The sequence below is a fragment of the Micropruina sp. genome (genome assembly GCF_047602385.1).
Taxonomy (GTDB): domain Bacteria; phylum Actinomycetota; class Actinomycetes; order Propionibacteriales; family Propionibacteriaceae; genus Micropruina.
Window position 1 is genome coordinate 285,668 of record NZ_JASGHL010000005.1, and the last position, 113,211, is coordinate 398,878.

The 113,211-nt window shown below is 70.2% G+C and carries 104 protein-coding genes, 3 pseudogenes and 1 riboswitch (2 of these 108 only partly in view); of the genes and pseudogenes, 50 read left to right on the plus strand and 57 right to left on the minus strand.

Features of this window, described 5'->3' with window-relative positions:
• The 3 genes from QM711_RS16865 to QM711_RS16875 form a co-directional block, all read left to right on the plus strand.
• A protein-coding gene (locus QM711_RS16865) for an ABC transporter ATP-binding protein (RefSeq protein WP_415101448.1) crosses the window boundary here: on the plus strand, window positions 1–526 show its 3' portion. Its footprint begins 1,211 nt before the window's first position; only the last 526 of its 1,737 coding nucleotides appear in the window; its start codon lies off the left edge, out of view; its stop codon occupies window positions 524–526.
• Entirely contained in the window at window positions 523–2,415 is a 1,893-nt protein-coding gene (locus tag QM711_RS16870; protein WP_415101449.1) for an ABC transporter ATP-binding protein, read from the plus strand. The genes QM711_RS16865 and QM711_RS16870 overlap by 4 nt, the downstream gene beginning before the upstream one ends.
• Before the next feature lie 405 nt (window positions 2,416–2,820).
• Complete coding sequence (locus QM711_RS16875; RefSeq protein WP_415101451.1) at window positions 2,821–3,972, plus strand: NUDIX domain-containing protein; 1,152 nt, start codon at window positions 2,821–2,823, stop codon at window positions 3,970–3,972.
• Between the two features lie 19 nt (window positions 3,973–3,991).
• Here the strand turns inward: QM711_RS16875 and QM711_RS16880 are convergent, their stop codons facing one another.
• Window positions 3,992–4,984 (minus strand): LLM class flavin-dependent oxidoreductase, encoded by a 993-nt coding sequence (locus tag QM711_RS16880; protein ID WP_415101453.1) that lies wholly within the window; start codon window positions 4,982–4,984, stop codon window positions 3,992–3,994.
• A 346-nt stretch (window positions 4,985–5,330) separates the two neighbouring features.
• Between QM711_RS16880 and QM711_RS16885 the strand changes: the two genes are divergently transcribed.
• Both QM711_RS16885 and QM711_RS16890 read left to right on the plus strand, forming a co-directional pair.
• Complete coding sequence (locus QM711_RS16885; protein ID WP_415101455.1) at window positions 5,331–6,089, plus strand: LamB/YcsF family protein; 759 nt, start codon at window positions 5,331–5,333, stop codon at window positions 6,087–6,089.
• The gene (locus QM711_RS16890) at window positions 6,089–7,666 is read left to right on the plus strand and encodes a 5-oxoprolinase/urea amidolyase family protein (protein ID WP_415101457.1); all 1,578 of its coding nucleotides are present in this window, start codon (window positions 6,089–6,091) and stop codon (window positions 7,664–7,666) included. The genes QM711_RS16885 and QM711_RS16890 overlap by 1 nt, the downstream gene beginning before the upstream one ends.
• 140 nt (window positions 7,667–7,806) lie before the next feature.
• Here QM711_RS16890 and QM711_RS16895 read toward each other — a convergent pair whose 3' ends face one another.
• From QM711_RS16895 to QM711_RS16920, 6 genes are all read right to left on the minus strand, one after another.
• Window positions 7,807–8,652: an NAD(P)H-binding protein gene (locus QM711_RS16895; RefSeq protein ID WP_415101459.1), complete on the minus strand. Its 846-nt coding sequence runs from the start codon at window positions 8,650–8,652 to the stop codon at window positions 7,807–7,809.
• Window positions 8,549–8,974, minus strand: coding sequence for a hypothetical protein (locus QM711_RS16900; RefSeq protein WP_415101461.1), 426 nt, complete (start codon window positions 8,972–8,974; stop codon window positions 8,549–8,551). The genes QM711_RS16895 and QM711_RS16900 overlap by 104 nt, the downstream gene beginning before the upstream one ends.
• An 18-nt stretch (window positions 8,975–8,992) precedes the next feature.
• On the minus strand, window positions 8,993–10,405 hold the full coding sequence (locus QM711_RS16905; RefSeq protein WP_415101463.1) for an FAD-binding oxidoreductase: 1,413 nt from the start codon (window positions 10,403–10,405) through the stop codon (window positions 8,993–8,995).
• A gap of 285 nt (window positions 10,406–10,690) precedes the next feature.
• Window positions 10,691–12,103: a LuxR C-terminal-related transcriptional regulator gene (locus QM711_RS16910; RefSeq protein ID WP_415102294.1), complete on the minus strand. Its 1,413-nt coding sequence runs from the start codon at window positions 12,101–12,103 to the stop codon at window positions 10,691–10,693.
• Window positions 12,104–12,684: 581 nt separating this feature from the next.
• A complete protein-coding gene (locus QM711_RS16915) occupies window positions 12,685–13,221 on the minus strand; it encodes an ATP-binding protein (RefSeq protein WP_415101465.1) in 537 nt (178 codons plus the stop codon).
• A 7-nt stretch (window positions 13,222–13,228) separates the two neighbouring features.
• Window positions 13,229–13,543: a BlaI/MecI/CopY family transcriptional regulator gene (locus QM711_RS16920; RefSeq protein ID WP_415101467.1), complete on the minus strand. Its 315-nt coding sequence runs from the start codon at window positions 13,541–13,543 to the stop codon at window positions 13,229–13,231.
• 156 nt (window positions 13,544–13,699) lie between these two features.
• On the opposite strand from QM711_RS16920, the gene QM711_RS16925 reads away from it, so the two are divergent.
• From QM711_RS16925 to cydD, 3 genes are all read left to right on the plus strand, one after another.
• Entirely contained in the window at window positions 13,700–15,241 is a 1,542-nt protein-coding gene (locus QM711_RS16925) for a cytochrome ubiquinol oxidase subunit I (RefSeq protein ID WP_415101469.1), read from the plus strand.
• 15 nt (window positions 15,242–15,256) lie between these two features.
• A complete protein-coding gene (cydB, locus tag QM711_RS16930; protein WP_415101471.1) occupies window positions 15,257–16,315 on the plus strand; it encodes a cytochrome d ubiquinol oxidase subunit II in 1,059 nt (352 codons plus the stop codon).
• Window positions 16,316–16,572: 257 nt separating this feature from the next.
• Complete coding sequence (cydD, locus tag QM711_RS16935) at window positions 16,573–18,252, plus strand: thiol reductant ABC exporter subunit CydD (RefSeq protein WP_415102296.1); 1,680 nt, start codon at window positions 16,573–16,575, stop codon at window positions 18,250–18,252.
• Window positions 18,253–18,316: 64 nt separating this feature from the next.
• Here cydD and QM711_RS16940 read toward each other — a convergent pair whose 3' ends face one another.
• Complete coding sequence (locus QM711_RS16940; protein WP_415101473.1) at window positions 18,317–19,642, minus strand: hypothetical protein; 1,326 nt, start codon at window positions 19,640–19,642, stop codon at window positions 18,317–18,319.
• A gap of 146 nt (window positions 19,643–19,788) precedes the next feature.
• On the opposite strand from QM711_RS16940, the gene cydC reads away from it, so the two are divergent.
• From cydC to QM711_RS16975, 7 genes and pseudogenes are all read left to right on the plus strand, one after another.
• Window positions 19,789–21,399: a thiol reductant ABC exporter subunit CydC gene (cydC, locus tag QM711_RS16945; RefSeq protein ID WP_415101475.1), complete on the plus strand. Its 1,611-nt coding sequence runs from the start codon at window positions 19,789–19,791 to the stop codon at window positions 21,397–21,399.
• A gap of 4 nt (window positions 21,400–21,403) precedes the next feature.
• Window positions 21,404–22,351 carry a neutral zinc metallopeptidase gene (locus tag QM711_RS16950; RefSeq protein WP_415101477.1) on the plus strand — a complete coding sequence of 316 codons (948 nt, stop codon included), beginning with the start codon at window positions 21,404–21,406 and terminating at the stop codon, window positions 22,349–22,351.
• Between the two features lie 99 nt (window positions 22,352–22,450).
• Window positions 22,451–24,088 (plus strand): NAD(P)-binding protein, encoded by a 1,638-nt coding sequence (locus tag QM711_RS16955; RefSeq protein ID WP_415101479.1) that lies wholly within the window; start codon window positions 22,451–22,453, stop codon window positions 24,086–24,088.
• Window positions 24,085–26,982: pseudogene (gene nifJ, locus QM711_RS16960) on the plus strand (pyruvate:ferredoxin (flavodoxin) oxidoreductase); the annotation flags it as partial. The gene QM711_RS16955 and the pseudogene nifJ, both read left to right, overlap by 4 nt.
• 183 nt (window positions 26,983–27,165) lie before the next feature.
• Window positions 27,166–27,871 (plus strand): annotated as a pseudogene (locus tag QM711_RS16965) (thiamine pyrophosphate-dependent enzyme); the annotation flags it as partial.
• Between the two features lie 16 nt (window positions 27,872–27,887).
• Window positions 27,888–28,907, plus strand: coding sequence for a dihydroorotate dehydrogenase-like protein (locus tag QM711_RS16970; RefSeq protein WP_415101481.1), 1,020 nt, complete (start codon window positions 27,888–27,890; stop codon window positions 28,905–28,907).
• Between the two features lie 40 nt (window positions 28,908–28,947).
• Window positions 28,948–30,339, plus strand: a complete 1,392-nt coding sequence (locus QM711_RS16975; protein ID WP_415101483.1) for a glycosyltransferase — start codon at window positions 28,948–28,950, stop codon at window positions 30,337–30,339.
• 194 nt (window positions 30,340–30,533) lie between these two features.
• Here QM711_RS16975 and QM711_RS16980 read toward each other — a convergent pair whose 3' ends face one another.
• From QM711_RS16980 to QM711_RS16990, 3 genes are all read right to left on the minus strand, one after another.
• A complete protein-coding gene (locus tag QM711_RS16980) occupies window positions 30,534–32,729 on the minus strand; it encodes a heavy metal translocating P-type ATPase (protein ID WP_415101485.1) in 2,196 nt (731 codons plus the stop codon).
• Between the two features lie 291 nt (window positions 32,730–33,020).
• Window positions 33,021–33,224 carry a heavy-metal-associated domain-containing protein gene (locus QM711_RS16985; RefSeq protein WP_415101487.1) on the minus strand — a complete coding sequence of 68 codons (204 nt, stop codon included), beginning with the start codon at window positions 33,222–33,224 and terminating at the stop codon, window positions 33,021–33,023.
• A 20-nt stretch (window positions 33,225–33,244) separates the two neighbouring features.
• Window positions 33,245–33,589, minus strand: coding sequence for a metal-sensitive transcriptional regulator (locus tag QM711_RS16990; protein ID WP_415101489.1), 345 nt, complete (start codon window positions 33,587–33,589; stop codon window positions 33,245–33,247).
• A gap of 494 nt (window positions 33,590–34,083) precedes the next feature.
• Between QM711_RS16990 and dnaB the strand changes: the two genes are divergently transcribed.
• The 4 genes from dnaB to QM711_RS17010 all read left to right on the plus strand — a co-directional run bounded on the left by dnaB (window position 34,084) and on the right by QM711_RS17010 (window position 38,891).
• Window positions 34,084–35,451 (plus strand): replicative DNA helicase, encoded by a 1,368-nt coding sequence (dnaB, locus tag QM711_RS16995; protein WP_415101491.1) that lies wholly within the window; start codon window positions 34,084–34,086, stop codon window positions 35,449–35,451.
• A 492-nt stretch (window positions 35,452–35,943) separates the two neighbouring features.
• A complete protein-coding gene (locus QM711_RS17000) occupies window positions 35,944–36,591 on the plus strand; it encodes a hypothetical protein (protein WP_415101493.1) in 648 nt (215 codons plus the stop codon).
• Between the two features lie 28 nt (window positions 36,592–36,619).
• Entirely contained in the window at window positions 36,620–37,675 is a 1,056-nt protein-coding gene (locus QM711_RS17005) for a helix-turn-helix domain-containing protein (RefSeq protein ID WP_415101495.1), read from the plus strand.
• A 76-nt stretch (window positions 37,676–37,751) separates the two neighbouring features.
• Window positions 37,752–38,891, plus strand: coding sequence for a hypothetical protein (locus QM711_RS17010; protein WP_415101497.1), 1,140 nt, complete (start codon window positions 37,752–37,754; stop codon window positions 38,889–38,891).
• Here the strand turns inward: QM711_RS17010 and QM711_RS17015 are convergent.
• Window positions 38,872–39,450, minus strand: coding sequence for a hypothetical protein (locus tag QM711_RS17015; RefSeq protein WP_415101499.1), 579 nt, complete (start codon window positions 39,448–39,450; stop codon window positions 38,872–38,874). The two genes, QM711_RS17010 and QM711_RS17015, sit on opposite strands and share 20 nt — an antisense overlap.
• Before the next feature lie 163 nt (window positions 39,451–39,613).
• Window positions 39,614–40,003, minus strand: a complete 390-nt coding sequence (locus tag QM711_RS17020) for a hypothetical protein (RefSeq protein ID WP_415101501.1) — start codon at window positions 40,001–40,003, stop codon at window positions 39,614–39,616.
• Window positions 40,004–40,408: 405 nt separating this feature from the next.
• Between QM711_RS17020 and QM711_RS17025 the strand changes: the two genes are divergently transcribed.
• Window positions 40,409–41,011 carry a class I SAM-dependent methyltransferase gene (locus QM711_RS17025; RefSeq protein WP_415101503.1) on the plus strand — a complete coding sequence of 201 codons (603 nt, stop codon included), beginning with the start codon at window positions 40,409–40,411 and terminating at the stop codon, window positions 41,009–41,011.
• Between the two features lie 88 nt (window positions 41,012–41,099).
• Here QM711_RS17025 and QM711_RS17030 read toward each other — a convergent pair whose 3' ends face one another.
• Window positions 41,100–42,173: an alpha/beta fold hydrolase gene (locus QM711_RS17030; RefSeq protein WP_415101505.1), complete on the minus strand. Its 1,074-nt coding sequence runs from the start codon at window positions 42,171–42,173 to the stop codon at window positions 41,100–41,102.
• On the minus strand, window positions 42,166–42,399 hold the full coding sequence (locus tag QM711_RS17035) for an AbrB/MazE/SpoVT family DNA-binding domain-containing protein (protein WP_415101507.1): 234 nt from the start codon (window positions 42,397–42,399) through the stop codon (window positions 42,166–42,168). The genes QM711_RS17030 and QM711_RS17035 overlap by 8 nt, the downstream gene beginning before the upstream one ends.
• A 184-nt stretch (window positions 42,400–42,583) precedes the next feature.
• Between QM711_RS17035 and QM711_RS17040 the strand changes: the two genes are divergently transcribed.
• Window positions 42,584–43,312: an SDR family NAD(P)-dependent oxidoreductase gene (locus QM711_RS17040; RefSeq protein WP_415101509.1), complete on the plus strand. Its 729-nt coding sequence runs from the start codon at window positions 42,584–42,586 to the stop codon at window positions 43,310–43,312.
• A 25-nt stretch (window positions 43,313–43,337) separates the two neighbouring features.
• Here the strand turns inward: QM711_RS17040 and QM711_RS17045 are convergent, their stop codons facing one another.
• From QM711_RS17045 to QM711_RS17060, 4 genes are read right to left on the minus strand one after another with little or no spacing between them, the layout of a single operon-like run.
• Window positions 43,338–43,745 (minus strand): hypothetical protein, encoded by a 408-nt coding sequence (locus tag QM711_RS17045; RefSeq protein WP_415101511.1) that lies wholly within the window; start codon window positions 43,743–43,745, stop codon window positions 43,338–43,340.
• A 2-nt stretch (window positions 43,746–43,747) separates the two neighbouring features.
• Complete coding sequence (locus tag QM711_RS17050; protein WP_415101513.1) at window positions 43,748–44,464, minus strand: S8 family serine peptidase; 717 nt, start codon at window positions 44,462–44,464, stop codon at window positions 43,748–43,750.
• A complete protein-coding gene (locus tag QM711_RS17055) occupies window positions 44,461–45,003 on the minus strand; it encodes a hypothetical protein (protein ID WP_415101515.1) in 543 nt (180 codons plus the stop codon). The genes QM711_RS17050 and QM711_RS17055 overlap by 4 nt, the downstream gene beginning before the upstream one ends.
• A gap of 4 nt (window positions 45,004–45,007) precedes the next feature.
• Entirely contained in the window at window positions 45,008–45,868 is an 861-nt protein-coding gene (locus tag QM711_RS17060) for a hypothetical protein (protein WP_415101517.1), read from the minus strand.
• Between the two features lie 211 nt (window positions 45,869–46,079).
• Here QM711_RS17060 and QM711_RS17065 point away from each other — a divergent pair, with 211 nt between their 5' ends.
• A complete protein-coding gene (locus QM711_RS17065; protein WP_415101519.1) occupies window positions 46,080–46,577 on the plus strand; it encodes a pyridoxamine 5'-phosphate oxidase family protein in 498 nt (165 codons plus the stop codon).
• Between the two features lie 180 nt (window positions 46,578–46,757).
• Here the strand turns inward: QM711_RS17065 and QM711_RS17070 are convergent, their stop codons facing one another.
• Window positions 46,758–47,315: a hemerythrin domain-containing protein gene (locus tag QM711_RS17070; protein WP_415101521.1), complete on the minus strand. Its 558-nt coding sequence runs from the start codon at window positions 47,313–47,315 to the stop codon at window positions 46,758–46,760.
• A 91-nt stretch (window positions 47,316–47,406) separates the two neighbouring features.
• Here QM711_RS17070 and QM711_RS17075 point away from each other — a divergent pair, with 91 nt between their 5' ends.
• Window positions 47,407–47,790, plus strand: a complete 384-nt coding sequence (locus tag QM711_RS17075) for a winged helix-turn-helix transcriptional regulator (RefSeq protein ID WP_415102298.1) — start codon at window positions 47,407–47,409, stop codon at window positions 47,788–47,790.
• 82 nt (window positions 47,791–47,872) lie between these two features.
• Here the strand turns inward: QM711_RS17075 and QM711_RS17080 are convergent.
• From QM711_RS17080 to lon, 5 genes and pseudogenes are all read right to left on the minus strand, one after another.
• Window positions 47,873–48,214, minus strand: a pseudogene (locus QM711_RS17080) (GNAT family N-acetyltransferase); the annotation flags it as partial.
• Window positions 48,211–48,885, minus strand: a complete 675-nt coding sequence (locus tag QM711_RS17085; RefSeq protein WP_415101523.1) for a hypothetical protein — start codon at window positions 48,883–48,885, stop codon at window positions 48,211–48,213. The gene QM711_RS17085 and the pseudogene QM711_RS17080, both read right to left, overlap by 4 nt.
• A gap of 63 nt (window positions 48,886–48,948) precedes the next feature.
• Entirely contained in the window at window positions 48,949–51,201 is a 2,253-nt protein-coding gene (locus tag QM711_RS17090) for a hypothetical protein (RefSeq protein WP_415101525.1), read from the minus strand.
• Between the two features lie 198 nt (window positions 51,202–51,399).
• Window positions 51,400–52,719, minus strand: a complete 1,320-nt coding sequence (locus QM711_RS17095; RefSeq protein ID WP_415101527.1) for an SWIM zinc finger family protein — start codon at window positions 52,717–52,719, stop codon at window positions 51,400–51,402.
• A 156-nt stretch (window positions 52,720–52,875) separates the two neighbouring features.
• Window positions 52,876–55,176: an endopeptidase La gene (gene lon / locus QM711_RS17100; RefSeq protein WP_415101529.1), complete on the minus strand. Its 2,301-nt coding sequence runs from the start codon at window positions 55,174–55,176 to the stop codon at window positions 52,876–52,878.
• A gap of 296 nt (window positions 55,177–55,472) precedes the next feature.
• On the opposite strand from lon, the gene QM711_RS17105 reads away from it, so the two are divergent.
• The 4 genes from QM711_RS17105 to QM711_RS17120 all read left to right on the plus strand — a co-directional run bounded on the left by QM711_RS17105 (window position 55,473) and on the right by QM711_RS17120 (window position 58,671).
• Entirely contained in the window at window positions 55,473–56,117 is a 645-nt protein-coding gene (locus QM711_RS17105; RefSeq protein WP_415101531.1) for a TetR/AcrR family transcriptional regulator, read from the plus strand.
• The gene (locus QM711_RS17110; protein ID WP_415101533.1) at window positions 56,114–57,136 is read left to right on the plus strand and encodes an NAD-dependent epimerase/dehydratase family protein; all 1,023 of its coding nucleotides are present in this window, start codon (window positions 56,114–56,116) and stop codon (window positions 57,134–57,136) included. The genes QM711_RS17105 and QM711_RS17110 overlap by 4 nt, the downstream gene beginning before the upstream one ends.
• Window positions 57,137–57,172: 36 nt before the next feature.
• A complete protein-coding gene (locus QM711_RS17115) occupies window positions 57,173–58,222 on the plus strand; it encodes an ankyrin repeat domain-containing protein (protein WP_415101535.1) in 1,050 nt (349 codons plus the stop codon).
• Between the two features lie 98 nt (window positions 58,223–58,320).
• The gene (locus QM711_RS17120; protein WP_415101537.1) at window positions 58,321–58,671 is read left to right on the plus strand and encodes a hypothetical protein; all 351 of its coding nucleotides are present in this window, start codon (window positions 58,321–58,323) and stop codon (window positions 58,669–58,671) included.
• Window positions 58,672–58,828: 157 nt separating this feature from the next.
• Here the strand turns inward: QM711_RS17120 and QM711_RS17125 are convergent, their stop codons facing one another.
• Both QM711_RS17125 and QM711_RS17130 read right to left on the minus strand, forming a co-directional pair.
• Window positions 58,829–60,286: a carboxylesterase/lipase family protein gene (locus QM711_RS17125; RefSeq protein WP_415101539.1), complete on the minus strand. Its 1,458-nt coding sequence runs from the start codon at window positions 60,284–60,286 to the stop codon at window positions 58,829–58,831.
• Between the two features lie 88 nt (window positions 60,287–60,374).
• A complete protein-coding gene (locus tag QM711_RS17130; RefSeq protein ID WP_415101541.1) occupies window positions 60,375–61,001 on the minus strand; it encodes a TMEM175 family protein in 627 nt (208 codons plus the stop codon).
• A gap of 265 nt (window positions 61,002–61,266) precedes the next feature.
• Between QM711_RS17130 and QM711_RS17135 the strand changes: the two genes are divergently transcribed.
• Complete coding sequence (locus tag QM711_RS17135) at window positions 61,267–62,376, plus strand: carboxylate-amine ligase (RefSeq protein WP_415101543.1); 1,110 nt, start codon at window positions 61,267–61,269, stop codon at window positions 62,374–62,376.
• Window positions 62,377–62,548: 172 nt separating this feature from the next.
• On the opposite strand, the gene QM711_RS17140 is transcribed toward QM711_RS17135, so the two are convergent.
• Window positions 62,549–63,550, minus strand: a complete 1,002-nt coding sequence (locus QM711_RS17140) for an NAD(P)-dependent alcohol dehydrogenase (RefSeq protein WP_415101545.1) — start codon at window positions 63,548–63,550, stop codon at window positions 62,549–62,551.
• Between the two features lie 49 nt (window positions 63,551–63,599).
• On the opposite strand from QM711_RS17140, the gene QM711_RS17145 reads away from it, so the two are divergent.
• Window positions 63,600–64,238, plus strand: a complete 639-nt coding sequence (locus QM711_RS17145; RefSeq protein WP_415101547.1) for a TetR/AcrR family transcriptional regulator C-terminal domain-containing protein — start codon at window positions 63,600–63,602, stop codon at window positions 64,236–64,238.
• Between the two features lie 42 nt (window positions 64,239–64,280).
• Here QM711_RS17145 and QM711_RS17150 read toward each other — a convergent pair whose 3' ends face one another.
• The 4 genes from QM711_RS17150 to QM711_RS17165 form a co-directional block, all read right to left on the minus strand.
• Window positions 64,281–65,009 (minus strand): OBAP family protein, encoded by a 729-nt coding sequence (locus QM711_RS17150; RefSeq protein WP_415101549.1) that lies wholly within the window; start codon window positions 65,007–65,009, stop codon window positions 64,281–64,283.
• A 101-nt stretch (window positions 65,010–65,110) separates the two neighbouring features.
• Window positions 65,111–65,404: a YciI family protein gene (locus QM711_RS17155; protein ID WP_415101551.1), complete on the minus strand. Its 294-nt coding sequence runs from the start codon at window positions 65,402–65,404 to the stop codon at window positions 65,111–65,113.
• Window positions 65,401–65,883 (minus strand): SRPBCC domain-containing protein, encoded by a 483-nt coding sequence (locus QM711_RS17160; protein WP_415101553.1) that lies wholly within the window; start codon window positions 65,881–65,883, stop codon window positions 65,401–65,403. The genes QM711_RS17155 and QM711_RS17160 overlap by 4 nt, the downstream gene beginning before the upstream one ends.
• Window positions 65,880–66,209, minus strand: coding sequence for an ArsR/SmtB family transcription factor (locus QM711_RS17165; RefSeq protein ID WP_415101555.1), 330 nt, complete (start codon window positions 66,207–66,209; stop codon window positions 65,880–65,882). Before QM711_RS17165 ends, QM711_RS17160 begins: the two co-directional genes overlap by 4 nt.
• 100 nt (window positions 66,210–66,309) lie before the next feature.
• Here QM711_RS17165 and QM711_RS17170 point away from each other — a divergent pair, with 100 nt between their 5' ends.
• A complete protein-coding gene (locus QM711_RS17170; RefSeq protein ID WP_415101557.1) occupies window positions 66,310–67,185 on the plus strand; it encodes a serine hydrolase in 876 nt (291 codons plus the stop codon).
• Between the two features lie 3 nt (window positions 67,186–67,188).
• On the opposite strand, the gene QM711_RS17175 is transcribed toward QM711_RS17170, so the two are convergent.
• A complete protein-coding gene (locus QM711_RS17175) occupies window positions 67,189–70,896 on the minus strand; it encodes a DUF4062 domain-containing protein (protein ID WP_415101559.1) in 3,708 nt (1,235 codons plus the stop codon).
• 9 nt (window positions 70,897–70,905) lie between these two features.
• Window positions 70,906–72,060 (minus strand): glucose-1-phosphate adenylyltransferase family protein, encoded by a 1,155-nt coding sequence (locus QM711_RS17180; RefSeq protein WP_415101561.1) that lies wholly within the window; start codon window positions 72,058–72,060, stop codon window positions 70,906–70,908.
• 408 nt (window positions 72,061–72,468) lie between these two features.
• On the opposite strand from QM711_RS17180, the gene QM711_RS17185 reads away from it, so the two are divergent.
• A complete protein-coding gene (locus tag QM711_RS17185; protein WP_415101563.1) occupies window positions 72,469–72,741 on the plus strand; it encodes a hypothetical protein in 273 nt (90 codons plus the stop codon).
• Window positions 72,742–72,752: 11 nt separating this feature from the next.
• On the opposite strand, the gene nhaA is transcribed toward QM711_RS17185, so the two are convergent.
• Complete coding sequence (gene nhaA, locus QM711_RS17190) at window positions 72,753–73,994, minus strand: Na+/H+ antiporter NhaA (RefSeq protein WP_415101565.1); 1,242 nt, start codon at window positions 73,992–73,994, stop codon at window positions 72,753–72,755.
• Between the two features lie 409 nt (window positions 73,995–74,403).
• Between nhaA and QM711_RS17195 the strand changes: the two genes are divergently transcribed.
• The gene (locus QM711_RS17195; RefSeq protein ID WP_415101567.1) at window positions 74,404–74,685 is read left to right on the plus strand and encodes a DUF1540 domain-containing protein; all 282 of its coding nucleotides are present in this window, start codon (window positions 74,404–74,406) and stop codon (window positions 74,683–74,685) included.
• Window positions 74,686–74,698: 13 nt separating this feature from the next.
• Here the strand turns inward: QM711_RS17195 and QM711_RS17200 are convergent, their stop codons facing one another.
• From QM711_RS17200 to thiM, 4 genes are all read right to left on the minus strand, one after another.
• Entirely contained in the window at window positions 74,699–75,481 is a 783-nt protein-coding gene (locus QM711_RS17200) for a hypothetical protein (RefSeq protein WP_415101569.1), read from the minus strand.
• Between the two features lie 174 nt (window positions 75,482–75,655).
• Window positions 75,656–77,113: a bifunctional hydroxymethylpyrimidine kinase/phosphomethylpyrimidine kinase gene (thiD, locus tag QM711_RS17205; protein WP_415101571.1), complete on the minus strand. Its 1,458-nt coding sequence runs from the start codon at window positions 77,111–77,113 to the stop codon at window positions 75,656–75,658.
• Entirely contained in the window at window positions 77,110–77,784 is a 675-nt protein-coding gene (gene thiE / locus QM711_RS17210; protein ID WP_415101573.1) for a thiamine phosphate synthase, read from the minus strand. The genes thiD and thiE overlap by 4 nt, the downstream gene beginning before the upstream one ends.
• The gene (gene thiM / locus QM711_RS17215; protein WP_415101575.1) at window positions 77,781–78,608 is read right to left on the minus strand and encodes a hydroxyethylthiazole kinase; all 828 of its coding nucleotides are present in this window, start codon (window positions 78,606–78,608) and stop codon (window positions 77,781–77,783) included. Before thiM ends, thiE begins: the two co-directional genes overlap by 4 nt.
• Window positions 78,596–78,694: riboswitch (TPP riboswitch) on the minus strand. Its footprint overlaps the gene before it by 13 nt.
• 183 nt (window positions 78,695–78,877) lie before the next feature.
• On the opposite strand from thiM, the gene QM711_RS17220 reads away from it, so the two are divergent.
• Window positions 78,878–80,257 carry a pyridoxal phosphate-dependent decarboxylase family protein gene (locus tag QM711_RS17220; protein WP_415101577.1) on the plus strand — a complete coding sequence of 460 codons (1,380 nt, stop codon included), beginning with the start codon at window positions 78,878–78,880 and terminating at the stop codon, window positions 80,255–80,257.
• An 8-nt stretch (window positions 80,258–80,265) separates the two neighbouring features.
• On the opposite strand, the gene QM711_RS17225 is transcribed toward QM711_RS17220, so the two are convergent.
• Both QM711_RS17225 and QM711_RS17230 read right to left on the minus strand, forming a co-directional pair.
• Complete coding sequence (locus QM711_RS17225) at window positions 80,266–80,907, minus strand: transcriptional regulator (protein ID WP_415101579.1); 642 nt, start codon at window positions 80,905–80,907, stop codon at window positions 80,266–80,268.
• Window positions 80,904–81,860 carry an aldo/keto reductase gene (locus tag QM711_RS17230; protein WP_415101581.1) on the minus strand — a complete coding sequence of 319 codons (957 nt, stop codon included), beginning with the start codon at window positions 81,858–81,860 and terminating at the stop codon, window positions 80,904–80,906. The genes QM711_RS17225 and QM711_RS17230 overlap by 4 nt, the downstream gene beginning before the upstream one ends.
• A 133-nt stretch (window positions 81,861–81,993) precedes the next feature.
• Between QM711_RS17230 and QM711_RS17235 the strand changes: the two genes are divergently transcribed.
• From QM711_RS17235 to QM711_RS17255, 5 genes are all read left to right on the plus strand, one after another.
• Window positions 81,994–83,397 (plus strand): alpha,alpha-trehalose-phosphate synthase (UDP-forming), encoded by a 1,404-nt coding sequence (locus QM711_RS17235; protein ID WP_415101583.1) that lies wholly within the window; start codon window positions 81,994–81,996, stop codon window positions 83,395–83,397.
• A complete protein-coding gene (gene otsB / locus QM711_RS17240; RefSeq protein ID WP_415101585.1) occupies window positions 83,394–84,182 on the plus strand; it encodes a trehalose-phosphatase in 789 nt (262 codons plus the stop codon). Before QM711_RS17235 ends, otsB begins: the two co-directional genes overlap by 4 nt.
• A 22-nt stretch (window positions 84,183–84,204) precedes the next feature.
• Window positions 84,205–84,912 carry a CPBP family intramembrane glutamic endopeptidase gene (locus QM711_RS17245; protein WP_415101588.1) on the plus strand — a complete coding sequence of 236 codons (708 nt, stop codon included), beginning with the start codon at window positions 84,205–84,207 and terminating at the stop codon, window positions 84,910–84,912.
• Window position 84,913: 1 nt separating this feature from the next.
• Complete coding sequence (locus tag QM711_RS17250; protein ID WP_415101590.1) at window positions 84,914–86,302, plus strand: tryptophan-rich sensory protein; 1,389 nt, start codon at window positions 84,914–84,916, stop codon at window positions 86,300–86,302.
• A gap of 258 nt (window positions 86,303–86,560) precedes the next feature.
• The gene (locus tag QM711_RS17255; protein ID WP_415101592.1) at window positions 86,561–88,384 is read left to right on the plus strand and encodes a hypothetical protein; all 1,824 of its coding nucleotides are present in this window, start codon (window positions 86,561–86,563) and stop codon (window positions 88,382–88,384) included.
• Between the two features lie 49 nt (window positions 88,385–88,433).
• Here QM711_RS17255 and QM711_RS17260 read toward each other — a convergent pair whose 3' ends face one another.
• A complete protein-coding gene (locus QM711_RS17260) occupies window positions 88,434–88,826 on the minus strand; it encodes a VOC family protein (protein ID WP_415101594.1) in 393 nt (130 codons plus the stop codon).
• Window positions 88,827–89,186: 360 nt separating this feature from the next.
• Between QM711_RS17260 and QM711_RS17265 the strand changes: the two genes are divergently transcribed.
• Window positions 89,187–89,801, plus strand: coding sequence for a TetR/AcrR family transcriptional regulator (locus QM711_RS17265; protein WP_415101596.1), 615 nt, complete (start codon window positions 89,187–89,189; stop codon window positions 89,799–89,801).
• Window positions 89,802–89,820: 19 nt separating this feature from the next.
• Here QM711_RS17265 and QM711_RS17270 read toward each other — a convergent pair whose 3' ends face one another.
• From QM711_RS17270 to QM711_RS17285, 4 genes are all read right to left on the minus strand, one after another.
• Window positions 89,821–90,288: a methylated-DNA--[protein]-cysteine S-methyltransferase gene (locus QM711_RS17270; protein WP_415101598.1), complete on the minus strand. Its 468-nt coding sequence runs from the start codon at window positions 90,286–90,288 to the stop codon at window positions 89,821–89,823.
• Window positions 90,285–91,751, minus strand: coding sequence for an AlkA N-terminal domain-containing protein (locus QM711_RS17275; protein ID WP_415101600.1), 1,467 nt, complete (start codon window positions 91,749–91,751; stop codon window positions 90,285–90,287). Before QM711_RS17275 ends, QM711_RS17270 begins: the two co-directional genes overlap by 4 nt.
• Before the next feature lie 155 nt (window positions 91,752–91,906).
• Window positions 91,907–92,200 carry a DUF1905 domain-containing protein gene (locus QM711_RS17280; RefSeq protein ID WP_415101602.1) on the minus strand — a complete coding sequence of 98 codons (294 nt, stop codon included), beginning with the start codon at window positions 92,198–92,200 and terminating at the stop codon, window positions 91,907–91,909.
• Between the two features lie 40 nt (window positions 92,201–92,240).
• Window positions 92,241–92,894: a TetR/AcrR family transcriptional regulator gene (locus tag QM711_RS17285; protein WP_415101604.1), complete on the minus strand. Its 654-nt coding sequence runs from the start codon at window positions 92,892–92,894 to the stop codon at window positions 92,241–92,243.
• A gap of 114 nt (window positions 92,895–93,008) precedes the next feature.
• Between QM711_RS17285 and QM711_RS17290 the strand changes: the two genes are divergently transcribed.
• Together QM711_RS17290 and QM711_RS17295 are read left to right on the plus strand one after the other, a co-directional pair.
• Window positions 93,009–93,509 carry a DinB family protein gene (locus QM711_RS17290; RefSeq protein ID WP_415101606.1) on the plus strand — a complete coding sequence of 167 codons (501 nt, stop codon included), beginning with the start codon at window positions 93,009–93,011 and terminating at the stop codon, window positions 93,507–93,509.
• Window positions 93,510–93,540: 31 nt separating this feature from the next.
• Window positions 93,541–93,972 (plus strand): VOC family protein, encoded by a 432-nt coding sequence (locus QM711_RS17295; RefSeq protein WP_415101608.1) that lies wholly within the window; start codon window positions 93,541–93,543, stop codon window positions 93,970–93,972.
• Here QM711_RS17295 and QM711_RS17300 read toward each other — a convergent pair whose 3' ends face one another.
• Both QM711_RS17300 and QM711_RS17305 read right to left on the minus strand, forming a co-directional pair.
• A complete protein-coding gene (locus QM711_RS17300; protein ID WP_415101610.1) occupies window positions 93,973–94,440 on the minus strand; it encodes an AAA family ATPase in 468 nt (155 codons plus the stop codon). It abuts the gene before it with no gap.
• Window positions 94,441–94,705: 265 nt separating this feature from the next.
• The gene (locus QM711_RS17305; RefSeq protein ID WP_415101612.1) at window positions 94,706–95,701 is read right to left on the minus strand and encodes a helix-turn-helix transcriptional regulator; all 996 of its coding nucleotides are present in this window, start codon (window positions 95,699–95,701) and stop codon (window positions 94,706–94,708) included.
• Between the two features lie 97 nt (window positions 95,702–95,798).
• Between QM711_RS17305 and QM711_RS17310 the strand changes: the two genes are divergently transcribed.
• Window positions 95,799–96,413 carry a DUF664 domain-containing protein gene (locus QM711_RS17310; protein ID WP_415101614.1) on the plus strand — a complete coding sequence of 205 codons (615 nt, stop codon included), beginning with the start codon at window positions 95,799–95,801 and terminating at the stop codon, window positions 96,411–96,413.
• Window positions 96,414–96,491: 78 nt separating this feature from the next.
• Here QM711_RS17310 and QM711_RS17315 read toward each other — a convergent pair whose 3' ends face one another.
• Window positions 96,492–98,981 (minus strand): ATP-dependent DNA ligase, encoded by a 2,490-nt coding sequence (locus QM711_RS17315; protein ID WP_415101616.1) that lies wholly within the window; start codon window positions 98,979–98,981, stop codon window positions 96,492–96,494.
• Between the two features lie 46 nt (window positions 98,982–99,027).
• Between QM711_RS17315 and QM711_RS17320 the strand changes: the two genes are divergently transcribed.
• Genes QM711_RS17320 through QM711_RS17330 form a run of 3 tightly spaced genes read left to right on the plus strand, consistent with a single transcriptional unit; the run spans window position 99,028 to window position 101,335 of the window.
• Window positions 99,028–99,486, plus strand: coding sequence for a YdeI/OmpD-associated family protein (locus QM711_RS17320; protein ID WP_415101618.1), 459 nt, complete (start codon window positions 99,028–99,030; stop codon window positions 99,484–99,486).
• A 35-nt stretch (window positions 99,487–99,521) separates the two neighbouring features.
• Window positions 99,522–100,349, plus strand: a complete 828-nt coding sequence (locus QM711_RS17325) for a type II CAAX prenyl endopeptidase Rce1 family protein (protein ID WP_415101620.1) — start codon at window positions 99,522–99,524, stop codon at window positions 100,347–100,349.
• Between the two features lie 11 nt (window positions 100,350–100,360).
• On the plus strand, window positions 100,361–101,335 hold the full coding sequence (locus tag QM711_RS17330; RefSeq protein WP_415101622.1) for an aldose epimerase family protein: 975 nt from the start codon (window positions 100,361–100,363) through the stop codon (window positions 101,333–101,335).
• A gap of 12 nt (window positions 101,336–101,347) precedes the next feature.
• Here QM711_RS17330 and QM711_RS17335 read toward each other — a convergent pair whose 3' ends face one another.
• Complete coding sequence (locus tag QM711_RS17335) at window positions 101,348–102,565, minus strand: ROK family transcriptional regulator (protein WP_415101624.1); 1,218 nt, start codon at window positions 102,563–102,565, stop codon at window positions 101,348–101,350.
• Between the two features lie 20 nt (window positions 102,566–102,585).
• Window positions 102,586–103,119: a peptidase gene (locus QM711_RS17340; RefSeq protein ID WP_415101626.1), complete on the minus strand. Its 534-nt coding sequence runs from the start codon at window positions 103,117–103,119 to the stop codon at window positions 102,586–102,588.
• 282 nt (window positions 103,120–103,401) lie between these two features.
• Between QM711_RS17340 and QM711_RS17345 the strand changes: the two genes are divergently transcribed.
• From QM711_RS17345 to QM711_RS17355, 3 genes are all read left to right on the plus strand, one after another.
• Window positions 103,402–104,778, plus strand: a complete 1,377-nt coding sequence (locus QM711_RS17345) for a DUF6421 family protein (protein ID WP_415101628.1) — start codon at window positions 103,402–103,404, stop codon at window positions 104,776–104,778.
• Window positions 104,778–105,350, plus strand: a complete 573-nt coding sequence (locus QM711_RS17350; protein ID WP_415101630.1) for an SDR family NAD(P)-dependent oxidoreductase — start codon at window positions 104,778–104,780, stop codon at window positions 105,348–105,350. Before QM711_RS17345 ends, QM711_RS17350 begins: the two co-directional genes overlap by 1 nt.
• Before the next feature lie 182 nt (window positions 105,351–105,532).
• The gene (locus QM711_RS17355) at window positions 105,533–106,579 is read left to right on the plus strand and encodes a threonine aldolase family protein (protein WP_415101632.1); all 1,047 of its coding nucleotides are present in this window, start codon (window positions 105,533–105,535) and stop codon (window positions 106,577–106,579) included.
• Window positions 106,580–106,684: 105 nt separating this feature from the next.
• On the opposite strand, the gene QM711_RS17360 is transcribed toward QM711_RS17355, so the two are convergent.
• Entirely contained in the window at window positions 106,685–107,233 is a 549-nt protein-coding gene (locus QM711_RS17360; protein WP_415101634.1) for a YbaK/EbsC family protein, read from the minus strand.
• A gap of 100 nt (window positions 107,234–107,333) precedes the next feature.
• On the opposite strand from QM711_RS17360, the gene QM711_RS17365 reads away from it, so the two are divergent.
• Window positions 107,334–107,816, plus strand: a complete 483-nt coding sequence (locus tag QM711_RS17365) for a YqhA family protein (RefSeq protein ID WP_415101636.1) — start codon at window positions 107,334–107,336, stop codon at window positions 107,814–107,816.
• A gap of 113 nt (window positions 107,817–107,929) precedes the next feature.
• Window positions 107,930–108,502 (plus strand): GNAT family N-acetyltransferase, encoded by a 573-nt coding sequence (locus QM711_RS17370; RefSeq protein ID WP_415101638.1) that lies wholly within the window; start codon window positions 107,930–107,932, stop codon window positions 108,500–108,502.
• Window positions 108,503–108,677: 175 nt separating this feature from the next.
• On the opposite strand, the gene QM711_RS17375 is transcribed toward QM711_RS17370, so the two are convergent.
• The 5 genes from QM711_RS17375 to QM711_RS17395 form a co-directional block, all read right to left on the minus strand.
• Window positions 108,678–109,778 (minus strand): adenosine deaminase family protein, encoded by a 1,101-nt coding sequence (locus tag QM711_RS17375; protein ID WP_415101640.1) that lies wholly within the window; start codon window positions 109,776–109,778, stop codon window positions 108,678–108,680.
• Between the two features lie 163 nt (window positions 109,779–109,941).
• Entirely contained in the window at window positions 109,942–111,015 is a 1,074-nt protein-coding gene (locus tag QM711_RS17380) for an extracellular solute-binding protein (RefSeq protein WP_415101642.1), read from the minus strand.
• Between the two features lie 55 nt (window positions 111,016–111,070).
• A complete protein-coding gene (locus tag QM711_RS17385; protein ID WP_415101644.1) occupies window positions 111,071–112,066 on the minus strand; it encodes an ABC transporter ATP-binding protein in 996 nt (331 codons plus the stop codon).
• Window positions 112,063–112,860, minus strand: coding sequence for an ABC transporter permease (locus QM711_RS17390; protein ID WP_415101646.1), 798 nt, complete (start codon window positions 112,858–112,860; stop codon window positions 112,063–112,065). The genes QM711_RS17385 and QM711_RS17390 overlap by 4 nt, the downstream gene beginning before the upstream one ends.
• Window positions 112,857–113,211, minus strand: partial view of an ABC transporter permease gene (locus tag QM711_RS17395; protein ID WP_415101648.1) — the final stretch only. The gene runs 464 nt beyond the window's last position; only the last 355 of its 819 coding nucleotides appear in the window; the start codon falls outside the window, past its right edge; the stop codon is at window positions 112,857–112,859. The genes QM711_RS17390 and QM711_RS17395 overlap by 4 nt, the downstream gene beginning before the upstream one ends.

Genomic DNA, 113,211 nt, shown 5'->3' on the forward strand with positions numbered 1-113,211 from the left:
CGATCTGCTCTGGTCGCGGATCGGGCTGGTGCCGCAGAAGCCGTACCTGTTCAGCGGCACCGTGGCGTCCAACCTGCGTTACGGCAAGCCGGACGCCACCGACGACGAGCTCTGGGCGGCGCTGCGGACCGCGCAGGCGGACGACTTCGTCAAGGCGATGCCGAAGCAGCTGGACGCGCCGATCGCCCAGGGCGGCACCAACGTCTCCGGCGGCCAGCGGCAGCGGCTCTCGATCGCCCGGGCGCTGGTCAAGAAGCCCGACATCTACGTCTTCGACGACTCGTTCTCGGCTCTCGACGTGGTCACCGACGCCCGGCTGCGGGCGGCGCTGGACCGTGAGACGGCCGAGGCCGGCGTCCTGATCGTGGCGCAGCGGGTGTCCACCATCCGCGAAGCCGAAACCATCGTGGTGCTCGACGACGGGCGGATCGTGGGCGAGGGCACCCACGACGAACTGCTCGAGACCTGCCCCACCTACGCCGAGATCGTGGCGTCCCAGTTCAAGGCCGAGGAGGCAGCAGCATGAGCCAGCAGGCACCGAATGCGGCACGGACGTCGAACCCGCGCTCCGAGCACGCCGCGCAGCAGCGCCGCGGGATGGGTCACGGCCCGATGCAGGGCCTCGGATCGTCGGAGAAGGCGGTCAGCTTCGGCACGTCGTCCAAGCGGCTGCTCGGCATGATGCGGCCCGAGCGGAACCTGATCATCTTCGTGGTGGTCATCTCGGCGCTGGCCACCCTCGGCAACGCCTTCGGACCGGCGATCCTGGCCCGGGCGACCGACCTGATCTTCGCCGGCGCGATGGGCGGAGGCATCGACTTCGCGGCACTGGGCACGGTGATCCTCGAGGCGCTGGTGGTCTACCTAGTCGCGGGCGTGGTGCTGTGGTTCGCCAGCTTCCTGATCAACGACATCGTCCAGCGGACCGTGTACCGGATGCGCGAGCAGGTCTCGGACAAGCTGCACCGGCTGCCGATCACCTACTTCGACGGCCAGCCGCGCGGCGAGCTGCTCAGCCGGGTGACCAACGACATCGACAACATCGCCCAGTCGCTGCAGCAGACGCTGGCCCAGATGCTGACCAACATCTTCACCGTGCTCGGCGTGCTGGCGGTGATGCTGTGGTTGTCGCCGCCGCTGGCGCTGGTCGTCCTGTTGGCGGTGCCGCTGACCGCGCTGGTCACCACCCAGGTGATGAAGCGCTCGCAGCGCCGGTTCGCCGACATGTGGCGCTCGACCGGTGAGCTCAACGGCCGGGTCGAGGAGGCGTTCACCGGGCATTCGCTGGTGAAGGTGTTCGGACGCCAGCGCGAGGTGGCGGCCGGCTTCGCCGCCAAGAACTCCGAGATGTACGAGTCGTCGTTCCGGGCGCAGTTCATCAGCGGCATCATCATGCCGGCGGTGTTCTTCATCGGGAACCTGAGCTACGTGGCGATCGCGGTGATCGGCGGCATCTGGGTGGCGGCCGGCACCATGACGCTGGGCGGCGTGCAGGCGTTCATCCAGTACGCGCGGATGTTCACCCAGCCGATCACCCAGCTGGCGTCGATGACCAACCTGTTGCAGTCCGGGGTGGCCTCGGCCGAGCGGGTCTTCGAGGTGCTGGACGCCACCGAGCAGTCCCTCGATCGCACCGCGTCCCTGCCCCAGCCGCTGCGCGGGCGAGTCGCGTTCGAGCACGTCGCGTTCAGCTACGATCCGGAGAAACCCCTGATCAGCGACCTATCGCTGGTCGCCGAGCCGGGTTCGACGGTGGCCATCGTCGGACCCACCGGGGCCGGCAAGACCACCCTGGTGAACCTGCTGATGCGGTTCTACGACACCGACGCCGGACGGATCGCCATCGACGGCGTGGACATCGCCGACGTCCCGCGCCGCGAACTGCGAGCCAACATCGGCATGGTGCTGCAGGACGCCTGGCTGTTCGGCGGCACCATCAGGGACAACATCGCCTACGGGCGTCCGGACGCGACCGAGGACGAGATCCGGGCCGCCGCCGAGGCGACCTACGTCGATCGGTTCGTGCACTCGCTGCCGGACGGCTACGACACCGTGATCGACGACGAGGGCTCCAACGTGTCGGCCGGCGAGAAGCAGCTGATCACCATCGCCCGGGCCTTCCTGTCCGACCCGGCGATCCTGATCCTGGACGAGGCGACCTCGTCGGTGGACACCCGCACCGAACTGCTGGTGCAGAACGCGATGAACGCACTGCGCGGCGGCCGGACGTCCTTCGTGATCGCCCACCGCCTCTCCACCATCCGCGACGCCGACATCATCCTGGTGATGGAGGACGGCGCCATCGTCGAGCAGGGTTCGCACGACGAACTGCTGCGCCACGACGGGGCCTACCACCGGCTGTACCGCTCCCAGTTCGCCGGTGGCCTGGACTCCGACGAGGAAGCTGCGGCGTAGCGCTGGTTCAACCTGTCGCGGTACGCGGGGACGGTTCTTTTCGGTCCACTCCGGTACGTGGGGGACGGTTCTTTTCGTTCCATTTTGGTACGTGAGGGACGGTTCTTTCGGTCCACTTCGGTACGCGGGGACGGTTCTTTTCGTTCCATTTTGGAACGAAAAGAACCGTCCCCGTCGTTCCATCGGTGGTCGCGACTGCTCTGCCCAACACCCTGGTAGCGATCTCGACATCGCCGTCCGCTGCAGGGAAACCTCGCCGATGTCGTGTAGCAACTCGAAATCGGACGGTTTTCCCACCATCGGTGGGCGATCTCGACATCGCGCACGCCCCGGACCGGCGGCGTCCGAACGGGAGATGGCTCCGACCAGGAGATGGCGGCTCCGACCGGGAGATAGGGTCGCCGGGTGATCAGGGTGGTGGGTGCGGCGATCGTGCGCCATGGCTGCGTGCTGGCCGCCCGGCGCAGCTACCCGGCGGCCGAAGCCGGGCGCTGGGAGTTTCCCGGCGGCAAGGTCGATGACGGCGAAACACCAGCGGATGCCCTGGTCCGAGAGATCGGCGAGGAACTGGGCTGCGCGATCCGGGTGGACCGCTGGCTGCCGGACGCCGTCCGCGGCATCGATCGGGGGCGCGAGTTGGAGCTGCGAGTCGCGGTGTGTTCGCTGACCGACGGTGAGCCGTCCGGCATCGAACACGACGCGCTGCGCTGGCTCGCACCCGAGGAACTGGACGACGTCGACTGGCTTGAACCCGATCGTCCGTTCCTGCCCGGACTACGCGAGATGCTGCTCGACGGGGAGCCTCTACCGGGTGGGAACGTGGGTGGCGCCGTCCGGATCGGGGCGACGGTGCGGCGTCCGACCGGTCCGTGGACGCCGGCCGTCCACGCCCTGCTCAGCCATCTCGCCAAGACCAACCTGTCGGCCGTCCCACGGGTGCACGGCATCGACGCCCGCGGACGCGAGATCCTCGACTACCTGCCCGGCCAGGTCATCGATGTGGACGCCGACGTGCTCACCGATGCGCAGCTGGCGGCCCTGGGGCGTTGGCTGCGCGCCCTGCACGAGGCGTCCGCGGGCTTTGACCACCCCGGCCCGTGGCGGTTCTTCGGGGTGGACGCGCCGAGCCTGATCACCCACAACGACGTCGCCCCGTACAACGTCGCCTTCGCCGGAGACGAGGTGGCCGGCGTCTTCGACTGGGACCTGGCCGGGCCGTCCACGCCGGTGCACGATCTCGGACACACCGCGTGGACGGCGATCCCGTTCTTCCGCCCGATACCCGAGGCGGAGGCCGCCCGGCGGCTGGGAACCTTCGCCGACGCTTACGGCACCGACCCGCTCACCGTGCTGGACGCCGTTCGGCCCCGGGTGCAGCTGGCCATCGATGGGATCCGGGAAGCGGTCCGGCGTGGTGACGAGGGCATGGCCAACCTGGCGGCCACCGGCGAGCCGGAGCGCACCGAGCGGGCGCTGGCCGGCTTCCTGGCCCGCCAGCCCTCACTCCGCGCTCGCCTGATTGTTGGTGGCTCGTCGAGCTCAGCGACCCCCCAATAGTCAGGCGAGCGGTTGGGGGTCAGGCGGTGAGTGGGGCCACCAGCTCCAGGGTGCGGACGGCGGCCGTCCGGTCGACCGCGGAGGACACCAGGATCAGCTCGTCTGCGTCGGCGTGGACGGCGAAGCGGCGCAGCCAGTCCCGTACCTGGGAGCCGGTGCCGACGCCGGTGTAGCGCAGCATATGGTCGACCTGGGCACCGCCGGGGCCCTCCAGCAGCAGCTCGACGTCTTCGTCGCTGAGCGTCCGGCCGCGTCCCAGGAAGGTCTTCACCCGGGCCCGGCGCGTCAGCTCGAACAACCGCCGCGCCTCGTCCTCGGTATCGGCGGCGATCACTCCGGCGCCGGCGATCACGTACGGCTCGCTCAGCTGTTCGGACGGCTGGAAGTCACGCCGGTAGGTGGCGATCGCCTGCTCCAGGGCGTCCGGTGCGAAGTGCGACGCGAACGCGTACGGCAGGCCGAGCGCGGCCGCCAGTTGGGCGCCGAACAGCGACGAGCCGAGGATGAACAGCGGCACCTTCGTGCCGGCACCGGGCGTGGCGGCCACTCCGGCGATGATCGATTCGCCCAGGAAACCCTGCAGTTCCTGGACGTCGGACGGGAAGGTGTCCGCGGCGCCGGGGGTACGCCGCAGCGCCCGCACGGTGGTCTGGTCGGTGCCGGGCGCCCGGCCCAGGCCGAGATCGATCCGACCCGGGTGCAACTCGGCGAGGGTGCCGAACTGCTCGGCGATCACCAGCGGTGCGTGGTTGGGCAGCATCACGCCGCCCGCGCCCAGCCGGATGGACGAGGTGTGCGCCGCGACGTGGGCGATCAGCACCGCCGTCGCCGAGGACGCGATGGTCGGCATGTTGTGGTGCTCGGCGTACCACACCCGTCGGTATCCCCAGCGTTCGGCGTTGCGTGCCAGCGCGATCGTCGCGGTCAAGCCGTCAGCGACGGACTCACCCGGCAGCACCTGGGCCAGGTCCAGAATGGACAACGGGACATCGCGGGAGTCGGTCTCGGTCACGACCTCAACAACGGCGTCCGGGCCGGCGAACATTCCCCCGGGAACGCCGATCAATCGGGTCCCGGCCGCGACCCACCGGCGAGCGACCGATCTCTCTCGTGCGGCGAATGACCACCGGTCGCAGACCCGGGTCCGTCAGCTGGCGACCGATTCGAGTGCTGCTCCGCCTCAGATGCCTCAGACCGATCCCGAATCGGTCGCCAGTTGACGCCTCTCGCCGGACCCGGATCGGCTCGTGGGTGAGGTCCGGGCCACCTGGGGCCGATAGCGATCCGGATCGGGCCGGATCAGACCTGCCCGATCCGGATCCTTATTCAATCCCGACTTGGCCCAATAGGGTTGACCCATGGCGGTGGTCGACCTCAACGCCGATCTCGGTGAGTCCTTCGGTTCCTGGCGCCTCGGCGACGACGAGGCGATGCTCGACATCGTCACCAGCGCCAATGTCGCCTGCGGATTCCACGCCGGCGACCCGCTCACCCTGCAGCGCACCTGCGCGCTCGCGGCGAGCCGCGGCGTCAGGATCGGGGCACAGGTCTCCTACCGTGACCTGGCCGGTTTCGGACGCCGCTTCCTCGACTGCTCCGCCGACGAACTGCGGGCCGACGTGCTGTACCAACTCGGCGGGCTGCAGGCGATGTGCACCGCCGGCGGGACCGCGCTCGCCTACGTCAAGCCGCACGGCGCGCTCTACAACACCGTCGTGCACCACGAGGCGCACGCCCAGGCGGTCGTGTCCGCGATCACCGCCTTCGACCCGAGCCTGCCGTTGCTCGGGCTGCCCGGCGCCGTCGTGCTGGACGTCGCACGGACGGCCGGGCTGCGCACGGTCGCCGAAGCCTTCGTCGACCGCGGCTACACCGCCGAGGGCACCCTGGTGCCGCGCGGCCGGCCGGGTGATCTGATCGCCGACCACGAGGCCGCCGCCGAGCGGGCGCTGCGGATGGTCACCGACGGCGTGGTCACCGCGGTGGACGGCAGCGAGGTTCCGCTCAGACCGGAATCGCTGTGCACCCACGGCGATTCGCCGGGCGCGGTCGCGATGGCCCGGCGGGTCCGCGAGTTGCTGGCGGCGTCCGGCGTCGAGGTGAAGGCCTTCGCCTGATGGACGGCCGGCTGCTGCCCTGCGGCGAACGCGCGGTGCTGATCGAGGTCGCCGACCTGCAGGCCGTTCTCGCGCTGCAGGCCACCCTCGCCGGGCTTGCCGGACGCGGTGACTTCGCAGCCGTGACCGATGTGGTGCCGGCGGCAACCACGGTGCTGCTGATGCTGGCGGATCCAGCCGCGCTCCCCCGCGTCCGGACGGCGGTGACTGCCGTGCTGGCCGGCCTGGACGGTGCCCCGACCACGGCGGACACCGCGGAACCGGTCGAGATCGACGTGGTCTACGACGGCGAGGACCTCGACGAGGTCGCCCGGCTCACCGGGCTGTCTGCGGCCGAGGCGATCGCCGCGCACACCGGGAGCGACTGGCGGGTGGCGTTCGGCGGGTTCGCCCCCGGGTTCAGCTACCTGACCGGCGGCGACCCGCGGCTCGAAGTTCCTCGCCGCGCCGAGCCGCGGACCACCGTCCCGGCCGGCGCGGTCGGGTTGGCCGGGCCGTTCAGCGGTATCTATCCGCGGCCCTCACCCGGCGGCTGGCAGTTGATCGGACGGACCGGCGCCGCCCTGTGGGACGCCGACCGAGAACCGCCCGCGCTACTGCAGCCGGGCGCCCGGGTGCGATTCCGAGCGATCGACGGGCCGACCGCGGACACCAGCGGTCTCGACAGATCGGTGGTTGAGCGTGTCGAAACCACTCTTGTCCGGGGGCTCGAGGTGCTGGCCACCGGGCCGTTGCTGCTGATCGTGGACGAGGGACGTCCGGGGTATGCCGCGATGGGGGTGGGACGCTCCGGCGCCGCCGACCGGATCGCGTACCGGCTGGGCGGACGCCTGGTCGGTAACCCTGCCGGGCTGGCCGCCCTGGAGATCACCTTCGGCGGCCTGCGGCTGCGGGCCCGGACGACCTGCCTGGTCGCGCTGACCGGAGCCGACTGCGCGGCCACGGTGGACGGCCGTGCCGTCACCCACGCCGGCCCGGTCTACCTGCGCACCGGCCAGGAACTCCGGTTGGGCACACCGCGGACCGGCCTGCGGACCTATCTTTCGGTGGCCGGCGGTTTCGACCTGCCGGTGGTGCTCGGTTCGGCCAGCACCGACATGCTGTCCGGGGTCGGTCCGGCGCTGCCGAACGTCGGTGACCTGCTGCCGACCGGAGCGCCTCCCGCCACTCCACCAGGCCTCGACTCGGCACCCCGCACGCCGGCCACCGACGCGGAGATCCTCCTCGACGTGCTGCCCGGCCCGCGCGCCGACTGGCTCGCCGACCCGGGGGCCCTGGGCAGCCAAGGCTGGCAGGTCTCCGAGCGCAGCGACCGGGTCGGCGTCCGGCTCACCGGGGACCCGCTGCACCGGCACCCGTCGAAGGCCGGACGCGAATTGCCGTCCGAGCCGATGGTGCGCGGCTCGATCCAGGTGCCACCTGAGGGCCGCCCGGTGATCTTCGGCGTGGACGGCCCGGTCACCGGCGGCTACCCGGTGGTCGGCGTGCTGACCGAGGCGTCCTGCGACGCCGTCGCCCAGGCCCGGCCGGGTGACCGGATCCGGTTCCGCAGCAGCGGCTCCCGGCGGATCCCGTAGCCAGCCGTCGATATCGGGCTGACCAAAGGTTCCGACCAGCTCAACCACCGGGGTTTCGACGAGCTCAACCAACGACCCAGGGGTTCCGACCAGCCCAACCACCGGGGGTTTCGACGAGCTCAACCGACGAGCATGCTCAATCAGCGGACCGGCACCCGCAGCCGTCCGGCCAACGCCTCGGCGATCGGACGGGCCGGCTGCCGGGTGATCTGCTGCACGGTGTCGGTGCTGAGGTCGGCGACGCCGGCCCGCAGCGCGCCGAACACCCGCACCACATTGTCGACGTACCAGGACGGCAGGCCCATGCCGGTGAAGGCGGCGCGGGCGGCGTCGTCCGGCACCGGCACGAACGGGATCTCGCGGTCCACCAGTTCGGACAGCACCGACGCCACCCCATCGAAGTCCAGCACGGCCGGACCGGTCAGCGTCAGCACCCCCTGCCAGTGCGGGTCGAACAGCACGGCCGCCGCGACGGACGCGACGTCGTCGGGGTCGATGAACGAGATCCGGGCCCCGGACGCCGGCACAGCCAGCACGGTGCCGTCGAAGCCGGCGAGCGCGGTGGTGGCGTAGGTGGTCGGACGCAGGCTCACCCAGTCCAGCCCCGAGCCGGCGAGCCGGTACTCGATGGCGGCGTGCGCCGCCCAGAAGGCGACCTCGGAGGCCGGGTCGGCACCGTGCGCGGACAGTTTCACGATCCGGCTGACGCCGGCGACGCGGGCGGCGTCGATCACCGCCATCTCCCAGGCGACCTGGTCGGGATGGTTCGGGGCGGCCAGGAATACCTGCCGGACGCCGCGCATCGCCGCGGCGATCGAGTCGGTGTCGGCGAGGTCGCCGGCCGCCAACTCGACCACCTCGGGCAGTACGTCCCGCGCTCGCTCAGGGTCGCGTACCAACGCCCGCACCGGCTCGCCGGCGGCGCTCAGGTAGCTGGCCAGGGTGCGGCCGACGGTTCCGGTGGCCGCTGTGATCAGGATGGTCATGATGAGATTCCTCCTCGGAATGGATGGGTTGACGGGGTCGCCGGCGACCGGGCAGCCAGTGGTGGCGCAGCCACCAGAGCAGCATCAGTGCGCTGACGATCAGGTTGAAGGTGTGCATCGCCCAGACCGGGCCCGGCGGCAGGGTGACCACGTAGAGGGTCTGCGCCAGGTTGCCTGCGTTGGCGATGATCAGGTTGGCCGGGCTGTACGACGACAGGTCGCGGGTGCGGTGCGCCCGGACCAGCATCGGCAGCGCCGAGCCGACGAACAACAGGGTCGCCACGGTGCCGGCGATGGCACCGATGACGGTGAAGGGCACCATGACGACCCTCCTCTCGGTTCAGGCGGGGGACATCGCCCCCGGGTAGGGCGGAATGTTGCGGTTGAAGCGGAACAGATTGCTCGGATCCCAGTGCCTCTTGAGCGCTTGCAGCCGTCGCCATTCGGGTTCTGAGAAGGCGGTATGCATCCGGCGGGAGCCGTCGGCGCCCTCCAGGAAGTTGACGTAGCCGGCGCCGTCGGCGAACGGGGCGACCCGGCGGGCCACCACGTCCAGGGCTGCGGCGGCGCCCTGTGGCCCGCCCGGCGGGAAGGCCACTGCGGCCGCGTTGAGCGAGAACTGTGCGCCCGTCCGGTTCATCGGGCTGAGCTGGTCGGACGGCACCCGCAGCGCCCCGCCGAGGTGGCGGAACTCGACGAACAGGACGCCCGAATCCGGGGTCTGGGCGGCGGCGATCTGCTCGATCAGCGAGCCGGTCAGGTCGGGCAGCAGCGCGCTGTGCAGCAGCACCGGCAGCGGATCCACCGGTTCGGTGCTGATCTGGTCGAGGTCGAGGGCCGGCATCCGGCGCACGTGGTCGACCAGTGGCGTCCCGAGCGCATGCCGCAGGTCGCGAACGGCGGCCACCCCCGGGCCCAGATCGGCGCCCGAGTAGCAGACCCGGATGCAGGCGAACGATCGGCCGCGGAGTTCCTCGGGCAGCGCCGGAAGCGGCGGGAAGTTCACCAGCGCCGCCGACGAGGCGATCTCGTCGGGCTGTTCCCGGGCCCACTCGGCATAGCCGCTGAGCACGCCGACGGCGTCGGCGAGCGGGTAGTAGAGCGCCCCGCCGTAGACCACGTCCAGCTCGACCAGGCGCAGTTCGAGGGCGGTGACGATGCCCAGATTGCCGGCGCTGCCGCGGAGCCCCCAGAACAGCCCCGGGTGATGGGACGCGTCCACGGTGATCAGTTCGCCCGCGGCGGTGACCAGCTCGGCCGAGATGATCGACTGGCTGGCGAAGCCGAAGTGCCGGCCGAGCCAGCCGAACCCGCCACCCAGGCTGTAGCCGACGACACCGACGTGCGAGTTGGACCCCTGGAGGCCGATCAGGCCGTGCTGGGCCGCGCGCTCATTCAGTTCGCGCCAGCTCACCCCGGCCTGCACCCGGGCCGTCCGGCTGACCGGGTCGACGATCAGGCCGCGCATCGCCGAGGTGTTCACCAGCATGCCGCCGGCGACGGCCACCCCGGTGCCGTGCCCGGTGGCCATCACCCCGACGCCGAGGCCATCGGCGCGCGCCCGGCGAACCGCCTGGACGACATGTTCGGGCCGGGTGGCCATCGCCACCACCGCCGGGGCATGACTGCCCAGCAGGTTCCAGGCGGTGACGGCCTGCAGATAGTCGGCGTCGCCGGGGTAGAGAAAGCGGACGTCGTCGAGACCCGGATCGGGGGAATAGTGCCGCTCTTCGAGGTTCGGCGCGATGCTCATCGGAGCCTCCTGGTTAGGTGGGGCGACTCGTTGTCGCCGCTGCCCTTCCAGGGTCGCGTTCGGGGCGCCGCCAGACATGGGCGTCGATCGCCCAGTTCAGGGTGGTGCGCTACCCATCTGTGGAAGGAGGCGGCCGCCTAGGGAAGTGCTGATCGATGCCGTTCCGAGCGAGGACGTGCCCGGCGAGATGAGCGACGGCGCCCAGATCTTGTGGGCGTATCGGGTCATCCGGCGCAAGAGCTGGGGGTCGTCGATCGCTCGCCGGGTGCGCCGGGGAAATCGGTACTACACCCCAAGGGCTCGCAGCGCGGCGGCCAGTTCGCGGCGGCGTCCGACCCCGAGTTTGGCCAGCCCGGCCGAGACATGGTGGTCGACGGTGCGCACCGACAGGAACAACCGCTCGGCGATCTCGCCGTTGGTGAGTCCCTCCGCGGCCAGCCGGACGACGTCCAGCTGCCGGTCGGTGAGGCCGACCGGGTTGGACCGGGTGCGCCGCGACGGCCCGCGCGGCACAGCGCGGACCCCCTGCTCAGTGAGCCGTCGGCGGATCAGCGCGGCGGTCGCGGTGGCCCCCAGCAGATCGAGGGTGCGCAGCGCGTCCAACTGGGCGGCGGCGTCGCCGTGCTCGGCCGCCTCCACCGCCTGCTCGTAGGGGTCGAGTGCCAGCCACGGATCGCCGCCGGGCACCGGCGCGGGCACCTCCAGTCCGCACCGGACCGCATAGCTGCGCAACTCGGCGTCGATCGGCTCGGCCATCGGACGAGCGGCGTGCGGCCGCCAGCCGTCCATCACCTCGGCGGCGACGTCCGGGCGCTCGTTGAGCCAGGCCCATTCGATCAGCGCGCCGCCGGCCGTCGCGTACCCGATCAGCAGCCGCAGCCGCAGCGTCAGCTCCCAGCAGCGACGCAGCATCGGCTCGGCCCGCGGATCGCCGGCGCGGGCCAGCAGCCGGGCGTACGGGGCGAGCGAATAGACCAGCAGCATGCCGGGTTCGGGGTCGCGGGTAACGGTGCGTTCCAGCTCGTCGCTGGCGGACGCCCAGTCGCCGCGGCGCTGCGCCAGCAAGGCCTCGTGCACCTCCAGGTTGTAGGCGTGCGACCAGAATCCGTGTTCCCGGACGAAGTCGAGGCCCTCGGCCAGCACCTCGGCCAGTTCGTCGGCCCGGACGTAGCGATAGAGGGCTTCGGCGAGATTGGTATAGGCGCGGGCGGCCGCCTCGAACGCGCTCTCGGCCAGCGCCGAGGCGAGGCTCTGCCGGGCGAGTCCGAGCCGCTCCTCGGCGTCCAGCCCCGGCTCGCTCAACGCCAGATAGTTCAGGCACAGCGAGTCGGTGCCGGGCAGGGCACCCGCGCCGACCAGCGCCCGGGCCTCGTGCAGCAAGTGGGGGGCGAGCGACACGCCGGTCAGCGCGAAGTGGGCGCCGAGCGCGCCGAGCGCCGCGGCCCGGGTTTCGGCGTCGCCGCCCTCGGTCAGCACGAACGCCCGCTCGGCACAGTCCCGGGCCTCGTCGACCTCGCCGGCCATCAGCAACTCGCGGGCCAGCCGGCGCAGCGCCGCCGCCTCTTCGACGACCTCACCCAGCTGCGCCCACAGCTGCGCCGCCCGCCGGCCGAGCGCGACCGCCTCGTCGAAGCGGTGCGCGATGTGCAGCACCCAGGCGTAGCTGCCGCACACCTGCGCGATCTGCCGTGGCTCCATCAGCCGTTCGTGGTCGAGGGCGGCGGCGAAGTAGGCGACCGCCTGCCGGTTGGCGCCGACCCGGGCGGAATACTCGCCCGCTCCCGGCGCGTGCCGGACGATCACCTCGCCGTCCCCGCACCGGATGGCGTGGTGCAGCAGCCGCGGCAGCTCGCCGGGCAGCCCGCTGAGCACCCCCACCAGGTGCCGGTCGATGGCCCGTCGGCGGAGCACCGGCAGACTCTGCTCGGTGGCCCGGCGGGCCAGTTCGTGGCGGAACCGGACGCCGTCCGGACCCGCGGTGACCAGGCCGAACGCCTCGGCCTCGGCCAGCCCGTCCAAGTCGTCGCCGAGCACCGCCTCGGCCAGTTCGTGGGGCAGTTCCCCCGACCACACCGACAGGTGTTGCAGCGCCCGCTGGCAGGCCTCGCCGGTGCGGTGCAGCCGGGCCAGGACCGCGTCCGTCACCGTGTACGGCACCCCGGCCCCCGGCGATCCGGCCAGCGCCTCGGTGACGTAGAACGGGTTGCCGCCGCTCACCGCCAGCAGTTCGTCGGTGTCCCAGAGCCGGTCGCCGTTCAGGCTCGCGACCGCGTCCCGGCTCAGCGGCGCCAGGTCGATCCGCAGGGTGTCCGGGTCGGCAGCCCGCCGAGGAAGCGGCGCAGCGCCGACGAGGAGGAGTCCTCCGGCCGCAGCGAGCAGACCAGCAGCGTCCGCAGCCGGTCGCGACGGCGGCACAGGTAGGCCAGCACGTCGAGGGTGGCGTCGTCGGCCCAGTGCAGGTCCTCGATGACCAGCACGGCCGGCCGGCCGTGCGCCAGCGACTCCGACAGTCCCGCGAGGACCCCCGGCACGTCACCGCCCGCCAGGGCGGCGTCCAGCCCGGCGCCGGCGGACAGGCTGCCGGGACGGCCCCGCACGGCCTCCCGGATCGGCCCCAGCGGATGCGCGGCGACCAGGTTGTCGCACCAGCCGCGAAGCACCCGCGAGCCGTCCGGCAGCGCGCTCAGGAACGAGTCCAGCAGAGTGCTCTTGCCGATCCCGGCCTCACCGGCGACGATCGCCACGCCGCCCTCGCCCTGCCACAGCCGTTCGGCCGCCGAGGTCAGCAGGGCCAGTTCGGCGGCGCGCTCGAGCATCGGACGCTCAGCCCACGCGCTGGCGCACGCTGTCGAGCACCTGCCCACGCAGTTCGGCCGGGCCGGTGTTGAGCAGGGCGACGATCTCGTTGCTGACCAGCTGGGCCCAGGAGTACACCGCGCTGTATCGCCAGGCGCGGCCGTCCAGTTCCCGTTCCAGCTGGCCCTTCTTCGCCAGCCGGTCCATCACGGTCATCACCGTGGTGTAGGCCAGGTTCCGGTCGTCGGCCAAGGCGGCTTGGACGTCGCGAACGGACAGTGCCGTGGGACTCGTCCACAGCACATCCATCACGGCCTGCTCAAGCTCGCCGAACACGGGCATGCACGTATCCTATGCCCCTACCGAGGCTCTACGACGGGTTGTAGTAGATATCGTGTCCGGATCGCGAACGCCGCCGCGGCCCGCCGGTCCGCACTTTGTCGCACAGACTCACCCGGATCGAACCGCCACCGATGATGACCGAGTACATTGCCCAGCATGGACCCGGTCACTATCGCGCGGTGGCAGTTCGGCATCACCACCGTCTACCACTGGTTCTTCGTACCTATCACCCTGGCACTGTCGTTCATCGTCGCGATCTTCCAGACCCTGTGGCTGCGCTCCGGCGACGACAAGTACCTGAGGCTGACGAAGTTCTACGGAAAGCTGTTCCTGATCAACTTCGCGATGGGCGTGGTGACCGGCATCGTCCAGGAGTTCCAGTTCGGGATGAACTGGAGCGAGTACTCGCGCTTCGTCGGGGACGTCTTCGGCGCCCCGCTGGCGCTGGAGGCGCTGGTCGCGTTCTTCATGGAGTCGGTGTTCCTCGGCCTGTGGATCTTCGGCTGGGACCGGCTGCCGAAGAAGATCCACGCCGGCTGCATCTGGATGGTCGCGATCGGCACCAACCTGAGCGCAGTCTTCATCCTGGCGGCGAACTCGTTCATGCAGAACCCGCAGGGGGCGGTCTACAACCCGGCCACCGACCGGGCCGAGATGGCCGACTTCGGCGCCGTGCTGACCAATCCGGTGATGCTGTGGGCGCTGCCGCACACCCTGATGGCGTCCTGGCTGACCGCGGCCGGCCTGGTCGCGGCGATCTCCGGCTGGCACCTGTCCAAGCTGAACCGGGCGGCCAAGGCGTCCGTCGTTTCCGAGCCGGACGCCGATGACGCGTCCGAGCCGGCGGCCAAGCCCGACAACAGCGAGGCAGCGCACCGGTTCGCCGCCACCTTCGCCGCGATCGCAATGATGGTCTCCGGGGTCGGCCTGGTGATCACCGGCGACGAGTCCGGCAAGATCATGACCCAGGTGCAGCCGATGAAGATGGCCGCCGCCGAGGCCCTCTACGAGACCGCCGGTGGCGACGGCAGTGGCGCGCCGTTCTCGATCCTGACCATCGGCACCCTGGACGGCTCCCGCCCGCTGTTCGCCATCGAGGTGCCGAACGTGCTGTCCTTCCTGGCCACCGGCACCTGGGACGGCAAGGTGCAGGGCATCAACGAGCTCAAGGCGGCGCACGCCGAGGGCCAGCTGGTCGACCCGTCCAACGAGCTGCAGCAGGCCTACGCCGAGCACATGCGGGGCTGGGGGGTCGAGACGGCGACCCCGATCATCCCGGTCACCTACTGGAGCTTCCGGCTGATGATCGGCCTGGGCATGGCGGCGATCGGCGTCGCGGTGCTGGTGCTGTGGTTCCTGCGCAAGGGCAAGCTGCCGCCCAACCACATCATCTGGACGCTGCTGATGGTCGCCATGACGCTCGGGCCGCTGTTCGCCAACTCGTTCGGCTGGATCTTCACCGAGATGGGACGCCAGCCGTGGCTGGTCTCCGGGGTGCTGCCCACCATGGCGGGGATATCCCCCGGGGTGACCGCCACCGAGATGCTGATCAGCGTGATCGGCTACACGCTGTTGTACGGTGCACTGGCGGTCGTCGAGGTCGGCCTCATGCTCAAGTACATCAAGCTCGGCCTGCCCGAGGTGGAACCGGTGAAACAGATCACCGATGACGACGACGTCTTGTCCTTCGCCTACTGAGATCGGGTGCGTGTGATGACTGTTGAACCCTCCACCCTGCAACTGCTCTGGTTCGGCCTGATCGCGGTGCTGTGGATCGGCTTCCTGGTGCTTGAAGGCTTCGACTACGGCGTCGGCATGCTGATCCGCTTCCTCGGCCGCAACGACAAAGAGAAGCGGGTGATCGTGAACACGATCGGCCCGGTCTGGGACGGCAACGAGGTCTGGCTGCTGACCGCCGGCGGCGCCACCTTCGCCGCCTTCCCGGGCTGGTACGCGACGCTGTTCTCGGCGCTCTACCTGCCGCTGTTCTTCATCCTGGTGGGCCTGATCATCCGCGGCCTGGCCTTCGAGTACCGGGCCAAGCGGCATGACCAGCGCTGGAAGGACCGCTGGGACTGGTGCGCGGCGATCGGCTCGCTGCTGGTGACCCTCATTTTCGGGGTCGGCTTCTCGAATTTCGTGATCGGGCTGCCAGTCGACGTGGCGCCGGGACGGCCCAGCGTGCATGTCTTCACCGGCGGCTTCTGGTCGTTGTTCCATCCGTTCGCGCTGCTCGGCGGACTGGTCTTCGTGGCGCTGTTCCTGTTCCACGGGGCGATCTTCATCGCCTTGAAGACCCGCGGCGAGATCCACCAACGGACCAAGGCCTTCGCCGAGCGGATCGGGCTCGGCGTGATCGGCGGCGGCGGGCTGTGGCTGCTGTGGTCGAACCTGGCCTACGGCACCGGGGCGTCCGGCTGGATCCTGGCGGTGGTGGCGGCGGCCGGTCTGGTGATGGCCTGGTACATGGTCCGCGCCGACCGGGACGGCTGGGCGTTCGTCGGGACGGCGGTGGCCACCGCGGTGATCGCGATCGGGATCTTCCTGCGGATGTTCCCCGACCTCGGCTTCGACAACTCGGCGGCGTCCAAGCCGTTGAACATCGTCACCGCCTCGGCCAGTCAGCTGACCCTGACCATCATGACCTGGACGGCGGTCGTCTTCGTCCCGATCGTGCTGGGCTACCAGGCCTGGACCTACTGGGTGTTCCGCCGCCGGCTGAGCACCAAGAACATTCCCGACGACGTCCCCGAGGCCGAACCCGTCGCCTGAGACCGGCCCGGCCCGAACTCGGCCCTTGGTGCGCACCCAGCCCTAACCCCCTCCCTAACTACCTGTGCCCTCCCTCAGGTGGGAGGGCACAGGTAGTTAGGGAGGGCCTTGTCGGCATCGGACGAGCGGACGGCGCCGCGGGGCTTGGCCGGATGCGCCAGGATGGCCGGGTGAGCACCGCGTCCGGGACGACCGCCGCCCGCCGGGGGCCGTTGGATCGGCGGCTGCTGCGCCGGGGACGCGCCACGCTGCACTACCTGGTCGCCGGGGTGGCGGTCGGCACCGCGACCGCCGTGCTGACCGTCGTCCAGGCCTGGGCGCTGTCGCTGGCATTGGGCGAGATCTTCGAGACCCACACCCTCGGCGTCCTGGGTCTGGTGCTTCCGGTCCTGGTGGCCGTCTTCGCCGGGAAGGCGATCCTGGCCTGGCTCAATCAGTGGCTGGCGGTGCGGGCCTCGGCGGCGGTGAAATCACGGCTGCGACGCGACGTGCTGGCGGCCCGGCTGGCCGACCCGGTCCGGCCGGAGCCGTCCACCGCGTCCCTGGTGACGCTGCTCACCCAGGGCCTGGACGCCCTGGACGGCTACTACTCCAAGTACCTGCCGCAACTGGTGCTGGCGGTCACGGTGCCGCTCATCATCGGCGTCGCCATCCTCACCGCCGACCTGACCTCGGCGCTCATCGTCGCGGCGACGGTGCCGCTGATCCCGGTCTTCATGGCCCTGGTCGGCTGGACCACCGAAGCCCGGACGCGGAAGCGCTGGCGGATGCAGACCCGGCTGGCCGGCCACTTCGCCGACCTGGTCGCGGGCCTGCCCACCCTGCAGGTGTTCGGACGCGCCAAGGCCCAGGCTGAAGGCCTACGGCGGACCGAGGCGGCACACCGGCGCGAGACCATGGGCACGCTTCGGGTGTCGTTCCTGTCGGCCCTGATCCTGGAGCTGCTGGCCAGCCTGTCGGTGGCGATCGTGGCGGTGGCGATCGGCTTCCGGGTGGTGTTCCACGAGGTCGATCTGGCCACCGCATTCTTCGTGCTCATCCTGGCCCCCGAGGTGTACCTGCCGATCCGCCAGGTCGGCGTCCACTACCACGACGCCGCGGACGGGATGGCCGCCGCCGAATCGGCGTTCAGCATAATCGAGGCGGCCGAGGGCAGGCCGGACGACCCAGTCCCGGCCGAGGGCAGGCCGGACGACCCAGTCCCGGCAGAGGGCGGGCAGGGCGACTTGGCCCCGGCCGCGACCGGCGAGACCCCCGCGACCGCCCAGGGCGCACACCCCGGCGAGACCGGTCGACGGCCGGCACTGCTGCGGATCAGCGGGCTGAGCGTCACCTACCCGGGGGCGCCGGACGCCGTTCTGGCAGAGGTCGACCTGGCGGTCGGCGCCGGTGAGCTGGTGGTGATCACCGGCACCTCGGGCGCCGGGAAGACCACCCTGCTGCACGCCTTGATGGGTTTCGTCACCCCGGACGCCGGACTGTTCCGGTTCGACGGCCGCGAGGCGGATGCCGCGGCCAGGCGTTCGCGGATCGCCTGGGTGGCGCAGGCCCCCGGCATGGTGAGCGGCACCATCGCCGACAACGTACGGCTCGGTGCCGCCGACGCCGACGACCCGGACGTCCATCGCTGCCTGCGGCTGGCGGGCGGCGGCAGCCTCGATCCCGACCGCGGTGTCGGCGACGACGGCGAGGGGCTGTCGGCCGGGGAACGACGGCGGGTGGCGGTGGCCCGCGCCGTCCTGCGGGTGCTCCGCGGGAACGCGGACCTGCTGGTCCTCGACGAGCCTACCGCGGGCCTGGACGCCGCCACCGAGCTGACGCTGCTGGACGCCATCGCCGGCCTCGGGGTCAGCGTCCTCGCGGTCTCGCACCGGCCGGCCGTGATCGCGCGAGCCGACCGCGTGGTGCGCCTCGAGCCGCCCCAACCCCCTGCCTAACTACCTGTGCCCTCCCGCATGTGGGAGGGCACAGGTAGTTAGGGAGGGGGTTACCGGCCGCGCGTCAGGTGCGTGCCCACCAGTCGATCATCACCTTGACGTCATCGGTGTCCGAGGTAGCCTCGATGAAGAAGCGCTGCTTGCTGAAGGTCCAGGCCACCCGTCCACTGCCGTCGGTGGCGTTGGCCGAGCCGAGCTTGCCCTCGATCTTCTTCGGCGTGTTGGTGTACCACCAGTTGGTGTGCGCCGGCGGCTTCTTCCAGTTCTTGCCGATCTTGCTCTTGGGGATGCCGGCCCGGCTGAAGAAGCCGTCCATCAGGCCGGTCAGGTCCTTGCTGTCATCGGCCCACCGCATGGTGACGGTCGCGGTGCCCTTGAGCTTGCCGCGGGCATTCGCCACGCACCGGACGGCATCGCGGCGCAGGTCGCTGCTGTCGGTGCGACAGGTGTTGATCTGGACGAATTTGCGCAGGTACACCGCCCAGTCGCACTGGATCTTGCTGAGTTCAGCGGCGCACGACGCCGAGGTCGTGCCGGACGGACGGGGGCTCGGGGTGGCCGACGCAGTGGTGGTGGGCGGCGCGCTGGTGGGCGTGACCAGCACCGATGGCGTCCCAGCCGGCGACGGCGCAGCGGTGGTGGGGACGCCGGTGGACGGCGTCGCGCCGGAACCGCCCGGCCGGAGGAAGTACCAGCCGGCCACACCCAGCACCAGGACGCCGGCGACGATGCCGATGATCAACGGCAACGGGTTCCGGCCCCGTCCGCCCGGCGGAGGACCGCCGTAGCCGCCGCCCCCGCTCGGCGGCGCGCCGAAGCTGCCGCCGGGAGGGCCGAAGCTGCCGCCCGCGGGGCCGTACTGGCCGGCCGAGCCGCTGCCGGGCCCACCCGGGCCGGTCGCGTTCGGTGTCGCTCCCCCATAGCCGGACGCGCCCGGGCCGTAACCGGGACCGCCCGGGTTCCCCGGTGTCGCTGCTCCATAGCCGGGTGCGTTCGACCCGTACCCGGGTGCGTTCGACCCGTACCCGGGTGCGTTCGACCCGTACCCGGGTCCGTTGGAGCCGTACCCGGGTGCGGCGTTTCCGGCGACTGGGGTGTCACCGCCGGGCCCGAACTGCGGGCGTCCGGGGTACCCCGCGCTCGGCGTCTGCCCGTACGGGGGCGCGAACGGTCCGCCCTGTGCGGGCAGCGGCTGCGTGGGCGGGTACTGCGGCGGCGGGTACTGGCCGGACGGATCCTGCGCCGGGTACTGGCTGGTGGGAGGGTACTGCTGCGCGGCCGGCAGCTGCTGGGTGGGATCGCTCTGCCAGTCGCCGGCACCGGGTCGCGGCGACCACCCACCGGGCTGCTGGGGAGTTCCGCCCGCGGGCGGGTTCGGCGACTGGTTCATGGCACGCAATGGTAGCCAGCCCGGGGCCGTCCGGACGGTCCCCGAGGCCCGGTTCTCGGCCCGACCCACCGATCGGTTCCGGATCCCCGGACGGCCCCGCTGCCGGGGCACGGCGGCGTCCCGGACGGGTGACCTATCCTGCTGGCATGGCAGCGGCGCGGTCGGGGGACGGCTCCGGCTGGCGTTGGCTGAGCCGGCTCGTCCCCGGGTCGGTGCCGCAGACCGGGTTGGCGACGTTGCTCGCCTTCGGTGCCGCCGCGGCCTCGGTGGCCTTGATGGCGGTATCGGGCTGGCTGCTGTCCCGCGCGGCCGAGCACCCGCCGGTGCTCTACCTCCAGGTGGGTGCGATCGGCGTCCGGGTGTTCGGCATCCTCCGCGGGCTGTTCCGCTACCTGGAGCGGCTGGCCGGGCACGGGATCGCGTTGCGGCTGCAGAGCGCGCTGCGGCTCACCAGCTATTCCCACCTCGCCCGCACCACCCTGCTCGGCAGCCGTCGCGGGGACCTGCTGACCCGGCTGATCGCCGATGTCGACGCAGTCCAGGATCTGATCGTCCGCTTCCTGGTGCCCGCGGTGTCGGCGTCGCTGGTGATCCTCGCCACCTCGGCCGTGTTCGCCGCCTTCTCCCCGGCCACCGCGTTGGTGCTGCTGGCCTCGGCCGTGCTGGGCGGGGTGCTGGTGCCGGCGCTGGCCCAGCGGGTCTCCCGGCGCTGGGACGCCGAGGCCGCGCCGGCCCGAGGACGGCTGGCGGCCGGCGTCCACGAGCTGTCCCGGACGGCGTCCGACCTGGTCGCCTACGGCGCGGCCGACGCCCAGCTCCGCAAGGTGCTGGCCGTCGACGACGAGCTGCGCCGGCTGGACGAACGCGGCGCCTGGGTGCGTGGGGTGGCGTCCGGCTGCCAGGTGCTGGCCGCCGCGACAGCGGTGCTGGCGGCGTTGTCGATCGGCGGTCCCGCGGTCGCCGACGGCACCCTGGAGCCGGTGCTGCTGGCGGTGCTGGTGCTCACCCCGCTGGCCCTGCACGAGGTGTTCTCCACCCTGACCCAGGCGGCCCAGAGCGCCACCCGCGCGCTCGTCTCGCTGTCCCGGGTCCGCGAGGTGCTGGACGCCGAACCGGTCGGACGCGGCGACCGCGAACTGCCGGCCGGCGAGGTCGCCCCCGGACCGATCGTGCTGGACGGCCTGGCCATCGGCTGGCCGGGCGGACCGGTGCTGGCCGACGGCCTGGACCTGGTCGTCGAACCCGGCGAGAGCGTGGCGATCGTCGGCCCGTCCGGCAGCGGCAAGACCACGCTGGCCGCGACCGTGCTGGGGCTGATCCCGCCGAAGGCCGGCACCGTCACGCTCCCCGGACGGGTCGGCTACCTGGCCCAGGACGCCCACATCTTCGCCACCTCGATCGCCGAGAACGTCCGGATCGGCAACCGGGACGCCGACACCGGGGATGTCCGGCATGCACTCGACCGGGCCGGCCTGCCGCTGGACGCCGCCCGGGTGGTCGGCGAGCAGGGCGCGACCCTGTCCGGCGGCGAGGCCAGGCGGCTGGCGCTGTCCCGGCTGTTCGCCGGCGACTACCAGGCGGTGCTGCTCGACGAGCCGTCCGAACATCTGGATGCGGTCACCGCCGAGGCGCTGCTCGACGACGTGTTCACCTCGATGGCGGCGGTGCCGTTGCTGGTGATCACCCACGACCCGGACCTGATCGCCCGCTGCGACCGCACCGTCGAGTTGATGGTTGGCGCGGTCCCCTATCGTTGACCGCGTGACCGTCGGGCTGCCGCTCAGCAATCGGCCGGACCCCGCGCACCTGGTGCCCAGCACCTTCGGATCGCCGGGCGTTCCGGCCGCATTCGGCCCGCCGTCCGGTGGCCGGCCTCCCCGGCAACCGCCGGGCCCCGGCAAATTCCTCGTCGTCCTGCTGGTGCTGCTCGGCCTGGTTGCCGCCGGCCTGCAGACCCTGCCGATGTTCAATCCCGCCCTGCCCGCGCCCGTCCCCGAGAGCGCCCAGCCGAGCTCAGCCACGCCGTCCGCCTCGGCGACGGCACGTGCGGGCGGCACCGCCAACCTGCTGACCAACAGCCGAATCTATCCGTTGAGCGTCTCCGGCAACTGCCCGCGCACCCAAACACCTTCCGGACGGGCGGCCTACGAGAAGCAGGTGTCCACCCTCCTGGAGTGCCTGGCCGGCATCTTCCGGCCGCTGGTCGAGCAGGCCGGCGGCGACTTCGAACCTGTCCGGCACCGGTTCTACGGCACCCGCACCGAGAGCCCCTGCGGCACCGCTCGAGACGCCTACGCGTTCTACTGCGAGACGAACGCCACCATCTACTTCTCCGAGCGGGTGTTCCGGGACTCCGGTTACGCCCGGCTGGTCGTCGCCGATGTCGTCATTCACGAGTACGGTCACCACGTCCAGGCGATGATGGGCATTCTCCGGGCCGCCGACGAGCTGAGCGAGGACCGGGCGACCATCACCCGTCGCCAGGAGCTGCAGGTGTTCTGCTGGACGTACTACGTCTTCGCGGCGCTGCCCAGCTTCGCGCTGACCGTCGACGACCACAGCGGATTCCGGCAGGTCTGGGGAAGCACCGACGACCCCGAGGGCCACGGCTCGGTGCGGGCCCAGGAGTACTGGGGCCCGCGAGGGCTGGCGGCCTCCGAACTCGGCGCCTGCAACACCTGGACGGTGCCGGCCAGCCGGGTCCGCTGACCGGCCGGCGGGAATCGCCCGGACGGGTTTTCCGAACCGGCGGCGAGGCAGCGGCGACGAGCCTAGATTGAAGGCGTAACTCAGTGTTGAGAGGACGCCATGAGCGAGCCGCTGCGCCTCGACATGACCCCGCTGCCCGATCTGGCCGCGACCGCGGGCCGGGCCGGCCCGGTGCGGACCCGGATGCCGGTCTATGTCGACCTGCTGCCTCCGTGCAACAACGCCTGTCCGGCCGGGGAGAACATCCAGGAGTGGTTGCGCCTGGTGAAGGCCGGCTCCGACCAGGCCGCCTGGCGTGAGCTGACCCGCAACAACCCGTTCCCGGCGATCCATGGCCGGGTCTGCTATCACCCGTGCGAGACGGCCTGCAACCGGGTCGAGCTGGACGGCGCCGTCTCCATCCACTCGGTCGAGCGCTACCTGGGCGACAAGGCGATCGAACAGGGCTGGCGGTTCCAGCGGGCACGTCCCGGCACCGGACGCCGGGTGCTGGTGGTCGGTGCCGGGCCGTCCGGGCTGTCGGCCGCCTACCAGCTCGCCATGCTGGGTCACGCCGTGGAGATCCGGGATGCCTCGGAGTCCCCGGGCGGGATGATGCGCTACGGCATCCCCGAGTACCGCCTGCCGCGCGCCGTGCTGGACGCCGAGATCGCCCGGCTGGTCGAGTTGGGCGTCCGGATCGTCCCCGGGCACCGGGTCACCGACCTGCTCGCCGAGCAGGCCCAGGGCGGTTTCGACGCCGTCTTCGTGGCGATCGGCGCACACCTGTCCAAGCGGGTCGACATTCCCACCAGGGACGCCTCCCGGATCGTCGACGCGGTCGGCTTCCTGCGCGACGTGGCCAGCGGCGGACGCCCGATGATCGGCCGCCGGGTCGCCGTCTACGGCGGCGGCAACACCGCGATGGACGCCGCCCGGGTGGCTCGCCGGCTGGGTGCCGAGGAGTCGATCGTGGTCTACCGGCGCACCGCCGAGCAGATGCCCGCGCACGCGTCCGAACGGTCCGAGGCGATGGCCGAGGGCGTCACGATGAACTGGCTGCGCACCATCTCGTCCTTCGACGACGCCGCGATGACGGTGGAGATCATGGAACTGGACGACGCCGGTCGCGCGGTCGGCACCGGCCGGTTCGAGACCTTGGCTGCCGACACGGTGATCCTGGCGCTCGGCCAGGAGGCGGATTCGGCGTTCCTGCAGGCGATTCCCGGCATGCGCTTCGACCGCGACGTGCTGCAGGTCGACCCGAGGACGCTGATGACCGACGTCCCCGGCATCTTTGCCGGCGGCGACGCCGTGCCCTCGGAACGCACCGTGACCGTCGGCGTCGGGCATGGCAAGCGGGCGGCGAGAACCATCGACGCCTGGCTGGACCGCCGCCCGCCGGTTGAGCGCCCCAAGCACGAGCTGGCCGGCTTCGACCGGCTCAACCTGTGGTACTTCGGCGACAACCGCCGCACCACCCAGCCCGAACTCGACCCGGCCAACCGGGTCACCGACTTCGACGAGATCCACGGCGGGCTGGACGAGGCGCAAGCCCATGTCGAGGCGGCCCGCTGCCTGTCCTGCGGCAACTGCTTCGAATGCGACGGCTGCCTCGGCTCCTGCCCCGAGGACGCCGTCGTCAAGCTCGGCAAGGGCTTTCGCTACCGCTTCGACTACGCCCGATGCACCGGTTGCGCGACCTGCTACGAGCAATGCCCGGTGCACGCCATCGAGATGATCCCGGAGCCGACATGAAGGCCATCGTCGACGGCAACGAGGCCGCCGCGTCCGTCGCGTACCGGCTCAACGAGCTGTGCAGCATCTACCCGATCACGCCCAGTTCGACGATGGCCGAACTGGCCGACGAGTGGTCGGCCCAGCGCCGTCCGAACGTCTTCGGCACGGTGCCGGGCGTGATCGAGATGCAGTCCGAGGGCGGTGCCGCCGGCGCCCTCCATGGGGCGCTGCAGGGCGGGGCGCTGAGCACCACGTTCACCGCGTCCCAGGGTCTGCTGCTGATGATCCCGAATATGTACAAGATCGCCGGTGAGCTGACCTCGACGGTGTTCCACGTCGCCGCCCGGTCACTGGCCGCGCAGGGGCTGAGCATCTTCGGCGACCACCAGGACGTGATGGCGGTCCGGCAGACCGGTTTCGCGCTGCTCAGCTCGGCCTCGGTACAGGAGGCGCACGACCTGGCCGCGGTCGCACAGGTCGCCACGCTGCGCTCCCGGGTGCCGTTCCTGCACTTCTTCGACGGCTTCCGGACCAGTCATGAACTGAACACCATCGAGTTGCTCTCCGACGACGACCTGCGGGCGCTGGTGGCCGAGGACCTGGTCCGGGCTCACCGGCGCCGGGCGCTGTCACCGGCGCATCCGATCATCCGCGGCACCGCGCAGAACCCGGACACCTACTTCCAGTCCCGCGAGACGGTGAATCCCTACTACCTGGCGGTGCCGGACCTCGTCCAGCAGGCGATGGACTCCTTCGCCGAGCGCACCTGCCGCGGCTACCGGCTGGTCGAGTACCACGGCCACCCCGAAGCCGAGCGGGTGATAGTGGTGATGGGTTCCGGCGCCCAGGCCGTCCGGCAGGCCGTCGAGCACCTCAACGGCTCGGGCCACCGGGTGGGCTGCGTCCAGTTGCGGCTGTACCGTCCGTTCCCGGCCGAGCAGGTGCTGGCCGCCATCCCCGCCTCCGCCGGCCGGATCGCGGTGCTGGACCGCACCAAGGAGCCCGGAGCGTCCGGTGAGCCGCTGTTCCTGGACGTGATGGCCGCCCTGGGCGAGGCGTCCACGGTCCGCGGGGACGGTTCTTCCGGTCCAATTCTGGGCCAGGAATGGACCGAAAGAACCGTCCCCTCGGTCCATGGCCGGCCGATGCCGATGGTGATCGGCGGCCGTTACGGCTTGTCGAGCAAGGAGTTCACGCCGCCGATGGTGGTCGGCATCTTCGACGAGTTGGCGCTGCCCACGCCGCGGCGGCGATTCACCATCGGGATCACCGACGACGTCACCCGGCTCTCGCTGCCCTACCCGGCCGACCTCGACCTGGAGGATCCCGACACCCACCGCGCGGTCTTCTACGGGCTCGGCTCGGACGGCACCGTGGGCGCCAACAAGAACACCATCAAGATCCTCGGCAGCACCGACGGCACCTTCGCCCAGGGCTACTTCGTCTACGACTCCAAGAAGTCCGGGTCGCGGACGGTGTCCCACCTGCGGTTCGGACCGCGTCCGATCGAGGCGCCCTATCTGGTCGGCGCGGCCGGGTTCATCGGCTGCCACCACACCTCGATCCTGGAGCGGGTCGACGTGCTGGAGTACGCCCGGGCGGGCACCGTGCTGCTGGTCAACGCACCCCACCCTCCCGAGCAGCTGTTCGGACGGCTGCCGCTTGAGATGCAGGCGGCGATCATCGAGCTCGGCATCGAGCTGTGGGCCATCGACGCCGGTTCGGTGGCCCGGGCCGCCGGCATGGGCAACCGCACCAACACCGTGCTGCAGACCTGCTTCTTCGCGATCTCGAAAGTGCTGGAGCCGCAGGTCGCGATCGAGAAGGTGAAGGCCGCGATCCGCACCACCTACGCCCGCAAGGGCGCCGACGTGGTGGCCCGCAACGAGGCCGCGGTGGACGCCGCGGTCGCCGCCCTGCACCGGGTCGAGGTGCCCTCGGCGGTGGTCTCCGACGCCGGACGGCTGCCGCCGGTGCCCGCCGACGCGCCGGAGTTCGTCCGCACCGTGACCGCCGCGATGCTGGCCGGCGCCGGCGACTCGTTGCCGGTGTCGGCGCTGCCGGTGGACGGCAGCTATCCCTCCGGCACCACCAGGTACGAGAAGCGCAGCATCTCCGACATCGTCGCCGAATGGGACGCCGAAGCCTGCATCCAGTGCGGCAGCTGCGCCTTCGTCTGCCCGCACGCGGTGTTACGCGCCAAGTACTACAAGCAGGACGCGCTGGACGGCGCTCCGGCGTCCTTCGAGTCGGCGCCGCTGAACGCCGCCGGCTTCCCGGGCTCGCGCTACACGCTGCAGGTGTACACCGAGGACTGCACCGGCTGCGGGTTGTGCGTCGAAGCCTGCCCGGTGAAGCCGATCGGCAACCCGGACCGGCGGGCGATCAACCTGGCGCCGCAGCCGGAACGCGACGCCGCGCGGGCGAACGTGGCGTTCTTCGAGTCGCTGCCGGTGAACAAGCGGTCCCGGGTCGACTTCGGCACGGTGCGCGGCACCCAATTCCTGGAACCGCTGTTCGAGTTCTCCGGCGCCTGCTCGGGGTGTGGCGAGACCCCGTACCTGAAGCTGCTCAGCCAGCTGTTCGGCGGCCGGGCCAGCGTCGCCAACGCGACCGGCTGCTCGTCGATCTACGGCGGCAATCTGCCCACCACGCCGTGGTCGCGCAACAAATACGGGCGCGGCCCGGCCTGGTCGAATTCGCTGTTCGAGGACAACGCCGAGTTCGGGCTGGGGCTGCGGCTGGCCGCCGATCTGCAGACCGAGCTGGCCCGGCAGCGGCTGGACGCGCTGCGTCCCGAGCTGGGCGACGAACTGGTCGACTCGGTGCTGACCGCCCCGCAGCAGTACGAATCGGACCTGTCCCACCAGCGGGCCCGGGTCGAACATCTGACCATGCTGCTCGACGAGATGCTGACCACCCACTGCAGCCCGCATCACGTCACGGTGCTGTTCCCGGTCGGCAAGCCGGGTGCCGCCACCGATGATCCGGAACTGACCGGACGCCGCGGCGCGCCGGTCGAGGCCGAGACCGAGTCGGTGGGCCAGCTGCCGCCCGGCACCCCGCTGGTGGGCGAGCGGCTGCGACTGATCGAGGACCTGCGCAGCGTGGCCGACCATCTGCTGCGCCGTTCGGTGTGGATCGTCGGCGGCGACGGCTGGGCCTACGACATCGGCTCAGGTGGCCTGGACCACGTGCTGGCATCCGGGCGCGACGTCAACATTCTGGTGCTGGACACCGAGGTGTACTCCAACACCGGCGGCCAGTCGTCGAAGTCGACGCCGGTGGGTGCAGTCGCCGAAATTCGCCGCCGCCGGCAAGACCACCTACAAGAAGGACCTGGCGATGCAGGCGATCGCCTACGGCGGCGTCTACGTGGCCCGGGTGGCGATGGGAGCCGATCCGCAGCAGACCTTGAAGGCGTTCCGTGAGGCGGAGACCTACGCCGGCCCGTCGTTGATCCTGGCCTACAGCCACTGCATCGCGCACGGCATCGACATGCGCACCGGCCTCGATCAGCAGTACCGGGCGGTCAGTTCGGGGCATTGGCCGCTGATGCGGTTCAACCCGGTGCTGCGCGACGCCAACGCCAACCCGTTCCTGCTGGACTCGCCCCGCCCGCGGATCGCGCTGCGCGACTACCACGACCGTGAGCTGCGCTTCCGGATGCTCGCCCGCACCCATCCCGCCGAGGCCGAGCGGATGCTGCAGCTCGGTCAGGATCAGGTGAACCGGCGCTGGGCCGAGTACGAGGAGCTGGCGTTGCGGCCGGCCGAGATGTTCGCCGCCGACGTGCGCTGACCGGACTGGAGGAGCGATGGACCTCACCACGAGCTATCTGGGACTGCGGTTGCGGAACCCGCTGGTGGCCTCCGCCGGGCCGCTGTCGCAGACCGTCGACGGCGTCCGTTCGCTGGCCGCGGCCGGAGTCGGCGCGGTGGTGATGTACTCGCTGTTCGAAGAGCAGGTGCGCCGGCAGCGGATGCTGGACGCCGACCTGGCGGAGCGCCACGAGGAGTCGTTCCCGGAGGCGTTGAGCTACTTCCCGGCGATCGACACCGGCGCACCGGGGGTGGCCGACCGGTACGTGGCGCTGGTGGAGCGGGCGGCGTCGGCGGTGGACGTGCCGGTGATCGCCAGCATCAACGGTTCCAGCCTGGGCGGCTGGGTGACCATCGCCCGGCAGCTGGCGGACGCCGGGGCGGCCGCGATCGAGCTGAACATCTACTTCGTGCCCGGCGAGCTGAGCATCACCGGTGCCGAGGTGGAGCAGCGGCATCTGGACATCGTCGGCGCTGTCCGGGCCGCGGTGCCGGTGCCGATCGCGGTGAAGCTCAGCCCGTACTTCTCCTCGCCGGGCAATATGGCGCTGCGGCTGGTCGAGGCGGGCGCGGACGGCCTGGTGCTGTTCAACCGGTTCCTGCAGCCCGATGTCGACATCGAGACGCTGACCGTGAAGCCGTCGGTGGCGCTCTCCACCCGTTTCGAAGGACGGCTGCCACGCACCTGGATCGCGGCCCTGGCCCGGCACACCCCGGCGTCGCTGGCGGCCACGTCCGGGGTGGAGGAGGCGGCGGACGTGATCCGCTATCTGCTGGCCGGAGCGGATGTGGTGATGACCACCTCCGCACTGGTGCGGCACGGGGCCGGCTACGGCCGGACGCTCGTGGCCGGTCTTGAGGACTGGATGCGGCGCCGGAATTACCGCCGGGTCGAGGACTTCCGCGGCCTGCTGGCGGTGCCCGCCGACGCCGCCGACGGTTCGTCCTACCTGCGGGCCGGCTATGTGGCAGCCCTGGAGAACGCCCGGCGGATCTACGGCTCCCTGCGCTACTGACCTTCCGGGCGGCGGGCGTCCGGCACACTACCCTGTCGTCATGGCTGAGAAGGAGCTGGCGCCCTCGGACGTCGACGACCCGTTGACCTTCGAGTTTCCGCGGGCCGCGGACGCCGCGATGCCGGAGCGCCCGCTGACCATCGCCCAGTTCACCGACAACTACGGCCCGGCACCCAGCGGCCTGCTGTACGCGGTGCAGTTCCTGGAACGCGAAGTGCTGGCGGCCGGGCACCGGGTGCTGCTGGTGGCGCCCGAGGCGAAGGGGCCGAACCCGCTGGCCGGCGATCCGCACCGGCGGGAGATCCGGATGCCGTCGGTGCCGATCCCGGGGGCGGGCATCCGGTTGTCGCTGGGCCGCGACCTGGAGTTCCGGCTGGCCCAGTTGGTCGCCGACCCACCGGACATCATTCACGTCCACGGCCTGGGCGGGGTCGGGCTGCTGGGCATGTGGGTGGCGCAGCGGGCGGGGCGTCCGCTGGTGGTCACCTGGCACACCGACCTGGAGGCCTACGCCGAGCACTATTGGCATCTGGGACCGTTCCTGAACGCCGCCTACCGGATGTTCGCGATGCGGGCCGAGTCGAAGCCGTGGGCGAAGCTACGCAAGCTGCGGCTCAAACGGCCGCGCCGGGGCGGCGCCCAACTGGAGCTGCTGCAGGCGGCGTCCGACATGCTGAGCACCGCCGACCTGGTCACCACGCCGTCGGACAAGACCGGCCGGCGGGTACTCGAGCTGGCGCCGGGGGCGAAAGTCAAGGTGGTGCCGAACGGCGCCGATCCGCTGCCGGATCGCAAGCCGTTGCCGCACGGACGCGGGCCACGGCTGCTGTACGTGGGCCGGATCTCACCGGAGAAGAACCTGGACCTGCTGCTGGACGCCTTCGAGCTGGTTCGCGACTTCGAACCGGGCGCCGAGCTGATGATCGTCGGCGACTTCCAGGAGACCAGCCCGGCATTGCGGCGGCGGTTGCAGCGCTCGGCCCGGCACGGCGGCGTCCGGCTGGTCGGACGGGTGCCGCACGACGACCTGGGCGCCTACTACGGCAGTGCCGATGTGTTCGTCTTCCCGTCCCAGACCGACACCCAGGCGCTGGTGCTGCACGAGGCGGCGCTGTGCGGGCTGCCGTTGGTGATCGTCGACCCGGAACTCAACCTGGTCGTCGACCCGGGCGTGAATGCCCTGGTGGCAAGGCCGAACATGGTGTCGCTGAGCCAGGCGATGATGTCGATGCTGCGGTTGTTGAAGGATCCCAGCTACGCGGCCCGGGCGGCCGCCCGCAGCCGGGAACTGGCCGGCCGGTGGACCATCGAACGCCAGGCGACCGCGATGCTGAGCATCTATACCGACCTGATGGCCGGGCGGCCCGTGCAGACCAGCGACTACCTGAAGCCCGATCTCGGACGCCCCCGGCTCGGTGGCCGGCTGCACTGACCACGTCCACCACGGAGACCCAGGCGTTCGCCGGGGTGACGATGCTCCGCGCCCTCCCGCCGGCCCGACCGGCGCCGAGATCTCAGTGCTGCAGGCAGGGCCGGTCACGGATGAGCGATAAGGATCCGGATCGGGCTGGTCTGTTCCGGCCCGATCCGGATCCTTGTTCGTGCCTGTTTGACCCGCCTGCCGGATCAGCGCGCACTGAAGCGGCGTAGCCGCAGGCTGTTCAGCACCACGAACACCGACGACAGCGCCATCGCGGCACCGGCGATCATCGGGTTGAGGAAGCCGAGCGCCGCCAGCGGGATCGCGGCGACGTTGTAGGCGAAGGCCCAGAACAGGTTGCCCTTGATAGTGGCCAGGGTGGCCCGGGACAGCCGGATCGCGGCCGCCGCCAGCCGCAGGTCGCCGCGCATCAGGGTCAGGTCGGACGCCGCGATGGCCGCGTCGGTGCCGGTACCCATCGCGATGCCGAGGTCGGCCTGGGCCAGTGCCGCGGAGTCGTTGACGCCGTCGCCGACCATCGCCACCTGCGTGCCGTCGGCCTGCAGCCGCTTGATCTCGGCCAGCTTGTCGGCCGGCAGCACCTCGGCGATCACCTGCTCGATGCCGACTTCGGCGGCCACCGCCTCGGCGACCGCGCGGGCGTCTCCGGTGAGCAGCACCGGGGTGAGGCCCAGCTCCTTCAGCTCGGCGATCGCGTCGGCCGAGGTGTCCTTGACGGCGTCCGCGACGGCGATCATGCCGCGCAGTTCGCCGTCCACGGCGACCAGGACGGCGGTGTGGCCTTTGCCCTGCGCCCAGGTGAAGGCGGTGACCGCCGGCGACGCTTCAGCGACGTCGGCACCGACCAGGGCGGGGGTGCCGACGAGCACCTGGTGGCCGTCCACGGTGGCGCGGATGCCGCGTCCGGGCAGGTTCTCGAAGTCGGTCAAGGCCGCGTCGGAGGCCACGTGCTGGGCGATCCCCCGGGCGATCGGGTGCTCCGAGGCCGACTCAGCGGCGCCTGCCAGCCGCAGCCAGCCGGCGTCCGAACCGTCGTCGGCGGTGTCGACCACGGCCATGGTGCCGGTGGTGACGGTGCCGGTCTTGTCCAGCACGACGGTGCTGACCGACTTGGTGCGTTCCAGGATCTCGGGACCCTTGATCACGATGCCGAGTTGCGCGCCGCGTCCGGTGCCGACCAGCAGCGCGGTCGGGGTGGCCAGGCCGAGGGCGCACGGGCAGGCGATGATCAGCACCGCCACCGCGGCGGAGGCGGCGAAGGCGAAGCCGGCACCGGCCAGCAGCCAGCCGACGAAGGTGAGCAGGGCCAGGCCGATCACGATCGGCACGAACACCGAACTGATCCGGTCGGCGAGCCGCTGCACGTTGGCCTTGCCGGTCTGGGCCTGCTCGACCAGCCGGGCGATGTGCGCCAACTGAGTGTCGGCTCCGACCCGGGTGGCCTTCACGATCAGCCGTCCGTTGGCGTTCACGGTGGCGCCGATCACGGCGTCGCCGGGACCGACGTCGACCGGCACCGATTCGCCGGTGACCATGGACGCGTCCACCGCCGAGTTGCCCTCGATCACCTCGCCGTCGGTGGCGATCTTCTCCCCCGGCCTCACGACGAACGTGTCCCCGGACTTGAGGAAGTCGACCGGAACCCGGGTCTCGACGCCGCCTCGCAGCAGCGTCGCCTCGGTGGCACCGAGTTGTAGCAGGGTCCGGACGGCCTCGCCGGCGCGCTGCTTGGAGCGGGCCTCGAACCAGCGGCCGAGCAGCAGGAAGGTGATGATGCCGACGACGGCCTCGAAGTAGACGCTGCCCTCGCCGGTGCCGCGCATCAGCATGAACTCGAAGCCGTGGGTGTACCCGATCATGCCGGCGTGGCCGAAGAACAGCGCGTACAGCGACCAGCCCATCGCGGCGGTGGTGCCGAGGCTGATCAGGGTGTCCATTGTGGTGGCGCCGTGCCGTGCGTTGACCAGCGCCGAGCGATGGAACGGGTAGCCGGCCCAGCCGTAGACCGGAACGGTCAGCGCCAGTGAGACCCACTGCCAACCCGGGAACTGCCAGGCTGGCACCATGGCCAGCGCGATCACGGGGACGGCAAGTACGGCGCTGACGAGCACCCGGGTCTGCAGCTCCTTGGCGTGGTCGACCTCGGGTTTGGCCGGGTCCGGCAGTGCGGCGTGGTACCCGGTCTTTTCGACGACCGCGATCAGGTCAGCCACCGGGATCGGGGTGTCGGTGAGCACCCGCGCCTTCTCGGTGGCGTAGTTCACCGAGGCTGTGACGCCGTCCACCTTGTTGAGCTTCTTCTCGATCCGGGCCGCGCACGAGGCACAGGTCATGCCGTCGATGTCGAGCTCGATCGATTGCTGCTGCGTGGTGGTGGTCATGTCCTTCTTCGTTCGTACGTCTATCGATTGGTAAGGGAGGCGGCCGAACTCGCTCGGGTTCGACACGGACGCGGGTTGGGCCGGCTACTTCAGACGCACTCGCAGATAGGTTCCGCGGTGGCCAACGGCCCGCAAGCGTTGAAAGCGGCGGGACCGGACGCCCTCGGCAGGTAGGTGGGCGTCCGGAAGATCGGCGGGGCTTGCCCCGGCGATCTGGAGGTGGGCGGCGAGGGCGTCCGGTCCCGCCGCGGCACCCCCCGCAACCCCAGGTCGCCCGAATTCAGCAGAGGATCAGGCGACGGTGTAGTCGCCCGCCTCTGCGACGGCTTCGACGATCCGGTCGAAGTCGACCGGGGCGTCCGAGGTGACGGTCAGCTTGCCGCCGTCCAGGACGACGACGGCGTCGGTGACGCCGTGGATCTGCTTGACCTCTTCGGTGACGGCGGCGACGCAGTGCCCGCAGGTCATTCCTTCGACGGTGTAGGTGCTCTCCATGATGTTTCTCCTTCGTTCGGTCAGGATCGGACCAGGCGCGCGATCGCGTCCCGGGCTTCGGTCAGTTTGGTCTCGGCCTCGTCGCCGCCCTCGCGTGCGGCGTGCACCACGCAGTGCCGCAAGTGATCGTCGAGCAGGCCCAACGCCAGCGATTCCAGCGCTCGGGTGGCGGCCGAGATCTGGGTGAGGATGTCGATGCAGTAGCGCTCGTCGGCGACCATCCGAGACAGGCCGCCGACCTGGCCCTCGATCCGGCGGAGCCGTTTGAGGTAGGCGTCCTTGCTGCTCAGGTATCCGTGACCAGCGGGTGACGGATCGTCGGGATTGCCGGCCAAACCCGGATCCGCCTGGGACACTTGGGACATATGTTGCTCCTGCTTCTGCGACAGTAGGCGTCGACCCTTGTCAGTATACCCCCCAAGGGTATCGGCGCAATGGGTGTCAGGTGTGGACAACCTGGGCCCCTCACCCCATACACCAGCTCCCGCCGCGACTGTCAAGCCGAATCCAGCTGGGGAGACTCAGCCCCAGCTCAGCGGAAATTCACCTGCCTGGATGCATGAAAGGCCTAGTGAGGCCAGCAATCCGGGAAGGGAAATTTTCTCATCCACCGACTCCTCGGCGCGTCGTACACAGCTTTCACGGCGTGGCTCCACAGAATCCACAAGATGCGCGCCGACCTGTGGATAACTCGGGTTGGACGACACTCCGACAGCGCCGTTATGGTCGGGCGATACGCCGCACAGATCGCCCTGTGCGAGCGCCGCGAGAGATCGCATATTCGAACTGGTGAACGAACTGTCAGATCGACCGACTAGCGTGTCGGTCGGTGGAATTGTCGCGCATGGGAGGGGAAGGCATGTCACTCGCGTCACTGCCCCCCTACGAGGAGGATCCGCGCGACTTCGGCGGCTCACCCGACCGGACGCCCCCGCAGGACGTGCAGGCCGAGCAGTCCGCGCTGGGTGCGATGCTGCTGAGCAAGGACGCGATCGGCGACGTCGCCGAGATCGTCCGGGGCCGGGACTTCTACCTGCCCAAGCACGAGCAGATCTTCGACGCGATCATCGACCTGTTCGGACGCGGTGAGCCGGCCGATGCCATCACGGTCGCCGACGAGCTGGCCAAGCGCGGCGAGATCGGCAAGATCGGCGGGCACATCTACCTGCACGACCTGTTGTCGTCGGTGTCGATCGCGTCCAACGCCAGCTTCTACGCCGAGATCGTCAAAGAGAAGGCGGTGCTGCGCCGGCTGGTCGAGGCGTCGATCAAGATCAGCCAGATGGGCTACACCGGTGGCGGCGAGGTCTCAGACATCGTCGACCGGGCCCAGCAGGCGATCTACGAGGTGGCTGAGGGCAAGACCTCCGACGACTACGAACCGCTGAGCGTGCTGATGGAGCGCACCCTCGACGAGATCGAGTCGCTCAGCCAGCACGGCGTCCTGGCCGGGGTGCCGACCGGCTTCATTGAGCTGGACGAGCTGACCAACGGCCTGCACGCCGGCCAGATGATCATCATCGCCGCGCGTCCCGGCATGGGTAAGTCGACGCTGGGGCTCGACCTGGCGCGGGCCGCGTCCATCAAGAACAAGCTGACCAGCTGCTTCTTCTCACTGGAAATGGGCAAGTCCGAGATCGTTCAGCGGCTGATCTCGGCCGAGGCCGGGGTGCCGCTGAACCACATCCGCAAGGGTCAGATGGGCGACGACGACTGGCAGCGGATCGCCCGCAAGACCGGCGAGGTGTCCAGTGCCCCGCTGTTCATCGACGACTCGCCGAACCTGACCATGATGGAGATCCGGGCCAAGGCCCGCCGGCTCAAGCAGCGGCACGACCTGAAGCTGGTCATCGTCGACTACATGCAGCTGATGACTTCGGGCAAGAAGGTCGAGTCCCGCCAGCTCGAGGTGTCCGAGTTCAGCCGCCAGATGAAGTTGCTCGCCAAGGAGCTGAACGTGCCCGTGGTGGCACTCTCCCAGCTCAACCGTGGCCCCGAGCAGCGCACCGACAAGAAGCCGATGCTGTCCGACCTGCGCGAATCCGGCTCGCTGGAGCAGGACGCCGACATGGTCATCTTGCTGCACCGCGCCGACGCCTACGACAAGGACTCCGAGCGGGTCGGCGAGGCCGACTTCATCATCGCCAAGCACCGAAACGGCCCCACCGCGACGATCCCGACGGTTTTCCAGGGCCACTACAGCCGTTTCGTCGACATGCAGCACTGAGGTGCTGTTGTCGAGATGAAGTGAACACGAGCCAAATGACCCTGCTAGCTCACCTAAGAGCATCCTGAGACCCAGGACCGATGAGTTCGACTCGTGGAAAGTCACGTGTTCTCCTGCGGGCGAGCCGAGCGCAGCCTCATCGCTTCGCCGAGATCTTCGCCGGGCAGGTTCGCGGACATCGAATGCCGAGAGGCGGACTGAAAGTTCCGCTGTGATCGGTCCAGGAGTCAGGTGCCCGCCGGGGATGCAGGCGGCCTATGCCCGACATCACCGAATCATGCATGCAACTGCACGAGGACTTGCCTCTGCCTTCGATCGCCCCTTCGCGTCAACGCGCGCTTGCAGATCACCATGCGACCCTCATCTGCGACTTCTGTTCCGCTGGCACGCCCTTGGACGAACCAGCGACGCGCCAAGCCGCCGGGAGGAACGTCATTACCCGGCAATCATGCGTTAGGATATTCTTAGAGCATTCCTTGGAGGTGTGGAGTGATGAGTTCTGTTCAGCCCGTTCCGTTGCCTCGCGAGCAGATCGCGGTGATCGTTGACGAGCACCTGCCCCGGTTTGCGCAGGTTCTTGGACAGGCGTGGGTGGCCTATCGCAACACGGGTTCCCACCCGGGGTCACGACTCGCTCAGATCGGTCCGGCGGCGCGGGCCATGTTGATCTCCGACTTCACTCGTGAGCCCGCTCGACGGGTGTTCGGCGGCGTCGCAGGGGTGCGGGTCGAGGAACGCTATGGCCGTCCATGGGTGAGCCTTGCCGGCGGTTCGGTGCAGGTGCGGTTTCGTGCCCTGACGCCCCAGTTGGGGTTCTGTCTGAGTGACACCGATCGCGCCCAGCGCCTCGCCTATCACCTGGGGGATCCCTGTTTGCCGATGATGGAGCCTGGCACGGTGCTCACCGCCGGATACGTTCTCGCCGCCGACGACGCCGACGTTGAGCGTTGCGCGCTGGTGTGCCACGTGGGCAGCGAGGCGCTGTATTCGATCCCGTTGAACCGGCCGGGTCATGGCGAGGTCGAGCGGCCGGTGCAGTTGCCGTTGACGCCGTTGTCGCCGCCGTTGATCCGCTCGAGCCAGACCGCGGCGCAGCGGCGTCTGGACAGCCGTGCCGATCGACGGACTCGCAATGAGTAGCCCGGCTAGGCCGCGGATGGTGTCGCTGGTGCGTGAGAGCAAGGGCTGGTCACAAAGCGAGCTGGCGGGCGCAGTCGACGCGACGCAGGGATGGATTTCCAAGATCGAGGCGGGTCTGGTGCCGCTGGTCGAGCCTCGTCTGACTGCAGTGGCAAAAGCGTTGGACTGCCCGGTGTCTTTGCTGGTCGACGATACCCCGATTCAGGGCCTTGAGGTTACGTGCCTGCATCATCGCCGGCGGCACTCCAAGATCGGGGTGACCGGCAAGCGCCGGATTGAGGCGCTGACCCATTTGACCCGACTGTCGGTCGAGGGACTCCTTCAAGGTGTCGAGTTGGTGCCGGAAGCAGAGTTGCAGCGCATGGACCTGGACGAGTTCGGAGGGGACCCGGCCGAGGCGGCACGAACCATCAGGGCGGCGTGGCGCGTGCCGTCCGGTCCGATCAGCAACGTGATCGCGCTGCTGGAGGCGGTCGGGATCATCGTGGTCACCAGGAGCCTGTTCACCGACGCACAGGACGCCGTCTCGACGTGGCCGCGAGACCTGGACCGGCCACCGATCATGGTCGTCAACACCGGCCTGCCCGCCGACCGGCAACGATTCACCACCTGCCACGAGCTGGGGCATCTGATTCTGCATGCGGTGCCGGGTGATGATCAGGAGAAGCAGGCCAACGAGTTCGCCGCAGAGTTCTTGGCACCTGCCGAGGAAATAGGCCCCCTTCTGGCCGGGTTGACCACCCGCGACTTCCCTCGGCTGATCGAGTTGAAAGCTCGGTGGGGGATGTCGATCTCGGCGCTGATCCGCCGCGCCTTCGATCTGGAGATCATCTCCGATCGGCAATACCGACAGTTCCAGATCAGGCTGAACCAGCTTGGCTGGCGGGACGTGGAGCCCGGCGGGCTCGAGGCTGAGATGCCGGCGACACTCACCCGGGTCATGACGTTGCATCTCGACGAACATGACTATGACACTGCCGACCTTGCCCACGCCGCACGGATGCTTCCCGAACCGTTCACCACCCTCTATCATCCGCCCGGCGTGCTGCCGAAGCGGACGAAGCTGAAGCTGGTGACGCCGTGAAGGAGCAGGTTCGCCCCGGTGAACTGTCGAGGGCTGCATCTACTGTTCTGACCCACCACCAAGGATGGGAGATTACATGACGATTCATCCAATCGAGGAAGGTCGGGTGATGCCGCGGCCTGGCCGGTTCCCCAGCCCGAACCCGCTCCTGCCAGGGGCACCCGCGCTCTACTTCCAAACCGACCTGGCGCCGGGCCGGTTGGGGCACGCAGCCGAGCTGATGCAGAACGAACAAGTCGGTGTGGTAATCACCCTGACCCAGCAGTCGTATCAGAGCGGACTAGGCAGCATTCTGGCTGACTGTCGGAGAGCCGGCGCAGATCTGGACGGGATCCTGCTCGATGCGAACTGCTACTCGGGCAAGGGCCGACGAGTCGATACCCGATTGAACCCGCACTGGGTAACCGCGCAGCGGCGGGCAGGGCTGCGAGCCCAACTCACCGACTCGCCCTATCTTCCAGCGGGAGACCGTGATGCGCTGACCGCCATACTTGGCCAGGCATCCAGACTCGGTGACGGCACCGTGTGTGTACTCGCCCTGCCGCTGGACTGGGTGACCCGCGATGTCGAGTTCCTCGCCGAAGTGATCAACCGCGAAGGGGTGCCGGTGGCCCTGGCGCTGGAGCATGCCAAGGATCCTCTTGGGGTCGCCAAAGCCGTCACCGGCCTGGCCCACCTCCTCGATACGTCCCGAGTCAAGATCGGCATGTTGCGCAGCGATCTGTCGGTCATCGGGGCGGTGGCATTCGGAGCCAGTTGGGGTGCGGTAGGCGCAACCAGCGCCCTGCGGCATATCTACCCGATCAAGGAAGGCGGCGGTGGACGACCCGCCACCATCAGTGCGCTGGTGCCTAGCTGCATGGCCTATCGAAGCCTGGAGATGATCGCGGCCGGAATCGCCGCAAGCCCAGACAACGAAATTCCCTGGCGGTGCAGCTGCCGGTTCTGCACGGGGCTGACCATCGAACCGATCGCGAGTTCCGCGGCCGCCTACCGACACTCCCTGGCCGCCATTGCGCTGCTCGGCGAACGCGTCCTGATGGGGCCGTCGGTGCTGGCGCGCAAACACACCTGGCTCCAGACCTGCAACCATGCCCAAACCGTCAACCTCGACATCAGCGCCACCACCGGCATGAACTGGGAACCGCCCGCCTTCCAGGGGGCCTGGTGGAAGCTCTATAACAAGCTGCCTCCGCTCATTCCTGCCCCGGTGTAAGCCCAGCGCGCAACGCTACGTCGAACAACTGCTCCTCCATCAACCGGCGCTGATGCCCAACACCGCCTCGAGGATGCTTAGCCCAGCCAAGACCCGGCACGACCACACGAGCACCGCCGGGATCCACTGCGGCGACGGTGAACCCATAGAAATCGCAATCAAGTGCCTGCCATGAATCAGCACCAGGCGGATCAGGAACAGCAGCAATCGCCTGCGCGTAGCCGCTGACCGCAGCCAACGCCCCACGGGCCGCAGCCAGCGGCGAGATCGTGATGAAACCCAGCATCCGCACCGCCGCCGGAACCAAATGATCCACACCGGCAGCGATCCTGGCCGCCAACTCCTCGCGCACCAACAATGGCCCCACGCCCGCTTCCACCCGCTTACACGCGATGGCCAGGTTCCAGCCGATCACCGGCACAACTGGCTTGGCGCAGAAGAGCACCATCGGCAGACACACACCCGCGCCGATCACGTCACGTCGGGTGATCTCGGCGACGTTGTCAGCCTGGATCGCTTCCCAGTGCCGGGTATGGCGTAGCGAGGAGACGATCGCCATGCGCTCGATGGTCCCCCTCGATGTCACATCGCCAGATCGTGACGCACGCACCGCAGCGGAACAGGACATGCCCCCATCATTGACCACTCCAGGTTGGACCGGCAGGGAGCGTCCGTCGCTCGACTTCTTCGACGAACCTCTGCTGAGCGGCCCCGGCCGCGCGTTACTGCTGGACACGAGCCGTCACCCTTTTCCTGGCCGAGCCACCCTTCGGCGCTAACACCACAGCGTGTTGCGGCTGCAGCAACAACCCAGCATCGATCCCCAGCGACCCGACGAACACCCAGTCCTCGACCTCCAGCCCTACACGTTCCATGTAGGGCTTCGGAATCGTCACCTGCAGCACACTGGTCACGCGCCTGGGACGATCAGGGTCCCGCCTCGAACCCGCGTCAGCGTCGGCGCTGGCCGGTGTGATCGCCAATGCGGCCTGACACGCCACCGCCGGCCCAACCGTCACGAATCGGCCCGGTTCGATACCGGACAGTAGCGCCAGCTTCCTCGGCAAGCCGAGGCGACGCTGATGGTTTACCTGCCTGGCAACGACCTCCATACTGCTTATTTTAACACTATAGACCGCTGTCGACGCCGAAGTCGAGAGTGCCGAGATCAACTCGATTGCACCAAATCGGGGTAACGAACCGACTGCCAGCGAGCGATCCCCAGCCCTTGTGTGAGCGGACGGGCTGCCCGCCCCAGCTGGGCAAAGTAGCGAGCGTGGACTTGGGCAATCTCTCCCACATCTCGGCAGTGACGCATCGAAGGTGGCATAGAGCGCCACGTGACGACCGCGGGGAAGCGGCATCCCGGCTGACCGCGTCAGACGACAACCGCTCCCGATCGGACCAACTCTGTTCCAGATGGACCGATTGCGTTCCATACCGGCGTCATGGACTTGTCGCGGTCTCCGCCCCGCAACCGACACGGGCGCGCCGGCCCGGGCGATGGGTGGCCTGGCATGACGCTCGACCTCGTCCGCACCGCGTATGCGGCCAGATCCGCGGAATACATCGCATCGGTCGGAAGCATCGACCAGGTGGCCAAGATCGATCGAGACCTCACCCTGGCCTGGGCGCGGGGTCTGCACCGGGGCCGGTGCTCGACGTCTGCTGCAGGCCCCGGTCAGTGGACGGATCTGCTCAGTGCCGCCGGTGTGGACGCCGAGGGTGTCGACCCTGTGCCCGAGTTCATCGACAGCGTCCGGGCCAGCCACCCGTCAGATCGCTACCGGGTCGGTCGCGCCGAGGACCTGGGCGTGGACGACGCAGCTCTGGCCGGTGTCCTCGCTCGGTATTCGCTTATCCACACCGAGCCCGAGCTGATCGACGTGCCGTTGGCCGAGTTCGCCCGATGCGTCAGGTCCGGTGGTGGGCTGGCACTCGGCTTCTGCGCCGGAGCACGGCTCGAGCCCTTCGAGCATGCGGTCACGACCGCCTACTTCTGGCCTATCGACCAGCTCGCGGCGCGGGTCGAGGCCGCAGGTTTCACGGTGAGCCGGACGGCCACCCGCGCCGAACCGGGCACCCGTCCGCACGGCGCTCTCCTGGCGGTCCGGAGGTAGCCGAGGCCTGACCACACTGGTTGAGGTCTCGAGGGACCTGCTCAGCTCCCCGTCGTCCGAGGACTCGACACGCTCGACCAACGATGGATCAGCGCTCCACCAGTTGCTCCAACGCCTGCACGTAGGCGCCGGTCTTCGCGAAGTGGACGTCGTGGGAGCTGCGCACCCGGACGGTGCGGTTGTCGGGCAGCAGGCTCTCGACTCGGGCCAGATCGTCATCACTGAGCGCGGCGAGCAGGACGCCCTGACGGTTGTACCGCGTGGTGGCCTTGACGAACACTGTCGGGCACTCGATCGCGGCCAGGGTCTGTGGCTGGTCGAGGGCGACGAACCAGCTGTTGTCGATGAACGCCGTGGTGAAGCGCAGGTCATATGGATGGCTGATCGACTCCCAGATGCGGTTGATCGACACTGACACCCAGCGCACCACCGGCAGACACCCCGGGTCGGCGCGGCGCTGCCGGACCACGCTGCGGGTGAGCGCCGGCCAGATCGGGCCGAGGAGTCGTTTCCAGTAGCTGTGCCGCAGGTACCAGCACACCCAGTCATCCTCGGCGTCCTGGGCGAGGAACGACGACACATGGGCGTAGACGTCGATGCCGACGAAGGTGCGGTCGACCCGGTCCGGTTCGGTGGCGAAGAAGGGCGGATCCTCCAGCAGCACCGCGCGCACCTCACCGGGATGGGCGGCGGCCAGCCGGGCGGCGATCAGTCCGCCGGAGGAATGGCCGGCGACCGCCACCGGCTCGCCGAACACCTGGTCGATGAGGCGGGCCAGGTCGTCGGCGATCTGCACACAGGTGTAGTCGGCGGCGTCCCAGCTGCTGCGGCCGTGCCCGTGCACGTCGACGGCCACCACCCGGAACCTGTCGACCAACTGCGGGATCGCCTTGGCGTATTCCTGCCAGACGCTGCCCTGGCCGGGGATCAGCAGCAGTGGGATCCCGTTCGCCGGACCCTCGGCAATGTTCAGTCGGACGCCGTCGCGCACCTCGACCGTCCGCTCCCGGAACCCGAGTGCCTCCACTCGGCGCACATGTTTGCCGAAGTAGTCCCGCGTGGTGACAACCGCGATCAGGGCACGGACGCCGAAGACCACGACGATTCCGGCCAGCGCGAACCCGACGTTGAGCGGCACCACCGCCCCCCAGCCGCTAGGCATGCCCGGGCCGATCCGGGCCGCTACCGAGTGCTCGATCGATGACGTCGCCGTACTGCGCGGGGTCGACCAGCGCAATGCCGCGCTCGCGGTCGGCCATCAGCAGCAGCGAATCGCCGGGCGCCAGGCCGAACAGGTCGCGGACCTCCTTGGGAATCACGATCTGCGACTTCGGGCCGAGCCGGACCATGCTGATCCAGCGGCCTTCAGGGGACGAAGCGGGCGACATGACTCGATCGTAGCAATAGTTGGAAAAGTAAGACTACCATCTCCGTCGCTGGTGCATAGTGCCGGGGACGGGCAGGACGCCCTAGCTCGTGAGCGCCTACTGTGTGCCCCATGGACGACCCACCCACCACGCGACGGACGTGCGCCCGCCCCGGCGCCGATGACTCGATCCGAGGGAGGAAGCGATGCGCGTCCTGATCACCGGCTCCGCGGACGGCCTGGGCCGGCTGGCCGCCGCCCAGTTGATGGCCGACGGGCATCAGGTCGTCGTGCACGTCCGCAGCGCTGCGCGGCTGCCCGCAGTCGCCGAGTTGACCGAACGCGGCGCCGACGTGGTGGTCGGGGACCTGTCCGACGACCTCCAGACCCGGCAGCTGGCGGACCAGGCGAACGCTCTGGGCCGGATGGACGCCGTCATCCACAACGCCGGGATCTATACCGGCGCCGGGCTGCTGCACATCAACGTGGTGGCGCCCTACCTGCTCACCGCTCTGCTGGCCCGGCCGGACCGGCTGGTCTATCTGACCAGCGGGGTTCACCGATCCGGCCGGCCTCGGCTGACCGGCCTCGACTGGTCCGGACGCCGTCCGTCCGCCAGCTACCCAGACTCCAAGCTGTTCGTCTCCACCCTGGCCGCATCGGTCGCCCGACTATGGCCCGAGGTGTCCAGCAACTCTGTCGACCCCGGTTGGGTGCCCACCCGGATGGGCGGGCCCAACGCCACCGACGACCTACGGCTGGGCCACCTGACCCAGGAGTGGCTCGCCACCAGTACCGATCCGGACGCGCGGACCAGCGGAGGCTACTGGTTCCACCAACGCCGCGCGGCTCCGCATCCCTCGGTGCACGACGAGCGCTTCCAGCAGGACCTGCTCGACGCCCTGGCCGAGCACACCGGGGTCGCGTTGGCTTGAGCGCCGGCTCGTCGCCGCGGCTCGCTCAGTCGTCCGGGTTCAGCAGGTGGATGATGCCGGCGTGGGTGACGGTCGAGCAGATCAGCCGCTTGCGGTCGTCCAGAAAGCCCACGTCGATGAAGCCCAGGCCGGTCGGTGACACCCGGTCGCCACGCGAGTCGTGCTCGACGGTGAACAGTCCGTTCTCGGCCAGCCTGGCGAACAGATCCCGGTGCGCGCGGCTCACCAGGACGGCGGCGTCGCGGTCCGGTTTCGGGTACCCGGGACGCGGCCCGATCCCTACGGTCCGTTCGGTGTCGAATCCGTCGAGCAGGGCGTCCAGCGGTTCCGGAGACACCCCGCGCCGGACCACCCACTCCAGGGTGGCTGTCCGTGGCCGCAGACTCGTCAACAACGCGCGCTGCTCCTCAAGGCTGGGCAGGACCAGTTCCATGTCTACCGCCTCACCGGGTAGTCCAATGCCGAATCGATGGCCCCGTCGGCCAACAGGCCAAGTATCCGGTTGGACGCCAGGGCGGTGGCCAATGACGCTCCGGATTGGTTCGTGACCGTCCCGTCGAGACCGAGGACGGGCAGGTCGGTGCCGCGCTCGGTGACGTCGACGCCGACGGGTGGCGCGCCACCCGGGGCTTCGCTGCCGACCGCGAGCACCGACTCGTAGCGGGCCGGGAAGTCCGGCGCCAGGAACGGTGCGTTGCCGGCCGACGCAACCACCAGCACCCCGCGGGCACGGGCGGCGTCGACCGCCTCCTCCAGCGTCTCGACGGGGTGCCGGACGCCCGAACTGATGTTCACGAGGTCCGCCTTGAGCGTCGCGGCACGGTCCAGGCCGCGAAGCAGCGCGTCGATGCTGGGCGCACCGTCCTCGGCGATGTTGATGCTGGTCAGGCGCGCCCGGCCGGCGTCGAGGCGGCGTCCCACCCCGGTCGCGCCGAGGATCAGGCTGGCGACCTGGGTTCCGTGTGGGGTGCTGGCGGCCGGGCCTTCGCGGGTGATGGCGAAGGCGTCCAGCGCCGGATGGAGGGTGACCCCGGAATCGAGCATGACGACATGGGGGGTGCCCTCGCGCGGTGCGGCGCATCCCGCGAGGGAGAGCGCCGCCAGCCCGCCGGCAAGGATCGCCTGGCGACGCGTCAGGGTCGGACCTCTCACCGAGCGACGGCCTCGCGGAGCGCGCACGCCTGCCGATACGGCTCGCTCACCGGACGCCCGGTGCTGCGTGGCAGGACCGAGGTGCACGCCCAGATTTTCTCGGTGAGGAGTTGCCCGGGACCGAGGGTCAGGAAATTGGTGGGCCGCCCGGCACCGTCCGCGGCCTCGACGAGAACCAGGACGCGCTCGGCGCTTTCCAGGGCGCGGAGGATGCCGGCCACCTCGATGGCCTCCGGCGTGGGATCGTCCAGGTCGAGCGGCTCGTCGTCCGGCGGCGGGAGGTGCTCCAACTCATCCACGGAGGCCAGCGTGGTTCGTACCACCTCGCCCTCCCAGGAGAGGCTGAAGGCCAGCGCGCCGGTGTCGATGAGTTGCTCGGACGCCCCTACCGCGCCGGCGAGGAACTCCCCGCTCAACTGCGTCGGCGTTCCGCCCAGGTCGTCGGTGAGCCAGGCACGAAGCTCGTCGAGGGTGACCAGGCGGGGCAGTCCGAACTCGCCGCGGAGTTCCGCGGCGAGTTCGTCGATGGAGACGGCCACCGACCTACCTGCCGTAGAACGAGTGCATATTCGGCGCGTGGCGGTAGGGGTGGTAGTGGTACAGATAGCCGGCTCCGTGGGGCGCGTGCCAGACCGGGACGCCGCTTCGATTCAACACCTTGGCGAGGCTCTTGGCGTAGCTGGCCGACACCGACCACACATCCTTGCCGGACCGTCCGCGGGTCTGCGCCTGCGCCGAGGTCAGGTGCTTGCCGATGAAGAGTTTCGAGCCGGACCGGGTCGCGGTGTAGTGGCGCCACTGGCGTCGCCGGTTCCACTCCTCCATCAGCTTCGGGACCGCCTTGGCCGCCTCGAGCGCGATGTAGCCGGCGACGATGATGGCCGCGCCGATCGCCAGGTAGTACAGCAGCGTCCCGACCGAGATCACCGCGATGCCGATCGGGATGGCGAAGGCGATCGACTCCTGCGGCCGGGTGCTGTCGTACAGCCGGGTTTCGCCCGTCGCCCTATCGGTGAGGCGGAACTGCACCCGGTCGGCTGTCGCCTGCATGACGTCGAGGGCGAAGACCTGGGTGACCTTCTTGCCCCGAACCAGATCGGTCACCTGGTAGGTCCCGGTCGTCTTGCCACCGCGGCTGGCGAGCTCCAATTCGTAGGAGAGTTGCTTGTTCGCCGACACCGTGTGGCCGGCCAGCGAGAGTCCGGTGGGCCGCACGGACTGCCGGGAGGTCTCGAATCCCTCTGCGAGGAGGTTCGCCCGCAAGGAACGGCCCTCGTGGGTGGCCTGCAGGCTGGCGCGGGTGGTTGAGGCGCGGCCCTGACTGGGGGCAGCCGGGGCAATGTGCGAATTGGCGATGAAGAATGCGATCGAAAGCAGCACGATCGCCAGGGACTTGAATTTCACAGCGACTCCTCGGGGCTGGGATTGGCAGACCGTAGCGCGGGTGAACGGCTGCTGCCAGCAGGTGTCTCGGCCCCGGTTCGCCCGGGTTCCCGACGATGGATGCATCCTCTAGAGTCCTTGTGTTCGGCCCACGAGGACCCGCACCGCCCGTCGTCGCCGAAGGCACCCGCGAGGGTGTGTTGAGGAATCCCGCGCTGGGTAGCGTCGAGGAATGACCGACACCGCGTCCGAGAAGGACACCGAGTTCGAGCAGGTCGGGAAGCTGATCTCGAAGGCCCGATTCGCATTTGTCACCACCAGCACCAGCGATGGCCGGCTGCTCAGCCGTCCGCTCGCCATCCAGGAGCGTGATTTCGACGGTGACCTGTATTTCTTCACCGAGGATCCCTCACCGAAGACCGAGCAGGTCAGCGCCGACTCCCACGTCAACGTCAGCCTGCAGTCCGGGGACAACTACCTCTCGATCGCCGGTACCGCCTCGGTGACCCGGGACGCCGCGCTGATCGACGAGTTGTGGAATCCGTACGCCGAGGCCTGGTTCGAACAGGGCCGCGACGACCCGGCGGTGGCGCTGCTGAAGGTGCACGCCGATTCCGCCGAGTACTGGACGGTCGACAGCCCCAAGCCGATCGCGCTGATCAAGTACGCGAAAGCGATGATCACCGGCGAGCGGCCCGACGTGGCCACGAACGTCTCAGTGGATCTCTGAGGACGCGCCGGAGCGCGCTGGGTTGAGCTTGAGGCGCTGTCGAGCGCTGGTTGAGCCTGTCGGAACCGTCGCGAGAGAGGTCTCGACAAGCTCGACCAGCGAACACTCGACCTACGAAGTTCGGTCGGCGGGGATCCGCACGTCCTTCGTGATCGGGTTGGCCGCGCGTCCTCGTCAGGTTCACTGTTCGCCGCCCGATGCGTCGGACGCCCGGCGAGCCAGTTCGTCGCGGATGGCGTCCGGCATCTGTCCGCCGGAACCGCTCCAGGACGCGAACACCGGTTCGAGGGTGCGCTCCTCGTAGTCCAGGTGCTCCAGCAGGTGGCCGGCGAGTTCCTCCAGCGTCCGGACGAGTTCCAGCCGGGCCTGCTGGCGCGCCAGGGCGTCGGCGAGCCCGCCGATCCGGTCGAGCAGTGCGGCGACGACCGCGTGATCCTGCTCGAGCCGGTCGACGGCGGAGGCCAGGTGCGGCGCGGACAGCCGTACCGCCGGGAACAATGTGGTGTCCTCGTTGCTGTGGTGCGCGCCGAGGGTCTGGCAGTAGCTCAGGCAGTTCACCCGCAACTGGAACAGCGGGCCTCGGCTGCGCAGGGCGTCCAGTTCGGCCGTCACCTCGGTTGCGGCCGCTCCTTCGGTCACCCGCTGGGCAAGCTCCCGGACGGTGGCGAGGTCGCGACGCAGCATGTCGTGCACCCAGCGCAGCTGGTCCGCCAATGCCTGTTCTCGTAAGTCGGTCATGCCGGCAGGTTGCCTCGATCGGTCGACCTTGGCCAGGATCGGCTTAGCTGCTTACACTAGGTAAGTGGCTAAGATGCGTGACGTGGTCGCGATGCATTCCGACCAGCAGATCTGCCGGACGTCCCAGGACGCCATCGAGTTCATCGGACGGCGCTGGGTCGGGGTGGTGCTGATCGCCGGCTATCTCGGGGCGAGCCGATTCAGCGAGTACCGGCGCTTCTCGGCCGGCATCTCCGACCGCGTCCTCGCCCAGCGTCTGCGCGAACTGGAGCAGCACGGGCTGATCGAGCGCACCGTCGTGCCGACCATGCCGGTGCAGATCAGCTACGCCCCGACGCCGCGTGGCCGGAGTCTGGTCCAGGCCCTGCAGCCGCTGGTCGACTGGTGGCACGAATTGCCGACGCCCCTGACCGACGCGCCGACCACGCCTCGCGAGTCAGCCGATACTGCCGGAACCGGACCCCGGCGTAGCTGACCTCGCCGTCGGGCGCGAAGCCGAGGCCGGCCATCGCCCGATCCGGCGTCCGGCTGTAGGGCAGTGCGACCAGCACCGCGTCCAGGCCGACGTCGGCGAACCCGATCTGCAGTGCTCGCTTGGTGATCGCCTGCCCGTGACCCCAGTGGCTGGGGCGCAGGACAAGGCCGAAGTCGGCGCCGCCCGGTTCGGCCTGGAAGCCGCACCAGCCGGCGAGCTCCCCCGCGATCAGCACCGCCCACGGACCGTAGCCGTTGGCGGCCCACTGGGCGTCCTTGGCAGCCACCCATCCGGCCGCCTCGTCGAGGGTGAACGCGCTCGCCAGTGGCATGTGCCGGGCATTTCGGGGTTCGTTCAGCAGGGCGGCGACGGCCGCGACGTCCACCTCGGTGAGCCGGACGAACTCGATCCGCGGGTCGGTCACCGGGCCCAGATCCGCTGCGGCCCGAGTGGCTCGAAACCGACCGCGAGCAGCACGTCCAGCTCGTCACCCCAGGCGTAGTCGGTGACCGGACGCCCTGGGTGCAGGACGCCGGCGCAGGCCAGCAGTTCGGCCGCATCGGCCGGGCCGAGCGGGTCGCCGCTCGACCACAGGTTCGACTGGCCGGCCACCCGTCCGGCATCGTGGACGACCGCTCCGGCGACCGGCACCCCGTCCACCAGCCGCGCCAGCACCCGGAAGTCCTCGCCGCGGAGGATCGGCGGCGGCAGCACCCCGTCGTAGTCGTGCAGGTGCCACCACCGCGCCAGCAGGTCGGCGTCGCGGACGACCGTCCAGCCGGACGGCCAGGACGCGCCGGTCACCCCCGGATGACCCACCCAGGTCGCGTCGATCAGCAACTCGAAGCCGTGCGGTCGCAGGTCGAACTCGCCGAAGGAGTCGGCCACCGAGCCGCGTGGGTGAGGCTCCATGGCGTCGAGGACGGCATCCACCCCGACCCCGCGGACGAGGGTCTTGACCGCCGAATGGAACGGCGGCACTTCGTCCCCCGCCACCCACAGCCGACCGTCGGACGCCGCCGGCAGCCCGTGCAGGGCGAAGATGCCGTCGTACCAACGCCGACTGGCGTCGACGGCCGCAGCGAGCAGGTCCATCCGCTCATTCTGCGGGCTGAGCGGGACGGGTGTCATCGCCCGGCGATCAGGCCGACCTCGGATTCAGCGGGATCGCTCTCCGATTTCGGCGATCACCGCACGGGCCGCCACCACCGCCCGAGAACCGCCGGCGCGCGCGGCGAGTGCGCGCAGACCTGGCACCACCAACACCGACGGCTCCGCCAGTCCCGCGTCGACGGTGGCAACGGCCTCGGGCGCCAGATCGAGCAACGCCTCGGCCACATCGGCCGTGCCGGGCAGCAGCCGCTCCCGGGCCAGCGACATCGTGATCAGGTCGTCGAGTACCGGCCAGACCAGCGACGCCATGCCGTCCTCGGCGACGTCAAGCGAAACCCGGGCGAACGCCGCCACCGACCGGGGCGTCCCTTCCCAGTCGAGATACCGGACGTCGGCGACCCCGGGCCGCAGCAGCCCGCGCTGCCACGCCTCGATCACCGCCGTCATCGCATCACCCGCCGCCTTGGGATGCGGTGCCCGCTGGGCGCCCAGCAGGTTCACCGCCGCCGCGGGTCCGAACGGCTGCGCCCGGCGCACCTGCTGGCGGAGCGTTACCCCCATCGCGGCGCTGGCTCCCACGCCGAACCACAACCCGGACGCCGCGGCGTCCGACCAGGCCGGAAAGACCGTGCTCTCGTGCAGCCCGCTGTATCCGGTGGTGGCGAGGCGCGCCGGAAACTCCTTCAGCGAGCGGGGCAGGCTCACCGGTGCGGCCCGCCACTGCCCCGTCCTGAGCTGGACCAGGCCGGGATCGCGAATCGGATCGCGCAGATAGGCGGCCGCGACCGGCCCTGCTTTGCGCCACATCCGGCGTCCGTTCTGACCGATCACCCGGACGCCTGCCCGCTCCAGCGCCCGTTGATGCATGTCGGTCACCAGCGCCGGATCGACGCGGGCGAGGGCCAGCTGCAGGTCCGCTTCGATCGCATCGGCGCTTTCGTCCCGGTACCGGCCCAGCCGTGTCACCAGATCGGACGGGTCGATGCGCAGATCGATCCACGACGGCGTGGACAACAAGACCGGCACCTGCCCCAGGCGCTGGAAGACGGCGAACTCCCGGGCCAGCAGGACGTCCTCGACCCGATCCAGGTAGCCGTCCAGTCCGAAGCTGGGCCGAGTTCCGTCCAGCCATGCCGTGACCGGGCGCAACCCCGGCGTCCACTCGGTCGCGACACCGCGCAGCCCCCGGCGCGTCGCTGCGATATCGGTCCGGGCAAGGCCGTTGACCAGTTGCAGGAAACGCTCGGTGGCGATGTCGAAAGCTTCCTCGGGACGGCTGACCAGCACACCCGCAGCCCGGGCGAGCGTCTCCACGCTCGGCTGCTCAGGCTCGAACCTGGGGACCGCCCACAGCGCCGGGGTCGGCCGCCAGCGGCCACGCGCCCCGACGGCGTCCGCAGTCGCGACCTGCCGCGCCACGCTCCAGCGATCAAGCAGAGCGCGGGCAGCCCTCGCAACCGCGCGGTCCTTGTCGGCGGTCAGAGCCAACAGCGAATCAGTGAGCTCGGCGACCACCGCGTGGGACGGCACCGCCCGGGCGGTCGCTGCGCTCAGCACCAGTCGCAATGCCTTCTTGGTCCGGACGCCGAGCGCGGCGATCAGCACCTCGGCGAGCAGGTCGTCACCGACTCGGGCAATCAGGCGCGGCGCGAACGACTCGACCACGGTGGCGTTGCCGGTGGCAAGCGCAGGGACAAGCGCGTCCACCTGGGCGAGCAGTTCGTCGTCGGTGACCGCCAGCACGTCGGCGATCAACCGCGTCCATACGGCGTGATCGCCGGGACGGCGGACCGTGTCCAGCCCCTGCAGTGCGCACTCCAGAGCGGCTTCGCGGTCGAGCCAGCCCTGCCGCAGCGCCGACCCGAACAGGTCGGGAAAGAAGCCGGTGACCGGCACCCCGAGCCCGGCGAGGACGCGCAGGTGCTCGACGAACCGCGGTCGCAGCAGCTCGGCCGGCAGCGGCGCACGGAACGGATCGACCGGTGCCGGCAACCCGAGCGAGCCGGACGCCATAACGATCCAGTCCTTCAGGTAGTCGACGTTGTCCGGCACGGGCAGTTCCAGTTCGTGCAGCAGCAGGACGGCGGCGGCACCGAAGATGGTCGGGCAGTTCTCCCAGGGCCGCCGCGACGACACGCAGGCGTGCCGGATGAAAGCCGAGGCGAAGGCTTCGCCCCGTGGCAAGAGGATGCCCCGCACCAGGTCCTCGGTGAGCTCACGCGGTGGAAGCACCTCGACGGCCCGGCGCGCGTCGACGCCCACCCGGGTGGCGAAGATGCCGAGACGGTCGGCGTCCACCCCTGATGTGGCTCACCCGCCTCCAGCTGTTCGCGCCCAACTGGCCGACTTCATCCCAGGCCCCCCGTCGCAAGCCGGCGCATGCCTGTCTGCGCTGCTCGGGGGTGCCCAGCGGCAGCGTCGGAGTGGCTGAGAGCGGTGCCTTCGGCCAGCCGAGCTCGGTGAAGATCTCGACCGCACGGGCCAGCGCGGCGTCCATCACTGGACGTCCGCGACCAGCCGGGCGGCCAGCACATGCTTGCACGGCCCCCGTCCGCCGCCGTGCCGCAGGAACCATCGACAGGTGCAGCTGCCGGTGTCGGTGGCCAGCCCCACCACATAGTCGTCGCCACCGCTACGCACCAGGTACCCGTCACCATCGCGGCGGACTGCGCCGACGGCGACCAGTTCACGGGCCGACCGGAGCCGCGGGTTGTCGCGCTCCAGCCGACCGGCCTCGCTCGGCAACTCGCGATGGAAGTATGCCGCGTCGTGGCCGTCCCAGCCGACCCGACCGCTCGCGGCCAATACGGCCAGCGCTGAGCGGACCCGCTCCTCGCTGAGTCCCGAGTCGCGGATCAGTCGCGACACGTCGATGACCGGCTCAAAAGCAAGCAGGGCGCAGACCAGGTCGGCGTCCGCGACCGCGGACGCACCGGCCAGCCCGGTCAGCAGCGACCCCTCACCGGAGTAGCCGCGCCAGGCCTCGTCGGTCAACCCGAGCGTGAGCCGTCCCGCCGGCAACTCAGCCTCCACCAGTGCGGGGCCCTGGCCTCCGCCACGCGGCCCGTAGACGGTGAGCGAGCGGACGTGGGTGACCAGCCGTTTCAGCGCGGTGAGCCGGTGCAGACCGGAGACGAAGACCGCGGTCCCGGACGCTCTCTGTGCGACCCGGAAACCCGTGGGGGATGGTGTCAGCCAGCCGCTCCGAGGCGCCGAGGTGACCGCCGGAAGCGAGGCGATAAGACTGCGGGACGCGGCCGCGTCCAGCGTGAACCTTAGGACCAGGTCGCGGTGCAGTTCCGCGGCGTTCCCGAGCGCCCGCACCCAGCGTGGCGGCATCTCCACCGGGCGCTCCAGAGCGTGCATCTCGGGCGTGGCGACTCGCACGCCGCGATGCCCGACATCGACATGGAGCAGGTCGGTCCGCCCCATTGATGTCAGCATCCTGCGCATCTCGGTGCCGAGGTCGACGTTGGTGGTGCCGTTCCCTATCTCTCCGCCGTCGAAGCCGGCGGCCAGTAGATCGAGGCGTGCGTAGACCCCGTTGCAAGCCGAGAAGCACTCGGCCCGCAGTCGGTCGCCATGGGCGGTCAACACCGGATCGCGCTGCGAGGTGGGCGTGTACTGGAAGTAGCGGGTCGCGGTGACATCAGCGAGTGTCACCAACCCGCGGGCCAGCACCTGCGGGTGGGTCGCGAAGCCGTGGAAGAAGCTGGGGTAGTCGGCCAACCCCGACGGGGTGAGGGCCGGGGCGAGCGCCAGAGCCAGGCCGTCCGGCGCGAGTGTCGAGCTGTCGCTGAAGCTCCGCACACCCATGGGGTCAATGTAGCCACGGTTGCGCAGCCGTCATCGGGCGGTCAGTCCGAAATCGACCCCAGAGTGCGGCGGCAGATCGTCGGTCTCCGCCTTGGTGAGCGCGGATCGGCTGCCCGGCGCCGCCATTCTGGGGTCGATTTCAGAAGGTTCTGTGGATCAGCCGACCGGGACCCGCATCGGCTCCAGCGCGCCGGCCAGGATCTCGCGGACGTCGGAGACGATATGCACCGTCAACTCGCCCAGAATCTCGGCGGGCACGTCGTCCAGGTCGGGCTCGTTGCGCTTCGGCAGGTACACCTCGGTCAGGCCGGCCCGTTGGGCGGCGAGCAGCTTCTGCTTCACGCCGCCGATCGGCAGCACCTGGCCGGTCAGCGACACCTCGCCGGTCATCCCGACCTCGGCCCGCACCGTGCGTCCGGTGAGCATCGACACCAGCGCCGTGGTCATCGTCACCCCAGCGGACGGGCCGTCCTTGGGCACGGCGCCGGCCGGCACATGCAGGTGCACCGGATGCTCGAGCTGCTCGGGCGAGATGCCGAAATCTCCGGCGTGCGCCCGCACGTAGGACAGCGCGATCTGAGCCGACTCCTTCATCACCTCGCCGAGCTGGCCGGTGATGGTCAGCGACGTGGTCGAACCGGGCAGCAGGGACGCCTCGATGAACAACACCTCGCCGCCCATCCCGGTCACCGCCAGCCCGGACGCGACACCGGGCAGCGCCGTCCGCTCCCGGGACTCGGGCAGGAACCGTGGCCGTCCGATGAGTTCCTTGAGCGACGCGATGTCGACCGCGACCGGCAGGTCCTTCAGCCCGGCCTTGCGGAACGCCTTGGCCAGCAGCCGCTCCAGGGCCCGGACGCCGGGCTCGCGGGTGTAGTGGGCGGCGATCTCGCGGAGCGCGGCGTCGCTCACGCTGACCTCGTCGGGCGTCAGCGCGGCGCGCTCCAGCAGCCTCGGCACCAGGAAGTCGCGGGCGATGGCGACCTTGTCGTCCTCGGTGTAGCCGTCCAGGCCGATCAGTTCCATCCGGTCGAACAGGGCCGGCGGGATGGTCTCCAGCACGTTCGCGGTGGCGATGAACAGCACGTCGGACAGGTCCAGGTCGAGCTCCAGGTAGTGGTCGCGGAAGGTGTGGTTCTGCGCGGGATCGAGCACCTCGAGCAGAGCCGCCGACGGGTCGCCGCGGTAGTCGGCGCCGACCTTGTCGACCTCGTCGAGCAGCACCACCGGGTTCATCGAACCGGCCTCCTTGATCGCCCGGACGATACGGCCCGGCAGCGCACCCACGTAGGTGCGCCGGTGTCCGCGGATCTCGGCCTCGTCCCGGACGCCGCCGAGCGCCACCCGGACGAACTTGCGGCCCAGGGCGCGGGCGACCGATTCGCCCAGCGAGGTCTTGCCCACTCCGGGCGGCCCGGCCAGCAGGATCACCGCGCCGGAACCGCGTCCGCCGATGGTCTGCAGGCCGCGCTCGGCGCGACGAGACCGGACGCCGAGGTACTCCACGATCCGCTCCTTCACCTCGTCCAGGCCGTGGTGGTCGGCGTCCAGCACCGCGCGAGCTGCGGTCAGGTCGGTGGCGTCGTCGGTGCGAACGTTCCAGGGCAGTTCGAGCACGGTGTCCAGCCAGGTCCGGATCCAGCCGGCCTCCGGGTTGCCGTCGCTGGAGCGTTCCAGCTTGTCAACCTCGCGCAGCGCGGCCTCGCGGACGGCTTCGGGCAGGTCCGCCGCCTCGACCCGCGTCCGGTAGTCGTCGCTGCCGTCCGGTTCGCCCTCGCCGAGTTCGGCCCGGATCGCCTTCAGCTGCTCGCGCAGCAGGAACTCGCGATTGCGCTTCTCCACCGATTCCCGGACGTCGTGCTCGATCTTCTCGCTGACCTCGGTCTCGGAGAGGTGATCGCGGGTCCACTCGATCACCAGGTTCAGCCGGGCTTCGACGTCGGCGGTCTCCAGCAGTTGCCGCTTGCGGTCATTGGACAGGTAGGGCGCCCAGCCGGCGGTGTCGGCGAGCGTGCTCGGGTCGTCGATCGCGCTGACGGTGTCGATCACCTGCCAGGCCTCGCGGCGCTGCAGGACGCCGATCACCAGCCGCCGGTACTCCTCGGCCAACTCGCGGACGCGGTCCGTGGTGGGCTCGTCGTCCGCGGTCTCGACCTCCACCCAGAGGGCGGCGCCGGGGCCGGTCACCCCGCTGCCGATCCGAGCCCGCTGCCCGGTGCGCAGCACCGCGGCCGGCGACCCGCCGCGGGAGCGTCCGATCTGCTCGACGGAGGCGAGGACGGCGAACGAGCCGTAGCGTCCGTCCAACCGGGGCGCCACCAGCAGTTCGCCGTCCGAGGAGGTCTGGGCGGCATCGATCGCCGTCTTGGCGGCGTCGTCCAGCGGGATCGGGACGATCATGCCGGGCAGCAGGACGACGTCATCGAGGAACAGAACGGGAAGTCGCTTCGTGGTCATCAGGTCTCCGTAAGTTGAGTGCATCCGACTCAACTCTCCGCTGGGAACCCTTGTTCCCGGCGGTGAACGCTCAGAGCGAACATGCCCGCCCGTGTGCGCAGACCGTCGTCGAACACCCGTGCTTCTCCAGGTGCATCACGAGTTCAGCCATCGCCTGCTTGGTCATGTGCGTTCGATGGGATGCCCGTCCTTTTCCTGAACGATCGTTCGTGTATATTGCTGGCAATGGGCCGCCGATGCCGGCTTGACGTGGACGAGAGGGCCGCGGTCGGAAACCGTGTGAAGGACGGAGTCGAGTGAACACAGCAAGTCCTGTCGACCATGCGGCGCCGCAGACCACCGCGCCGTCACCCGGGCAGAACCGACGAGGTGTGAAGCGCCGTCGCGAGATCGTGGCCGCAGCGGGGGCGGTGTTCGCCCAGCACGGCTACAGGGGCGGGTCAATCCGCGCCATCGCCGAACGGGTCGGCACTTCACCGGCCACGCTGCTGCAGCACTTCGGCAGCAAGGAGAAGCTTCTCGCCGCGGTGCTGGACGACTGGGGTCGCCGGAGCCGTCCGGCGCACGTCACCGAGGAGACCGGTCTCAACTGGTTCACCCGGCTGCCCATCGTCATGCAGTACAACCTCGAGCATCGCGGCCTGATCGAGCTCCTGCTGACCATGACCACCGAGGCGAGCGACCCTGAGCATCCAGCCCACGAATTCATCCAGCAGCGCTACGACACGATCTTTGATGAGGTGGAAACCCACTTTCGCGAAGCGATCGACGCCGGCCAGTTCAAGCCCATGACCGAGTCGGAGATCACCGCCGAGACCCGGACCCTATTCGCGGTCATGGACGGCCTGGAGCTGCAGTGGCTGGTCGACCCGTCCGTGGACCTGGCCGGCATCTTCGGCCGCTACCTCAGCCACGCACTCAGCCAATGGAAGGCACCATGACCAGCCCTGACCACAACAGCGCTGGCATCGCCGAGCGGCTGCGCGTCGTCGTCATCGGCGGCAGCGGACACATCGGCACCTTCCTGATCCCAAGGCTGGTGCGGGCCGGCCATGAGGTGATCAACGTCAGCCGCCGCGGTGGCACCGGCTACGCCACGGAGCCGGAATGGCAGCAGGTGCGCCAGGTGATCGCCGATCGACATCGGCTGGACGCCGACGGCACCTTCGGTGACACCGTCCTCGCGTTCGAACCGGACGTGGTGGTCGACCTGGTCTGCTTCACTGCGGAGTCTGCTCAGGCGCTCGTCGACGCCCTCCGCGGCCGGGTCGCCCACCTGCTTCACTGCGGGTCGATCTGGCGGTACGGGCCAAGCCGGAAGCTGCCGATCGCCGAGGGCAGCAACTCGGCCGGTCCGCCGTTCGACGAGTACGGAATCCAGAAGGCGGCCATCGCCGAGTTGCTGAAAGCCGAGACCGCGTCCGGAGGCTTGGTGACCACCTCCATCCATCCCGGACACATCGTCGGCCCGGGCTGGCACCCGACCGGGCCGCTGGGCAACATCGACCCGGAGGTATGGCGCACGCTGTCCGCCGGGGGCACCGTGCAGGTGCCCGGCAGCGGAACCGAGACCCTGCACCATGTCCACGCCGACGACGTCGCTCAACTGTTCGAACTCGCCATCGAGCACCGGGACGCCGCGGCCGGAGAGGACTTCAACGCCGTCGCTCCCACCGCGCTGACCGTACGCGGCTACATCGAGATCGCTTGCGGCTGGTTCGGGCAGGCTGCGAGCCTGGACTCCATCACCTGGGAGGCCTATCACGCCGCCGCCCCCGACCAGGACTACGCGGACCAGAGCTGGGGCCACCTGCACCGCAGCCACGTCTTCAGCATCGGCAAGGCCACGTCACTGCTCGGCTACGCGCCCCGGTACGAGCCCGAGCAGGCGATCCTCGAATCGGTGCGCTGGCTGATCGGCAACGACCAACTCGAGGTCGCCAACCCGCTCGCCGTCTAGGGAAGTGCTGATCAGGGATGAGGCATACTTTCCGCGATGATCCGATCGCTCTCATCGCCGGAGATGCGCGACCACTTCGCCCTCCGTGGAGCCGTCCGCAAAGGCTCGATTGATGAGGTCCGCGCCCTGCTCGACGCCGGTGTCGACATCGAGGGTCCGCCGGGCACGACCTCACCACTTGCCCTGGCAGCTGCGATCGGTTCCACCGAGATCGTTGAGTTGCTGATCGATCACGGCGCGGACCCTGCCCGGGTCTCCCGCATCGGCTGGAGTGCCGCGACGCACGCGGATGCCAACGATTTTCCCGCGCTCGCTCGGCGCCTCGTCGATCTCGGGGCCCCGGCAGAGTCACGGCTGGCCCACGGCTACTCGGACCTTCATCGCGGGGCCCGCCGAGGCGATGTGGCTTCGCTGCTCGTCGGTCTTGAATCGGCTGCGATCGACGCCATCGATTCGGGTGGGGATACGCCACTTTCGCTGGCGATCTCGCATCGAAACGAAGCGGCGGTGGATGCGCTGCTTGAGGCGGGCGCGAACCCGAACCACTCCAACGACCGGTGGTGGGTGCTCAACGAAGCCGTCTACCAGGACGCGAGACCGGGTGAACCCACACACTTCGTTGGCCGGCTGCTGGCGGCCGGCGCGGACCTCAACCCGCATGGTTACCCGCCACTGCTGTGCGCGGTGAACCAGGAATGGTCGAGTGGCTCCGTCTTGCGGCAGTTGGTCGCAGCCGGGGCGGACATCAATGCAATCGTGGGACGGACGCGCGAAACGGTTCTGCATCGGATCGCCGCCATCGTCTCCGATTACAGCCTGACCGACACGGCACTCGATCTCGGCGCCGACATCGAAGCACGCGACTGGCGTGGCCGAACGCCCTTGCTCAGCGCAGCGGACACAGCCAACGCTGGTGCTTTCATCCGACTAGTGGAACGCGGAGCCGATGTGGACGCCCGCGATACCGACGGCCAGTCCGTCCACGACCTGCTCGATGACTCGGACGACGCCGACGCCGAAGAGATCCGGAACTTCCTGGCAGCAGATACGTCGCGCGAAGCCGAGAACGGCCCGTCCGGTCACTAGCCGCCGTGCTTGCCTGGACAGGCAGGGCTGGTGCGCGCCGGCTTCCCGCCTGCCATGCTTCAGCGGTGGTGCTTGAGTGCAGACGATGCCATCGATCAGTGCGTGACGCTGCTCACTACGAAGTCTTCGAGGGCATGCATTACGTGTGCTTCCACTACGAGTTCGAGCACGGTGACACCGATGTGGACGCCGAGTGCCCTGCCGGCGGGTGCCCTTCGGCGTCGCTGGCCGGTGGCCGCGACAACGTCATCGCGACGGCTCGCGAACTCGCACTGGAGGCGGCCGGCGGTGCCCCATGGCAAAACGCGACCCTCCATGACTACCTGGACGCTCTCGGCGCCTGGCTCGCGGATTCCGGGGGTTACTACAAGAACAGCGACCGGGTCCCGCCCGGAAACGGATGGGACGTCATGAACGACGCGCTCCGAGCGGCGACGCAGCACCGGTAGCCGGCCGCATCTGCTCTGGCCATCTCCGCTGCGCAACCACCCTTCCGCTCACGCTCGCCAGCTCGACGAGGCTGCTCAACGTTCTGCCGCGCGTCCGTCAGCAACCGGGCTGCGAAGTCAGGCTGATGGTGACGGTCGAGCACCCGACCCCACAGACCTAGATTTCCAGGTCCAGGACGCCGGGGTACTCCGTCCAGATGTCACGCGAGACCCGTTCGGGATACTCGGCCACCACCGGCGTCACATCGAAGAGCCGCACGGCCCCGGTGTCATAGCCGGGCCAGCCGGGGTCGCCATCGGTGGCGAAAGCGGTCCAGGCCTGCCGCATCTGCTCGGAGACGAACTCGGCCTCGGGCGTCGGCTCGCCGATCAACATCGCCGGCTGGCTGCGGGTGAGGTTGCCGAACACCAGCGGGACGTCCAGGCCATGGCAGGCGCCCAACATGCCACCCATGCCGGGCGCCGGCCAGGTCAGCTCGTACAAATGCGCCGATCCGCCGGCCGCCACCTGGGCCTCGGCCAGCTTCAACGACGGCATCCGGAACAGCCAGTCCGAACGCACGACGTCGTACAACTCCTCCGGATCGGGGAATGCCGCTTCGTAGCGTTGCGGGTCGGGGCCGAAGATCCGCGCGGTCTCGGACGCCAACTCGGCGCTGATCTCACCGAGCAGGCCGCTCATCGCGGTGAGCAGGCGCTGCTCGTTGCGGGTATGCCCGACCAGCAGTTCGACCTGGCCGCTCAACCCCAGCCAGGGAGTGGTGGGCAGGACGTCACCGTCCACCACCGGCGCGAACGGGACGCCGGCGTGCGCCGCCCGGCCCCACCGATCGGTGAACTCGGGCAGTTTCGCCAGCACGGCGTCGCCGGTCGCCGCCACCATGGCCGGGTCGGCGGTGGCCAGCTCGGTCGGCTGCAAGCCGAGTTCCGCCGCACAGGCCCGGGCGACGTCCGCGGCCAGGGCCGGGGTGAAGAACGTGCCCGGCATGCTCTGCACGATCGCGCGCCGGAACAGGCCGACGGCCCGCGGCATGGCCAGCAGCACCGCCACCGATCCGCCGCCGGCGGATTGGCCGAACACCGTCACCCGGTCCGGGTCGCCGCCGAACACCCCGATGTTCTGCCGCACCCACTCCAGCGCGGCCACCTGATCGAGAAGCCCGCGGTTCGCCGGACGTCCCGCGAAGAACCCGAAGCCTTCCAGTCCCACCCGGTAGTTGAAGGTCACCACGACGACGCCTTCGCGGGCCAGCCTGCTGCCGTCGTACTCGGGCAGCCCGGACGTGCCGAAGGCGTAGGCGCCACCCTGGATCCACACCATGACCGGCAGCCCACCGCCGCCCAGGTCGGGCGTCCAGACATTCACGGTCAGCCATTCGTGGCCGGATTCGGCCAAGGCGTCCATTCCGAACGCGGCGGGTTGCGGCGGCGGGGGGCCGAACCTCCTCGCCTCCCGGACGCCGTCCCAGCTCACGACCGGTTGCGGCGCTCCGAACCGAGCGGACGACTCCGTCCACGGGGGCAGCGCCGCGTAGGGAATGCCTCGGAAGACGGCCAGACCCGACTCCCGGCCACCTCGGACGGTTCCACCCGAGACCACGACCTCCGATTCCATCCGGCCATCATCGCCCACGGCAGCCGAGAGGCCAGTAATCGTCGGTAGAGCGGTACGTCTGTCCTGGCATGTGAGCGGACTGGCGCGGTCAGGTCGAGGACTGGTGGCGGCTGACCCGTTTCCAGATCAGGGCGTGCAGCGGCCCGGTGAGCAGCAAAAGGAACATCGCCCAGTAGCCGACAGCGGGGATCAGCGCCGCGAGCGCGAAGGCGGCCAGGAACAACCCCGCTGCGATGCCGTGCGCGACGAGTCCGCTGCGTAGCCGCGGCTCCGGGATGTCGTGCAGCTCGGGGTGTCGCCCGACATAGATGTCGATCACCAGCGCCATCACACTGGTCGCGAACAGGGCTCCGATGTAGAGGCCCTTCTGCACGATGTCGTTGGGCATCTGGCCGACAATCGCGGTCGCCACCGGTAGCCACACGATGGTGAACATCCACGCCACGGTCAGACTGAGCAGCGCCCTGGTGGTGCGATGCACACCTTCGAATAGGCGGTGGTGGCCGAGCCAGAAGGAGGCGATCAGGACGAAGCTGAGCACGAAACTGAACAGCTGGTCGCTGTGGCCGGCGATCCACTCCCCCGCGGTGCCGTGTTCGCGGGCGCTCTCGCCGACGCTTTCCATCAGCGGCAGGATGAGCAGGGTCAGCGCGATCGCTACCACCGCATCCGTGAATGCCTTCAGCCGTTCTGCCCCGGCGGTATGAGTTTCCACCCGCTGTCCATCCATTCTGGCCACCCCCTGAAACTCGCGAAACGCCGTGGCCGGCCCTGAGTCACATGTCTACCGCCAGCGCGCGCCACCGGAGTCGATGCACGGATGGCGGACACGCCGCACATCTCTCGGCGTCATCGCGATGCCGCCCATCGCCTCGACACGCTCGACCGCACTCCAGGTCCGCGGAAACCCGTCCGCCTGCTCGGCGACCGACCCCCTTCCGGCGGTTTCCGAATCGCAATCGCCGCGAAAGACTGGACGCATGCCGGTGACTTTCGGGGTCGAGGAAGAACTGCTCGTGGTCGAGCGGTTGCACGGACGGCCGCTGGCCGCCGGCGAGACCGTCGTCGAGCAGGCCCGCCGCTTGCTGGACGGCGAGCGCGACCCCGAGACGGCCGTGGAACACGAGTTCAAGCGCGAACAAGCCGAGATCGGCTCCGAGCCGTGCCGCAGCACCGACGAGTTGCGGCGCCAGTTGATCGAGTTGCGGACGGCGGTCGCGGCCGGGGCGACCACGTCCGGCGCGGCAGTTGCAGCGCTCGGCACCAACCCGTTCAAGGTGCGCCCGACGGCGACCGAGGATGAGCGGTACCTCCGGATGACGGCCGAGTTCGGCCTGTTGGCCCGCCAACAGCTGACCTGCGGCCAGCACGTCCATGTCGGTGTCGCGTCCCGGGACGAGGGGGTCGGCGCCATCGATCGGCTGTGGCGCTGGCTGCCGACGCTGCTGGCGCTCTCGACCAATTCACCGTTCTGGCAGGGCCAGGACAGCGGGTACGCCAGCTTCCGCACGGTGATGTGGGAGCTGTGGCCGACAGCGGGGCCGTCCGGACCGTTCGGCGACGCCGCCGGTTACGACGCCGCCGTGGCCGATCTGGTCCGCTCGGGCGCGGCGATGGACGAAGGGATGATCTACTTCGACGCCCGACTCTCGGCCAAATTCCCCACCGTCGAGATCCGCACCGCCGACGTCTGCACCCGACTCGACGACGCCGTCCTGATCGCCGCGCTGTGCCGCGCCATGGTCGGTACCGCCGTAGGCCAGTGGACCCGCGGCGACCGGCCGGACGCGCCGCCGCCCCAGTGGCAACGGGCCGCGACCTGGCGGGCCGCCCGCTACGGCCTGACCGGCGGGCTGCTGGACCCGTCCAGCCGGCAGGTGATTGCCGCCGAGGACGCGCTCGCCGCCCTGGTCGCTGAGCTTCGTGACGCGCTGGAGGACACCGGCGACCTGGAACTGGTGCGCGACGGCATCCACCGGGTGCTCACCGACGGCACCGGTGCGGAGCGGCAACGGGCGGTGTTCGCGCGCACCGGCTCGCTCGCCGCGGTCGTCGCCGACGGCGTCCGTCGCACCGCCGGTGAAGGCTGACCACCCAGCGATCGTTGGCTGAGCTTGTCGAAGCCCCTTGTCAGGGTCAAGGTGTGCGAGATCTCGACAAGCTCGATCAACGGCGTCCGAGATCTCGACAGGCTCGATCAACGGTGCGGCTCGATCAACGGCGTCCGAGATCTCGACAGGCTCGATCAACGGTGCGGCTCGATCAACTCGTTCGGCCGGCGGCGGGCAGGATCACCAGGTTGCCGACCTTGCGTCCGCTGTCGATCAGCCGGTAGGCGTCCGGCAGGGCGTCGAGTCCGCCGGCCACCGTGGTGAGCGGGTCGAGGCGTCCGGCGGCGACCAGGCCGAGCAGGTGGGCGACATCCTCGGGGCGTTCGGGGACCGACCCGGCGAACACCCCGCGTCCGCCACGCAGCAGATCGGCCAGCGGCGCGACCGCCAGAATCAGCGAGCCGCCGGCTTCCCTCAGCCGCAGCCCATCGACACGGGACAGGTTGCCGACCGCGTCGAACACCACGTCGAATCGTTCGGCGAGACCGGTGATCGGCGTCCGGGTGTAGTCGATCCAGCGCTTCGCCCCCAACCTGGTGACCAGCTCGCGGTTGGCCATCGAACAGACCGCGGTCACCGTGGCGCCCAGATCCGCGGCCAGCTGGACGGCCGCCGAGCCCACCGAGCCGGACGCCCCGTTGACCAGCACCGTCGCCCCTGGCTGTAGCTGCGCCCGGTCCCGCAGGAAGTGCAGTGCGGTGGTGCCGCCGAACAGCGCGGCCGCGGCATCGGGGTGGCTCACCGTAGCGGGCTTGGGCACGGCCACGGCCGCCGGCACCGCCAGGAACTCGGCGTGACCACCCAGCCGGACGCCGGTCATCCCGGCCACCTCGTCGCCGACGGCGCGACCCTGAACCCCGTCCCCCACCTGCGTCACCACACCGGAGAAGGTTGCCCCCAGGACGCCGGCCCGCGGGCCGCGCAGTCCGATCGCCAACCGGGCGAGCGGCCCGAAACCGCGCGGGAACCGTCCGGCCCGCATCCGCGCGTCACCGGCGGAAACCCCGGCGGCTTCGACCCGGACGACCACCTCGCCGGGCCGCGGACGCGGGACCGGGGCGTCCACCACGGCGACGGCTTCCGGCGGGCCGTAACGCCCGACCCGTGCCGCTCGCATCATCATCGTCGCCTCTCTTACACCTGTAAGGTCCATGTCACGAGAGTAACCTGACACCTGTAAGTCCGCAAGGAGGGCAGCGACAGTGCAACGAGATCCGATCACCACGGCGCGGGTGATCGCGGCGGCCGCGGCAGTGGCCGACCGCGCTGGTCTCGCCGCCGTGAGCATGCGCTCCGTCGGCCGTGAGCTCGGCGTCGAGGCGATGTCGCTCTACCATCACGTCGCCAACAAGGCCGCCCTGCTGGACGGCCTGGCCGACTGGGTGTTCGAGCGCTTCGAACCACCCCCGGCCGAGGCCGACTGGCGCACCGCGATCACGGCGCGGACCGCGTCCGTTCGGGCTGTGCTGACCGCCCACCCCTGGGCGCTCGGCCTGGTCGATTCCCGTGACCACCCCGGCCCGGCGGTACTGCGGCACTACGACGCGGTGCTCGGCTGCCTGTACCGCGGCGGGTTCAGCGCGACCACGGCGGCCCAGGCCTTCTCGGTACTGGACGCCTACGCATACGGGTTCGCCCTCACCGAGCGGAACCTGCCCTTCGACGCGGCCAGCGGCGCCAACGACTTCGCCGCCGAGCTGACCCTGCCGACCGAGGACTATCCACACCTGGCCCACCTGCTCAGCACCGTCACCGGCGCGGGCGACTACTCATTCGCGGCGCAGTTCGCGATCGGCCTCGACATCATCCTGGACGGCCTGGAACGGCTGCGGGACGGTTGAGCGTCGTCTTCGCACCGGGCTCTCATTGCCGAGGCGAGGCGATTAGCCGGTGGTCACGTCGACTTCGTCGAGACGGGTCTGGACGCCGCGTCCGGATACCCAGCCATTGGCACCCGGCACTACGTCGGGTGTCGGAATGTCGGATCGATTCCGCCGCTTGTGGACGGTGGAAATGCCGAGCCGACGGTCGCGCGCATCGAGTAGCGAGCCGTCGACCTGTTCATCCTCGGTCAGCCCCATCATCAGTTGCGGAATGCCGTACGGGAAATCGTCGCGATCGTACTGCCAGGAGTGAAAGGTTTTGCCGTAGGTGGAGATCAGATCCTCGAAGTAGGCGTGCTCAGCAAGATCGGGAATGCCGGGCGCGGTCAGAATGCCCGACTTCACCTCGTAGTGATGGCTGTGCCACAGCCGCTTCTCATCATCGGGCAGTTGCCGGAACCGTTCTTCGCTGATGATGTATTCGATCCCGATCAGTCGGGCGTCCACCGCGTTGCGGTCGAAGATGACGCACTGGTGCAGGTCATGCCGCAGATGGATGCAGAAGTGCGACGCCTCGACCTGCCGACCCACCTCGTCGGCGTATAGATGCAGGCCGTTGAGGTAGGTACTCATCGCCTGCAGCGGATACTTCGGCTGGACGCCCCGGGCGGCCAGGTCGAGCAGCCGGTGCTTGAGCGGATGGCCGGTGCCGACCCGGCTCATCGCGACGACACTGCGGACCAGCCCAGCGGCGACGACGCCGGCCACTCCGATCACTACACCAGTCATCAACCCACGGGCCGATCGCTCGCGGTCTCGACGTGCGCTCGAACGGGCCATAACTCGCTCGTACCCGTTCGGATCGGCGCCAAACCCGAAGTTCCCGTCGGTCAGCGCAGCACGGGCGAGAACAGCTGCAGCACTTGGTAGCTGCCGACTCCCTCGACCACCGCCGGATCGGCGTCGGTCAATGCGGCGGCCGCCTGAGCGTCGACAGCCTGGACGATGCACAATCCCCAGGCGCCGGCGGGATCGGCGACCGGGCTGAAGATCAGCGCAGTGCCTTCGTCGAGATGACCGCGCCAGTAGGCGGAATGCCTACCCATCACGGCCTGCTCGGCCTCGGTCATGGTGTAGGCGAAGTCGGGTCGGCCCGCCGTCAGCCGCAACAGATACCAGTTCATCGCAGATACTCCTCCAATGCCTGCAGGACCGACGACCAGCCCTGCGCGAAAGCACCGCCCGCGTAACCTCCCGGATGGGCGCAGGCCGCCGTCAGTTGTTCGGCACTGAGCCGTTCCCAGCCTCGGTGTTCGACCTCGACCCGGGTGGTGTCCGCGTCGATCCGCCGGAAGCACAACTCGACCTCGGTGGCTGCGGGGGTCACGTTCCAGGTCATCACCAGCCGCTCCGGCGGCTCCCACACCAGCACGGTTCCCCACGACCGGACGGTTCCGTCGCGCCAGTGCTCGCTCACCTCGCCGCCGACCCGGCCGTCCAGCGCGACCGTGCGCACCCGTGCGGCGCCGCCGTAGGAGAGCGGGTCGAGCGGCCACCACTCCACGAGCCGTCCGGTCAGTGCGGCGAAGGTACGCGCCTGGGACGCCGCGACGACGATCGACTGCCGCACCGGCGGACGCCTCGGCTCCGTCGGCTCACTCACTCGGACGCCTCCGCCAGCAGCCGGCCACGCTGCAGCGCGTCGGACCAGATCGAATCCAGCGCGTCGTGCAGCTGGTCGAGCGAGTCGCGCCGAGCCCGGTACAGCCGCCGGGTGCCCTCGCGCCGCTCGCTGAGCAACTCGGCCTGCTTGAGCACCGTGAGGTGCTGGCTGATCGCGGTGCGCGTGACGTCGAAGGCAGCCGCGATCTCGCCAGCCGAGAGTTCGCGTTCGCCGACCAGGCGCAGGATGCCGCGCCGCCGCGCCTGACCGAGCGCCCGGAACCGCAGGTCGAGCGCCTCCGGTGCCACTGCGGACGTCGCGCTCACCCGTCCGCTCCTGCCCGCTCCGGCGCCATTCGACTCCTCCATCATCTGTAAGCTACTGCTTACGTTAGTGTTCGCTGACGATAGCAACAAGAGGGGCCCGATGACGACGGGACTGGACGCGGCCACGCGGGCCGCCGCCGCGGCACTCGACGACCCCGGATTCGCGCACCTGCTCGCCGTCGGGGTGTCTGTCGACGGCGTCGGCCGGTTCGCAGGGTGGGCTCCGGACACTCCGACCGACGTCTTCTCGGTGACCAAATCGGTGCTGGCGCGGGGGGTGCTCGCCGCCGTCGAGGAGGGGATCTTCGACGGCCTGGACGATCCGGTCACCCTGGCCGCGGGCACCGGAACGACCGTTCGCCGACTGCTCTGGATGAGCCAGTCCTGGTCCTCCGACCCCGACCTGGACGCCCTCGAGGCCGGCGCGGTCGACCCGTTACCGGCGATCGTGGCCGCGCTCGGCGATCCGGACGCCGAAGGCGGGTACCGGGACGCGTCCGCCCACCTGCTGATCCGGGAGCTGCAGCAACGCACCGGGTCGGCGCGGGCCCACTTCGACGCGACCGTGCTGCACCCGGAGGGGATTGCGGCAGCCCGCTGGGAGACCGATCAGACCGGCACGCCCTGGGGTCATGCGCACCTGTTCTTGACCGTCCGGCAACTGGTAACGCTCGGCGAGCACTGGCTGCGCGACGGCTGGCCGGCCTCGGTGCAACCGGAGCCCGGCTCACCGGCGATCCCGCCGGAGGCCCTGCCCTATGCTGCCGGGCTCTGGTGGGCCAACGACTCGGAGCGGGTGATGGCCGCCGGCTGGGGCGGCCAATGCCTGATCCTGGTTCCTTCCGGCTCGATCGTTCTGGCCACCCTGGGCTTCACCGGTTGGGATCGGGAGTCCAACACCGACACCCTTTCCGGGAACTGGCGACCCGGACGTGAACTGCTTGAGGGAACGGTGCTGCCCGCGCTCCTGCGGTGACGATTACCCGCCCCGGCGCACGTTCGCGATCAGCTGGTCGAGTTGCTGAACCATCGGCATCAGCCGGTACTGGGCGGCCGTCTGGCGCGCCCAGGTGAGCGCGTCCAGGGCCTCAGGGACGCGTCCGAGCAGGCCGAGGATCTCGCCGCGGTTGGCGGTGGCGATCAGCACACCCTGGGCGTTGCCGGCCTGCTGGGTCAGTCGCAGTTGCTCGTCGAGGCTGGCCAGGGCACCGGTCAGGTCACCGGTGTGCCGCTGGACGATCGCGCGGTTGCCGACGGCCTGGGCCAATCCCGTCCAGTCGCCGGACGCGCGGCAGATCGACTCCTGTTCGGCCAGCAGCGCGCCGGCCTCGGCGAGCAGCCCCTGGTCGACGGCCGCGGGGTTCGCCTGCGCCCGGTTGATCATCAGCAGGGCGTGCTCACCGAGCGCCCGCTGTAGTGCCGCCTGGTCGCCGAGTGCCCGGGCGGCACCAGCCAGGACGACCCACACCCGTTCGGCGCGAGCTGCGTCGCCGGACTGGTAGGCGAGCTGGATCGCCTGGTTGCCCCACTGGTGCGCCGCGACCTGGTTGCCGGCCCGGGCGGCAGCCTCGGCTGCGTCGGTGAAATCGGCGAGCGCCTGCGGCGTCCGCCGGTACAGCTGGTGGATCTGTGCCCGGTTCGCGAGCACCGGCACCAGCAGGCCGACCGCTCCCAGCTCGCGCAACCGCGGCTCGGCCGCGTCGTAGTACCGCAGCGCCTCGTCCCAGCGCTGCGCCGCCGCCGCGACGTTGCCGAGGTTGGCCTGGGCGGTGGCCGCCTCGACGCGATCGCCGGCCCGGTCGGCCAGCGTGGCTTCCTCGGCGTGGGCCGCGTGGGCACCGGCCAGGTCACCCTGTTCGCGGCGAGCCGTGCCCAGCAGGCCCAGCGCGACGGCGGCCGCCGACCACTGCTCCCCCGCCCGGGCGAGCTGGTCGGCCTCGCGGGCATAGCGTTCGACAGCCGGCCAGTCGCCGAGTCCGAGGGACGCGCTGGCGCGGGCGAGCAGCACCCGGGTGAGCAGCGCCGGGTCGCCCAGGCCGCGGGCCAGTTGCTCGGCTTCGGACGCGACCGCCGCCCCGCCGGCGGGGTCGCCGATCTCGAACCTCGCTGCCGCGCCGTTCAGCAACGCCTCGGCCAGTCCGCGCAGGTCGCCCTCGGCCCGGCAGATGGCCGCGTACTCATCAAGCAGCGGCAGCGCTCCGGCGGGACGTCCCCGGTCGGAGAGAACGACCGCCTGACCGGCCAGCGCCCGTCCGATCGCCACCGGGTCGGCCAGCTCGCGGCAGATCCGTTCCTGTTCCCGCAGCAGGTCGAGGGCGCCATCCAAGTCGGTCTGCGTGCGGCGCAGCTCGATCCAGCCGGCCAGGTTGGCCTGGACGTCGTACAGCGCACCGTCGGCCCGGTGCAGCTCGTCGGCCCGGCGGAATAACTCGTCGGCCTCGCCGCGGCGGCCCTGGGCCCGCCGGACCAGCGCCAGGTTGCCGGTCGCCGCGGCCCGCAGCTCCGGAACCTCCGCCGCCTGCTCGAAGGCGGACGCAGCGGCGTCCAGTTCGCCGCGGTTCAGCTCGGTGGCGCCCAGGTTCACCAGCGCGGACGCCCAACGCCGCCGTCCTGGTTCGGCACCGGAGCCGGCGCGCGCCGCGTCCACCAGGTAGCGCTGCAACCCGAGCGCGGCCTCGCTCGCCCCGGCGTCCGCCAGCAGCCGAGCGACACCCCAGACCAACTGACCGTCGTCGTGATCGGCCGGCGAGGAGAGCACAGCTGCGTAGGCATTCACCAGTTCACCGGCGACATCGGGTGTGAGCCGGTACCACAGCCGCCGCAGGTCGTACGGATTGCGCGCGTAGGCCAGGGCAGCCCAGTCCAGGTCGGCCAGCGTTGCCCGCAGCTGAGCAGGATCACCGGCCTCGGCCCACTGCCAGCCCAGTTCGTCGGCCACTCGAGGACCGACCGGTTGGGACGCGAAATACCTTGCCAAGCCCTGATGTGCGGCCATCCGCCAGGCCGGCGTGGCCAGATAGCGGTGCTCGATCGCGGCCCGGACGTCGGCGTGCGAGAAGCCGAGCAGGCCGCCGCGGCTGACCAGGTGATGCTCGGCCGCCAGATGCAGCGGTGCCCAGACCCGCTGCGGCAGCTTCTCGGCGCCAGGGGTCAGCAGATCGAGCAGCTCGGCCTCCGCTACGCCGTACCGGCCCGCCCAGATCGCCCGCATCGCGTCGGCGACCAGGCCGGGGCGATCCCGTTCGAAGTCGCGTTCGTAGCGCTCCAGCACCAAATCCAGCAGGGCCGCGGTGGTCGGCGCCGCCACCAAGCGGTCGATCAGCGCCCGCAGGGTGAAGTGGTCGCCGTGCTGCCGCAGCTCGTCGAGCACGGTCAGCAGGAAGCGCGGATTACCGGTGGCAGGCGCCGCGATCAGCGCGTCCAGATTCTCGTCGTCGAGCTGTTTCGCCCCCGCGGCCAGCACCAACGCCGTGATCTGGCGCCGTTCGGCCCCGGTCAGCGGAGGCACCTCCAGCGTCGGCCAGCCGCGGTGGGCGAAGGCCGCCCGGGTCCGATCGGCCGATCCGGTCAGCACGAACCGCACCGGCGAACCGGCCAGGTCGGACGGCAGCCAGCGCAGGTCGAGCGCCCGATCCCCCGGGTTGCCCTCGGCCAACTGGTCGACCCCGTCCAGCACCACCAGCGCCGGCCCGGACGCCGTCCGCAACGCCTGCCCGAGCGCGCTCGCCACCGCCGCTGGCGGCACGTCCGCCAGCCGCTCGACGGCCTCGTCGTAGTCGCCGCCGAACGCGTCGATCACCCGCGCCGCCAGCAGCCGGAAGTCGCCCGCGGCGGCGTCCGCGTCGCAGTGATGGACGACGACCGTCGCGCCAGGATGCTCCGCCGTCCACTCGTCCGCCCAGGTGGTGACCAGGCTGGACGCCCCGGCACCCGGCTCGCCGGTCACCAGCAGCGGCGATCCGGCCGCCGACAGCGCCGCGGTCGCGACCGGACGCGGCACGTGCAGGGCGAACCGGGCCCGGCCGAACGCCTCGTGCACGGTGGTCGCGCGGGCCGCGGCGTCCGGCACCTGTGCGGCGGGGAACAGCCTGTCGATCAACGCCTCGAAGTCGGCCAGCACCCGCTCGCCCAGCGCCTCGGGTTCGCCGTAGTCGGCGACCGGGAAACCGGAGCCCCGCACCCGCTCACGCAGGGCCTCGAGCCTGGCGGCGCCGTCGGCGTCCGGTTCGAGATAGAGCGCACGGTCCTGGGCCGCCAGCGTCGCCACCCAGGCCGGGTCGCGCAGGTAGAAGTAGGCGTGCCCGTTCGCCTCGGGGTTGTTGAGCACCCCGTGCAGGATCTCCAACTCGGTGACCGAGCGGTGCAGGTCGTCGGTCAGCCAACCGAACCGGGCGGCCAGGCCGGGGTCGATCTCGCCGGGCACCCACCCGTAGCGCTGGCCGAGCAGGCCGATGAAGTACGGCCGGGTGCGTTCGATCTCGGCCAGGCAGATCGGCAGCACCGCGCCCTCGGACGCCTGCTCATCGGTGACGCCCCAGCGCAGGTCGACCTCGCTCCAGGCCACGCCGCGTTGCTGGCAGCGCTGCCGCAACAGCGGGAACACCCGCTTGACCAGTTCGTCGCGCTCGGCCTGCATGTCGCGGAACGTCGATGACACGAACACGCGGATCGCGCGGGCGTCACTCATCCGCGCAGACTACTGGGAGCTTCCGGAATCGGCGTCGAACGGCTCCACCCGGTCGACAGCGCCATCGCCGTCCAGCAGGGTGACCGCGTCCGGGCTGCCCTGCCGGCCCGCGCCGATCACCGCGCCCACGTCGGCGATCACGTTTTCCAGCACCGCACCGCGCAGTACCCGGACGCCGTCCAGCAGCACGCTGTTGCGAACCGTCGCGCCCTGCTCGATCAGCACGTTCGGTCCGAGCACGCTGTGCCGGACGTCGCCGTGCACCCGGGCACCCGCCGACACCATCGACTCGGCGATCGAAGCGGTTCCCCAGATCCGGGCCGGCGGCAGCTGGGGTTGCGCGGTCAGAATCGGCCAGTCCGGGGCATCCAGCACCGCGCCGGTGCCGTCCAGCAGTTCCATGTGGGCGCCCCAGTATGAGCGCAGCGTGCCCAGGTCCTTCCAGTAGCCGGGCAGCCGGTGGGAGGCCACCCGGTGGTGCTCGACGAACCACGGCACCAGGTCGTGACCGTAGTCCTGCAGCCGTCCGTTGCGCTGATGCAGTTCGTCCAGCGCCTCCAGCAGCAGCGCGGTGTCGAACAGGAAGATCTCGGCGGCGACCAGCCTGCCTTCGGCCCGCTCGGGTTTGTAGTCGAAGCCGCACACGAGACCGTCGGCGTCCGCTTGGACGACGCCGAACCGCGAGGGATCCTCGGACACCTCGGTGGTCACCATGGTCAGCGCCGCCCGCCGCTCGAGGTGGGTGTCGACCACGTCCAGGAAGTTCAGCGTGTAGAGATGGTCGGCGCTCAGCACCAGCACCAGATCGGGAGCGAAGTCGGCGATCAGGTCCTTTTGTCGCCGCAACGCGTCGGTATTGCCCTCGGCGAAGCCTTCGCCCTCGTCGCCCTGGTAGGGCGGCAGCACCAGCAGCCCGCCGTGCGACCGGTCCAGGTCCCAGGGCCGGCCGCCGGCCAGGTGGGCATTGATCCCGTGCGGCAGGTACTGCTGAAGCACCCAGACATTGTCGAGATGCGAGTGCATCAGGTTGGACAGCGAGATGTCGATCAACCGGTAGGTGCCGGCGACCGGCAGGGCTGGTTTGGCCCGGTTCTCGGTCAAAGCACCCAGCCGCGAGCCCTTCCCACCGGCCAGCACGACGGCGAGGATCCTCGGAATGCGCATCGGTGGGTCCTCTCGGTGGGTGTGCCATCATGACAGGATCGGACGCCGCCGCGGGGGTCTCTGCCGAGCCGTCCCGGGTGCTGATCGGGACCGGCGAAGGTTCGCCTCGCACTTCCACGCGGCTAGCGAGGAAAGGACGCCTCGTGTCATCGCAGTTCAGCGCAGCCGGGAGAGCGCCGGCACTTCTCGATCCATCCGGCCCGCGGCCGCCCCAGACCGATGGCGCCACCCGGTGGCGGAGGCAATCCTCCGGGAACCTCCGATGACGGCCCGAGGTCGCCGGATCCGTCCGGCCGACGTGGTCGACGTCTTCGTCTATGTCGTGGTCCTGAACCTGGCCGCCGAGTACCTGCCGATGGTGATCACCGAGACCTTCACGGTGTCGCTGCTCACCGCCTTGCTGCTGAAGTGCGTGCTCGAGGCCGTGGTCCGGGTGAAGAACCGGCCAAGCGCCGGTTCAAAGCGGCACGGACGCCGCTCGCCAAGACCGGAGCCGGACTCCTGCTGTGGGCGGTGCTGGTCGGCAGCAAATTCGTCGTCCTGGAACTCGTGGCGCTGTTCTTCGCCGACCGGGTCAGCCTGGGCGGCTTCTTCTCAGTGACCGGACTGATCGTGGTGCTGTTGCTCGCCCGGCTGGGCGTTCGCCGACTGCTCGCCGTGGACGCCGCAGCGGCCGACTGATCGGCAGCCGGTCAGCCGATCACATCGGTGTCGGCATCGGGGACGCCGTCGCGGTTCATGTCCGCTTCCCGAGCCCGGCGGGCGTCCCAGCGCAGACCGAAGGCGCCGAGCCCGCCGGCCAGCAGCGACGCGGCCAGCACCCCGGCCTTCGCGGCGCCACGATGCGGGTCGTCGGCGAAGGACAACTCGGCGATCAGCAGCGACACGGTGAAACCGATGCCGGTGAGCAGGCCCACCGGAAGCAGGTCACGCAGGCCGATCGCGTCCGGAAGCCGCAGCGGGGTGAACCGGGTGACCAGCGCGGTAGTGCCGAGCACCCCGATCAGCTTGCCGGCCAGCAGGCCGAGCAGCACGGCGTACAGCACCGGCTGGGCGCCCACCGCCGCGCCGCTGCCGACCAGGGTCACGCCGGCGGCGAAGAAGGCGAACACCGGCAACGCCACCCCGGCCGACCAGGGCCGGAGCAGGTCGTCGTAGCGGTGGGTCCGCGGTCCGGGCTCACCATGGACGGCGACCGCCGGCACGCAGAAGCCGAGCATGACGCCGGCGATGGTGGCGTGCACCCCGGAGGCATGCATGAAGGCCCAGGCGACCGCGGCCACCGGCAGCAACAGCCACCATGCCGTCCGGCGCAACCGGACCAGGGCGCCGAACGCGCCGACCGCGGCCAGGGCGCCGGCCAGCATCGGGCCGGAGATGTGCTCGGTGTAGGCGATCGCGATCACCACGATGGCCAGCAGGTCGTCGACCACCGCCAGGGTCAGCAGGAACACCCGCAGGGCGCGGGGCAGGCCGCGTCCGAACACGGCCAGCACCGCCAGCGCGAACGCGATGTCGGTGGCGGTGGGGATCGCCCAGCCGCTGAGCGCGGCAGGTTCCCCGGCGGCGAGCACCACCGCCGCGAAGATCGCCGCCGGCACGACCATGCCGCCCACCGCGGCCAGCACCGGCACGGCCGCCTCCCGCGGCCGGCGCAGGCTGCCGGCCACCAGTTCGTGCTTGAGTTCGACGCCGACCACGAAGAAGAAGATCGCCAGCAGCCCGTCCGACGCCCACCTGGCGAGGCTCAGGTCGAGGTGCAGCGCGGCCGGACCGATCACGGTGCCGGCCAGGGCGTGATAGGCGTCCGACCAGGGCGAATTCGCCCAGACCAGGGCGGCGACGGCGGCAACCAGCAACAGCACGCCGCCGGTCACCTCATCGGTCAGCCGGACCGCCAGGCGCCGCGTCGGGTGGTTGGGGGGTGTGGTCACAGGATCTCCAAGCTCTCGAGTCCGTCCCCCATCGGGGACGCCGCCGACCAGACTTCCCGGCACACCGCGGTCAGGATATCGGAGGCTGCCGGTCGAGCCTGCCGCGACCGCCGCCGGAGCATTGACCACGGCTCACCAATCCTCGCACCTGAAATCGTGAGACTATATTTACGAAAAACCGCGGTTGTCTTTATGACGTCGACTTACGAATCGCCATCCGGCATCGCTCCAGCGCCCATCACACCTAGTCGTAGCCATATGGACACGTCCGGAGAGATATTTTAGAAACAAGCAGCTGACTAAATACCGGTAGAGTTAGGTAAGGCTAAGAATGCTTGTCGAGGCACATTCATCGGACTACCGTGAAGTCAACACAGAGTCCACGCCAACACCCAGGGAGGCTCCGATCATGAGCACCATCTCACTCTCGCTCGTCACGTCCTGCGCCACCAGCGCCTGCGCGTTCAACCACGGCGGCTGCACCGCCGGCGCGATCAACGTCGGCGGCTCCGGTGCCGCCACCTGCACCACCTTCATCGAGCTGGACGCCCGCGCCGGCCTCGGCTCGGCCAACGGCCAGGTGGGCGCCTGCAAGCGCCTCGAATGCGTGCACAACTCCGATCTGCTGTGCACCGCCGGCGAGATCGCCGTGGGCGACGCCGCCGACTGCCTCAGCTACTCGGCGCGCTGAAGAAGCAGCCGACTCACACCGCTGCAACGAGCTGGCCGAGCCGATCGGCCAGCTCGTCGATGCCGTCCGCGGGCCGCTCGAACGGCACGAAGTGCACCTTCGCCCGGCCCAGTTCCACCGCCATCAAGGTCAGCCCGGTGCGGTCGATGTCGACACAGAAGATCTGACCCTCGGTATGCGAGCAAGTGACCTCTGCCCGGCTGGACAGGGTCACCCCGAGGCCGATAGCGAGCGCGGCCAGGTCCTCGACCGGAAGCTGTCCGACCAGGTCGCGGGCCGTCCATTCCTGCTCGGCGTCGGGGAAGCTTCGTCCGCCCCAGTACGCCCCTCCCGCGGGATGCTGACCGGCGACCTCGCCGAACATCAGCGGGAAGACGCCCGCACTGTCGTGCACCAGCACCCGGTCGGTGCGAACCACGCCCAGCCGTCCGCCCATCGTGGTAGCGATCTCGACCAGGCGTGGGTCGAGCCCGGCACCGTCGAGGTAGTCCGCGACGTACTCGGACGGGACCCACTCCAGTTCGCCGAGCAGGTGCACCGCGCAGGCGGTGATCCGAACGGCGGATTCGGGCGCTTCCTTCACGACGTCCAGCCGGACGCGGAGCGGTCCGTCGGTCCAGGTGCTGGCCGGCACCGCGTCGTCGGCGAGTCCGGCGACCACCAACTCTCCGGTGGCGGTGAGCCCGTGACACAGCGCACCGGCCTCGATCAGCGGGGCAAGATCGTAGGCGACCAGAGACGCGCGTCCCGACCCGGACAGCAGCCGCCGAGCCAGCGACAACGAGCGGGCTCGCATGGTGTCGGCACGCGCGTCTCGGACTGTCGTGTGGACGGGTTCCACGGGACCCCCTGGAGGTTGGGACCAACCGGACGGGCCGGTATTAGGTAAGGGCAGCCTAACCTTAATCGCCGACCTGTGTGCCAGATGTCCAGTTCTGCCCGGATCCCGTGCCACCGAAGGGGTACCGCGCTACCGAAGTGGTGCCGCGAAGAACTCCCGCTCGTGCTCGCAGGCAGCCCGGAAGGCCCGTGCCGCCGCCTGCCGGCTGCGCGCTCCCGCCCGTCCGGCCGCCGTCTCGGTGATCTCGATCGCCTGCCGGGTCACCGCCGCGAACGCCTCGTCGGAGTAGGTCGCCAACCAGTCGGCGTAGCGGTGGCCGGGGTGGTTGCGGGCCGCCAGGGCGTCGCCGACCTCGGCGTAGATCCAGAAGCAGGGCAACAGCGCGGCGACCAGAACGGCGTAGTCACCGTCGGTTTCGGCGGTCGCGAAGTGATCCAGATAGGCGGTCGTGACCGCGGACGGCGCGGTGCTTTCGATCACATCGGACGCCACCCACGACTCGTGCAGCTGCAGTTCGGTGGCGATCGCCGAGGTCGAGCAGGCGTGCCAGAAGTCCCGCTCCGCCTGGTTGGGTGCCAGCTGCGCCGCGACCGCCAGCGAGTCGGCGTAGCGGCGCAGGTACAGCGCGTCCTGCGCCAGGTACCAGGTGAAGGCCTCGCGCGTCAGGGAGCCGTCGCCGAGCGCGCGGACGAACGGCAGGGCGAAGATCTCCTCCCGGATCCCGGACGCCTGCTGCCACCACCACTGCGTGACCGGTCCCGGCGTCGGACCGCCGGCAGCCTCCCACAGCCCGCCGAGGTGATGCACCGGTCCGTTGCCCGCGCCGACGTCCAGGTCGTCGGCGCGGACCAGCGCCCCGGCCAGCCAGTCGGTCGACTCGGTGAGTGCGAGCGACCAGTCGCCGCTGATCGGGTACCGGGTGGCCAGCGCCGACGACAGCGAGCAGCCGGTGCCATGGGTGTTCCGGGTCGCGATCCGCGGGTGGTCGACCTGGGTGATGACGCCGTCCGGACCGACCAGCGCGTCGCTGACCGTCGCATCGTCGAGATGTCCGCCCTTGGCGACCACCAGCGCGCCGGTCGCGGCGGCAACCGCGCGGGCCTGTGCAAGGGTCTCCGGCCAGCTGGTGGCGGGTTCCGCTCCGGCCAGCACAGCGAGTTCGGGCACATTCGGGGTGAGCACGTCGGCGAGCATGGCGAGGTCCCGGACGGCGGCCCCGGCCGCGGCGTCCAGCAGCCGGTCGCCGCTGGTGGCCACCATCACCGGGTCGAGCACGACGGTGGCCGGCCGGACCTGCTCCAGCCACTGCCGGACGGTCTCGATCACCTCGACGGCGCCGAGCATGCCGAGCTTGACCGCGTCCAGTGCGACATCGTCAAAGACCGCGTCGAGCTGGGCACGCAGGAAGTCGACCCCCGGGTAGTGCACCGCGCGGACACCCTGGGTGTTCTGCGCGACCAGGGCGGTGACCACGGCCATGCCGTAGCCGCCGCAGGCCGCGATCGACTTCAGGTCGGCCTGGATGCCGGCGCCGCCGGTCGGGTCGGTGCCGGCGATCGACAGCACGTTCGGGATCGGCCTGGTCATGCCGCCACCTCCTGCTGCCAGCGGGCCAGGTAGTGCCTGGCGGCCTCGCCGGGATCGGCGGCGGCGCAGATGCCGGAGACCACCGCGGCACCGGCCAATCCGGCGGCCCGCAGGCCGGGCAGGTCGCCGGGGACGACGCCGCCGATGGTGACCGACGGCAGCCGGGTACCGGCGGCCAGTTCGGCGACCCGGGTGAGTCCGAGCGCCGGGTCGGCGTCCGGCTTCGTGGCGGTGTCGCGCAGCGGCCCGATGCCGAGATAGTCGGCGTACAGTTCGGCGGCGCGGATCTGGTCCGGGGTGGCGGCGCTGACCCCGATCAGCGCACCGGGCCACAGGATCGCCCGCACCACGGACGCCGGCAGGTCGCCCTGACCGACATGCACCCCCGCGATCCGGACGCCGAGCGCGTGCGCGGCCAGCGCCACGTCGACCCGGTCGTTGACGATCAACGCGCACTCCTCGGCCCCCGGCACCGACGCGATCGCCGCGGCGACCGCGGTCACGTCGTCGAGGAAGGTGGCTCCGGAGGCGTCCTTGGCCCGCACCTGCACCGATCGGACACCGCTGCGGACGGCGTCCGCCACCGTGTCGGCGACGCTGCGGCCGGCCGCCAGGCACTGCCCGGCGTCGGTGACCAGATAGACGCTCAGGATCAAGCTGTCGAAGCTCACCGGACCACCTCGAGCCGGGCCCGGTCTGCGAGCCGGTCCGGGGTCAGCGTGGCCACGGCGTCCAGCAGGGCGACCGCGAACGAGCCCGGCCCGGCGGCGCCGGACGCCGCATCCTCGGCCGCGACTCCGTAGGCGCAGCTGGCCGCGACCGCAGCCGTCAGCGGGTCGTCGGTCACCGCGGCGAAGGCGGCCATGACGGCGCCGAGGGCGCAGCCGGCGCCGGTCACCCGGGTGAGCAGCGAGTGACCGTTCGCCACCCGGACGACCGTGGCGCCGTCGGTGATCAGGTCCACCGGTCCCGAGACCGCGACGACAGCGCCCAGCCGTCCGGCCAGTTCGCCGGCCGCCCCGGACACCGCGTCCACGTCGATCGTGGCGTCCACCCCGCGGCCGGCCGTATCCGCCCCGGCGACCGCCGCGATCTCGGAAGCGTTGCCGCGGATCAGGGTGGGTCGCTGGCCGAGCAGTTCGGCGGCCAGCGGCGTCCGGACCGGCAGCGCACCGACCGCGACCGGGTCGAGCACCCACGGCGTCCCGGCGGAGTGGGCGGCGGCGGCCGCCTCACGCATCGCCTCGGGCTGCCGACCGCCGAGGGTGCCCAGGTTGATCAGCACCCCGGACGCCACCGGCGCGAACGCTCCCGCCTCGGCGGGAATGTCCACCATCGCGGGCGCCGCACCCAGGGCCAGCAGCATGTTGGCGGTGAATCCGCTCACCACATGGTTGGTCAGGCACTGCACCAGCGGTGCCTGGCGATGAACGGCGTCCAGCGCCGCCGCACAGGCGGCTGCGAGTGGCTCGGAGGTGGTCGACGGCAGCGTCATGACGAATCCCTTCGCTCGTGCTAACGAGAGCAGGTTCGGCGGGTGTGATCTCAGCCGGCTCGGTACCGGCACCCCGTGTCGCCGACCACACTAGCGGCAGCTGTAGGGCGCACGCTCACCCGGCTCCGACAGCAAAGAACACGAAATGTCTGCACTCGACGGAACCCGGCCGCCTCAGCACGCCGTGACGACCGCAACGAGTGCAGACATTTCGTGTTCTGCCTCCTCGGACCTTGACGTCCGGGCTCGGGCGCGGCGACAGTGACGAGATGTCGCCCGACCGACCGGAGTTGATGGCCGCATTGGCCGCGGCGCAACGCTGGCTGGACACGGTCGGGTCACGGCCCGTCCCGGCTGCCGAGGACATCGACGCCCTCACCGAGCGGTTCGCCGGGCCGCTGCCCGCGCACGGCCGGCGCGCCGACGAGGTGGTCCGAAAGCTCGCCTCCGCCGTCGAACCGGGCCTGCTGGCGATCGGCTCGCCGCGCTTCTTCGGCTGGGTGATGGGTGGCACGCTGCCGGCCGCACTGGCCGCCGACTGGCTGGTCAGCGCCTGGGACCAGAACGCCGGCATGCGCGACGCGACTCCCGGCGTGGTCGCGGCCGAGGACGCGGCGGCCCGCTGGATCCTGGAGGCGCTCGGCCTGCCGGCGACCGCCGCGGTCGGCTTCGTCACCGGTGCCACGATGGCGAACTTCACCGCCTTGGCGTCCGCCCGCGACGCCCTGCTGGCCGGAATCGGCTGGGACCAGGCCACGCTCGGCATGTCCGGTTCACCGCGGATCCGGGTGCTCGCCGGCGCCGAACGGCACAGCTCGGTCGACATGGCGCTGCGGTACCTGGGACTGGGCGCACCCGAACTGGTCGGCGTCGACGCCCAGGGCCGGATGGACGCCGCCGAGTTGCGACACACCCTGGACGCCGACCAGGCGCCGACCATCGTCTGCGTCCAGGCCGGCAACATCCATTCCGGGGCTTTCGACCCGTTCACCGAGATCGTGGACGCCGCCCACGAGGCCGGCGCCTGGGTGCATGTCGACGGCGCCTTCGGGCTCTGGGCCGGCGCGGCGGCCGCTCTGATCGGCCTGGTCGGCGGCATGGCCGGCGCTGATTCCTGGGCCACCGATGCCCACAAGACGCTCAACACCCCTTATGACAGCGGGATCGCGATCGTCGCCGATCCGGGAGCGTTGTCCCGCGCGTTCGGCCACTCCGCCGCCTACCTGCTGCACTCCGAGGTGCCCGACCCGCACGAGAAGGTGCCCGAGTTGTCGAGGCGGGCCCGCGGCGTCCCGGTCTGGGCGGCGCTGGCGGCACTGGGCCGGGACGGGCTGGCCGAACTCGTCCAGGGTCTGGTGGACGCCGCCCAGCTACTGGCTCGCGGGCTCGCCGGCCTCCCCGGCGTGGCGGTGCTCAACGAGGTCGTCTACACCCAGGTGGTGATCGCGCTCATCGACGACGCCATCACCGCCCGGGTGCTTGAGTTGCTGCTGGACGAGGGCCTGGTCCGGCCCAGCGGCAGCAGCTGGCAGGGCCGCTCGGTGATCCGGTTCTCGGTCAGCAACCACGGCACCGACGCCGAGGCGGTCGCCCAGACCGTCGGTGCGGTCGCCGAGGCATTGGATTCCGCCCGCCGCCACCTGGGCTGACACCGGGGTCAGGCGTCGCTGCCCCGCGGTATCCCGAGGCTGGCCAGCAGGTCCTCGTGGAACTGGATCCAGACCAGTTGGCACGAGTCCCGGTCAGGCGAATCCAGCCACTCGTGCCGTCCGTGCCGGACCCGGGCCAGCGCGTGATGATGCCGGTGCGCGTACCCGCCGAACCGGCGCAGCACCGCAGCCAGGGCGCCGTTGATGGCGGCGAGCTCGCGGTCGATCGACTCCAGCTCGACCAGCACCTTGGCGTCCCAGACCGGATCGTCGTGGTCGTTGGCGGCGTGCCGGTCCCAGCGGGTGGGCCGCAGTTGCCAGTTGGTGCAGGCCACCCCGTGCCGGCGGGTCAGCGGCCGGAACCGCTGATGCAGTTCGGCGACCGCCGTCCGGCCGCCGACGGCGTCCAGTTCGGCGGCCAGCTGACGCTCGTTCTCGAGCCGGCCGCGCTCGGTCAGCGACCAGGTCTCGCCGAAGAAGTCGTGCCGGCTCACCCAGCCGTACGCCTGGGCGTCCAGCAGATGCTCACCCACCTCGGCAGCGGGCAGCCGGAACCGGCGCGCGATCCGTTCGGTGGACGGCCCACCCAGCACCCGGACGCCGTGCAGGCTGAGCAGTGCCGGCTCGGAGCCCGGGCCCTCAGCGGTCACGCGAAGGTGGTGTACGAGAACGCCGCGCCGTTCCTGAGTTCGTCGAGCTCGACCAGGTCGGCGGCGGACGGCTCCCACTCGCCGGCGGCGACGTTGGCCGCAATCTGTTCCGGACGGGTGGCGCCGCTGATCACGCTGGACACCGCCGGCTGGGCGGCCAACCCGCCGATGGCGAGGGTCAGCAGCGGGATGTCCCGGGCGTCGGCGAACGCCTTGAGGGCCTCGATCCGGTCCCAGTCGGCACCGGCCAACCGGCCGGCCTGAGCGGCCAGCCGGGAACCCTCCGGCGCCGCCTCGCCACGCCGGTACTTGTCGGTCAGCAGGCCGTAGGCCAGCGGGAAGTAGGGGAACAGGCCGATCCCGTACCGCTCACAGGCCGGCACCAACTCGTCCTCGGCCAACCGGTTGTACAGCGAGTACTCGTTCTGCGCCGAGATGAACCGCTGGGTGCCGGACGTCCGCGCCGTCCACTCGGCGTCGGCCACCTGCCAGGCGGTCAGGTTCGACGATCCGAGGTAGCGGACTTTGCCCTCGGCGACCAGTTCGCTCATCGCGTCCAGCGTTTCTTCGATCGGCGTGATCGCGTCGGGGCGATGCAGCTGGTACAGGTCGATGTAGTCGGTGCCGAGCCGGCGCAGGCTGGCCTCGACGGCGCGACGCACGTAGCGGCGTCCGCCGTGGGCGCCGAAATGCTCCGCGTCGTGGTCGCCCATGCCGAATTTGGTGGCCACGATCACGTCCTCGCGGCGGCTGCCCAGCGCCCGGCCGAGGAACTCCTCGCTGGTGCCGTCGGCGTAGGAGTCGGCGGTGTCGAACAGTGTGATCCCGGCCTCCAGCGCGGCGTCCACAACGGATTTCGCTCGTTCGAAGTCGATCCGGGCACCGAAAGCGTTGCAGCCCACGCCCACCACCGACACCATCAGTCCACTGTCACCCACGGCTCGATAACGCATGCGGGCAACCTACCCAACCGCGCGAGCAGCATCCGGCGGTCCGCGATGCTGGACGCCCGTCGGCGCCCTTTCGGGTGACCTGACTGTGATTCGCCGGGGATAGCCTGGGGATTTCCCGGCCCAGGAGATCACCATGACCGCAGCCAGCTTCGTCGTCGTCGCCAACCGGCTACCGGTGGACGGCGACCCGGACGGCGGGTGGCGCCGCTCGCCGGGCGGTCTGGTCACCGCCCTCGAACCGGTGATGCATTCCACCGAGGGCGCGTGGGTCGGGTGGCCCGGCAAACCGGACATCGAGGTCGACCCGTTCGACTTCGAAGGCACCCGGCTGATCCCGGTCTCGCTCAGCGCCGAGGACATCGAGCTCTACTACGAGGGCTTCTCCAACGACACCATCTGGCCGCTCTATCACGATGTGATCGCCGCCCCTCGCTACTCGCGCCCGTTGTGGGAAGCGTATGTGCGGGTGAACCGGCGGTTCGCCGAGGCGGCCGCAACGGCAGCCGACGAGGGCGGCACCGTGTGGGTGCAGGACTACCAGCTTCAACTCGTGCCGGCGATGCTCCGCGAGGCCCGACCCGATCTGACCATCGGCTACTTCCACCACATCCCGTTCCCCGCCTACGGCCTCTATTCGCAGTTGCCGTGGCGTCGGCAGGTGTTGGAAGGACTCCTCGGGGCCGACGTGATCGGCTTCCAGCGGGTGGCGGACGCCGGCAACTTCGCCCGCGCCGTCCGACGGCTCTTCCACTACGAGACCAAGGCGTCCGGGATCCGGGTGCCACAGCCGGACGGCTCGACCCGGCTCGCGCTGGCCAGGGCGTTCCCGATCTCGATCGATGCCGCCGCCTACATCGAGCTGGCCGGGCGCGACGACATCAAGGCCAGGGCCCGGGAGATCCGCGAGGGCCTCGGCAACCCGGCCCAGGTGCTGCTCGGCGTGGACCGCCTCGACTACACCAAGGGCATCGGCCACCGGCTGAAAGCTTTCGGGGAGCTTCTCGCCGAGGGCCGGCTCTCGGTCGAGGACGTCACCTTGGTACAGGTCGCCAGTCCGAGCCGGGAACGGGTCGAGACCTATGCGCACCTGCGGGACGAGATCGAACTGACCGTGGGCCGGACCAACGGCGACTTCGACACGGTCGGCCACACCGCCATTCGCTACCTGCATCAGGCGTTCCCCCGCGAAGAGATGGTGGCCCTCTTCCTGGCCGCCGATGTGATGCTGGTGACCGCGCTGCGGGACGGGATGAACCTGGTCGCCAAGGAGTACGTGGCCAGCCGCACCGACAATCAGGGCGTGCTGGTGCTGAGCGAGTTCGCCGGCGCCCACGACGAGTTGAGTCGCGCGCTGACCGTCAACCCCCATGACATCGAAGGCCTCAAAGACGCCATCGTGCGAGCGATCGAGATGCCGCCGGCCGAGCAGCGGCGGCGGATGCGCTCACTGCGCCGCCGGGTGCTCGATCACGATGTGAAGGACTGGTCACGCGACTTCCTGGACGCGCTGGCCGCGAGTCGCGGGGCGGCGTCGTGACCGGTCAGGTACGGCTCGACGACGAGCTGGAGCGACTCGCCCGGACCGAACGGCTGCTGGTCGCCCTGGACGTCGACGGCACCCTGGCACCGCTCGGCGACCGGCCGATGGAGGTCAGGATGCTGCCCGCGGCGCGGCAGGCGGTGACGGCGCTGGCCGCCCTGCCCGGCACCACCGTCGCCCTGGTCTCCGGGCGCACCCTGTCCCACCTGCGGGTGATCACCGAGCACACCGACGACTCCCCGCTGCTGCTGGCCGGCTCGCACGGCGCCGAGTACTGGGTGCCGGGTGAGGACGGACCGGCAGCCGGGCGGGACGATGACGACGCGGCCCGGCGCGACGTGCTGACCCAGCGGGCCGAGGCTCTCGTCGAGGACCTGGCCGGCGCCTGGATCGAGCCGAAGACGTTCGGTTTCGCCGTCCACACCAGGCTGGCCGGCGCCGAGGCGACCGGGGCGGCCCAGTCCGCGGTCGACGCGCTGGTCGCCGCCGAGGCGCCGGGCTGGCGGCGGCGGACCGGGCGCGATGTGATCGAGTACGCGTCCACCGACGAGGGCAAGGACACCGCGGTCGCCCGGCTGCGGCAACAGACCCGGGCCACCGCGGTGCTGTTCGCCGGCGACGACGTCACCGACGAGGACGCGCTGGGCAGCCTGCAGCCCGGCGACCTCGGCGTCCTGGTCGGCGACCGGCCCAGCCATGCCAGCGTCCGGGTGCCCGACATCCCGGCGTTCGCGGTCCTGCTGGCCCGGCTCGCCGACCTCCGCGCCGGCCGCCGCAACTGAGGCTGCACCGGGACCGCCGACGATGCCGATCCTTGCCGAACTCCGCGCCTTCCTGCGGGCCAGCCTGCTCGAACCCGCCGACGAGCCGGAGGCCACCACCCGCCGCCGCCGGATCGTCACCGCGATCACCCTGCTGGCCGGAGCGCTGACCCTGGGCTGGGCGCTGACCATCCGACCCGGGGATCCGCTGTTCTACCCGGCGACGCTGAGCATCGCGGCGATCTGGCTGGCCGGCGCCCTGGCGTCCGGACCACTGCGGCTGGGCCACGGCCGGACCCGTGGCGGGGGCACCAGCCGGGCCGTGCTGCAAGGGTTGATCCTGGGCGGTGCGCTGCTGGCCGTCTTCCTGGCCGGCGCCCTGCTGGTCGGCCGGATCGACTGGCTGCGCGGGCCGGTGGACGCCCTGCTCGCCCACGCCCGGTTCGGGTCGCTGCCGGTGGTCGCCGCGATCACCGCGCTGAACGGAGTGGCCGAGGAGGTGTTCTTCCGCGGCGCGGTCTTCGCGGCGCTGCCGCGACGATGGCGGCTGGCCGGCAGCACGACGGTCTACGCGCTGGCGACCGCGGCGTCCGGGGTGCCGCTGCTGGTGCTGGCCGCAGTCGCACTCGGCGCGCTCACCGGACTGCAGCGTCGCGCCACGGGGGGTGTATCGGGGCCGATCGTGACCCACCTAACGTGGTCACTGGGCATGCTGACGGCCCTGCCCTGGGCCCTGGACATCGGGAGTTGATGTGAAGATCCTGGTCACCGGCGCGAGCGGCTACATCGGCGCGCGGCTGGTCCCGCGGCTGCTGGCGGCCGGCCACGACGTCCGGGTGCTGTCCCGCGACCCGTCCCGGCTACCGCCGGAGTGGGCCGAGCGGGTCGAGGTCTGCCAGGGTGACGCCGATTCCGACGACGCGCTGGCCGCGGCGCTGGACGGCGTCGACGTGGCCTACTACCTGCTGCACTCGATGGACGGCCACGGCGATTTCGTATCCCGCGACCGGGAACTCGCGACCCGGTTCGCGGCCCGCGCCGAGGAGGCTCGGGTGGGCCGGATCGTCTATCTCTCCGGCCTGCACCCCGAGGGCGAGCTCTCCCAGCACCTGGCGTCCCGGGTCGAAGTGGGCGAGATCCTGCTGGGTGGTGCGGTTCCGGCGGCGGTGCTGCAGGCCGGCGTGGTGCTGGGCGCCGGCTCGGCGTCCTTCGACATGTTGCGGCACCTGACCGAGCGGCTGCCGGCGATGGTGGCGCCGAAGTGGCTGGAGAACCAGATCCAGCCGATCGCCGTGGACGACGTGCTGCACTATCTGCAGCGCGCCGCCGAACTGCCCGCGGACGTGAACCGGACCTTCGACCTGGGCGGCCCGGAGGTCTTCAGCTATCGCACCACCATGCAGCGCTACGCCGCGCTGGCCGGGCTGCGGCCGCGGCTGGTCGTCACCGTGCCGGTGCTGACCCCGGCGCTAGCCAGCCACTGGGTCGGGCTGGTCACCCCGGTCGCCTCGGGCATCGCCCGGCCGCTGGTCGGCTCGCTGCTGCACGACGCCGTCCGGCACGAGTTCGACGCCGAGCAGATCCTGGGTGAGCCCCCGGGCGGCCCAACCGGGTTCGACGAGGCGGTCCGGCGGGCGCTGGCCGACTACGATCCGCAGCTGTGGAGCCGCACCCTGGCCACCGTGGCAGCCGCGGTCGCCGCCACCGCGGTGACCGGCGGGCTGCTCACCGACCCCGGCAGCCGGTGGTACCGGCGGCTGCGCAAGCCGTCCTTCCAGCCGCCGGCCGCCGCCTTCGCACCGGTCTGGTCCACGCTGTACGCGCTGATCACCGTGGCTGCGACCGCCACCATCGCGGACGCCCGGGAGACCGGCCGGGACGAAGAGGCCGAGGAGTTCCAGCGCGCGCTGGCGGCGAATCTGGCGCTGAACGCGTCCTGGAGCGGAGTGTTCTTCCGCGGCCATGCCCCGGTCGCGGCGACCGCCGTGGCCGGGCTGCTGGCGCTGAGCAGTGCCGACCTGGCCCGGCGGGCCGCTCCGCACGGTCCGGGCAAGGCAGTGGCGCTGGGCGTCTACGCGGCCTGGTGCGGGTTCGCCACGGTGCTCAGTGCGGCTGTGGCGGCAAGGAATCGGCGCCACTGACCTGCAGGGCCCGGCGTTTCGTCGATCTCGGCCGAATTGCGCTTCTTGAGCGATTCTTGAGCCAAACTGCGACATATCTTGAGCGTGAGCCGTGGAAACCCCCGCCCGGGTCCACGAGGTTTGAGCTACGCTGCAAGCGGGAGAAGCAAGTTCGGGGGGACTGGCTCTGCGGCGGGGTTGCTGCGTTCGGGCCACTTTTCGGGGGGAATGACACAAATGGTTCGACGTCGCCTATGGCGGAAACAATCCAGGCTGCCCGTGGGACGGCGCGTCGCCGCGCTGCTGGCGTGCGCCCTGCTGCTGGTGACCGCTCCGGTCGCCCCGTCGGCCGAGGCCGCCGTGCCGTCCACTCGCGACCGGACGACCAAAATGGTGACCGCGGACGCGTTGCCGACCGTTCAGATCAATGGCGTGGTGTGGACGCAAGTGATGATCGGCAACGTGGTCTACGCCGGTGGAGAGTTCACGTCGGCACGTCCGGCAGGCGCTCCGGCCGGCACCGACGAGGTTCCGCGCCGCAATCTGCTTGCCTACGACATCACCACCGGCGAACTCGTCACCACCTTCGTGCCGGGGGCAATCAATGGTGCGGTGAAGGCCCTGGCGGTCAGCAGCAACAACAAGACGCTCTATGTCGGTGGCGACTTCACCATGGTGGGCGGCACGCCGCGCGGGCACTTCGCTGCCCTGGATCCCGCCACCGGCGCGTTGATGGCGCAGAATCCGTCATTCAACAATTCGGTCAAGGCATTCGCGGTGAACTCCAAGACGATCTATGCGGGCGGGACGTTCTCTGCCGTCAACGGGCAACAGCGCGGGCGGCTCGCCGCGATCAGTGCGAGTTCGGGCAAACTCACGAGCTGGAGGCCGAAGGCCAATTCCACCGTCAATGCGCTGGTCCTGACGTCGAAGAGCAAGCTCCTGGTCGTGGGCGGCGCGTTCACCAAGCTGAACTCCTCGACGGCGTCCGGCTCTGGCGCGCTCAGCCCGACGACCGGAAAGACCAAGACCTGGAAGGTCAACAAGGTCGTGAAGAACGGCGGAGTTGCCTCCGCCATCCTCAGCCTGGCCACCGACGGAAGCACCGTCTACGGCACCGGCTACACCTACGGGACGGGCAACTTCGAGGGCGTCTACGCCGCCTCCAGCAAGGACGGAACGCTGCGCTGGCTCCAGGACTGTCATGGCGATGTCTACGGCGTGGCGCCGATCGGCGACGTCATCTACAGCGTGGGGCACGCGCACTACTGCGCGAACATCGGCGGATTCCCCGACACCAAGCCGCGGACGGCCTGGTACCCCGCGATGGCGGTCACCAAGTCCGCCGCCGGTACGGTCGCCAAGAACGGTCAGACGTCGGTGAAGACCTACACCAACTTCCAGGGCAAGCCGGCCCCGGCGATCCTCAACTGGTTCCCGCGGATCGCCTCGGGCACCTACACCGGGATGAGCCAGGGCGCCTGGTCGGTGGTCGGCAACGGCACCTACCTCGCCCTGGGCGGCGAGTTCCCGCGGGTCAACGGCACCCCGCAGCAGGGCCTGGTGCGGATGGCGGTCGGCAGTGTGGCACCCAATAAGGTCGCGCCCGGCGAGGGCGAAACCCTTACCCTCTCCACCGCCGCCCGGTCCGATGGAGCCGTGGCGCTCAGCTGGAATCAACTCTGGGACCGCGACGACATGAGGCTCACCTACCGGCTCAGTCGCAACGGCGTGGTGATCGACACCCGGACCGTGTCGGTGCCGTTCTGGAAGCGCTCGTCGATGTCGTTCGTGGACGCCGGCGCCGCCGGCTGCGACCTGTCGAGCCTCGAGTACCAGGTCACGGTTTCCGACCCGGCCGGCAACACCGTCAGCTCGTCGGTCGTCGGTGTGACCTCGCCGAGCGTCTCCACCACTGAACGCCAGCGCACCGTCCAGACCGAGACAAGCTCGACCGCACAGGCCCGCTCGCCGCAGACCCCGGCAACGGCCGAGGCTCGTCCGCAGGCGACCTCGCCGGCCGGCAGCGCCGACCCGTCCCCCACTGCCGCGGCGACCTCGACGCCCACCACGAGCGCGACCTCGGTGCCGTCCGAGCAGTGAGTCCGCAGTTCAGCGACGACCGGCTGCGGCGGCGTCCGGACCGACCTGATTAGCGCGCTTCGGAATCGGGCTGGTGCACGCCGAAAACGTTGTTCGCCGGATCGTGGAAGTATCCCTGCCAGGCCATCCCGGGAAGGGCGTGCTTGGCCACGGCCAGGACTCCGCCGGACGCCTCGATCGAGGCGGCGGCGGCATCGAAGTCGGCGACTCCCACGGTGAGCACGGCGCCGGCGACCGGGCCCGCGGGGTCCGGATCGGGCCCGCGCCGCTGCATGATGGCGCCGTTGATGCCCGGCTCGGCGTCTCCGGTGGTCACGCCGAAGTAGGGCATACCCGCGTACTCGCTCCAGTCCTCGACCTGCCAGCCGAAGACAGCGGTGTAGAAGTCGATCGCACGCGGCACGTCGGCGGCGTGGATCTCGAAGTGGACGACTCGCGACATGGCACCAAGACTCGCACACGCAGCCATCGGAAGTGGAGCGGGATCTGCGGGGAAATCGCGAACTTGCGGAGATGAACAGAGGGCGGGCGCCCTAGCGCGCCCGCCCTCCGCTCCGCAGGGCACTGCGATGCGGAACGACCGGAACCGGTCGAAACCACGTGGTCCGATACCGCGGGTATCGGGGGGACTCCGCGGCGTCAGACTCGCTCGCTCACCGGATCGGGGGGGCCGATGAACTGCTTACTACTACTTCACCACGACCCTGGCCAGTCGTCAAGTTTTTCTCGGACAATTGTCCAGGTTTTCCTGCGCGCGTTCCTGAGTAGCGGTAAGATCCTGCCGCGAAAGGAGTTATGCCCGATGCCGACAGCCGCTGCACGTGCCGCTCGATCCCATGCCGACAAATTCGCCGCTCGCCGGGCGATGCTCGCGCGTTCTGCGCTGGCCACCCTCGCCGAGCACGGCTTCGCCAGTACCGGCATGCGCGAGATCGCGCACGACTCGACGCTCTCGCATGGCTCGCTGCACTACTACTTCCAGGACAAGGACGATCTGGTCGGCGAGGCGGTGTGGTACTTCAAGTCGGTCTGCGCGCGCCGCTACGACGACATCCTGGCCACCGCGACCGACGGCCCGGAACTGCTCGAGCGGGTGGCCAACACGATGGCGACGACGCTGCGTGACGAAGCCGGATCGCATCGGCTCTGGTACGACCTGCGCGTTCAGGCGCTGTTCGGGCGGGGCTTCGGCGACACCATCGTCCGGATCGACGACCTGTTGCAGACCATGGTGTGGTCGATTGTCCAGCGCTACGCGGAGTTGACCGGACGGCAGCCGCTGCTGGCTCCCGGCCTGGCCTATGCCATCGTCGACGGCCTGTTCGAGAACGAGCTGATCCGGTATCTGCGGGGTGACGCCGGGGCGCCGGACCGGCTCCGCCGCGATTGCCAGGCCCTGCTGGCGTCAGCGGTCTGACGCCGCGGTCGTCCGCCGCTCAGGCCAGGACGGGCTGGTCGCGCCGCTCGTGGTCGAGCAGCCAGCGCTTCCGCTCAAGACCTCCGGCATAGCCGGTCAGCGTCCCCGCTCCGCCGATCACCCGGTGGCAGGGCACGACGATGGCGATCGGGTTGCGGCCGTTGGCCAGGCCCACCGCCCGGGACGCCGTCGGCTGGCCGATCCGGGCCGCCAGCGCGCCATAGCTCTCGGTGCGGCCGAAGGGGATATCGACCAGCGCATCCCAGACCCGATGCTGGAACGGGGTGCCGGTCGAGGCGAGGGTCAGCTCGAACTCGGTCCGCTCGCCCGCGAAGTACTCGCGGAGCTGAGCCGCGGCCGCCTCGGACGCCGGCGAAGCCTCGGCGACGACCTCCGGGACGCCGAAATGGACGGCGGTGACCGCGCCCGCGGCGTCCACGGCGACCCAGATCGGGCCGACCGGGCTGTCCAGCGTTGAGATGTTCATGATGCCTCCGGCAGTCGGTTGATCGGATGGTCGAGGGTGGCCCACAGGTATTGGGTGGCGTAGCTGCGCCAGGGCCGCCAGCGCTCGGACGCCGTGCTCAGGTCCGCGATGCCGCGGGCCTGCGCCGCCCGGACGACGCCGAGATCGGCCGCCGGGAAGGCGTCCGGATCGCCCAGCGCCCGCATCGCCACCAGCTCGATCGTCCACGGCCCGATGCCGCGCAGCGAACCCAGCGCCCGGCGAGCCTCGGCCCGGTCGGCCCCGGAGCCGAGGTCGAGGCGTCCCTCGGCCAGTTCGGTCGCCAGCCCGATGAGCGTCTGGGCGCGGGAGCGCGGGCCGGGGATCTCGTCCGGCGCGAGGGCGGCGAAGGCGTCCGGCGGCGGGAAGAGGCGGGTCAGCCCGCCCTCGGGGTCGCTGATCGGCTGGCCGAGTCGCTGCACCAGGCGTCCGGTCTGGGTGCGCGCGGCCGCGGTCGAGACCTGCTGTCCGAGCACCACGCGCAGTGCAAGTTCGGCGCCGTCGACGCTGCGCGGCACCCGGCGTCCGGGAGCGGCCACCACCAGCGGGGCCAGGCCCGGGTCGGCGCCGAGGGCGTCGTCGACCGCGGCCGGGTCGGCGTCCAGGTCGAGCAGCCGGCGGCACCGGCCGATCGCCGGCGTCAGATCCCGCGGATCGGCCAGCCACAGCGTCGCAGCGATGTGATCCGGACGCGGTGCGAGGGCAACGATGCCAGGTCCGTGCGGCAACGCCAGGGTGCGCCGATAAGCGCCGTCACGCCACTCCTCCACGCCGGGGACGGCAGTCGCGATCAGGTGGCCGAACAGTCCGGAGGGTTCGAAGGGACGCCGGAACGGCAGCCGGATCTGGATCGCCCCCAGTCGCGGATCGGCCCGGGAGTCGCGCCGGGGCCGGGCCCGCAGTTCGCCCGGCGTGAGCCGGTAGGCGGCGCGGACGGCGTCGTTGAACGACCGCACCGATCCGAAGCCGGCCGCGAACGCCACCTCGCCGAGCCGCATCCCGGTGGTCTCCAGCAGCACCCGTGCGGTGTGCGCCCGCTGAGCCCTGGCCAGGGCCAGCGGCGAAGCCCCGAGTTCGGCCGCCACCGTGCGCTGCAGTTGCCGCACCGAGTAGCCGAGCCGGTCGGCCAGGCCGGTGACGCCCTCGCGGTCGACCAGGCCGTCGCCGATCAGCCGCATCGCCCGTCCCACCGTGTCGGCCCGGACGTCCCAGGCCGCCGAGCCGGGGACGGCGTCCGGACGGCAACGCCGGCAGGCCCGGAATCCGGCGTCCTGGGCGGCGGCCGCGCTCGGGTAGAAAGCGGTGTTCTCGGGACGCGGCGTGACCGCCGGGCAACTCGGCCGGCAGTAGATGCCGGTGCTGCGGACGGCGGTGAAGAACTCGCCGTCGAACCGGGCGTCGCGGCTGGCGACGGCCCGCAGGCATACCTCGCGACCGGGAATCATGGCTCCATCATGGTCGCCCTCAGCGACATCGCCTAGCAGGAATGCGACATCGCGCTCGGGGTATCTCTGGCCGCGCAAACCCCTCCCTAACTACCTGTGCCCTCCCGCATGTGGGAGGGCGCAGGTAGTTAGGGAGGGCCTTGGGGTGTCGTGCGTCACAGGCCGCGCAGCCGCAGGGTGATCCCGACCGTGCTGCCCAGCCCGACCTGCTCGGCCGCGCGCACCGCGTCCTTGACCGGAAGCAGGTAGCCGCCGTTGCGGGGGAAGAGCGAGGTGGTCCAGGTGGTGTCGCCGATGGTCGACTCGACCGGGATCACTCCCCAGCCGTAGCTGACCGCACGCGCCACGACGGCGATCTGCTCCGCCACCCAGTCCGGCAGGGCGACGAAGTGGTACGGCGCCGGGCCCCGCCACTCGATGATCACCCCGCTGAAATCGAACTCCGCCATCGGGGCAGTCTGCCACCGATCCGGACGCCGCCGAAGCTGTTCAGCCGGGGACGCGTCCGGCCGCCAGCACGCCGTCCACCACATCGCTCACCAGCTGCCGCGCGAGGACGTCCTGGATGTCTCGCGGGGTTCCCCGCAGCGGCCCGCGGATGGCCAGGGACGCGAAGCCGTGCACGCTCGACCAACATTGGATCGCCGCCGGCTCGACCCGCTCAGGCGGCAGTGCGCCGACCTCGGCGAGGCCGCGCAACGCATCGGTGAGCAGTTGGAACGGAGTGCGGCCACTGTCCCCGGCACCCTCCAGCAGCCCGGCGTGCTCCATCCCCACCAGCCCGTCCAGCCCGATCTGGAAAGCACGGGGGTGATCGAGCGCGAAGACCAGGTAGCCCGTCCCGACCGCCTCCAGCAGCGCCCGGGCGCGGGCCACACCGAGGGTCTCGCTGACCCGGGACTGGTCGGCCTCGATGCTGCAGGCGAGTTCCCGCAGCGCCCGGAGCCCCACCGCGAACCGCAGCTCTTCGATCCCCCGAAGATGTCGGTAGGCGGCGGTTGGGCTGACCCCGACCCGCCGGGTCACCGCTCGCAGGGTGACCGCCTCAGGTCCGTGCTCCAGCGCGAGCTGGTAGCCGGCGCTGACCAGCGCGGACCGTAGCTGGCCATGGTGATAGGGCCGACCGGGGGTTGTCTCTGACATCGCAGCGCCCTACCGTGTCCCAGGACAGATGTTCACGGCGTCAACATTAGGGGACCGGATGCGACCTGCGGCTCGGCCAGGCAAAGTGTCGGCGACGCCTGCCAGGCTGCACCCATGACCTTGGACGACGCCGAGCGTGACCTGCTGCTGAGTCGCCTGCGCGGCCAGCGACGCCACATCGTCGACCAGCTCGACGGCCTCGACGACGCCGCGCTGCGCCGGCCGGTGCTGCCCTCGGGGTGGAGCTGTCTCGGGCTGGTGCGTCACCTGACCCTGTCCGACGAGCGGTACTGGTTCGAGGTGGTGATGGCCGGCGGGCCGCTCGATTTCTGGCCCGAAGGCGACAACGCCGACTGGCGGGTCGGCGACGGCGAGTCCGCCGAGCAGGTGCTGGCCGACTACCGGGCCGCCGCGGCCTTCGCCGACACGCTGATCGAGACCACCCCGCTCGACGCTCCGCCGCACAGTCCCGAGGACTGGTGGCCGGCGGCGGGGCTGTCCTTCCCCGACCTGCGCAGCGTCGTCGTCCACGTCCTGGTCGAGACCGCCACTCACGCCGGCCAGCTCGACGCCGTCCGCGAACTGATCGACGGCCGGCAGTACATCGTCGTCTGACAACCCAACCAACCGATAAGGAGTGCACATCATGGCCATCTCACTGAGCCCGTACCTGAACTTCCCCGGCAACGGCCGCGAGGCGATGACCTACTACCAGGGCATCTTCGGTGGCGACCTGCAGCTGTGGGGATTCGCCGAGTTCGGCATGCCCGACATGCCGGCGGAGGGGCTTATGCACGGGCAGCTCGAGGTCAACAAGAGCCTCACCATCATGGCGTCGGACGCCTTCCCCGGCGCCGAGCAGAGTTGGGGCGGCACCCGTATCTACTGCTCGTTCTTCGGCGACGACCTGCCGACCATGCAGGGCTGGTTCGACGCGCTGGCCGCCGACGGCAGCGTGGGCCAGGCCCTGGAGAAGCAGGTCTGGGGCGATGTCTACGGCCTACTCAAGGACAAGTACGGCATCGAATGGATGTTCAACGTGTCCGTGCCCGAAGGCTGGTCGCAGCAGCAGGGCTGATCACCCGGTGTTGATCACCTGGGCGCCCTCGTCGGCGGCCGGCCAGTCGAAGCCGTCCACGTAGAGCCGTAACCGCGACTCGGTGAGCCGGACGGCGTTGGCGTGCTCCTCGTCGTTGCGTCGCTTCACCCGCTGCCAGAGAACCTCGAAGGGTGCGGTGAACACCAGCAGCTCAGCGCTCACGCCGGCGGCGCCGGCCAGCCGGCGCCACTCGTCGCGCACCGACCGGTCGGCCAACGACAGGTCCACCACCACGTCCGAGCCGTCGGCGAGCGCACGGTCGAAGGTCTGCCGAAGGCCGGCATAGAGCTCGTCGAGCCGTTCCTGGGGTGGTTCGTCCTGCCGCCAGCCGTCGTCCCATACCGCCTCGTCCATCGACAGCCGGACGGCGCCGCGCTGTTCGAGCTTGCGGGCATAGCTAGTCTTGCCCGCTCCGGCGGGTCCGCACAGCAAGGTGACCTTCGGCATGCGGCCAGCCTATGAGCGCCGGAGACGGTGCCGCACGCGGCGCACGCGGATGGACCACGCAGGCCACGGCAAGGACGGAGTTCCCGGCCGGGCTCGGTGTCGCTGCGACCGGCCTTTCCGACGCGCGAATCAGTGCGGGTTCGCTGGTTGAGCTTGCCGAACCCGTTGCGGAAGAGGCCTCGACAGGCTCGACCGACGATGAGCAGCACTTCGTTACCTGGTGATCCGCGGAGTACGGATCCGGCACGCGTTCGCGCCGCACCGCTCAGCCGGCGCCTCGACCGGACGGGGTGGCCGAGCCCACCTGCAGCGCGGCCAGCATCCTTTCCGCGGTGGCTGCGAACGCCGCCCGCACGGCGTCGTCGCCGATCACCGTGTACGGCAGGCCGAGGTCGGCCAGCCATCCAGGCACGTACTCGGCCCGGGCGGCTCCGGTCCGCAGCTCAGTGGTGTGCTCGTCGATCGGCGTCAGCCGGGAGCGGTAGGGGCCGAACAGCTCAGCCACCCGCTCGATCGGCGCCTGAATGTGCACGACCACCAGGTAGGGGTAGCCGCCGGTCGGCCGGTTCCTCAGCCGCTGCACCGGGTCGGGCGGGTCGGCACGCGGCCGGAAGCCCATGGTGGACGCGCTGACCACGCTCATCCGGTCGAGCCGGAACAGCCGCCAATCGTCCCGGTCGAGATCGAAGGCGGACAGGTACCAGCCACGCTCGGCGGCCACCAGCCGGTACGGCTCCACCCGGCGCTGCTCCAGCGCCGCGGCGGAGCGGCTCGGCGGGTAGTCGAACCGCAGCCTGGTCCGAGCGCGAATCGCGGCGGCAATCCGGGTCAGCACCTCAGGTGCTACCGGGGCCGCGCCGACCGGGCCGGTATGACTGACGGCGGTGCGCAGATCCCGCAGCCGGTCCCGCAGTGGCCCCGGCAGCGCGGCGTCCAGCTTGGTCAATGCTCCAACCGCCGCTTCAGCGTCCGTACCGTCGGCGAGCGCCGCGGTGCGCTGCAAGCCGATGCCGACGGCAACCGCCTCTTCTTCGGTGAACAGCAGCGGCGGCACCGCCCGGCCGCGGGCCAACCGATAGCCCCCTGCGCTGCCACGATCCGCCTCGACCGCATAGCCGAGTTGCCTGAGCCGGTCGATGTCGCGCCGCACGGTCCGGCTGGTGACGCCGAGGTCGGCAGCGAGCTCGATGGCCGTCCACCCGGGCCGGGCCTGGAGCCGTCCGAGTAACCGCAGGGCACGTTCGGTGGTATCGGTGGACACCTCCCCAGGATCCCACGCCCAACAGGACAGATACTGTCCTATTCAGCCGAAACACTAGGAATGTCAGCAACCCGCACACCTCACCAGGAGCACTCAGATGGCATTCCTCACTCCGAACGCACACGGCGAAGCCGGCGTGATCGGCAGCTTCGTCCGCAACCAGCTGGCGCAGGTCCGCAGCACCACTCACGGCCTGACCGACGACCAGTGGCACCAGCGTTCCACGGTCAGCGAGTTCACCCTGGCCACCCTGGTGGACCACGTCGGCCTGGTCGCCGAACAGTACGGAGTCGGCATCGAGGCCTCGGTGGGCGGGTCCGCCGACTATGCCCGGGGCATCACCCAAGGCGAGACTGAATCGGTCGAGACTCACTCCGGCGAACAGCTGCTCGCCGATTTCGATCGCCGGGCGGCCGGGTTCGGCGCTCTTCTCGACCGGATCAAAGCCGGCGAGATCCCGCTCGACGGGTTGGTCCCGGTGCCGCAGGCGCCGTGGTTCCCGGCGGATCTGACCCATTGGCAGGTGCGCTGGGTGCTGCTGCACATCGCGACCGAGACCGCCCGGCACGCCGGCCACGCCGACATCATCCGCGAGAGCATCGACGGCAAGGGCTCCTACGAGTTGAACGCGTTGGCCGATGGCCAGCCGTGGCCGGCCTGGGGCGATGGCGAGTGGACCGACAGCAAGTGGGCAGCCGCCGACCAGCAGTGAGACGCCACCGCCGGTCGTTCAGTCGACAACCGCCGGTGGCCACCGGCGTCCGGTTCTGCCAACGTCCAGCCGTTTGCTTCAGTGCTCGTCGGGCTGGCTGATGTCCTCCGGGGTCCGGTCCGGACGCCAGCCGCGCCAGACGGGCATCCGGAGCCGTCCGGCCTGGGTCCAGACCCCGTAGCTGACCTCGCCGACCAGGACCGGTTCCACCCAGTGGGCGGTCTTGCGTTCGACGGCCGGGACGTCCTCGACCGGGGTCGACGGCGTCTCGATCTCGGAGAGCACGAGCTTGGTGTCCACCAGGCTCTTGTCGCTGAAGCCGGAGCCGACGCGTCCGACGTAGCTCAGCCGGTCGCCGTCCGGGACGGCCATCAGCAGCGCACCGATGGTGCGGGCCCGGGCATTCTCGCCGGGCAACCAGCCGATGATCACCACCTCCTGGGTGAGGACGTGCTTGATCTTCACCCAGGTGTGCGCCCGGCGTCCGGGCTGATAGATGCTGTCGGCCCGCTTGCCGACCACGCCTTCCAGGCCCAGTTCGGCGCTGATCGCCAGTGCCTCGTCGGCATCGGTGCCGAGTTGGGTACTGAGCTGGATCCGGGTGGTGCCGTCGCCGATCAGGTCGGCCAGCTGCCGCCGGCGTTCGCTGTACGGCTCATGCAGCAGCGACCGGCCGTCGAGGTGCAGCAGGTCGAAGGCCAGGTAGTGCGCCTCACCGCGGTGCAGCGCCCGGTTCTGCAGCCGCTCGAAGCTGGACCGGCCGGCATCGTCGAGCAGCACCACCTCGCCGTCCAGAACCGCGTCGTGGCCGGTGAGCAGCCGGCCCAGCTCGGCCAGTTCGGGGAACTCGCGGGTCAGGTCGAGTCCGCGCCGGCTGGTCAACGTGACCCCGCCGGCGGTGACCGCGGCGACCGCGCGGTAGCCGTCCCACTTCACCTCGAAGACCCAGCCCTCTCCGCGGACGTCCGCGGCCGTCCCCGCGCTGGCCAGCATCGGCGAGATCGACGGCAACTCGGAGGCACCGCTGGTCGAGTCCGTCTCGCTGGTCGAGCCTCCGGCGCCGGTCGAGCCCCCCTCGCTGGTCGAGCCCCCATCGCTGGACGAGACCTCCTCGCTGGTCGAGCTTGTCGAGACCCCGTCGTCGGCAGGCTCAGCCGCCGCAGGATCGGCCGCCGGCGCCATCAGGTGGATCAACCAGTTCTTCTCCTCGCCGCCCATCCGGGTGTGCAGCAGCGCAAACCGGCGCGGCTCCCCGCCCAGACCGCCGTCCGGACGGCCGGTGAGGGTGGCGATCACCTCTTTGCCGGCGCGCCACTTCTCGGCCTCGAAGGTGCCCGCGTCCCAGATCCGGACGTGCCCGCCGCCGTACTCACCGCGCGGGATGTCGCCCTCGAAGCTGCCGTACTCCAGCGGATGGTCCTCGGTCTGCACCGCGAGATGGTTGACCGCCTGGTCGGTGGGCGGACCCTTGGGGATCGCCCAGGACACCAGCACGCCGTCGTGCTCGAGTCGGAAGTCGTAGTGCAGCCGGCGCGCGTGATGCTCCTGGATGACGAACGAGTTGCCTTCCGGACGCGGTTGTGGCGCCGCCTCAGGCACCGGTTCGGGCGTCCGGTTCGCGTCCCGCATCGAGCGGTAGGTGCTCAGCCGGTCGGGAGCGACGTCGCTGGTGGAGCCGTCCGGGACCCCGTCCAATGCCGCCATCGGGTCGCCGAGGTCGGCGATCCGCTCCAGCACCTCATGGAAATCCAGCTGGCGCAGGCCGGCGTCGAGTTCGTCCCAGGTCCGCGGCGCCGCGACGCTCGGCTGCTCCCGTCCGCGCAGCGAATAGGGCGCGATGGTGGTCTTGGCCGCGTTGTTCTGGCTCCAGTCCAGCAGCACCTTGCCCGAGCGCAGCGCCTTCTTCATGTCGCTGACCACGAGATTCGGGTGCATCGCCTCCAGCGACCGGGCCAGCTCGCGGGCCCAGCCGGACGCCTCGTCCGACGACATCGAGCCGTCCAGCGCCGCGTAGAGGTGAATGCCCTTGCTGCCGCTGGTCACCGGCACCGAGGGGAAGCCGACGCCGTCCAGCACCTCGCGCAGCAGCTGCGCGACCTCCACGCACTTCTCCAGGCCGGCGCCCTCACCGGGGTCGAGGTCGATCACCAGCCGGTTCGGCGGCTGCGGCTGCTCGTCGCGCACGGTCCATTGCGGCACATGCAGTTCGAGCGCGGCCAGCTGGGCCAGCCAGACCAGCGTCGCGGCGTCGTCGATCAGCGGGTAGGTGTTGTCGCCCTCACTGTGCGCGATGGTGAACGTGCGTACCCATTCGGGCGTCGACTTGGGCTCCAGGTTCTTGTGGAAGAACGGGCGCTGCGGATGCTGCGGGGTGCCCACGCCGTTCGGCCAGCGCTTCCGCGTCGCCGGACGCGCTCGCGCGTGCGGCAGGAACACCGGTGCGACGGCCTGGTAGTAGGCGATCACCTCGCCCTTGGTGGTACCCGTTTGGGGGTAAAGCACCTTGTCGAGATTGGTCACCTTGACCAGGCGGCCATCGACCTCGATGTGCTGTGCCGGCTGCGCCATGGGGTCAGTCTCGCAGCCTGTCGGTGGGCTCTGGCAGGGTGTGCGGATGGGAACACTGCGAATCGTCCGGACACTGGAGCCGCGTGGGCCGGCCGGCGCCCTGATCCTGACCGACGACGAGGTGGCCGAGCTGGGCGGCGGCAAGCGGGCGGCCGTCCGGGTCCGGGTCGGCGAGCGGGAGGCCGCGATCCGGCTGGCCGTGATGGGTGGCGAGAACATGATCGGGATGAGCAAGGCGACCCGGGCCGCCCTCGGCGTCGAACTCGGCGAGCTGCTTGAAGCCACCATCACCGTGGACGACGCCCCGCGCGAGGTGGACGTGCCCGACGAGCTGGCGGCAGCCTTGGCGACGGACGCCGCGGCGTCCGCCTTCTTCGAGCAGCTGCCCTACACCGCACGCAAGGAGTTCGCCCTCTGGGTCTCCGACGCCAAGCGGGCAGACACCCGGCAGCGCCGCCTCGAGGAGACCCTCCGGCTGCTGCGGGAGGGTAAGCGGCGGTCCTGACCCGGCACCGCCGGACCGCATGGAAGACTCGTGCCATGCGGCGCCGCGACCGGGAGTTCGTCCGGGACTCCACCTGGGCAGCGGTGCCGGCGGTGCTGCTGGGACTGGCCGCGATCTTCCTGCTGGTCTTCTCCGGCCACCTGCTCGGCTACTTCCTGCTCGGCTGCGGGCTGTTCACCGCCTGGCTGTGTGACTTCACCTGGCTCTCCGAAGGCTTGCTGCCCGACCTGACCGCGGTGGCGTCCGGCATCGTCGTCCTGAGCCTGTCCGATCTGTCGGCCGACCTCTCCGATGCGGGCATGGTCCGATTCACCCTGGTGCTGACCGGTGCGCTGCTGGTGCCGTACGCGCTCGTCCGGTGGGTGTTTCGCCGCGAGCCGGTGCGCTTCCCGTGGGGCGGCTGGCGGTGGAACCGGGCGCAGTGGAGCTATCTGGTGGTGGTGATCGTCGCCGGCTACCTGATTCTGCCGTGGTACTTCCTGAGCACCGGCGTCTACCGCAACTGGCCGGCGATCCATGCCCCGGACGAGATCGCCCGGCTGTTCGTCGGGGTCAACGCCGTCGGCATCTGGGACGAGTTGTTCTTCATCTGCACCGTCTTCACCCTCTACCGCCGGCATTTCCCCTTGTGGCAGGCCAATGTTCTGCAAGCGATGATCTTCGTGGCGTTCCTGTGGGAACTCGGCTACCAGGCCTGGGGGCCGCTGCTGACCATCCCGTTCGCGCTGGTCCAGGGCGCCATCTTCCAGCTGACGAAGAATCTGGCCTACGTGATCACCGTCCATCTGTTGTTCGACCTGGTCGTGTTCGGGGTGCTCATCCACGGGCACAATCCGAGTTGGCCGACCATCTTCCTGACCTGAAAGGAATCCCCGTGACCTCGACCCAAGCGCTGCCCACCCGGCACGAAATCGGCGCCGGCGACGAACGCGTCCGGCTCGAAGCCGGCGGCTTGATCGTCGATCTGCTCACCATCGGGGCCGCCGTGTACCGGGTGATCGTCGACGGCCGCGACGTCGTCCTCGCCCACCCGAACGCCGCCGACCATGCCGACACGCTGTTCGGCCTCGGGCTGACCATCGGCCGATTCGCCAACCGGATCGGCGGGGCGCGCTTCACCCTGGACGGCACTGAGTACGCACTGCCGTCCAACGAGGGCGGAAACACCCTGCACGGCGGCCCGGACGGCTTCGGCCGCCGGTCCTGGGGGATCAGCGACACCGGTCCGGGCACCGTGGAGTTTGCGCTGACCAGTCCGGACGGCGACCAGGGCTTCCCCGGCGAGGTGTCGGTCCGGGTCCGCTACACCCTGACTCCGGACGAGCTGCGGATCGAGTACACCGCCACCAGCACCGCCCCGACCCCGATCAACCTGACCAATCACGCCTACCTGAACCCGGCCGGCGAGGCGACCGGGTCGTCCGATGAACTGCTGCTGACGGTGCACACCGACCAATGCCTGGAGGTGGACGACCGCCTGGTCCCGACCGGACGGCGGCTGGCCGCCGACCTGCGGCGCCCCCGCCGAGTAGCCGATGTCGCACCGCTGGACACCTGCTTCGTGGTGGACGGCGAAGCCGGCACCCTGCGTCCGCATGCCACGCTGGCGGCGTCCGACCTGGCCATCGACGTGCTCAGCGACCAGCCCGGCGTGCAGGTGTTCACCGCCGACGGGATGGCCGGCGTTCCCGGGCTGACCAGGGAATACGGGTCACGCGCCGGGGTCGCGCTGGAGACCCAGAACTTCCCGGACGCCCCGAACCACCCGGAGTTCCCGGATTCGATCGTTCGTCCGGGTGAGACCCAACGCACCACCACGGTGTGGCGTTTCCGCCGGGCGCGGGACTGAGTCCCCGGCCGATCAGGAAGCCTCGACGCTCGCAACCCGGACGCCGTTGTCGGCCAGCGCCATCATCGCCGCGCCGATCACCTCGGAACGCTTGCCCAGCTCGGATCGGACCACCTCCACCCGCGCGGCCGCGCTGGGAATCGCGTACTGGTGGATCATCTCGCCGATCGGTTTGAGCAGCACGTCGCCGGCGGTGCTCAACTCGCCACCGATGATCACCCGCTGCGGGTTGAGCAGATTCACCAGGTTGGTCACCGCCACCCCGATGTGGCGTCCGGTCTGGGCCAGCACCCGCCGGCACAGCGCGTCGCCGGCCTTGACCCGTTCCAGCACCTCGTCGAAGCTCGAGATCGGACCCAGCTGTGCCTCCAGCAGCCGGATCACCGCCGGCGTCGACACCACGGTCTCGAGGCAACCGCGGTTCCCGCAGCGGCAGAGCGCTCCGGTCTCGGCGCGCTGCAGGGTGTGGCCGAGTTCGCCGGCGATCCCGGTCACCCCGGCATACAGCGAGTTGTTGAGCATCAGCCCGGCCCCGAGACCCTCGGAGATCCAGATGTAGGCGAAGTGGTTCGCCCCACGTCCGGCCCCGCGGCGGGCCTCGCCGATGGCGCCGACGTTGGTGTCGTTGTGCACGCTGACATCGAAGCCGAGGACGTCGCGGGCGAGAGCGGCCGGGTCGATACCGCTCCAGCGCGGCTCGATCTCCATCGAGCCGACGCGTCCCGAACTGATGTCGACCGGGGCGGGCAGCGCCAGCGCGCCGCAGCGAACGTCCGCACGCTGTTTGCCGGCCGCGCTCAACACCCGGTCGACCAGCCGATCGAGCTCGGCCATCGACTCGACTGCGCTGAGACCGGCGGAGATCCGCATCCGCTCGTCGGCGAGCAGTTCGCCATTCAGGTCGGCCACGGCGACGGCCAGGTGCTGGCGTCCGTTGTCGAGGCCGACGACCACCCCCGGGGGCACCGCCAGTCGCACCAACTGCGTCCCACGGCCGGCGGACTGGCGCTCGAGGGTGAGTTCGCCGTCGGCGGCCAGTTCGTGGACCAGCCCGGACACCGTGGACGCCGCCAGCCCGGTGGCCCGGGACAGGTCGGCCTGAGAGAGCACGCCGTCGCGCGCGAGCGCGGACAGCACGCGACGGCGATTGGCCTGCCGCAGCGATCGCGGCGAGCCAGGTCCGGGCCGCGGCACTCCCTGCACGCCTGGGATGTTACGCGACCCCGCCATGCCGCAAGGCTAAACCGTTGTTATGCAGCCAGGAACATTGCCAGAACGGCCGTGTCGGCGTCCTCATTGGGGTCGAAACCGGCCCTGCTCACCATCCTGGCGATATTGCCGCGGCGGTCGGCCTCGACCCAGGCGGCGCGGTGCTCGAGTCCCAGGTGCGGAATACCGGGCAGCAGCACGCAGCCGGCAGCCACGTCGTCCTGCTCGGGCAGCGACGGGCGGATCTCGTGCGGCGGGTGCAGCACGATCAGCCCCGGCGGCTGGTGACTCGCGAACTGTCCGGGCAGCACGGCGCGCTCACCGAGCACCGGACCCTCGGCGAGGACGACGCCGACGGCCCCGGGCAGCGGTGAGTCGGGCAGTTCCTCACGGACCCGGAAGACGGTGCTGGTCTGCAGCAGGCCGGGGACGCCCGCCATCCGTACCGCGAGCAGCAAGAACCGGGCCCACTCGACGGTGCTCTCGGGCCAGCGGCCCGAGACCAGGAAGCCGCTCAGCAGCCCCTGAGCCTGCATCGGCGACACCTCGACCGACAGGTTGTCGTGTTCCAGCATGTCAACCTCCTGTTCGCGGGCCTTCCTGGTGGCGTCATCGTGCGGCACGAGGGTGTTGGCAGACAAGACCCCCCGAGTGCTAACCCCCGCCCTCGCCCGGGAGTGCGGTATGGAGGAAGGAGGACGGCGAGCTGGCCCTGATACTCGCGGGCGGACGGTTCTGGCTGACCGTCGACAGGACTTTTTACTGCTTTGATTGCCGTTTTCCATCATCCGACCGGCAACTTTGCACTCTGTGAAACGATGCTGGCGTTTCTCCTGTCCATCATGTGAGAATCTCTTATGACCACCGTCGCAACCATCGAAGTCTCGGAACTCACCCGCCACCCGGCGTGGCTCAGGATCAAGGCCGCCGCCGCATCGTTACAAACTGTGCAGGCCCCCGATGGATCCATCGAGGACGCCGCGCGGCACGACGACGCCCGCACCCTGGTGGAGGACCTGGTCGGCGGGATCGCAGAACTGGCGCCACACTTCCCGCACGACGCGTCCTATCTGGACGCCGTCCGGGACGACTTCCGGCGCTGGGCCGCCGAGGGCTTCGGCCAGCCCGACTTCTACGACTCGCTGATCGAGTTCCAGCCGCAACGGAACCGCGTCGACGGGCTCACCCATCTGGTGGTGTTCCCGATGTACACCCAGAACGGCTCCCGCAGCCGGCTGGTCGAGGCCGTCCTGGTCCAGGTGATCTGGCCCGACTTCGTCGCCGAGCTGGAGGCCGGCGACTACAGCAACAAGCTGTTCGTACCGATCCGCTTCCTCGACTTCACCGCCGGCTACGACACCAACTCGGCGGTGCTGTTCCCCGAAACCGTGGCGATGCGGCAGATCCCGACCTTCACCTGGGGAGCGATCTTCGCCGATCGCGAGGCGGCCCGGTTCCGCCGGGTGCTGCGCGCTGCGGTGGACGTCACCAAGCTCGAACTTCCGGCCGAGGCCGCCGAACTGCTCGACGACCAGACGCTGACCGAGCAGACCTTCGTGATGTGGGACCTGATCCACGACCGCACCCACATGCGCGGCGACCTGCCGTTCGACCCGTTCATGATCAAGCAGCGGATGCCGTTCTTCCTGTACTCGCTGGAAGAGCTGCGCTGCGACCTGACCGCTTTCCGCGAGTCGGTCGCCATCGACCGCCGGATCGCCGCGCTGGCCGAACCGACCACCGACGACCTCGAACTCGCCCACCACGCCCGGCTGGTCCAGTACTGCGTGATCTTCGACCGGATCTTCCGGTTCGCGATCACCGGCAACCGGGTCCGCAACTACGACGGTCTGGGCGGGCAGCTGTTGTTCGCCTGGCTGCATCAGCACCGCGTCCTGCACTGGACCGACACCCAGCTGGCCTTCGAGTGGGACCGCGTCCCGGACTGCGTCAACGAGCTCGGCGCCGCGATCGAGAACCTGTACTGGCGTTCGATCGACCGACCCAAGATCAGCCACTGGCTGGCCGCCTACGAGCTGGTGTCGGGCACCGTCGAGCCGCATCCCGCCTCCGCCTGGAAGGCCGGGGACCTGCCGCTGACCGGACTGCCGCGTGAGCTGACCGACAAGGTGATGGACGACGAGTTCCCGCTGAGCATGTTCTACGAGGCGTTCGAGAAGAAGATGCGCGACGTCATCGCCTCCACCTCGGGCATCACCGGGACGGCGGACTGATGCGAGTGGTGATCGCCGGCGCGGGCAGCCTGGCCGGCGCCGCCACGGCGTCCGCACTGCGCGAGCGGGGTCACGAAGTGATCGAGGTCGGGCCTGAACAGTGCGACCTGCGCGACTTCGCGGCGGTTCAGGCGCTGGCCGCCGAGCTCGGTGCCGTCGACGGGGTGATCCACCTGGTCGGCGGCTGGCGCGGCGGCGGTGGCCTGGCCGGGCAGAGCGACCAGGACTGGGACTGGCTGCAGACCATGATCGTCGGCACCCTGCGGAACACCACCCGGGCGTTCCTGGACGCCCTCGCCGCGTCGCCGGCCGGGGTGTTCGCGATCGTGTCCCAGACCGGGGTCGCGAAACCGACCGCCGGCAACGCCAACTACCTGGCTGCCAAGGCGGCCGCGGAGACCTGGCTGCTGGCGGTCGGCGACGCGCTGAAGAAGGGGGCCGGGCGGGTACACATCGAGCGGGTGCTGGCGCTGTATTCGGACCGTGACATCGAAGAGTCCCCCGACAAGGACTTCAGCCGGCAGACGCATGTCACCGAACTGGGCGCCCGGCTGGCCGCCCTCTGGGACTGACGGATCGCCGCTGGTCGAGCCTGTCGAGACCCCACGAGCCGGTGGTCGAGCCTGTCGAGACCCCACGAGCCGGTGGTCGAGCTCGTCGAGACCCCACCAGCCGGTGGTCGAGCCTGTCGAGACCCCTGCCACCGCGAGCCCCTGAGCGAACGAGTTCGACATCGACATGGAAGGATGACTCGGTGCAACTCCACGATCCCGGACGCCGGGGTTTCGCCAGCGACAACTATTCCGGCGTCCATCCCGACGTGCTGGAGGCGATCGCCCAAGCCAACGGCGGCCACCAGAGTTCCTACGGCGGCGACGTCTACACCGCCAGGCTGAACGATGTCCTCCGTGGACACTTCGGCGAGCGAGCCGAGACGTTCCCGGTATTCAACGGCACCGGCGCCAATGTCACCGCGCTGCAGAGCATGCTGCCGCGGTGGGGTGCGGTGGTGTGCGCGCAGAGCGCTCATATCAACGTGGACGAAGGTGGCGCCCCCGAGAAGATGGCGGGGCTGAAGCTGTATTCGATCCCCACTTCTGACGGCAAGCTCACGCCCGGGTTGATCGACACCGAGGCCCGCGGGTTCGGCGATGAGCACCGCGCGCAGCCGCTGGCCGTCTCGATCACCCAGTCCACCGAGCTGGGCACCCTGTACACCCCGGACGAGATCCGGGCCATCGCCGACCACGCCCACTCCCTCGGCATGACTGTGCACCTGGACGGCGCCCGGCTGAGCAACGCGGCCGCCGCGCTCGGCGTCGGCTTCGCCGCCTTCACCACCGAGGCCGGTGTCGACGTGCTCAGCCTGGGCGGCACCAAGAACGGTGCGATGGGGGCCGAGGCCGTCATCGTCCTCAACCCGGACACCTGCGCCGGGCTGACCTACCTGCGCAAGACCCACATGCAGCTGGCCAGCAAGATGCGGTTCGTCTCGGCCCAACTGGTCGCGCTGTACGACGGTGACCTGTGGCACCGCAATGCCGCCCACGCCAATGCGATGGCCGGCCGGCTGCGCGCCGCCGTGGCGGACATCCCCGGGGTGGACTTCTCCCAGCCCACCCAAGCCAACGGGGTCTTTGTCCGGTTGCCCGAGGGGGTCGCAGACGCCGTCCGTTCGGAGTTCTTCTTCTACGACTGGGACGCCGCCGCCCGCGAGGTGCGCTGGATGTGCTCCTTCGACACCACCGAGGACGACGTGGACGCCTTCGCCGCCCTGATCCGGGACGCGTCCGCCAGCTAGCCGCCGCCGGTAAACCCCTCCCTAACTACCTGTGCCCTCCCGCAGGTGGGAGGGCACAGGTAGTTAGGGAGGGGTTTTCGAGGTCGGCGGCGGGGGGTGAGTACCTCAGCCGATGTCGCGGGCCAGGTCGTCCACCCGTTCGGCACCGGGCAGCCCGAGCAGTCCGGACACGGGGATGAACAGCTTCGAGTGCCGGACGCCGGAGCCGATGCACACCCAGTCCCGGTCGGCGACCGCGCCGTCCACCCAGATCGGCCAGTCGGCCGGCAAGCCGACCGGATTGATCCCGCCGTACTCCATACCCGTCGCCTCGACCGCGAAATCCATCGGCGCAAACGATGCCTTGCGGGCGTTCAGCCGTCGCCGCACGACATTGTTCACGTCCACCCGGCGGTGCGCCAGCGTCATGCAGCAGGCATGCGAATCGACGCCGGCCCGGGTGCCGCGGACGATCACCGCGTTCGCGGAAGCGTCCATCGGGACGCCGTAATGCGCGCACAGATTCTCGGTGTCGGCATAGGCAGGATCGATCTCGGCGACCAGGGCCGAGGGGATCAGCCGGATCGCCGCTCGGACGGGTGCGGCCAGCAGGTCCGGGCGGTCAGCCGCCGGTACGGCGTCGAGAGTGCCGAAGACATCAGACATGGCGTCCATCCTGCACCAGTCGAGGGAGCCTCTGGACGCGCGCCGAACCGGGCGACGCCGGCGCCCGCATGGCGATAGCGTCGGGATCCCCCGATGCTTTGGAGGCCGGATGCCCGAAACCTCGCCGAATCGACCCGCGCGTCGCCCCGGAGGCTTCTCGCTGACCCGGTTCGTCGTCCTGATCCCGGCGCTGGGCATGCTGCTCGGCGCGGTGACGCTCACCGTCGTCGGCGCCATCGAGGTGGGCCAGACGATCCTCAGTGCCTTCGGCGGGCATCCCGAGGCGAAGGACTTCGTGATCGCCTTCGTCGAGATCGCCGACGTCTTCCTGCTCGCGGTCGTGCTCTTCATCATCGCGATCGGGCTCTACGAACTGTTCATCGACGAGATCCCCGGACTGCCCGCGTGGCTGGTGTTCCACTCCCTCGACGACCTGAAGTCCCAGCTGATCGGCGTCGTGGTCGTCGTGCTGGGCGTGTTCTTCCTCGGTCGCGCGCTGCACGGCGACGACGCGCTCAACCTGCTGTACCTCGGCGGCGGCATCGCCGCGGTCACCGCGGCCCTGTCGCTGTTCCTGCGCGCCAAACACTGAGCCGGCCTGGTCGGCCAGACTGGTCCGCATGACGATTGACCATCGCGCCCTCGCCGAGGCCTACCCGGTGCTCGGCCTGCGGATCGTCGCCGGGCCGATCGAGCTTCTCCGGGATGGATGACGACACCCTGATCGCGCTGGCGAACCTGGCCGCCGACGGCGTCCACGGCGAGGACGAGATGCCGTTCCTGCAGCCGTGGACGCGGACGCCCGCCGAGCGCTTTCAGCAGCAGTACCTGCAACATCACTGGGGCGTTCGGTCCCGGTTCTCGGCGGACGCCTGGGACCTCGACCTGGCCGTCCGCCATCACGGGGAACTGGTCGGCACCCAGGGGGTGGCCACCCGGAGCTTCCTGGCCACCCGCACCGGCGAGACCGGCTCGTGGCTCGGACGCCGGTTCCAGGGCCGCGGCATCGGCACCGTGATGCGCCAGACGCTGTGCGCCTTCCTGTTCGATCATCTCGGTTTCGAGCAGATCACCTCGTCGGCGTTCGCCGACAACCCGGCCTCGAACCAGGTCAGTCAGAAGGTCGGCTACCGCCTCAACGGCGTCCAGCGGGTGCCCAGGAACGACACCTGGGTCAGTTCCAACGAGTACCTGCTCACCCCGGACACCCTGGTCCGCGGGCCGGCGCTGACCGTGACCGGAGCAGAGCCCGTCCGCAAGCTGATCGGACTGGAGTGATCCCCCGCGGGTCCGGCAGTGACGTAACCGTGAAGCGGAGTGGGCCCAAACGTCACCACCAGGACCAGACCACGCAAGGGTCTCGACAAGCTCGACCAACGGTGCATGAGCGGGTCTCGACAACCTCGACCAACGGTGCTTGAGCGGGTCTCGACAAGCTCGACCAACGGCGAGATCAGCCGGCGAGTTCGGCGTCCAGCAGGGCCAGCTCGCGCTCGAACCGGTCACGCAACGCAGCCTTCTCCGGCGCCGGAAGCCAGCAGGCGTCCACTCCGGCGAGCGCCATCTGCCGTAGCCGCGGGTACGGCACGGCTAGGTCGTCGGCGAGGATGCCGTACTCGGCGGCCAGGGTGGTCGGGAACATCGCGGGGTCGTCGGACGCCGCGATCACGTTCAGCCCGGCGTCCAGCATGGCGGCGATGGATGCCCGCCGCCACGGCCGCCAGGAACGCCGCGACGTCGTCGAGATCACCGTCAGCGGGGTCTGCTGGCTGCGCAGCCGCTTCACCACCGCGTCGTCCTGCAGCACGAAGTACCCGTGGTCGATCCGGTCGCAGCCGAGCAGATCCAGGCAGGTGATGGTGTTCGCCGCGCCCGGGACATGTTCCGAGGAGTGCGCCGTCCGGCCCAGCCCGGCTGCACCCGCCAGCCGGTAGGCGTCCGCAAAGCGTTCGGGAGGTCCTACGGTTTCCAGATTGTCCAGCCCGATCCCGGCCAGGTACTGGTGCGGATGGTCCACCACGGTGCGCACCCAGGCCAGCGCCTGCTCGGCGCTGCGGCTGCGGTCGATCGCCGCGATCAGCCGTCCGGACATGCCGAAGTCCCGCTCGGCGAGCCGGATGCCCTCGGCGTAGGCGTCAATCAGCGCCGGGTAGCCGAGCCGGGCCAGCCGTCCGCGCGGCTCGTCGATGAACAGCTCGAGGTGCCGGGTGGCGCTGGAGGTGTGCGCGTCGGCGAACGCCTCATAGACGATCCGGGTCAGGTCGTCGGCGTCGCGCAGCACCTGCGTCACCCAGCCGGACAGCTGGAACAGCGAGTAGGAGACCGCCGGCTCATCCGCGGAACGTCCTTGCGGCACCGGGATCCGGGTGTCGCGGTACAACTCGGGGTCGGGCGGCAGCGAGTTGCAGTCGGCGTAGACCCGCTCCGGGGTGTCCGGCAAGGCAAGGTGCTCGCGACGGGCGAGTTCGGCGAACGTGGACGCCCCCACCGCCCCGATCAGGTGGCAATGCAGGTCGACCTTGGGTAGCCGGGAGATGATGCCGGCGTCGATCATGACGCTCCTTGGTGGGTCAGCTGTGTCGGCCGAGCTTGTCGAGGCCTTGGACGGTCGGGACGCCGCCAAGGGTTTCGACAAGCTCAACCAACCGCGAGGGCCGCACCGGAATCGTCCGGCGCGGCCCCGTCGGGGTGGTCTCGACGAGCGCCACCGGCGCCGGTCAGCTGCCGGTGACCTCGCGCGCGAACCGGTCGGCCAGGGTCTTGAACTCGGACGCCGCCTTCACCGCGTCGATGGTCGAGTAGCCCGCCTTGGTCGGGTCCGGGACGGCTCCTCCGAGCATCTTGGCGAACGACTCCGGCACGCTCACCTTGGTGTTCACCGGCAGGTCGTTGTAACCCTTCAGCGCGGCGGCCTGGGCGTCGGCACTCAACAGGTAGTCGATGAAGGCATAGGCGCTGTCGGTGTTCTTGGCGCCGACCGGGATCATCGCCCGGTTGGTGGCCAGGTAGGCGCCCTTGCCCGGAACTGCGAAGGCGAAGTTGGAGTCCTTGCCGATCAGGTCGGCGGCGAAGCCGCTGATCGAGGCGGCGGCGACGATCTCGCCCTGAGTCATCAGGTTCGACACCTCGGTGGTCGAGGCGTAGAACTTCAACACCCCGGGCTTCCACTTGGCCAGCTTGCCGAGCGCGGTGTCGTAGTCGAAGGGTCCGCTGCCGTAGGTGGTGCCGAGGCCCGAGACGGTCAGCTGGCCGGAGGTTGCGCTGATGTCCGGCAGCGCGACCTTGCCGGCCACCGCCGACTCACCGAACAGGTCCCAGGAGGCCGCGTCCTTCGCGGACACCTTGCGCTTGTCGTAGACGATGCCGTTGAGCTGATAGGTGGTCGCCGGGCCGTAGATGTCGGAGCCCTTGGCGAAGTCGGCGACCTCGGCCAGGGCCGGCAGCTTGGCCGCGTCGACCTTCTCGAAGAGCTTGTCGGTCTGCCCCTGGGCGGCGAAGTTGTCGGTGATCACCATCACGTCGACCCCGGCGCTGTTCTCGGTCGCCTTGAGCTCGTTGAGCCGCTCGGCGTTCTTGCCGGTGACCACCTCGACCTTGATCCCGGTCTTGGCCTCGAACGGCTTCACCACCGCCTCGGTGAAGCCTTCGACGCCGAAACTGAAGGTGGACACCTTCAGCGTCTTGGTCGAAGCCGTGGATCCCGCCGGTGCGGCGCTGCCTCCGCAGCCGGTCAGTGCCAATGCGGCGGCGGCAACCGCTGCCGCGATCGCCGCCATTGTGGTGCGAGCCATGTCGGTACCTTTCGAAGGTTCGAGGGTTTCTGAAACTGTGGGAGTCCGCGCCGGATCAGCCGGCGAGCACGATCAGGTGCTCGGGCGCGATGCTGAGCTGGACGGTCTGGCCGGGTGCATAGGTTCCGGCGGCGACACCGCGGACGTCGGAGACCAGCCGGACCCGTTCGCCGGACGGATCGGTCACCTCGCTGGTGACCAGCAGGTCGACGCCTCGGTAGGCGACGTCGGTGATCGTCGCCTGCAGCCGGACGGCATCACCGGCGACATCGCCCAGGTGCAGCCGCTCCGGGCGGATCGCGGCACGCTGCCCGTCGGCCAGGGTGAGGAAGTTCTCGTAGCCGAGGAATTCCGCGACGAACCGGCTGGCCGGCGCGCTGAACACCGCCTGCGGCGTCCCGGCCTGTTCGATCGTGCCGGCCCGCATCACCACCATCTGGTCGGAGAGTTCCAGCGCCTCGTCCTGATCGTGGGTGACCAGCACGACGCACAGCCCGGTCTCGGCCTGGATGCGGCGCAACTCGGCACGCATCTCGACGCGCAGCCGGGCGTCAAGCGCCGACAGCGGCTCGTCGAGCAGCAGCAGTCGCGGCCGGATCGCGATCGCCCGGGCCAGCGCGACCCGCTGCTGCTGACCGCCGGACATCTTCCGCGGCCGCTTGTCGGCGTGCGCGGTGAGGCCAACCAGTTCCAGCGCCTCGTCCACCCGCGTGCGTCGTTCGGCGAGCGGCACCTTGCGCAGCTTGAGCCCATAGCCGACGTTGTCGCGGACGGTCATGTGCGGGAAGAGTGCGTACTGCTGAAAGACCATGCCGAGGCCGCGTTTCTCCGGCGGCAGCCGGGTGCACTCCTCGCCGTCGATGAAGATCTGCCCGGACGTCGGCTTGCCGAAGCCGGCCAGCATCCGCAGCGAGGTGGTCTTGCCGCAGCCGCTCGGCCCGAGCAGGGTGGTCAGCTTGCCGTGCTCGATGTCCAGAGAGATGTCGTCGACGGCGACCACGTCGCCGAAGGTCTGGGTGACGTTGACGAACTGGGCTGCGGGGACGGTCATTTGTTGATCCCTCCGAAGATCTGGGCGAAGCCGACGGTCCGCTCGGCGATGAACGCGATCACCACGGTGCCGGCCAGCACGATGGTCGACATGGCGGCGATCATCGGATCGATGCCCTGGGAGACGTAGTCGAGCATCTCGATCGGCAGCGTGGTGCTGCCCTTGGTCAGCAGCAGCGACAGCGGGACGTTGTTGAACGAGGTGATGAACGACAGCAGCGCCGCCGAGAAGATGCCGGGCCGCAGCATCGGCAGGGTGACATCGAAGAAGGCCCGCACCGGGGACGCGCCGAGCATCCGGGCAGCCTCCTCGGCCTGGCCGTCCAGGTTGGCCAGCGCGGCACCGGTGACCCGAACGGCGTAGGGCAGCATCAAGATGGTGTGACCGAGGATCAGCACCGGCAGGTAGTTCTGCAGCCGCAGCGGGATCGCCAGCTGCTGGTAGAGCGCGGCGCCCAGCACCAGCTCGGGGATGATCAGCGGCGAGAAGAACACGTTCTGGATCGCCGCCTTGGCCGGGATGTTGCTTCTGGCCAGGGCCAGTGCCGCCGGCACCCCGAGCGCCAGGCCGAGGAAGGTCGCCACCACGGCGACGATCAGGCTGGTCAGCAGCGCGCTGATGAACCGCTCGTGGCCGAGCGCGGCGGCGAACCAGCGCAGCGAGACGGCGTCCGGCGGGAAGGTCAGCGTGTCGCCGGCGTTGAACGAGATGGCCACGACGAAGAAGATCGGCACGATCATCACCGAGTAACCGATGACCGCCAGGATGAGAGCGACCGGATGACGATTCTTCACTGCGTCCTCCCCAGTCGTCCGGCCGCGCTGGACAGCGTGGCCACGCCGAACACCAGGATCGTCATCACCAGCGCGACGGCACCCGCCATCGTCCAGTCGACGTTGGTGTCGGTGTAGTAGAAGAGCTGCGTCGAGAGCATCTTGTCGCTGGACCCGCCGAGCAGGAACGGCGTGGTGTACGCGGTCACCGAGCCGGCGAAGACCAGGGTGGCGGCCACGATCACCCCCGGCAGCGACAGCGGGACGACGACGCTCCAGAAGGTGCGCAGCGGTCCGGCGCCGAGGCTGCGGGCCGCCTCGTCGAGGGTGGCGTCCACTTGGGCGATCGCCGAGTAGCTGGAGATGATGGCC

Excerpts from the sequence above, each read along its gene's own strand:
- QM711_RS17085 (WP_415101523.1), bottom strand. The coding sequence starts at position 48,885 with ATGGACCTGCTCGCTGCGGCCGTCGACGCCAGTCGGCGTTGGTACGAC.
- QM711_RS17315 (WP_415101616.1), bottom strand. The coding sequence starts at position 98,981 with ATGGCGCAGCCGGCACAGCACATCGAGGTCGATGGCCGCCTGGTCAAG.
- QM711_RS17200 (WP_415101569.1), bottom strand. The coding sequence starts at position 75,481 with ATGCGAGCCCGCTCGTTGTCGCTGGCTCGGCGGCTGCTGTCCGGGTCG.
- QM711_RS17325 (WP_415101620.1), top strand. The coding sequence starts at position 99,522 with ATGCGGCGCCGCGACCGGGAGTTCGTCCGGGACTCCACCTGGGCAGCG.
- QM711_RS17000 (WP_415101493.1), top strand. The coding sequence starts at position 35,944 with ATGAGTTCTGTTCAGCCCGTTCCGTTGCCTCGCGAGCAGATCGCGGTG.
- QM711_RS17065 (WP_415101519.1), top strand. The coding sequence starts at position 46,080 with ATGACCGACACCGCGTCCGAGAAGGACACCGAGTTCGAGCAGGTCGGG.
- QM711_RS16990 (WP_415101489.1), bottom strand. The coding sequence starts at position 33,589 with ATGTCCCAAGTGTCCCAGGCGGATCCGGGTTTGGCCGGCAATCCCGAC.
- QM711_RS16980 (WP_415101485.1), bottom strand. The coding sequence starts at position 32,729 with ATGACCACCACCACGCAGCAGCAATCGATCGAGCTCGACATCGACGGC.
- QM711_RS17380 (WP_415101642.1), bottom strand. The coding sequence starts at position 111,015 with ATGGCTCGCACCACAATGGCGGCGATCGCGGCAGCGGTTGCCGCCGCC.
- QM711_RS17140 (WP_415101545.1), bottom strand. The coding sequence starts at position 63,550 with ATGGACCTTACAGGTGTAAGAGAGGCGACGATGATGATGCGAGCGGCA.
- cydC (WP_415101475.1), top strand. The coding sequence starts at position 19,789 with ATGGCAGCGGCGCGGTCGGGGGACGGCTCCGGCTGGCGTTGGCTGAGC.
- QM711_RS17070 (WP_415101521.1), bottom strand. The coding sequence starts at position 47,315 with ATGACCGACTTACGAGAACAGGCATTGGCGGACCAGCTGCGCTGGGTG.
- QM711_RS16920 (WP_415101467.1), bottom strand. The coding sequence starts at position 13,543 with ATGCCCGTGTTCGGCGAGCTTGAGCAGGCCGTGATGGATGTGCTGTGG.
- QM711_RS17015 (WP_415101499.1), bottom strand. The coding sequence starts at position 39,450 with ATGGCGATCGTCTCCTCGCTACGCCATACCCGGCACTGGGAAGCGATC.
- QM711_RS16985 (WP_415101487.1), bottom strand. The coding sequence starts at position 33,224 with ATGGAGAGCACCTACACCGTCGAAGGAATGACCTGCGGGCACTGCGTC.
- QM711_RS17135 (WP_415101543.1), top strand. The coding sequence starts at position 61,267 with ATGCCGGTGACTTTCGGGGTCGAGGAAGAACTGCTCGTGGTCGAGCGG.
- QM711_RS17345 (WP_415101628.1), top strand. The coding sequence starts at position 103,402 with ATGACCACCGTCGCAACCATCGAAGTCTCGGAACTCACCCGCCACCCG.
- QM711_RS16955 (WP_415101479.1), top strand. The coding sequence starts at position 22,451 with ATGAGCGAGCCGCTGCGCCTCGACATGACCCCGCTGCCCGATCTGGCC.
- QM711_RS17335 (WP_415101624.1), bottom strand. The coding sequence starts at position 102,565 with ATGGCGGGGTCGCGTAACATCCCAGGCGTGCAGGGAGTGCCGCGGCCC.
- dnaB (WP_415101491.1), top strand. The coding sequence starts at position 34,084 with ATGTCACTCGCGTCACTGCCCCCCTACGAGGAGGATCCGCGCGACTTC.
- cydB (WP_415101471.1), top strand. The coding sequence starts at position 15,257 with ATGACTGTTGAACCCTCCACCCTGCAACTGCTCTGGTTCGGCCTGATC.
- QM711_RS17110 (WP_415101533.1), top strand. The coding sequence starts at position 56,114 with ATGACCAGCCCTGACCACAACAGCGCTGGCATCGCCGAGCGGCTGCGC.
- lon (WP_415101529.1), bottom strand. The coding sequence starts at position 55,176 with ATGACCACGAAGCGACTTCCCGTTCTGTTCCTCGATGACGTCGTCCTG.
- QM711_RS17230 (WP_415101581.1), bottom strand. The coding sequence starts at position 81,860 with ATGCGTTATCGAGCCGTGGGTGACAGTGGACTGATGGTGTCGGTGGTG.
- QM711_RS17235 (WP_415101583.1), top strand. The coding sequence starts at position 81,994 with ATGACCGCAGCCAGCTTCGTCGTCGTCGCCAACCGGCTACCGGTGGAC.
- QM711_RS17155 (WP_415101551.1), bottom strand. The coding sequence starts at position 65,404 with ATGAACTGGTATCTGTTGCGGCTGACGGCGGGCCGACCCGACTTCGCC.
- QM711_RS17265 (WP_415101596.1), top strand. The coding sequence starts at position 89,187 with ATGCCGACAGCCGCTGCACGTGCCGCTCGATCCCATGCCGACAAATTC.
- QM711_RS17370 (WP_415101638.1), top strand. The coding sequence starts at position 107,930 with ATGGATGACGACACCCTGATCGCGCTGGCGAACCTGGCCGCCGACGGC.
- QM711_RS16900 (WP_415101461.1), bottom strand. The coding sequence starts at position 8,974 with ATGGTGCCCTTCACCGTCATCGGTGCCATCGCCGGCACCGTGGCGACC.
- QM711_RS17020 (WP_415101501.1), bottom strand. The coding sequence starts at position 40,003 with ATGGAGGTCGTTGCCAGGCAGGTAAACCATCAGCGTCGCCTCGGCTTG.
- QM711_RS17260 (WP_415101594.1), bottom strand. The coding sequence starts at position 88,826 with ATGTCGCGAGTCGTCCACTTCGAGATCCACGCCGCCGACGTGCCGCGT.
- QM711_RS17125 (WP_415101539.1), bottom strand. The coding sequence starts at position 60,286 with ATGGAATCGGAGGTCGTGGTCTCGGGTGGAACCGTCCGAGGTGGCCGG.
- QM711_RS16870 (WP_415101449.1), top strand. The coding sequence starts at position 523 with ATGAGCCAGCAGGCACCGAATGCGGCACGGACGTCGAACCCGCGCTCC.
- thiM (WP_415101575.1), bottom strand. The coding sequence starts at position 78,608 with ATGACGCTGCCGTCGACCACCTCCGAGCCACTCGCAGCCGCCTGTGCG.
- QM711_RS17010 (WP_415101497.1), top strand. The coding sequence starts at position 37,752 with ATGACGATTCATCCAATCGAGGAAGGTCGGGTGATGCCGCGGCCTGGC.
- QM711_RS17045 (WP_415101511.1), bottom strand. The coding sequence starts at position 43,745 with ATGGAACTGGTCCTGCCCAGCCTTGAGGAGCAGCGCGCGTTGTTGACG.
- QM711_RS17275 (WP_415101600.1), bottom strand. The coding sequence starts at position 91,751 with ATGATTCCCGGTCGCGAGGTATGCCTGCGGGCCGTCGCCAGCCGCGAC.
- QM711_RS16970 (WP_415101481.1), top strand. The coding sequence starts at position 27,888 with ATGGACCTCACCACGAGCTATCTGGGACTGCGGTTGCGGAACCCGCTG.
- QM711_RS17035 (WP_415101507.1), bottom strand. The coding sequence starts at position 42,399 with ATGTCGCCCGCTTCGTCCCCTGAAGGCCGCTGGATCAGCATGGTCCGG.
- QM711_RS16895 (WP_415101459.1), bottom strand. The coding sequence starts at position 8,652 with ATGACCATCCTGATCACAGCGGCCACCGGAACCGTCGGCCGCACCCTG.
- QM711_RS17320 (WP_415101618.1), top strand. The coding sequence starts at position 99,028 with ATGGGAACACTGCGAATCGTCCGGACACTGGAGCCGCGTGGGCCGGCC.
- QM711_RS16940 (WP_415101473.1), bottom strand. The coding sequence starts at position 19,642 with ATGAACCAGTCGCCGAACCCGCCCGCGGGCGGAACTCCCCAGCAGCCC.
- QM711_RS17350 (WP_415101630.1), top strand. The coding sequence starts at position 104,778 with ATGCGAGTGGTGATCGCCGGCGCGGGCAGCCTGGCCGGCGCCGCCACG.
- QM711_RS17025 (WP_415101503.1), top strand. The coding sequence starts at position 40,409 with ATGACGCTCGACCTCGTCCGCACCGCGTATGCGGCCAGATCCGCGGAA.
- QM711_RS17175 (WP_415101559.1), bottom strand. The coding sequence starts at position 70,896 with ATGAGTGACGCCCGCGCGATCCGCGTGTTCGTGTCATCGACGTTCCGC.
- QM711_RS16885 (WP_415101455.1), top strand. The coding sequence starts at position 5,331 with ATGGCGGTGGTCGACCTCAACGCCGATCTCGGTGAGTCCTTCGGTTCC.
- QM711_RS17095 (WP_415101527.1), bottom strand. The coding sequence starts at position 52,719 with ATGGGTGTGCGGAGCTTCAGCGACAGCTCGACACTCGCGCCGGACGGC.
- QM711_RS17365 (WP_415101636.1), top strand. The coding sequence starts at position 107,334 with ATGCCCGAAACCTCGCCGAATCGACCCGCGCGTCGCCCCGGAGGCTTC.
- QM711_RS16915 (WP_415101465.1), bottom strand. The coding sequence starts at position 13,221 with ATGCTCGAGCGCGCCGCCGAACTGGCCCTGCTGACCTCGGCGGCCGAA.
- QM711_RS17270 (WP_415101598.1), bottom strand. The coding sequence starts at position 90,288 with ATGAACATCTCAACGCTGGACAGCCCGGTCGGCCCGATCTGGGTCGCC.
- QM711_RS17075 (WP_415102298.1), top strand. The coding sequence starts at position 47,407 with ATGCATTCCGACCAGCAGATCTGCCGGACGTCCCAGGACGCCATCGAG.
- QM711_RS17280 (WP_415101602.1), bottom strand. The coding sequence starts at position 92,200 with ATGGCGGAGTTCGATTTCAGCGGGGTGATCATCGAGTGGCGGGGCCCG.
- QM711_RS17150 (WP_415101549.1), bottom strand. The coding sequence starts at position 65,009 with ATGACTGGTGTAGTGATCGGAGTGGCCGGCGTCGTCGCCGCTGGGCTG.
- QM711_RS17340 (WP_415101626.1), bottom strand. The coding sequence starts at position 103,119 with ATGCTGGAACACGACAACCTGTCGGTCGAGGTGTCGCCGATGCAGGCT.
- QM711_RS16910 (WP_415102294.1), bottom strand. The coding sequence starts at position 12,103 with ATGGAGCCACGGCAGATCGCGCAGGTGTGCGGCAGCTACGCCTGGGTG.
- QM711_RS16890 (WP_415101457.1), top strand. The coding sequence starts at position 6,089 with ATGGACGGCCGGCTGCTGCCCTGCGGCGAACGCGCGGTGCTGATCGAG.
- thiD (WP_415101571.1), bottom strand. The coding sequence starts at position 77,113 with ATGACCAGGCCGATCCCGAACGTGCTGTCGATCGCCGGCACCGACCCG.
- QM711_RS17220 (WP_415101577.1), top strand. The coding sequence starts at position 78,878 with ATGTCGCCCGACCGACCGGAGTTGATGGCCGCATTGGCCGCGGCGCAA.
- QM711_RS17180 (WP_415101561.1), bottom strand. The coding sequence starts at position 72,060 with ATGCGCATTCCGAGGATCCTCGCCGTCGTGCTGGCCGGTGGGAAGGGC.
- QM711_RS17170 (WP_415101557.1), top strand. The coding sequence starts at position 66,310 with ATGACGACGGGACTGGACGCGGCCACGCGGGCCGCCGCCGCGGCACTC.
- QM711_RS17290 (WP_415101606.1), top strand. The coding sequence starts at position 93,009 with ATGACCTTGGACGACGCCGAGCGTGACCTGCTGCTGAGTCGCCTGCGC.
- QM711_RS17375 (WP_415101640.1), bottom strand. The coding sequence starts at position 109,778 with ATGATCGACGCCGGCATCATCTCCCGGCTACCCAAGGTCGACCTGCAT.
- QM711_RS17385 (WP_415101644.1), bottom strand. The coding sequence starts at position 112,066 with ATGACCGTCCCCGCAGCCCAGTTCGTCAACGTCACCCAGACCTTCGGC.
- QM711_RS17300 (WP_415101610.1), bottom strand. The coding sequence starts at position 94,440 with ATGCCGAAGGTCACCTTGCTGTGCGGACCCGCCGGAGCGGGCAAGACT.
- QM711_RS17195 (WP_415101567.1), top strand. The coding sequence starts at position 74,404 with ATGAGCACCATCTCACTCTCGCTCGTCACGTCCTGCGCCACCAGCGCC.
- QM711_RS17360 (WP_415101634.1), bottom strand. The coding sequence starts at position 107,233 with ATGGACGCCATGTCTGATGTCTTCGGCACTCTCGACGCCGTACCGGCG.
- QM711_RS17115 (WP_415101535.1), top strand. The coding sequence starts at position 57,173 with ATGATCCGATCGCTCTCATCGCCGGAGATGCGCGACCACTTCGCCCTC.
- QM711_RS17245 (WP_415101588.1), top strand. The coding sequence starts at position 84,205 with ATGCCGATCCTTGCCGAACTCCGCGCCTTCCTGCGGGCCAGCCTGCTC.
- QM711_RS17310 (WP_415101614.1), top strand. The coding sequence starts at position 95,799 with ATGGCATTCCTCACTCCGAACGCACACGGCGAAGCCGGCGTGATCGGC.
- QM711_RS17285 (WP_415101604.1), bottom strand. The coding sequence starts at position 92,894 with ATGTCAGAGACAACCCCCGGTCGGCCCTATCACCATGGCCAGCTACGG.
- QM711_RS17030 (WP_415101505.1), bottom strand. The coding sequence starts at position 42,173 with ATGCCTAGCGGCTGGGGGGCGGTGGTGCCGCTCAACGTCGGGTTCGCG.
- QM711_RS16975 (WP_415101483.1), top strand. The coding sequence starts at position 28,948 with ATGGCTGAGAAGGAGCTGGCGCCCTCGGACGTCGACGACCCGTTGACC.
- QM711_RS16925 (WP_415101469.1), top strand. The coding sequence starts at position 13,700 with ATGGACCCGGTCACTATCGCGCGGTGGCAGTTCGGCATCACCACCGTC.
- QM711_RS16905 (WP_415101463.1), bottom strand. The coding sequence starts at position 10,405 with ATGAGCATCGCGCCGAACCTCGAAGAGCGGCACTATTCCCCCGATCCG.
- QM711_RS17040 (WP_415101509.1), top strand. The coding sequence starts at position 42,584 with ATGCGCGTCCTGATCACCGGCTCCGCGGACGGCCTGGGCCGGCTGGCC.
- QM711_RS17295 (WP_415101608.1), top strand. The coding sequence starts at position 93,541 with ATGGCCATCTCACTGAGCCCGTACCTGAACTTCCCCGGCAACGGCCGC.